The sequence below is a fragment of the Helicobacter baculiformis genome, from assembly GCF_900197685.1.
In the GTDB taxonomy this organism is placed as follows: Bacteria; Campylobacterota; Campylobacteria; order Campylobacterales; family Helicobacteraceae; genus Helicobacter; species Helicobacter baculiformis.
Genome location: NZ_FZMF01000013.1, coordinates 1 through 115,343, shown reverse-complemented (window position 1 = coordinate 115,343; position 115,343 = coordinate 1). Strand labels below are relative to the sequence as shown.

The window sequence follows — 115,343 nt, the reverse complement described above, 5'->3', positions numbered from 1 at the left end:
TGCTCGCGCTCCTGATGGTGATTTATGCGGGCTGGTTAGCATGCGCCCAACACGAAATGAAACGCCTTGTGGCATATAGCTCCATGTCGCACATGGGGGTGGCTTTGGTGGGGATTTACGCGTTCAACACAACGGGGGTGGCCGGAGCGCTCTTCACTATGATTTCGCATGGGTTGGTGAGCAGCGCGCTCTTCTTGCTCATCGGGGTTCTAGTTAGTAGGCAAGGTTCTAGCAAGATCAGCGCCTTTAAGGGGTTAGCCCATTGCATGCCCACTTATGCGACTTTCTTTATGATCGTGGCGTTGGCTAATGTGGGCTTGCCCTTGACCAGCGCATTCGTGGGCGAGTTTTTAAGTCTGCTAGGCTTTTTTGCCCACGCGCCCGTACTCGCCTTCGTGGCCGGGATCACCATTATTTTATCTGCCATCTACATGCTCACCCTTTATAAAAGGGTCTTTTTTGGCGCGCCCCAAAAGCGCCTTTTGGGCGATCTCTCTTGGGGACAAAAAGGGGTTTTAGGGGTGCTCATCGCCACGATTATCTTTTTTGGGATTTACCCCAAACCCTTATTAAACCCTATAGAAACCAGCGCGCAAGCTTTGGTGCAAAACGCTAAAGCCCGCTTATCAGTCTCCCCCTAAGGATTGCTATGGATACTTCTTTGTCTTTGCAAGAACTCAGCCTTCCTAGTATTTTGCCCATGCTCATTAGCGCGTTGGGGGGGGTGTATGTGCTCTTGCTCAATGTCTTTAAAAAAACCTTTTCGCGCAATCTCAATATCTGCTTAGTGCTCTTATGCTTGGGGTTAGACTTTGTCGCGCTCTTTGCGCCTTTCAGTACCACCTTTAGCTTTTCGCATCTGCTAGAAGTGGACTCGATCTCTTTGCTTGCCCAAAAGCTCATCGTGATCGCGAGCTTCTTGCTCATGCTCTTGGTGTGGAGTAAAGAACGCTTTGTAGAGTTCCAAACCCCCGAATTTTACGGGCTCTACTTGTTCATGGTGGCAGGTTTCCAATTGATGGTTTCTAGCGATCACTTACTTCTCATTCTTTTAGGACTTGAAACCGCCTCACTTTCCATGTGTGTGTTGATGGCGCTCAATCACAAGGATACGGGCTTAGAAGCGGGCTTGAAATACTTCAGTATGGGGGTGTTAGCCAGCGTGTTTTTTAGCATGGGCATGATGATTTTGTACTTGTTGAGCGGGAGTTTAGAGCTCTCCAACATGAGCTTTACAGAGAATTTCAGTCCCGCGTTGCTCTGTGTCTTTGCCTGTGTGTTCTTGCTAGGGGCGATTGGCTTTAAAGTGTCCTTAGTGCCCTTCCACACTTGGATGCCAGACATTTATGAGGGCAATAACCCGGTCTTTACCGCCTTTATCTCTATCGTGCCTAAAATTGCGGGCTTGGTGGTGGCTTGGCGGGTGTTCTCCTTTTTCCTAGCCACCCAAATTCCCTTCATGCAAACCCTCTTTTATGCCCTAGTTGCGCTCACCATCACCCTCCCCAATCTCTTAGCTCTCTTGCAAAAAGACGCTAAACGCATGATGGCTTATAGCTCCATTTCGCATACGGGCTTTGCGCTTGCCTGTGTCTTTAGCGGCAATGTGGACACCATGTTTGTTTATTGGCTTTTGTTCTTGCTGACCAATGTCGGGGCGTTCGCGCTCTTTTGGGGGGTGAGTAGCCGTGCGGATAGCACAGCCACGCGCTATGACTACCCCTATGCGCGCTTTAATGGGCTCATCAAAACCCAACCCCTCCTAGCCTTGCTAGGGGCGATCTTTATGTGCTCCTTAGCCGGGATTCCCCCTTTTTCTATGTTTTGGGGTAAGGTGTTGATCTTGCAAAACTTGCTTACTCAGGGCAATGTTTTTTTATGCGTGGTGATGGTGATCAACAGCGCGATCGCCGCTGTGTATTACCTGCGCTTGTTTGTGGCCATGCTCTTTGCCAACCCCCACCCCCAAGAGCATTTAAATGGGGGGTATGGGGTGTATAGCGTGTTGGTGGCGATGGCTTTGGCATGTGTGTTTAGCGTCTTTGTGCTCCAAAATTATGCCTTTTAAGCGTGCGTTAGCGCTCCTAGCATGCGCGCACGCGCCCCTGCTTGCGCTTAAGCTCAGTCTAACCCAGGGCAAAGAAAAAGATCAAGACTTTGCCACCTTGACTCTTACCCATGCTAGTCCCTTTGCTTGCACTCAAGCACCACTTCCTCCAAAGATCATTACTTGTGTGATCCATTCCATTCCCAAACCCGGTTTTACACCTTTAAAAACTCCTTTTTTTGACATCTCCTATGAGATGAAAAACTATGTGTTTTACCTGCATATTCAGCCAAAATTTCAACAACAACTCTTTGCAATTCCTTATGATTACAAACAACATATCCCCATCCAAAGAATTACCCCTACAACTTCTAAAGCATGGCAAATTGTAGGGTTTATTAAGAAAATTCCCTTTTTGAGCCCTGCAAATCCCTTCGAAGGTGCGCAAGATGGATTAAACTTCCCTATCATCATTGAAGACGCGCAAACGCCCTATATCCAAGAATTAGGCGCAGATAATAAACCCTTACATTACTCCAAAGGTGCAGACATAGAAGGGTATTTGCAAGTCAAAAAACTCATGCAAGAACAATCTTATTTAAGCGCGCTTAAAACTATCGGTAGCATTTTCCAAAGTTACCCTAATACTCTTTTTAGAAAAGATTTATATCTCTATGAAATCATTGCTTTAGACAAATTGAACAGACGCCAAGATTTACTCTTGCAAATTGGCGAGCAATGGCTTAAGTTTTATCCCGCCGATCCCGAAATCCCTCAGGTACTTTACTTAATGGGTACAGCTTACGCGCGTATCAATCATATAGCACAGGCAAGAATACAATTTGAGCACGTGGTGATTGAATATGCTAATAGTAGGTACGCCCCTCTATCTCAAATGCGCCTAGCCCAACAAACTGCTAATGAGGGTAATCAAAGTGGCGCGTTGGCAGGATTCAGAAAGGCTTATAGTCAAGCTAAGGATATTGAAAGTGCAAGTTTGATCACTTTTTCTTGGGCTCAATTTGATCTAGACAATTACAAGGGCAAGCATGCCGACGCTCTCATGAACAAGATTCTTCAAGCAAACCCTGCCTTTTTTCTCCAAGATATGCCTCGATCCTATGATATGCTTCTTAGACTTAAAACCAACGCCCTATTTAAACCTGCTATCAAAATCGCTAGGATTTTAGCCAATCAGGATAGCGACCCAGTCATCAGAGAAAAAGCTGCCTTCGAGCTAGGATTTCTCTATGCCAAAAACAACCAGCCTAACGAAGCGCACACAGCTAATCTAGATTATTTGGATCATTTCAATAATCCCGTACATACTTCTTTAGTCAAGCAACGCGACGAACAAATTCTATTTCTAATGCATGGGGATTTTGAAGAAAAGCTCGCGCGTTACAACCAAATCATCAAAGACTATCCTAGGAATTCTAAGGAGCATAAAAAGGCACTAGATTACAAAGCGCGCATGCTTTTAAGCGAACGCTACTATAGCCAAGTGTTAGCCATGGCCCCGGATTTACCTTTGAACTCTGAACCCATGCAGGAGGCATTATTGCATCTAGGTAAAAATGCAGTAAAAGAAGGGGATTGTAAAAGCGCGGTTTCGTTTTTAGTGCAAGTTGTGCCCTTAGATCCAGAGCAGTTTGAAGAAGACGATCAACTAGAAGCCTTTGATTGTTTTTATAACGCCAAGCTCTACAACCAAGCTGCCATCTTTTCTAAAAATGGCTTACAAAAGAAACCTGAAAACTCCGAAGATCGCCTTAAGTGGCTATATCGTCAAGGCAAGAATCTCTACGCCTTGAAGAATTACCAAGATTCTTTGCTCGCCTCTAAGGACGCGCTCACTTTAGCCACACTCAACAAACAAAAAAGGTATTATGACATCGCTTTTGTGGTGTTTTTAGACTACATGCACACCAACAACCCCCAAGAAGCCTTTAAAATCTTTCCTAAACTCCAAGAGTGGTTTAAAGACGATGCGCGCATGTTAGAGGTCTATGGGCTCTTGTTGCAAAATGAAGAGAAAAGCACCAACAACCCCACCACTCTCGAACTCTACGCCAAAAATGCGATCGCGTTGCAAAAGCAATACCAAAGCGATGCGTTCATGCCCTATGCCCAAGAACAGCTCATCAGCGCGCTCATGCGCCAGAATAAATTAGAGCAAGCCTTGCAAGCAAGTAGCACGCTTCTAGCCAACAAGCAGTTAGAACCCAAAGAGAGAGCGCGCACCCTTTACATGCAAGGGAGTATTTTTAAACAGCAAAATAAGCTAGACAAGGCGCAACAAGCCTTTGAAGCCTGTAATGCCATTAAAGTCACTTCGGGCTGGATCGATCTATGCCGCCAAGCCCTAAACTTACTCAAACCTTAAGGATTTGCATGGATTTAGCACAGGATATTTTTAGAGAATACGACATTAGGGGGGTGGTGTCCACCCAGCTCACCCCTGAAGTGGTCTTCAATATCGGGGCGCATTTGGGAGACTTAGTAGCAGATAAACGCGTGGGGGTGGGCTATGACGCACGCACGCACGCCCAAGAGCTCTTTATGCATTTGTGCCATGGTTTAGCCCATAGTGGGGTAGAAGTCTTTGATTTGGGCATGATCCCCACCCCTGTGGCGTATTTTGCCACCTTTGAGCCCATAGAGGGCGTGCGGCTGGGCAATTCCATCATGATCACCGGATCGCACAACCCCCCTGAGTACAATGGCTTTAAGATCACTCTAGAGCAAAAACCCTTTTATGGAGAGGCGATCCAAAAGCTCGCCCAACACATCGCCCAAAACCCCCTACCCTACCAAACTAGCAATATCGTGCCCAAAAAACTCAATGCCCTTGGCTTTTACCAACACCACCTAGCCCATGCCTTTGCCCATTTGCAAAACTTCCCCTACCCCCTTGGGTTAGATTTTGGCAATGGCGTGGGGGGGCTGGGCTTAGAGCCAATCCTATGCGGACTGGGGGTCAAATTTGAAAGCCTCTATGCCAATCCGGATGGGCGCTTCCCCAACCACCACCCCGATCCCAGCCAAGCCAAGAACCTAGAGGATTTAAAAGCGCACATGCAAGCAAAGGGCTTAAAAATAGGGCTTGCCTTTGATGGCGATGCCGATCGCATCGCGCTTTTAACCCCCACACACACCTATGCCGGCGATGAATTGGCAATTTTATTCGCCCAAGATTTGCACGCGCGCGGGCTTAAACCCTTTGTGATTGGGGAGGTCAAATGTTCGCAGGTGATGTATGATAGCATCAACGCCATCGGGCAAGCCTTGATGTATAAAACCGGGCATAGCAATTTAAAAGTCAAGCTCAAAGAAACACAGGCGCATTTTGCCGCCGAGATGAGCGGACATCTCTTTTTTAACGATCGCTATTTTGGCTATGACGATGCGATCTATGCGGCGTTGCGTCTTTTAGAACTCTTTTTAATCCATACCCCCGAGCAATTAGAACAACGCGTACGCGCCCTGCCCTACTCCTATAAAACCCCTGAAGAAAAAATCAGCGTCCCAGACGCGCAGAAATTCGCCCTAGTGGCGCGCTTGCAACACGCCTTAGAGCACAAGCACCTGCCCTCTAACTTCCCGCATATCTTAGAAGTGATTAGCATTGATGGGGTGCGGGTGGTCTTTGAACATGGCTTTGGCTTGGTGCGGGCGAGCAACACCACGCCCACGCTTGTAACGCGTTTTGAAGGCAGAGATGAATCCTGTGCGCAGGGCTATAAAGACGCTCTACTCCATTTGTTGGCGGACTTGCGCGCCCATCCTCTCTAGGGTTTCTAAAAGCACGCCCTTAGCGCGCGCATAAAAACTAGGGATTTGGGCTTGGGGGAGGGAGAGCGCGCTAGAGAGCATGTGCATGCAGGCATGGCTGAGAGTGCCCTCTAATAAAATGCCCTCTAAGGGGTGTTGCGCGCTCAAGCGCGCGCTCAGAGCGCTCAAGCGATCCACTAAGGCATACAGGTCCCTTTTGGTCTTAATGGGAGTGTTGAGCGCGTCTTCAAGAGGGCTTTTTACGACCTCTAGGCGCACGGGGGGGGGGTTTTTTAGGGGGGCTAAAAAGGCGCGCTTGAGGGTTTTAAGGGCTTTGGCTTTGTCCACAGGGGGGAGGGAGAGCGCGTGCGCGTGCATGGGCTTAGTGTGCTCAATATACGCCCCGCTGGAGAGATTGTAAACTAGGGGGGTGTGTTTTTTAAAGAGCGCGCCCATTTGGTTTCTAGAGAGAATAAAAAGCCCATCGGCAAAGACGCGCCCGCCAAAATTAGAGCGCACTTCTAGCGCATCGCTGGGGATTTGCACACCCTCTAGCCCATAATAAGAACCTTGCGCGTGCTTGGTGCGCCCTTCAAGATAGCCACAATCCAGCCCGCATAAGATCAAGCTCTTAGAGAACAAGCATGCCAAACTCACCCCCGCATTGCCCACAAAGGGCGCGCTGTACTCCAAAGCTAAACCCTCTAAAAGATACCCGCTCGCACTCCCCCCGCGCATGAATAAATAACTCTCTTGGGCTAAACCCACCGCCTTAGGGTTGCACATATTGGCATAGATCAAGGGGGTTTGATCTAGGGGGGCTTGCTTAAGCACATCTAGCAGGTAATCAATGCGCTCGATTTCAATGTGAAAATCCACCTTAATCCCGCGCGCTTTCAAGGGCTTTAAAGCCGTGCCACAGCTAAAGAGGATCATGCGATCTTGATTGGCGTGGATAAAATCTAGCAGAGCGTCCAAACTGGGGCCATTGCCCACCACGCAGATGGGTACCCCAACTTTTTGGCAGGCTTTAGGGTGGAGCACGGGGGGGGATTTTTGCAAATTGATCCAAGTGTTGGACAAGCCCAACAGCTCGTCCTCAAAACTCCCCCACCCTCTTAGCGCGCTTTTTTTGTGGGTGTTGAAGCGTTGTTGGGCTAGAGTACTTTTTGTACTTTCATAGGGCTTAAACTCTAAATGCAAAAAACTATGGGTAACTCTCTTGGAGGCAAAAAGAGCTTGCAAGAGCGCATCGGGCATGCGTTGGACAAAGAGACAACAATTCTTAGGGGGGGTTGCTTGAAAGAGTTGGGCATAATCCACAAAAAAGCAACTCACACGCCATAAATCTAGATTTTCTTCATAGAGATAGAGGGCGTGGAAAAACGCCCCCTCTTCTAGCAAGAACGCCAAAAACAAGCCCCCTGCTAACCCAAAGAGCGCGCTAGGGGGGTAGAAATGCTTGCCTAGACTAAGGGGGCGTGTGGGGTCCCCTAGCTTATGGAGTTGATCACACGCATATTGGGTTAGGGGCAGACTTTGCAAATCCAGCGCGCCAAACTCCACCCCGCTACCCTTGAGCTGCCACTTGGGGTTTTGTAAAATACGGCGCGCCCATTGCCTAGAAATCTCTAACATCTGGTGTTTGCCCTTCTCATAGGGGAAGAAGAGCGCACCGCTGTGCAGATCCACGATATTAAAACCCTGCGCGCCACAGAGCAGATTATAGGTCTTGGGTGCAGGGAGGAGCTGGGCGTAAAGCCTAGGGAAGCGATCTTGAAAGAAAGCCAAATTGCGCGCAAAGCGTTCTTGTAGAGCATGGGGACTAAGATCGAGCATAGTTGATACTATCCTTTCGTGAACCACCTCCCCTAAAAAGAGGAGCTTTTCAACTAACAGAAACTAGCGCTTCTGAACTCGAAAAAGGCTTTGCTATTTGTAGTCCGCAAAACTAGTTTCTAACCCAAAAGACTTACAGACCTACTGATGGGTGAAGACTAGTTGCTAACCCGTCATCGTGCTTAATTTTAGTGGCTAGAATGAGTGCACCCAAACCTTACCGCTCGGGTTTGCACTAATTTCGTTTACCTATTGCGAGGGTAGCCTTTCTTTTCTTAGTGTGCGCTTACATCTTAGGTCCCTAAAGGACGGAGTTTTACGCGCGGTATGGATAAAACACACAAAGTGATATGATAACTAATTTAGTTATAATGAGAGACTTGTTTCTTAAGGACTACTTTATGAAAAATTCCACACAAGCACAGAAAATCCATGCCGTAATTTTACAACATGGCTATCGAGGTGATCGTCTGCATACTTTGCAACACACCGTACACATGCTCGAACAAGCCAAGCAAACGCACCCCGTCCTAGATTTGGTGGTGTTGCCCGAGCTGCATCCTTATGCTTATTTTTGCCAGCATGAAGACCCTAGTTATTTTGCCCTTGCGCAAAATTACCCTCAGGATTTAGAATTTTTCTCGCAACTGGCTAAAACACATGAGGTTGTGCTCGTGAGCTCTTTATTTGAAAAGCGCATGGAGGGGGTATTTTCTAATACAGCAGTGGTGTTTGAAAAAACTGGCGAAATTGCGGGCAAGCAACGCAAAATGCATATTCCAGACGATCCGCGTTTTTATGAAAAATTTTACTTCACTCCCGGGGACACTTTTGCACCCATCCAAACGAGTGTAGGGAATTTAGGGGTTTTAGTGTGTTGGGATCAGTGGTATCCAGAAGCTGCGCGCATTATGGCACTTAAAAAAGCAGATGTGTTGATTTACCCTAGCGCGATTGGGTGGTTTAACGACTCAAGTGAGAGCGATACAGATAAAATATTACAAAGAGAGGCATGGTGGGGAGTGCAACGTGGACATAGTATCGCTAATGTGATCCCCGTCATAGGGTCTAATCGCGTTGGTTTAGAGCTAGACCCTTCAGGACATACTCAGGGGCTGGAATTTTTTGGCTCAAGTTTCATTTACGGGGCTTTTGGGAAGAGTTTGGCATGTGGAGGCAAAGAAGAAGAGATTGTGTATGCATGCATTGATTTAGAAGAGAATAGGGCAACGCGTTTAATGTGGCCCTTCTTTAGAGATCGGCGCATTGATGCCTATGGCGAGATACTTAAAAGGGTTGTTGAATGATTTTAAGTAATGCGGCTGTGGTGTCTGTGGTGGTGATGGTGGGCTTGAGTTTGGCACGCTTAAATATCTTGTTAGCCATTATTGCGGCTAGCTTAGTAGCTGGCGTGATGGGGAACTTGAGTGTGGTTAAAACTATTCAGATTATGATTGGGGGCATGCAGGGTAATTTAGAAACAGCTTTGAGTTATGTGCTCCTAGGCGCGCTTGCCGTGATGATTTCAACTGGCAATTTGATTAAAGTTGTCTTATACAAGTTAGTTGGAGTGATGGATCAAAGAGCCACAATTTTATGCTTTTTAATCGCCCTTATTTCCTGCTTTTCTCAAAATCTTATCCCCGTGCATATCGCCTTTATCCCTATTTTAATCCCTCCCCTCTTGCATTTGATGAATCGTTTGCAACTGGACAGACGCGCAGTAGCCTGCGCACTCACTTTTGGCTTACAAGCCCCCTATATGACAATCCCAGCAGGGTTTGGACTGATTTTTCAAAATCTTCTTGTAGAGCATCTGAATAAAAATGGCATCCCTACAACTCTCTCCCAAGTGGTGGGAGTGATGTCTATCTCTGGATTTGCCATGCTTGTAGGCTTGGTAGTGGCGGTGTTAGTGCTTTACAAAAAACCTCGTGTCTATCAGGATAGTTTAGTTGTTCATACTGATGAACCACCACGATTAGAGTGGCGCGACTATCTGACCCTTGCGGGTATTATCCTTGCCTTTGCCGTGCAACTTGCGACGGGTTCTTTGCCACTAGGAGCATTTATAGGGTTAATGGTAATGTTGGCGGGAGGGGTCATTAAATGGAGAGATATGGATAATGTTATTGATGAGGGCGTGAAAATGATGGCATTTGTCGCTTTTGTCATGCTTGTTGCAGCGGGCTTTGGAGAAGTGCTCCAAAAAACCCATGCCATTGCTGATCTTGTGAGTGCGACGAGTGCGATGGTTACTACCAAGTTAGAGGGAGCGTTGTTGATGTTATCCATCGGGCTTTTTATCACGATAGGCATTGGGACATCATTTGGGACGATCCCTATCATTGCTGCCTTTTATTGTCCTTTATGTGTTGCATTGGGCTTTAGCACCTCAGCGACCATTCTTTTAGTGGGCATTGCTGCCGCACTTGGGGATGCAGGCTCGCCTGCTTCAGATAGCACGATTGGACCCACTACCGGACTCAACGCTGACAAGCAACATAGTCATATTTATGATACCTGTGTGCCTACTTTCTTAGTCTACAATATCCCATTGATCGTTTTTGGCACGATTGGCGCGCTATTGCTCTAATTCAGGGGGCTTTAAACTTGTAGGGGGTATAATGCCCGCTTTTATGCGGAAGTGGCGAAATTGGTAGACGCACCAGACTTAGGATCTGACGCCGCAAGGCGTGGAGGTTCGATTCCTCTCTTCCGCACCAACCCTCTCACCCCAAAATCCGCTTTCTCAGTATCAGATCATAGAGTTTATCGGGTAGCCATTGCTTTGCCCACACCAATAAATGGGCGTATCTGCCCACCAAATAGCGCGTTTTAGGGCGATCACTCTCTAGAGCTTTTAAAATGGCGCGCGCCACGAGCAGGGGCGGGTCTGCGTTTTGGTAGGTTTTAGCATAAAAGCGCGCGCTTCTGTCTAGCTCTTCTTGATAGGGGCTAGGCTGGCTCACATACGCCCCAAACGCCCCCTGCCCCCATTTGGTTTGGATAGTGCCCGGCTCAATGAGCACCACTGGTATTTTAAAGGGGGCTAACTCCACACGCAATGCATCGCTATAGGCTTCTAGGGCGTATTTGCTGGCGTGATACCAACCCAAAAACATGCTAATGGATCGCCCCGCAACTGAGCTCACATGGAGGATTTTAGGGGGGTTGGGGTTCTTGCGCAACGCGCCTAAAAGCAAAGAATTAAGCCTGCCAATGCTAAAGAGATTGAGCATGAAGAGATCTTGTACCTGTTTTAAATCTTGCTCTTCTAAGCTCCCAAAGAGTCCGCGCCCGGCGTTGTGAATCACCCCATCTAGGCATGTTTCTTGGGCTAGAATCTCTTTAGCGCGCGCTTCTAGCTGGGCTAAATCGCACAGATCACAATCCAAGCGCACACATTGGGGGTGTTCTAACTCTTTGAGCGCGCTTACCTGCCTAGAGAGGGCATAGACCTTATAACCCTTTTTTAAGAGCAAATGCGCGCACTCTAGCCCGATCCCACTGCTTGCCCCCGTGAGTATGACCACCTTAGCCATGTTGTTTACCTAAATATTGCTCCCAAACATACGCGCTTTGGATAATCCTCTCTAGGCTGTCAAATTGGGGTTTAAAACCCGTGTGGCTTAAAATCTTGGCATTGTCCGCAATGAGGCTAGGGGGGTCGCCTGCGCGCCGCGCTTGGAGCTCCACTTTAAAATCCACGCCTGAAATCTCTTTGACCTTCTCAATCACTTCAGCCACACTATAGCCCCGCCCATAGCCCACATTGTAAATTTGGCTTTTGTTTTCTGCCTGCAAAGTGTTGAACGCCTCTAAGTGGGCGAGGGCGAGATCGTCTATATGGATGTAATCGCGCACACAAGTGCCATCTGGGGTGGGGTAGTCTGTGCCAAAAATCCCCATAGAGGGGCGTTTAAAGGTGGCGCATTCGCAAGCGACCTTGATGAGGTGGGTGGCGTTTTGCGCCCTCTGACCCAAAGCATAGGGGCTAGTGTAGTCATTAAAGCGAGTCGCCCCCGCGACATTGAAATAGCGCAAGATCGCACAAGAAAAGGGCGCCACTTGGGCGGTGTCTAGTAAGATGCGCTCGCTCATCATCTTAGAAGCGCCATAAGGGTTCATGGGATTGAGGGGGGCTTGTTCGTCTATGAGTGTGTCGGTTTGCCCATAAACTGCCGCTGTTGATGAAAAAAGAAAATGTTTGATCTGATGTTTTATACAAAGTCTCACTAATTGTAAGGTGTTAAGGGTGTTGTTAGAGTAGTATTCTAGAGGGAGGCGAGTCGACTCTTCAACCAAGAGTTTAGCCGCAAAGTGCAACACCCCTTGAATAGCGCGCTGGCTTTGCAAGAGAAGATCGAGGGCTTGGACATCATGCAAGTCAAGCTGTACAAATTTTATGCGATCTTTGTAGTGGTGTTCTAGGGTCTTGGCGTGGACACTAAAGCCCGTGCTGAGGTTATCAATGATGAGAATGTCCTGATTTGTGCGCTCCAAAAATAGCCGCGCCACAGATGCGCCAATATACCCACAGCCCCCGGTAAAAACTAGCATGCAAGCCCTTTTTAGATAATCTTATCTAAATTTGGCTTTAGGGGTGGGCTAGATCAAAGCAAGGGGTTAGGCATGCAAGCTGACGCATTTTCTAAAACTAAAAAGTTCATCGCCATTTTATGGGCATTTGTGTTAGCGGCGTTGGTTTATGTGGTTGTTTCAGACGCCTTTGAGAGAGGGGGCAAACAACTTCTATTAAAGCTAGCCCATGAACCAAGCATCGCGGTTTTTATTTTAAGCATTGTGCTTGCCAATGTGAGCGTTTTGATAGATTTTTACCAACAACGCGATCTAAGTGTCCTCTATTTTTTGGGTTGGTTTTTTGGGTGGGGTGTTTTTGTGATTCTGCTCAACATGGTGCATTGGAGTCATGGGGTGAGGTATGACACTCTCCCGGGCGTGCTGGTTGTGCTTTTGTTCTCTAGCTACTCTCTGTATGGCTTGGTTTGTTATGTTCAAAAACGCTACCGGCAAACGCAAATCTGTTGCCGCGTTTTTTTATTTGTGTCCTATCTATTTTGGATTTGTCTCATCTTGGCAGTTGTGCTCTCCCTTTAGATAGATGTTATCTAAATTTGGTTAAAGTTGGCATCATCATCAAGGAGTTTTTATGAGCGAAAGCGAGAAATTGCGTGCAGACACCACCGCGAGCATTGGCGACCCTAGACAACTAACCATGTCTTTTTTAGTAACCCCTAATATGGTCAATTTCAACAATGTCATGCACGGGGGCGAATTGCTCAATCTATTAGACAAAGTGGCTTATGTGTGTTCTACGCGCTATTGTGGGTATAGCACGGTAACTTTGAGCGTGGATCGGGTGTTGTTCAAACACCCCATCCCCATTGGCACTTTGGTAACTTTTTATGCCAGCATTAACTATGTGGGCACGAAAAGTTGCGAAGTGGGGATCAAGGTGATTTGTGAGGATTTTAAAGCCAAAACGGCGATTCACACCAATAGTTGTTATTTTACTATGGTCGCTATGAAAGATGGCAAAACCATGCCCATGCCCCCCTTTGTCCCCCAAACAGATAAAGAAAAAGAACGCCATGAGCGCGCCATTCGCCGTAAAGAGATGCTCAAGCGCACCCAAAAGGCTGCCCTCAAAGAAGAACAAGAACGCCTAACCCAAGCCCAGCAAAGCAGCTAGGTTAAAAGGTAGTCAATCGCGTTGCCATAGCTTTTGGTACTTGCTTTGTTTTGATAAGCAATGTCAAAGGCACAGCCATGATCCACGCTGGCGCGCTGGATGGGCAAATTTAAAGACACATTGATACTCTCTTCAAAATAGAGGGCTTTGAGCGGGGCTAGCCCCACATCGTGGTAAAGCGCGACAAAATAGCGGTACTTCTCTCTAAAATGGGGCGCAAACGCGCTATCAGCCGGGATAGGTCCTAGAAATTTAGGGGTGTTTAAAAGCATATTGGCTTGGGTGATCGCCTCCTGCACGATATGATCTTGACTCCCAATCGCCCCGCCATCTCCACAATGCGGATCAATCCCTAAAACCACAATCTGGCTAGCTTGGGGTAACACCCGCCCTAGAATGTGTAAAAAATCTCTCAAAGCTTGTAATTGCACGCGATCGCTCACCGCGCTTAAGGGGATGTGATCGCTAAAAAGCGCGACCCACAAGCTAGGGCAGCCTAGCATCATGATCGCCTCTTGTTTGTAGCGATCTCTTAAAAGCGCGGTGTGCCCGGGCGCGCACACTCCGGCTAATTGCCATGCTTTTTTGTGAATGGGCAGAGTACACACCCCACTCACTTCTTTAGAGTCCGCTAAATCTAGGGCGTGTAAAAAGCTAGCATGGCTATAAGCTCCGCTTGCCCTGTCTATTTGCCCGGGCTTTAGGGCGGGGGGGGGCGCGTTGATTTCTACACATTGCATATTTTCTAGGGTGGTAGTGTGGGCGTGATCTAAAAGCGCATTCGCCCGCTCTAACAACTCTCTATGTACGCAGTAGATTGGTTGGCAGATTTTATTGATCTTGGCGTGGGCTTTGAGCGCGATCTCTACACCTATGCCATTGACATCTCCAATAGAAATGGCAATTTTAGCGCGCATTTTTCATCGCCTCTTGTATATCTTTCAAAGCGCGCTCCAAGCCCACTAGAATCGCTCTAGCCATGATCGCATGCCCGATATTGAGCTCTTGCAAGCTTTGAATGCGCGCGATGAGCCCCACGCTAAAATAATTCAAACCATGTCCGGCGCACATTTCTAGCCCCATTTGCGCCCCGGCTAGCGCGCTCTGTGTTAATTCTTGCAAACTGGTATCTAGCATTGCTTTGAGTGTGGCGCGATCTTGGGGGAGTTCTAGGCGGTTTTTATGGTGTTTGAAGTTGGAGTAAAGGGTGTTGTACAGATTGCTAAAACGCCCCGTGTGCAACTCCACCACCCCCACCCCTAGATCGCGCGCGCGCTCCAAGTTTTCTAACCCCGGGTCAATAAAGAGCGCGACTTCTATGCCATGGTCTAAATAGGTTTGAATGGTTTGGGGGAGCTGAGGGTGTTCTAAGTTAAGCCCCCCCTCTGTGGTGATCTCAGCGCGCTTTTCGGGCACTAAAGTTACTTTAAAGGGGCGTTGTGCGCACAGAATTTGGGTGATCTGCGCGTCGATCGCACACTCCACGTTGACCGGCATGGGGGCGTGCTTGATGATACTAGAGACATCGTCTTCATGGATATGGCGGCGATCTTCTCGTAAGTGCAAGGTGATCAAATCCACCCCCACATTTTTGGCGATGAAAATCGCCTCTAGGGGGTCGGGTTCGTGGATTTTGCGCGCCTCTCTGAGTGTGGCGATGTGATCGATGTTTAAACCTAAGCGCAAGAAGACTCCTTAGAGTGGTTGATAAGCCATTGATAGAGGGTTAAATACCCGCACACAAACACCCCAATCAAACCTAAGAGCGCATAGGGGTGGTGGCGGCAGGTAAAGCTAATGAGCATAAAGGGGATGTTTAAGAGCACCACCGCTAAACCCGTTAGAGCGTTGGGGTTAAGCGGGGTGTTTTGGCGCGATAGGACTTTAAAAAGCAAGGTGTGCAGGTGCAGGGCATCGGGCAGAGTGGCTTTTTGTTTTTGGAGTTTGCGCCTAGCAATAGAAAAAAGCACCTCTGTAACCGGATAGATCATCAATGCCAGCCCAAACCACACGCTCACCACCCCTCTTAAGCTCAAATCCATCAAACTAGCCCCACAAATAAAGCCCAAGAGATACGCCCCCCCATCGCCTAAGAAAATATACCCCTTGGGGAAATTGAGGGTTAAAAAGCCCAACACCCCTAGCAAGAGGGCTAAAAGCGTGGGGTTGGGCTCAATGGCGTATAAAATCCCCAACACCGCCACACTCAAGCCTCCAGCCAACCCGTTAAAACCATCAATGATATTCATCGCGTTGATCACCCCCACTAACATAAAGACACTCAAGGGCAGAGCGATCCAAAGGGGCACGCTAAATAGGGGGCTAAAATCGCTCAAGATGAGCGGGCTTAGTAGAATAACCAGCCCCGCGCCCAAACTTTGCAAACACAAACGCCTTTTAGGGCTAAGAGGGCGGTTCATGTCCTCTAAAAAGCCGCTCACAAAGACCAAGATCGCCCCTAGCAACATCCAAACACTCCCCCAACCCCCCCACACAAAGACCAAGAAAACCCCCAACCCCCCCGCGCGCGGGGTTTTTTGGGTGTGAAAGCCCTGGGGCTTATGGGCGTTGTCTAGGAAAAGTTGGGCGCGTTTAGAATACAAGATCACCCCCCACGCACATGCCAAACTGAGCAGAAAATAGACCAACATGCAGAGCATTATACCTAACAAAATGCTATAATGGAGGTTATGCGAAAAATCATGCGGGCGGGTTTGGCGTTGTTGCTCTGTGTGCGCTTGGAGGGCGCGCCCAGTGCGCAAGAGGTCAAGATTTTAGAAGATATAGGCGATGTGTTGCGCTTGATGCCTGTTTTTGTGGGCGTGGTGAGTTTGGGCATGCGCGATTATCGCGGCATGGGGGAGCTAGCGGTAGGGAGCATCGTTACTCAGGGGGTGATCTATGGAATCAAGGGGGCCTTTCAAAGCGCGCATGATAGGGGCGCACATGTGCCCTTTGCTAAACGCCCTTGCTGTGATAGCTGGAGAGGGATGCCTAGCGGGCATGCGGGGGGGGCGTGGAGCGCGGCCGGGTTTGTCTTTTATCGCTATGGCTGGAAGCCGGCTTTGCCCGTGATCGCTTTGGCGGTGCTCACGGATGCGAGCCGCGTGGTGGCGCGCAAACACACCATTTTACAGGTGGTGGTGGGGAGTTTGATTGGCTGGGGCTTTGCCTATCTCTTCACCTCCAAATACCGCCGTAATTGGGAATTGTACCCTGAAATTGGCTTAGATGAAAAAAGGGGGGCGCATTATGGGCTGGGCGTGCATTACAGATTTTAGCGATTCTTGCGATCTATCTTGTGAATTTCGAACCTTTGAAAGGGGAGTCGCATGCGCTTAAGCCTTAAAATTACAGGCAATCTCTTTTTATCTTTAGTAGTTATGGGAACTATTCTTGTCTTTGTAGCAGATTACAAAAGGCATCGGCTTGTCCAGCATATTATTCAAACTACTAGATAGGATGATGTGCAAAAGAAGGAGTACGCGCTCAAATACATGTATGGCTTATTGGAACGCTCATTAACGCTGTTTTACAACACCCAGAGCAAGCAAGGAGCTGTGGCTTCAGCGTTGCAGCTGCTCCAAGAGATTAATGGCGACACCAGCATTTACTATATCATGGCGGTGAGCAAATCAGGAAAGGTGCTTTTAGATCCCGCTAATCCCAAGAACACGGGTAAAAATGGATACAATCTGATAAGCGCAGACGGCGTGGCTTATATCAAAGAGTTCATCGCACGTGCTGATGCTGGGGGTGGTTATGTGCGTTATAAAATCCCTAAGAGCACAGGGGGTAAACCAGAACTCAAAGTCGCTTACGCGCACTATGACCCCTCTGGGGATATTGTGCTTGCGGTTACCTCATATTATAGTGATATTGTTAAAGATGTTAATGCTTTAGAACACCATGTCCAAAGACAAGATGTAGACGATTCTAAAACCCTTGTGGTTTGGAATGTGAGCATCGTTGTGGGGATTATCGCCATTTCGGCGATTTTGATGTATTTTACGATTTTTAATCGCTTAAGGGCTTTGGTTACGAGGATTGCCGCATTTGCGCATGGAGATAGAGATTTGACGAGTCGCTTTGTAGTTACTAATGCCAATGACGAAATTGGACAGGCGGGGACTTATATCAACCACTTTGTCGAAAATATTCACGAGGTGATGAAGAATATCCAGCATCATAGTGTGCAGAATCGATCTTTAGCCGATTCCTTGCAAAAAATCATTGCTAATGCTACCAACGCGACACGAGCCAATGTTCAGGCAATTAAAGAATTGTATCTTTCCTCTTTAGGCTTTGCAGATAATACAAAAGCGCTCGTAAATGAAGCGCATGATATGGGCGACAAATTAGGCAAGACGCGCCATTCTATTGAAAAATCCAACACCTCGTTAAGCAATATGCTTGAGCATATTTTAGAGGTGTCGCAGACAGAAGAAGATCTTTCTACACGGATTGAGCGACTCAGTAGAAACGCTGATAGTGTTAAAGGGATTTTACATATCATCGATGATATTGCGGATCAAACCAATTTACTCGCTCTTAATGCCGCTATTGAAGCTGCGCGCGCAGGCGAGCATGGCAGGGGCTTTGCGGTGGTGGCGGACGAAGTGCGCAATTTAGCCGCGCGCACCCAAAAGAGCTTGACTGAGATCAACTCAACGATCGGGGTAATTGTGCAAGAAATAGGCGATGTCTCCAGCCAAATGGAGTCCAATTCTAAGAAGATTAAGGATCTGAGCAGGCACAGTCTACAAGTACAGAGAAATTTTAAGGGCATGAGTGCAGATGTGGAAATGATGGTGCAAAATACGCATGGTTTTATCCGTAATTACACCCAAACCGGCGAAAGTATCAGTGCCATGATCGAGAAACTCACACATATTGAGAAAAACACCCAACAATCTTCTATAGATGCTCAAGAGATACTCAAGTTAGCTAGCTCTTTGCACACCTCTACAACAGATTTAGATTTGGACATCGGACAATTTAAAATATAAGCTTAGGCAAAAATATGCTAGCATAAAGACTTTTAAGATAAGGATACAGATGCGCATGCCATTTAGAAAAATTTCAGATTACGCTATTGTAGGGGGGCTTAGTGCGGTGGTTGTGGTGGCTTTAGCCGGATGTAAGGGCGATACACAAGAAAAACCCAAAGAGGAAAAACCCAAAGAGAGCAGCCAACAAACCCAACAGGTTAAAAAAGGCGCGTTGGTGATCTTGCAAGAACAGCCTGATAAGAGTTATAAGGTGGCTGAAGAATATCCCAGCGACAAGACGCGAGTTGTGGTACGCGATATGCAGGGCAAGGAGCGTATGCTCAGCGATGAGGAAGTGCAAAAACTTATCAAGGAGGAAGAAGTTAAAATTGATAATGGCACAAGTCAGCTCACTAAACCCCCTGCTGAAGGTGGAGGTTCTGGGCTGGGCATTGGGGGAGCAATTTTAGGCAGTGCGGCGGGGGCAATTTTGGGGGCCTATATTGGCAATAAGCTTTTTAACAATCCTAATTATACCCAAAATGCCCAAAGAAATTATAGCTCCCCACAAGCCTACCAACGCAGTCAGAATAATTTTAGAAGCACATCGGGCACGCCTTCTAGTGGAGCGCGTAGCGGGTTTTTTGGGTCTTCGCAAAACTCTAGCCCTAGCAATGCTTCTAGCCCGCGTAGTTCTACAACCGCACCCACTTCTAGCCCCTCTGCTAGCCAAGGCGCACATAGTTCTAGCCCCTCTACAAACCATTCTGTCAGCCCTCAAAGACCCCAAAATACGCACAGCTCTAGCCCTTCTCAAGGGCGTAGCGGTTTTTTTGGCTCTAGTCATAGTGGCGCTGCTTCTTAAAGGAATTCCATGCAAATCAAAACTTTACAACCCTTAAGCCACCAAGCCCTAGAAGAGATCGGACTAGACTGGCATACCGACCCTGATAAAAGTCCCTATCTTAGCAATGATTTAGTTGTGGTGAGTCAACAGGAGGCGAATGCCTATTACGATGCGTGTAACGAGCTCTATGATATGTTTGTAGAAACTGCACAAATGGTCATCGAGCAAGAACGCTTTTTCGAATTAGACATCCCTAATAGTTTGATTCCGATGATCAAACAAAGTTTTGAGCAAGAAGTGCACTGGCATATTTACGGGCGTTTTGATCTAGCCGGCGGACTAGATGGTAAACCTATTAAGCTTTTGGAGTTTAACGCTGACACTCCGACCATGCTTTATGAAAGTGCACTAGTACAATGGGCATTACTCAAGCACAATGGCTACAATGAGGACTTGCAATTTAACAATATCCATGAAGCCCTAAGCCAAAATTTTAAACGCTTGGTTACTTTGAGTGAAGATGTGAGTGGGTTTGAAAGCCTTTATGAAGGCTGGAAGATTCTTTTTTCCAGCATTCGAGGGAGTAGTGAAGAAGAGCGTAGCGTACAATTCTTGCAAGATGCCGCACGAAGTGCGGGCTTTGAAACACATTTTGCATACATGGATGAAGTGCAATTCAATCCTGAAGAGGGGGTCTTTTTTGAAGGAGTGAATTACGAATTCTTGTTTAAGCTCGTGCCTTGGGAGAGTATTGCTATCGATGAACCCGAGTTAGCTTTGCTCATGCAGGACATGATGGCTAACCAAAATACCATCTTTTTGAACCCCGCTTACACGCTATTATTCCAAAGCAAACGCTTTTTAAAGGTGCTTTGGGAGCGCTATCCTAACCATCCTTTGCTTTTAGAAGCTAGCTATGAACCCTTGCAAAACAAAAAGCAAGTGCGTAAAGTTGCCTTTGGCAGAGAGGGGGCTAATGTGCAGATTTTGAACCCAGATTTGAGCATCGTGCATCAAACGCAGGGGGTCTATGGCAATCATAAGCCTGTGTATCAGGAATACGCGCCACTCAATCAGGTAGGTGAGTTTTACTACCAACCCAATGTCTTTTTTGCCTATGAGGCATGCGGGTTAGGTTTTAGAAAGGGGGGGCTTGTGATGGACAATTATTCAAAATTTGTGAGCCATATTTTACAATAATGCGCGTCCAAACTATTTATAAATTCCACGCTTACGCGAGCGTGTTTTTTCTGCCCCTAGTGTTGCTGTTTGTGATCAGTGGGGTGGCTTTCTTTTTAGACTTTGGTTCCAATAGTGGGGCTAAAATCACCAAGTGGAGCGTGCCTCTTGTAGCCAAAGAAAAAGAGTTAGAATTTCTCCTAGACTTTTTAAAACAAAAAAATGTTGCTTTGCCTCCTAAAATTGAGCCTAGAAGACGCAAGGGAGCGTTGCTTATCGGTACGGCTGGCTATGAAATTAATATTAATTCTGAGAGAGACAAAAGCGTCATCACGAGCATACACCGCAGTGCGCTAGGCGTACTCATGCAAGTGCATAAGGGTAGAGCGGGCAAGCCACTTGTGGTTTTTGGCATTATCTTTGGGGTATTTCTATGTCTATTTTATATGAGTGGATTGCTTATGGGCTTTAAGCGCAAGAGCACCAAAGGTATCATTAGCGCGTTTGTGCTGGGCGCGGTGGTGCTGGGGGTTCTGCTTTGGGGAGCCCTAAATTAGAGCCAGCCTTTCTTTTTAAAATACAAAATGGGTAAGATGGTCGAGACGATCATCGCCACGATCGCAATGGGGTAGCCAAATTCCCAACGCAATTCAGGCATCACCTCAAAGTTCATCCCATAGATTGTGCCAATTAAAGTAGGGGGCATCATCGCCATCGTTGCCACGGTGAAAAGTTTGATGATCTTATTCTGCTCTACATTGACTTGAGAAGTAAAAAGGTTTTGAATATTATCTAGTGCGTTAAGATTAGCAGTACTAAATTCTACCAAGGAATTAAAATCCTTGATAATAATGTTGAAATCTTTCTTTGTCTCGTTATCTACCTTATTGCTTTTCAATAGGGCGGTGATGATGCGCCTTTTATCAAAGAGCGAATCGCGTAGTTCCATGTTAAATTCTTGCAAAAAGGATAGCGAGATCAAGGTTTCTTCATGGGTACAGGCTTCTAGGTCAAAGACAATTTGCTTACGCAACACACTAGTTTCGCGGTTGACTTCCTCTAAGCAATCCGCACCCTTCTCAAAGTAGAGTTCTAAAATTTTAGCCAAGATGTCAAATCCATCATGGAATTTCTTGGGGCTAGCTAGCACACGCCCCTGCACCTCTCGGAAAATGGGGAAATCTCCGTGGTAGAGAGTGAACAGAATATTATTGGCAATAAAATAAGTGATTGCTTCAGTGTGGAAAGCTAGGGGCGAGTCTTTATAAATAAAATAGGTGTTAATGGTGATGGAGGTGCTGTTCTCCCAATATTTGACCACCGCACTTTTTTCAGGATCTTCGTAGAGATTGAGATCGTAATTTTGTGCGATGCAATAGAGTTCAGTAAAGGTAGGGTTGATAAGCTCATACCATAAGATATTGTGCTCTTCAAAGGGAAAATTTTCAAAATCTTGAAATGTAAAAATTTCAACAAGTTCGTTATTCTTTGCAAAGACATTGATCATGCCCAGTGCTCCTGTATTGTAGTGGGCACGGCACACTCTCCGTCATGGTTTGCGATCCAACACATCGAAGGCGACCAAAATCTTACCTTCCAAGAGCTCTAAGCTCGCCCCCCCACCCGTAGAGATGAAGCTCACGCTATCTTTATAACCGGCACGTGTCAAAACATCGATCGTATCCCCTCCCCCGATCAAGGAAAAAGCATAGGTGTTAGAAATGCTGTGGGCAATCTGAAACGAACCGCGACTAAAAAGGGGGACTTCATAGACTCCAAGCGGACCATTCCAAATAATGGTTTGGCTATTTTGAATCACTAAAGAAAAGAGTTTAGAAGTTGCCGGTCCGATGTCAACTGCCATGTGATTTAAAGGGATGTCTTGAGCGGGGGTGATTTGCACCTGATCGGTGTGTTCTAGGTGAGTGGTGCTCACCACATCGACGGGTAAGTAGACATGTACGCCCTTTTGCTTGGCTTTATCCAAGATGTGCAAAGCCTCTTCAATCAAATCTTCTTCCACTAAAGAGGCTTGCATGTTGTAATCGAGAGCTTTCAAAAAGGTGTTGCTCATCGCGCCCCCGATGATGATTTTATCCACCCGATCTAAAATATTGTGCAAAAGCTTGAGCTTAGAACTGACCTTAGATCCCCCAACTACCAAGAGTACGGGACGCAAAGGATTGGCTAAGGCTTTGGCAAAAGAATTGATCTCTTTTTTGAGCAGAAAGCCCGCAACCTTTGTAGGCACATGCGTCGCAATGCCATAGGTGCTAGCGTGTTTACGATGACTCGTGCCAAAGGCATCGTTCACGTAGACTTCACAGAGATCCGCTAATTGCTTAGCAAACTCCGGGTCATTTTCTTTTTCGCCTTTATAGAAACGCAGGTTTTCAATTAAGATAACAGGATTAGCATGCGCGCTTTGTAGTTGTTTGGCCATTTGTAAGGAATGTGCAAAAAAGACTTCTTTATTTAGCAAGCGCTCCAGCCGTTTGACCAAATGGTTAAAAGAAAATTGACTCTGTTTATCGCCATCAAATTTAGGTTCAGGGCGTCCTAAATGCCCCACAAGCACTACCGAGCGTGCACCATTATCAATGCAATAGTTGATTGTGGGGATACTCTCACGCATGCGCGTGTCTTCCATAATGTTAAAATCTTTATCCAAAGGAACATTAAAATCCACGCGAATCATGACATTCTTGTTTTGTATGTCCACATCCTGGATACCTAAAACCTCTTGCATGCGCTTGATTCCGGCTAACATGTTATTCCTTTCATGGTGTGGTATGCCATATCCACGAGTCGCTCTGAGTAACCCACTTCATTATCATACCATGCTAAGATTTTGGCATGATGTTTATCTAATACCAATGTCTGATCTTCAATATAGATCGCGCTATAGGAGCTGTCGATAAAGTCGCTCGAGACGCGTTGATGGTTATCAATACCTAAAACACCTTCCAAATGGGTACGGCTGGCTAACTGCATGCTTGCATGCAGGCTTTCAAGGCTCATGGCTTGATGCGTATGTACGCTCAAATCAATCAGACTCACTACAGGAGTAGGCACACGCAAAGCCAAACCTTTAACCTTAGGAGCTAAATGGGGCAGAATGTGAGTCAAAGCTTTATTGACGCCTGTGCTGGTGGGAATCATATTCAGCGCAGCCGCGCGCGCACGGCGTAAGTCTTTATGTTTGGAATCTAAAAGATTTTGATCATTAGTATAGCTATGAATTGTGGTCATCAAGGCGTGCTCTACACCAAAATGCTGATCGAGCACTAACAAAAGTGGAGCGAGCGCATTGGTGGTGCAGGAGGCATTAGAAATAACAGGTTCTCCGGCGTAATTAGTGTGGTTAACCCCATAAACAAAAGTGGGGGTATTAGTGGCAGGGGCAGAGATCACTACCCTTTGCACAGCGTTTTTTAAATGGACTTGAGCTAGAGCATGATCGTTAAATTTCCCCGTGCATTCCAAGACAACTTGCGCCTTGCCAAAATCTAGTTTAGCGGGGTCGCGTTCGTGCAAGACGCGCACAAATAAGCTATTGCCCATGCATAAGCCCTCTTCATTGACTTTCTCTATACGCACACTATGCTTATGAAGCGAATCATAACGCAAGAGATGGATCAGGGTATCCAAATCGCAAGTAGAATTAAGGGCGACTAATTCCATGTCATCGCGTTGCGCCACAATGCGTGCGGCACATAAGCCGATACGCCCTGTTCCATTGATTGCCACACGCACCAACCTAGCCCCTTTTAGTTTTTTATTAAACCTTGTATCATACAATAGCTAACTTGAAGGGCTCTTAAACGCGGAATTGGCGCAATTGGCGGATTTTGTAGTATAATGGCACGCGTGTTTTGCTTTTTGCAAAAATATCTATACAAAGGACATGTGTTGAAAAAACTAGAGTTTTTAGACTTGATGCAAAAAGAAGGTGGCTTTAAGGATAAAAAAGAAACAGAACTGGCGCTGAATGGGTTTGTTAAAGCTGTTGAAAAGGCATTAAGTGGCCATGAAAGCGTAGAATTGGTAGGTTTTGGCAAATTTGAGGCGGTTTTACAGAAGGGTAAAAAAGGCAAGGTTCCCGGAAGTGATAAAAGCTACACAACTAAAGACAAAATGGTACCCAAGTTCAAGCCTGGTAAAGTGCTCAAAGATGTGGTTGCTGCCTCTAAAGTGACTAAAAAGAAAAAATAGCTTCCATGCACCCTTGAGGGTGCCCTTAAGTCCTTGTAGCTCAGTTGGATAGAGCGTACGATTCCTAATCGTAAGGTCGTGGGTTCAAATCCCGCCGAGGACACCATCACAATGCAAAATATTTTATGCGGAGTTTAGCCTTGTATTTTAGGGTTTTTTTATGGCTATACTGGTGGATTTTTGGGGCATTTTTACATGCCCTAGAGTTAGAAACATACCACCCCACAGGCACGCTGGCTTTGGGAGTTCAAGAATTAGAAGCGATGGAGGAAAAAAAGTTTGCCACCACCACCGGCGGAGCTTTGGGCTTAGCTGAGCTGATTAAAAACGCAAATAATAACTACTCTTTACAAGCAGCCCAACTACAGGTGAGTCAGGCACTTAAAAATCATACCATTGCTAAGGCGGCTTTCTTGCCCACCCTCAATAGCAACTACACCTTTAACCACCGCAACAGGAACACTCTAGATTTTCCCGAATATGATATGCAATTGCTCAATACTAAGTTAGATCTCAATCTTTTTAAGGGCTTTAGCACGATCAACGGGGTTAAGGAAAAGTCTGCCACCTACCGCTCTAGTGCTGCTAGCATGGAATACACTAGACAGAGTATTTACTTACAGGTAGTGCAACAATACTACCAGTATTTCAACAACATGGCTCAGCTTGTAGCGCTTAAGCGCAAATTAGCCGAATTGCGCGCAGATATCAAACGCACTAGCCAGCTCTTCGATCAGGGTTTGACAACCATTGACAATTTAGAGAGCGCTAAGGCACAAGGCGCACTCAGTCAGAATGATATTACAGATATGGAATTTGCTATTGAGCAGAATCGTCTCACCTTAGAATACCTGACCAATTCTAAAATTCCCTCCTTGAAGCGCACTACAATTTTAGAACCCAATTTAGGCATTAGAGAACGCGCTGATTTGCGTTCACTCAGGGAGCAGATCACAGCTATTCACTACCAAAACAAACAGCTTAATTATTATCCCAGTATTGATTTGACCGATGATTGGCAATATTACATCCAAAAACCTGCCTTTGCACGAGGTGTTGGCAATAGACTAGGTAACCTCTTTCCCAACCAGCAAAACACCGTGTCAATTGTGGTGAGTTTAGATTTGTTTAGTGATATTGGACTTAGCTTACAAAAGCAGTCTATCCGCTTAGGGCAACTCGCCCAAGAAAAAAATCTCACATATAAGAAGTTAGAACAGCAAAAAGATGAACAGCTTTACCGCAAATCTCTAGACATGGCACGCTCTAAAATCCGTAGTTCAGAAGCTAGTTTGAAATCTGCAACCCTTTCTTATGAAAGTATCAAGAAAAAATACAATGCAAACCTTGTAGATTTCACTACTTATTTGAGAGCATTGCGCACGCGCTTTGATGCGGAGGTGATCTATAACCAATCTCTGAATAATTACGAAATGCAAAAGGCCAATTATATTTTTTACAGCGGACATCATATTCAAGATTATGTGCGCTAAGGATTGATCATGAGAACTATTTTATGCGTCCTACTGCTATTTGTGGGGCTTGGGGCTAAAGAGGTGTATGCGGTTTTTAATGTGGAAGCGTTGGAAGATGCAAACTTAACTTTAGATTCTTCGGGAATTGTGGATGCAATCTATGTTGATGTGGGGGGCAAGGTTAAAAAAGGGGATATCTTACTCACGCTTTACAATAAAGATAAAAAGTCTCAGGTTGACTCTATCACACAGCAATATAACTTCATGCAAAAGCAATACGAACGCTATAAGAAGATTGGCGGAGCGATTGATAAAAATACGCTGGATAAATATTATGCAGACTATAAAAAATTAGAGTTTGATCGTAATTACGCCCTAGCGGTGGTGGAAAAGACTATCTTAAAAGCTCCTTTTGATGGGGTTATTGCCAGTAAGAATATCGAACTAGGCGAGGGCATGAACGCTAATAATACGCTTCTCTTTAGACTGGTGAGTAAGAAATTAAAAATGGTCTTAGAATTTGATTCGCGTTATATCCATGAAGTTAAGGTAGGAGATAGTTTCTTTTATAGTGTCGATGGGGGAGGCAACAACTTTAAAGCTGTGATCACCAAGATTTATCCAACAATTGATGTGAAAACGCGCAAAGTAAGCGCAGAAGCCCTATTGCCTGCACAAAGTAATTTGCGTCCCGGAATCTTTGGGGACGGCTTTATTAAGTAGGGGGATTTGTGTACAAGGTAGCTATTCAAAGACCCATTACAACTTTGATGTTTGCATTGGTGATTGTTTTTTTTGGAACGATGGGACTTAAAAAAATTAGCGTAGCCCTTTTTCCCAATATTGACTTTCCTATTGTGGTGGTTAAGACCATTTACCCGGGCGCGAGTGCGGACATTATTGAAAGCAAGGTCACAGATAGGATCGAAGAAGCGGTGATGGGGGTTGATGGAATCAAAAAAGTTACCTCTAATAGTGCTAGAAATGTCAGCATCGTTGTGGTGGAATTTGAGCTGGAAAAACCAATTAGTGTAGGACTCAACGATATTATCAATAAAGTTTCTTCGGTACGCTTTGACGATCCAAGCATCCATAAGCCCTCTATTGACAAGTTCGACACCAATGGGCAGGCTATCATCTCACTCTTTTTAAGTAGCCAAGAGAAATCTATCGCCCAAATCAACGATCACGCTAAAAATGTGGTCAAACCTTTGTTGCAAACGATCAAGGGCGTAGGTGGGGTGCAACTCAATGGTTTTCAAGAAAGACAAGTGCGTATTTACGCCGATCCTAGTCTGATGAACAAATATGGATTGACCTATACCGATCTCTACAATACGCTTAAAACTCAAAATTTAGAGATGGACGGAGGGCGCATCGTTGGTACGGATAAAAATTACTCTATTTTAGTTAATGCCAATAGCTACAAAATTAGCGATTTAGCCAATATCCAACTAAGTAACCATGTGCGTCTAGGGGATATTGCCACGATCCAATGGGGGGTGGATGAAGATAGTTCCTATGCCAGCTACCAGCGTGAGCCTGGTGTTATTTTGGAAGTGCAAAAAATCGCAGGCGCTAATGAAATTGAGATTGTAGATGCTGTTTTTAAAGAGCTCAAAACCATCAAAGCCATGAGTGTGGGCTATGATATTCGCCCTTTTTTGGACACCACAAGTTTTATCCGCCACTCTATTAAAGATATCGAATTTGACCTCGTTCTAGGGGGAATTTTAGCGGTTTTGGTTGTCTTGGTGTTTTTAAGGAATTTTTCTATCACTCTAGTTTCAGCGGTAAGTATCCCTATTTCCATTATGGGCACTTTTGCACTCATTAATTGGATTGGCTTTTCTCTAAACATGTTAACAATGGTCGCGCTCACGCTTTCTATCGGGATTATTATCGATGATGCGATTGTGGTGATCGAGAATATCCATAAAAAATTAGAAGCGGGTATGGATAAAAAAAGCGCGAGTTATGAGGGGGTGCGCGAGATCGGCTTTGCGATTATTGCCATCTCTGCTATGCTTTTGTCGGTCTTTATTCCCATCAGCGACATGAGCGGGATTGTGGGACGCTTTTTCCAAAGCTTTGGAATCACGGTCGCGCTAGCAATTGCTATTTCCTATATAGTCGTTGTGAGCGTGATTCCTATGCTTAGCTCCATCCTTGTGAGCCCCAAACAATCCAAATTCTACCATTATACTGAGCCTTTTTTTAAGAAAATGGAAAGCACTTATGCAAAGATGCTCACTTGGATTTTAAACCATAAGCTGATCATTGGGCTGTTAGTCTTAGGAATTTTTGCAGGTTCGTTGCATGTAGCGGGTAAATTGGGTATGGATTTTATGCTCAAAGAAGATCGGGGCATGTTTTACATCTTTGTGCGTGCTAACACCGATATTAGCTTGGCAAGCATGGAAGAGAAGATGAGACGCTTGCAAAAGGTTATTGAGGAAGATCCCAGTGTAGAATTTGAAACCATGCAGATTGGCTATGGAAGCGTGCAACGCATTTTTCAGGGTAAGTTTTTTGTACAGCTAAAAAGTTTAGACAAGCGGACTAAAAACCAATTCGTGGTTATGAAGGAGTTGCGCGCTAAGTTTTATGCATTAGGGATTGGACAAGAGTTCGTTTCAATTAACCTTGCTGATGTGGCTTTGATTGGCGGGGGAGATAACTCTTCTTTCCAAGTCTTTATTTATGCAGCTAATCAGGAAGCAGTGGATCAAAGCGTAGAAAATCTGAGGAAGTTTTTACTAGAAAGCCCTGAAATGAAGGGCAAGTTTGGCTCTTATCACACCAACACTTCCGATTACCAAACTCAATACCAACTCAAAGTGTTGCGCCAAAACACCAATAAATACGGCGTGAGTGCTCAAGAAATTAGCGCTGTAGTGAATAACGCGTTCTCAGGAGAAAATCAAGTAAGCTATTTCAAGGAACATGGGCGCGAATATGATATTATTATCCGTGTTCCTAGAAATAAAAAAACAAGTATTGCGGACATTAAACGCCTCCAGGTGAGGAACAAGTATGGGGAATTGATGTTCTTGGATGGATTGGTGGAGGTGGTGGAGAGCAAAGTAGCTTTCAATATTACGCGCTACAACCGCCAGCGCAGTGTTACGGTCTATGGGCAACCTGCTAAGGATAAGGGTGTTTCTCTAGGCACTATCTTAAAAGCAGTGGAGGCACATGCACCTGAGTGGTTAGCAAAAGGGGCTAATTTCACCTTTACAGGCGAAGCCAATAATTTGAAGGAAACCAATCAAGCTTTTATGGTGGCAGTGGCTACCGCTTTTGCGCTTATTTACATGATTTTAGCAGCGCTCTATGAATCGCTTTTAGAACCTTTGATCATCATGATCACCATGCCCTTGAGTTTTTCAGGGGCGTTCTTTGCCCTAGGTTTGGCGCATCAACCTTTAAGCATGTTTTCGCTTATGGGCTTGGTCTTGCTCATTGGCATGGTGGGCAAAAATGCCACCCTACTCATTGATATTGCCAATGAAAAGCGCAAAGAAGGGCATGGGATCGTACAAGCCATTGTTTTAGCTGGAGAATTGCGTCTACGCCCGATTCTCATGACGACAATTGCGATGGTATGCGGCATGTTGCCCTTAGCTCTATCTGTAGGGCAGGGCGCTGGTATGAAATCCCCCATTGGGATCGCCATGAGCGGGGGGTTACTCGTATCCATGATGCTTAGTCTTTTGGTCGTCCCTATCTTTTATCGTCTCTTAGCTCCCCTAGATGACAAACTCAAGAAGTTTTACAAAGACGCTCCATGAAAAGATGGGCATTAGGATTCTTGTGTATAGCGGGTATTGCTGATGCCACAACAGAACAAACTCGCTCTAAAAGCAAAATTTTTGTTGGGGTAATGACGGGATTCCAAAGTGCCCGATTCGCGCCTGCGCCCTGGCAAAATAACTTTTTATGGGGGATTTGTGGGGGATATCAATTTAATGCCCATAAATACATCTCCGTTAGAACAGATATAGGGTACATTATGGCGCTTAGACCCACCGCCTTACACACTAATGTCTATTCCTTTCTAAGTGTTAATGTGGATATGATCAATGATTTTTACCGCTTGTCCAAGAAGATGATCGTGGGTACTTATTTAGGCTTGGGCTTGGGATATTTCCAAAGCGCGCAAACTTTAGATAGTTCCGTGAGCGCGCGTAGTTTTATGGGCTATAATGGAGTGCTTAACTTAGGCGTGGGAGGCACAATTGAAAAACAACATCGCGTGGAACTAGGAATCAAGCTCCCCTTTGGTCAGATACATTCGACCAAAAATCCCGCTTTAAGCCTGTGGGCTTTCTACTGGGTCGCTTCTTACGCTTACCTTTTTTAATCCGCATACCCAAAAACGAGTGATTTACAGTCTCGTGCTAATATCCAAGTTGCAATCAAGGGGTAATACCCTTGGGGTTGGGGCATCAACCAACCGCAATAGGGAACATAAGACTCCAAAGTGAGCTACCCTGTTTAAAGCCGCGATCTCCACTAAAGTTAGAATCCCCTAACTTTAGTTATGGGGGGTATGTCGATAGGCTATGCTGAGATGATCGCATAGGCTGAGCGGTGGGTGTGGCGGTGTGTTTTGTTGCCGTGAGATTGGAGTTATTTTGTGAGCTCTAAAAACTTGGGTAATTGCCATGGTTTTTCTGTGGACATTCCGAATATGGCGGTCGTTTTTTCATCGCTTCGATATAGCGCGGGGCCTTAATGTCTGTGGCATGAGGGCGAAGGTGGTGATACAGATAGGTGGGTAAATGGCAATGATGTTAATGTTTTTAAGTTAATGGCTTCATTGAAATCTAGCCTTGCTCGGACAACAAAGAGGGGAAGAAAAACACAACTTCCGTTTTTAAAGATGTTCATAGTGCTCGGCATGCTAAGTGTTGTTTTTACCTCCTGCCAACGAGAAATTATCGAGAACGACTCACGGAATGGCTTTTTTATTGCCGCTACTGCAGGTATCTCAAATGTTTCTGCAAGTGCGCAAAGGAATACGACCGAGCCAATTCAATCTTGGAAACTTTTTGATGCCGCAAAAACACAAGAGGTAGTGGTTTCTAATATCAATCAGATGAACAAGATACTCGATAAAATTTGGCAAACCGTTGACTACGATCAACAAAATGGGAAAAATATTCCTAGTTCTCCCATTGATCAAGTGTTCCTCAAAGCATTATTTAACGAGTTTAATGCGTTGGTTGCAAGTGCGCAACAAGAACTCAATGGATTTTCTGTCTTTCCTGATATGTTAATGGAGTTGCGAGCAAAGCTTCAAAATTTAAGTTTACAAGCTGAAAAAATCCAAGACTTGAGCAAAGCGGGAGATGTGCCTCCAACTCCTCTAACTTCTTCCAATTTGCAGGACACGGGTAGTATATCAAATTCCCAAAAGCAACAGATTATATCCATTGTTCAAAACATGAAGAACACTCTAGCGGAAACAATTACACAAGAAACAAATATTCTTCAGGGTATTGAAGAATACAATAATTATCAAGATAAATTGCGGACACAGACGGAACATCTGAATACATACCAAAGCATTGTCGATAAGATTAAGTCTCAATTAGGAAGCCCAGTATCTTCTGCAAGCGGGGCAAGTAGCTTTAAAACACAACTCCAAGATCTCTTAAAAGACTTTGGTGAAATTGCAAGCAACTCAAACATGCAACACATTCTCAGCGAATCAAGCTATGAAAGCAGTGTGCAACAAGGCACAGAAAAAGCGAAGGAATGCGACCCGACAAACCCTCATAAACCATTAGAAACCTGTTTTCAAACCAGTTTTGGTCTCCCCAACATCCATGCTACAAATACAGAGAGTTTTAATAAGTTTGGCGAGATCGACAATGCAAAAATGGTGCAGATACTAGCATGGTTTCAAAAAGAAGTTAGCATCATTGAGGATCTCCATGCCATGGGTTTGCTGAATGAGACTGCTATGTTAGCATGCATGGCACAGCTACAACAAGTTTACTCTGGCAATATGGCTTTTATTGATCAAAAACAAGCAGGTAGCGGTTTTTCACCAATCCTAGGCAACCCATCGACATATTTCCCGCTCCCGCATAAATATACGATTGCAGCTCCGAATACCCAAACGCCACATTTTGCAAGCATGCCCTCTTCACCCATACGTGTTTCCACTACCAACTTTATTAACTCCGTTTCCCATGCCGTCAATAGTACCTTCTTTGCAAATAAGGCTTATAATGTTGGCGGAGGTGCTGGCTACCAGCGGTTTTTTAGCAAATATTTTGGCTTTGATGTGCTTGCACTTGGCGGATATTCCTTTATAGTGCCAACACCTAGCTTTGTTGCATTAAAAGATTTGAATGTGGGTTATATGCAATTAACTGCGGATATGCTTGCAGATTTCTATGTGGATAGCAATCCCTCCAATACGAATTTTGCAGGCGTTTATTTAGGATTCACAGAAAAAATCAATTTCATGAACACCAAGATACCAGCAGATTCGACGCATGGGGTTTTATGCACCTCTTTTATTGATCTTGGTACAAGATACCAGCACAATGCATGGGTTTATAAATTAGGTGTTAGAGTGCCTTTGTATAAAAGTGCGCCTTTCCGTATGAGTTATCAGGATTTTACATATTTCATAAATAACGAACCCTCAAACATTGAAGTGTACTTCATGCTAGAGAGACTTTTTGGAAAACGGACTAGCAGAACTCGACGCGAAGTGATCCATCAACTTGTTCTTCCTCCAAGAGAGGATGATTTGCGCTAAGAGTGTCAAAAACCTGCCCTGCGCTGGATACGAATGTATGCGGGTATTGTACACGAATTAGTGGCATTCATCCCACCCGCTAAAACAAACGCATCGCGTTTGCTTAAGTGGGATTTCTGCTAAAGAGTTTTAAATTTTTTGGTAGAATTTTCTAGTTAGTATTTTGATAAATATCGTGTATCAGGAGGGTTCGCGATGCTAAAGAAGGCGTCGTTAATTGTATTAGGGGGGATTTTAGGGGTTATGTTTTTTAATGGTTGCTCCGCTGTTGTAGCAGCTAAAGTGTCAGATTTTAGATACACAATGTATTTCAGCACCAGCGATTTTGATATAGGACCTGTGATCACCACAGAAATACCCTATGATGCCTCTAATCCTAATATCTATGAGTTGTTGCTCAATAAGGCGATCGCGGATAATAAATGCGACACCATTGTTTTCCCACGTTATGAGGTTATTAAAAAAACCTTTGGTAGAGATAAGATTCGTCTCACCGGTAGGGTGGCTACTTACAGGAGAAGATAACTCTAGAGCCGTTGTAAGGAGTATACCAATGCATCTCAGACTTTTATTAGGTATGGGGGCGCATGCTTGTGTGCATCCATTCCCCTATCCACGCTAAAATTCCCAGCCAAAAAAAAGCTTGTCTTGCGCTTTCTTGGGCGACAATCACGGGTGCACAGAGCATAAAGACTACCAAGCCTGCGCACAGAACAAGTAGATTTGCGTATTCATAAAACCCTAAATATTCCTTGCGTCGAGCAACTACTCCTACAAGTCCTAAGAGCACACCAACAAAAAGGGCAAAATCCAACCCCACACATTGCGGGTATAAGTAGGTTTGAAACCCGCAGGCAAAAACCCAAATGATACAGGTGTTTAAGGAAGGCGCAAAGCTTATAAGCGCACGGGCATGTGCGTAACGCATCCACAAGCCTCCTAGTGCGCCTAGCACCAAAACATATCCACCCCAAAGAAAAAAACCATGCATGCCCAGCAAGACCAAATACACGAATGCCGCACAACTTCCCAATGCGATAAGTTTAGGAGCTAGAGCGTTGTGCTTAGAGGCGCGCACGAAATAGAAGAGAGAACCTAGTGCGCCTACGATGTGGAAACTATGGACAAGCACAGCGTAGAAACGTGCGTTCAACAGAGTGAACAATTGGGCGAAATTATGGTTAAAATGCGAAAAGAGTAACGCTAAGGCGTTGCACACAACCAGCACAAAGAACACAGATGCTACAAAGACTTTGTAAGGTGTTGTTTTTTTAGAGAGCATTAAAAATTCTTGCTTACAAAGCTATCGATACCATTAGCAATCCCTTTAGCTAATCCTTGCTGATAGGCTTTATTTTGGATTCGCTTAGATTCAATGGGGTTAGAATTATAGCCGATCTCAATGAGCACGGAGGGCATCAGCGCGCCTGCGAGCACCCAAAAAGGCCCTTCTCTTACCCCTCCATCGACAACATGCCGATAAGTACGACGCAACTGACTTAAAATGCCAAATTGGATATCGATAGCAAGCTTGTTAGAAGTGATGAGCCTTTGGGAATTGAGCGAATTTAAAAAAGAGAGTTTGGAAAAATAATCCATCACTTTGACATCGTCTTGGTTTTCCTGTTCGGCGACTTTGCGTGCGCGTTCGCTTCTAGCTGTGGAGAGAAAATAAGTTTCTACGCCTTGCGGATTAGTGGGGAAGTGTTTGGGGATGGAGTTAGCATGGATTGATATAAAAAGGTCGGCATTCTTAGCGTTGGCAAAATCAGTGCGATCCTTAAGACTAATGTAAGTGTCATTATTGCGAGTCATAAAGACAATGTAATCGCGCTTTTGAAGCTCTTGTTGTAGATATTTGGCCACGGCGAGTACAATCCATTTTTCACACATGCCATTCACCCCTCTAGCCCCACAATCATGCCCACCATGCCCGGCATCTACAACTACCTTAAAACGCTTGAGTGGGGGCTCTGGCGTAGGTGGAGGAGTTGGAGTTTTAGCGTGCGCGGTGATGATAATGTAGAGATGGTTGTCTACACGCTTAAGTTGGTATGTGCCCTCTGGGTAAAGAATGACCACCTTAGTGATTCCTGCTCTCCCGGAGACACTAACAGAAGTTTGGTTATTAAAGCGATAATGCTTAGCGGGAGGCTTAAAATGCGCTCTAATATCTAGGACGCTTTCAAATTTCCCCAAATGGGTTTTTTTAATAACATGGTGTCTACCAAGAGGTTGATCGAAGCTTAAGCGAACACTACTTGTGCCAAAGGGCACTACCTGAATCACACTCAATGCATGGGCGTAAATCCCGATGAGTAAGCAAAGTATAAAACGCACCCATTCAGCCTCTAACGAGCTCTTGCACAAGTTCGTGCACGCTTAAAATGCGCTCAATGCGATACCCATTCGCTCCCGTGAAATAAAGCCCTTCTTCGCGATTACCCTGATAACTACGCCCCAAGCCATCGGCGATACAATAGCCCACCTTCTTAGCCTCCTCTCCACGATGACATGGGGCAACACAATTACTCACACAGGCGATCTTGGGGGCGTTGCCCTCTTGGATGCGCTTGAGCACCCCGGTATTGATCGCACGCGCGGGGTAACCCACGGGGGATTTGATGAGTAAAATATCTTCTTTGCCCAAGGAGGGCAAAATTTGGGCGTACACTTTCGCATCGCATTCTTTGGTGCCCAGAAACCTAGTTGCCATCTGCACCCCACTCGCCCCTAAAGAGAGCATGGTGTCTATATCCTTGCGATCCCAAATGCCCCCGGCCGCGATGATGGGGATATGTCCCCATTCTTTAGAGGCTTCTACAATACCCGGGACCAAATTTTCTAATTGAAACTCCTCTTTAAAGCAATCTTCGTACTTAAAGCCCTGATGCCCCCCGCTCAAAGGCCCCTCTACAATGATCGCATCGGGTACGCGTTTGTAGCGCGCGCTCCAGCGTTTGCAGATGATGTGTAAAGCCTTGATTGAAGAGATAATGGGCACCAGCGCGACATTGGGGAAGTCCTTAGTAAACTCGGGCATATTGGTGGGCAGGCCCGCCCCGGTGATGATCACATTAGCCCCCGCCTCGCAGGCATCACGCACCACCCGCCCGTATTCATTGATAGCGTGTAAGATATTCGCGCCCAAGGGGTTAGCCCCGCAAATCTTGCGCGCGTTTTTAAAGATCTCCTGTAGGGCTTGCTTGGAGTAGAAATTCAACGCCTCAAAGGGCTTTTTGGCGACCATCTTTTCTACAAAACGCATATTCTTATAGTAACCCGTGCCCACTGCTGAGATCACGCCTAAGATGCCTTCTTTAGCCGCACTACCGGCCAACTCGTCCCAACTGATCCCCACCCCCATGCCCCCTTGAAAAATGGGGTATTTGAGGGTGTGTTTGCCGATTTTAAGGGGTTTGAGTGTGGAAATCATGCACTATCCTTTTAGTGGATATGGACCAAGGCGAATTTTCTTTTCCCCACTTGTACAATATAAGACCCTTTGCTGAATTGATAGCGATCGTCCTTGAGCACTTCGTGATTGAGGCGCACCCCGCCCCCGGCAATGTCCCTACGCGCCTGTGAGCTAGAAGGGCAAAGCTGACACTCTTTGAGCACGCTAGCAATCCATGCTCCACTTTCAAAATGCCATTCAGGCATTTGGCTTGGGGCTTGTTTTTGGCTAAAGATTTTATCAAACTCGATCTTAGCGCTTTGGGCTTGTTGTTCAGAGTGCCAACGCGTAGTGATCTCTAGGGCTAATTCTTCTTTCACAGCCTTAGGGTGTGCTTTGCTAGTGCGTACCGCTTCTTGCAACTGGGCAATCTGATCAGGGGTCTTAGTACTCAAGAGCTCGTAATAGCGCCACATCAAAGTATCGCTAATGCTTAGAAGTTTAGCATACATGCTAGCGGGCTCTTCGGTGATGGCGATGTAATTGCCCAAACTCTTGCTCATCTTTTGCACCCCATCTAACCCCTCTAATAAGGGCATGGTGAGCACGCTTTGCTCTTTATCCAACCCATAGGCGCGTTGTAAAAACCGCCCCACCATCAGATTAAACTTTTGATCATTGCCCCCTAATTCTAAATCGCATGCTAGGGCGACTGAATCATAACCCTGTAAAAGCGGATAGAGAAATTCTACAAGGCTAATGGATTGGTTATTTTGGTAGCGTTTTTCAAAATCATCGCGCTCTAGCATGCGTGCGACTGAAAATTTAGAGGCGAGGGTTAGCATCCCCGCACTCCCCAAAGCATTTAGCCATGTGGAGTTAAAACACACCTCTGTAAGAGTGGGATCAAGCACCTTGAACACCTGCTTGGCGTAAGTCTTGGCGTTTTCTTGCACTTCCTCTTCGCTCAAGGGTTTTCGCGTTTCGCTCTTCCCACTGGGATCACCAATGCGTGCGGTAAAATCCCCAATCAAAAATTTAACAAACCCCCCATGCTTTTGCAAGGTGGCCAGTTTTTCTAAGAGCACAGCATGCCCTAAGTGTAGATCCGGGGCGGTGGGGTCAAAACCGGCCTTGATGATAAAGCGTTCCTGTGTGTGGTAAAAACGCTCCACTAGGTGTTGTAAGGTGTCTAAACCAATGCACTCTCCCATGCCCTTGGTGATTTGGGCTATTGCATGCGCAACCTGTGCTTCCATAGTTATCCTTTAGGCTTGGTAAGCGTCTTGTAAACTAGAAAAGCTCACAAGCCTTTCTTGATATTTTTGTGTGAGTATCTCTTTAAGTGCACTGGCTTCTTTGGCGGTGTATTCTAACAAAATTTCACAATGTGAAGAAAATTCATCGCGGTAGCCAAAGTAATTTACACCCGTAATCGTGCAATCGTTTTTCGTTAGAAAGTCCAACAAGCGCACTAGTGCACTCTTCTTGTCTTCTAGGTAAAAAATACCCTTGTAGATTTCTCGTTTTTTCTTGCTCCATTGCACAAAGACCATAGGTAACCCCAAATCGATCTCTACGCTAGCTTCCTTACATAGCTTGTGGTGTACTACTATCTTGTGATCTTTGTAATTGGGCATGATAGCTACGATTTCATCGCCGTATTTGGGGTGGCAACAATCATCAAACAACACTTGTTTGACATGCACATAGGGATTGGTGTAGATAATAAAATTCTCCAAGTAGCATTTTTTTAATCCAACATGCGGATTGATGAGGTTGAGCATTTTATTGGTTAGGCGAAATTGCAGAAGGTTCTTCATCAAAAAACCAAACTCATGGTATTGCACCTTTTTTTTCATGTGTTTGGGAGTTTCTCTAACCTTTTCTTGGATTTCTTCAACAAGCTTTTTTAAATTGCCGATATTTTTGCTAGCTTCATTCAAAGAGATTTCTACGCCATACTCAGCAAGTTTTTTTTCAAATAAAACATAGTCTTTTGGTCCAATTTCCTCAGCGAAGATGGGCGCTTCAAAAATACATCCCAGGATGTTAACCACACTTTTAGCGTCGATCTCCTTGATTTGATTCTTGCGTTGGAGTTTAAGGTGGTTTTTGGCGCGTGAAGTTTTGAGCTGATCCATCCAAATGTAGCGTGGAGTGGATTGTTCACCCTTGACAATTTTAACCACATCGCCACTTCTAAGTTCCTGATTAAGAGTGGCTTTCTTATTGTTTACAAAGGCCTTTTTAGCCCGATCGCCCAAATCGCTATGGATCATGTAGGCAAAGTCTAACACAATCGCCCCTGCGGGCAAAGTATAAGTATCTCCACTAGGAGAAAAAACCGTGATATCCTCGCGATAGAGATCATTTTTAACCAAGGCATAAAATTCTTTGGGGTTGGATTTGGAGTCATGCCCTTGGTATTTGAAGTTGTGCAGCCATTTGAGCGCATCTGGCTCAGTCCCCCCCGCCTTGTATTTCCAATGCGCCGAGTTACCGTATTCCGCCCCCATATGCATTTCAAAAGTGCGCACTTGGATTTCATAAATGGAGGATTGATCGAAAATCGTAGTGTGAATAGTTTGATAGCCATTCTCCTTAGGTAAAGCGACATAGTCCTTAAAGCGTGAAATAATGGGTTTGAAGCGCAAATGTACTACACCTAAAATTCTATAACAATCTAGAGGATTCTTGACCAAGACACGCACGGCCATCAGGTCCAAAATCTCATCCATGCTCACCGCACCCTTGCGTTGCATTTTCAGATAAATAGAGTAGGGACGTTTGATGCGTGTGCTGATGGTGAAATCGCCCTCCACAAATCCCTCTTCAAAAAACATTTTTTCTAATTTACCTGCAAAGCGATTAAGTTTAAGTGAAAGAGATTGACGATTTTGCTCCAAGTAAGATCGGATTTCTTGGTATTCATGGGGGTGGATATAATAAAAGCTCTTGTCTTCTAATTCGTTTTTAATGGATGCCATGCCCAAACGGCTTGCAATGGGCGCATATACCGCCAGTGTCTCTTTAGAAATACGGATTTGTTTATCTCGAGGAAGAGCGTCTAGGGTTAAAATATTGTGCAAGCGATCGCTAATCTTAACAATGAGGGCACGCGGATCATTGATAGCACTTACAAGAATCTTTCTGAAGGTAAGAGCCGAAGCTAAGAGCTTGGAATCTTGGGCTTCCATAGGGAACTCTTCCTTCCTGATTTCAGTGATCTTGGTGAGCGCATCCACAAGACCCGCTACATCTGTACCAAATTCGCGCTCCACATACGCCATACTGCATTCGGTGTCTTCCACGACATCGTGGAGCAGGGCCGCACATACCATTGCCTCATCGCCCTCACAAAACGCCACGATACACGCCACGCAGATGGGATGAGTGATATAAGGCTGCCCCCCCTTGCGCGTCTGCCCTTCATGAAAATGATGCGCAACATCCAAAGCTTGAGCGATCTTAGGGGTGATCTCTATGATATTTTCTAAAACGCATATAGCTTCATGCGGTCCGCAAACCTCCTTGAGCGCGCTTAGAATCTCCAGCAAATCCCCATAGTTCTTATGTTTAGTATCTAGTCTCAATGCACTCAAGGTTAATTTTTCCCTCCGCAATCTCTAGGATCGCGATGTCGGTGGGCTTGTGGTTTTTAATATCCATTGCCACAAGAGGTTTTGCCCCTGCACCTAATTGCTTTACCCTTGTAAAAATCAAATTGGAGAGAATATAACGATCGTTGTTCACTCTAGCGAGGGCTTGGGCGACAAGTTCTTCCGTTCTCAATTGTGTCCTTTTTTTAAGTTGATCTTCTATTTTACCACAGAAAACACGCCTTGATTGTGTTTAACCACCTGCAAGAGATTGTCTTTTTTAAACATGTTGCAAACCACGATGGGGAGCTTGTTGTCTTTGGCTAGCGAAATAGCTGTGTCATCCATCACTTCAATACTGCCAATCAACGCGTCATTATAGCTCATGGTGTCGATTTTCTTAGCATCTTCAAACTTGTTAGGGTCCTTATCATAAATGCCATCGACCTTCGTTGCCTTGATAATCACATCAGCCCCAATTTCAATCGCGCGTAAAGTGGCTGCAGTATCGGTAGTAAAAAAGGGATTGCCCGTACCCGCTCCAAAAATCACAATACGCCCCTTTTCTAAATGGCGGATCGCCTTTCTGTAGATGTAGGTCTCGCAAACTTCCTTAATTTCTACAGCGCTTTGGACACGCACATCTAAACCCATATGTTCTAAAGCTTCCTGCATGGCAACCGCATTAATCACCGTAGCGAGCATACCCATGTAATCCCCGCTAGTGCGCCGGATAATCCCCCCCTTAGCCGCGCTCACCCCACGGATAATATTGCCCCCACCAATGACAATCCCCACCTCTATACCATTCTCAGCGAGCATTTTAATTTCTTTGGCGATATAGCTTAGAACTTGAATATCGATCCCAAAATGGCTTTCCCCGGCTAAGGCTTCCCCAGAAAATTTCACCAACACGCGCCTATTCTTATGCCCTTTATGTTGCATGCACTCCCTTACATCATTAAAGGGCGCATTTTATAGTAAAAAGGCTTAAAAGTCGTGTCAAGGTAAAAATGTTTCTGTACACCACATAGAGAATTGGTTAGAGGGATTGCTTAAGGCGTTGTTGGGTTTATGAGATTAGAGTTACATTATCTCTATATAAAGGAAAGACATGCAAAGTACAATCGGGCAATATCTCTTGGACAAATTGAAAGACTATGGGGTAGAACACCTCTTTGGAGTCCCCGGAGATTATAATTTGTCCTTTTTAGACTTGGTAGAAGACGACCCTCATTTGCAATGGGTGGGTAATTGCAATGAACTCAACGCCGCTTACGCGGCTGACGGGTATGCGCGCTTAAAACCTATGGGGGCGTTGCTGACGACCTTTGGAGTGGGGGAACTCAGCGCGATTAATGGCGTGGCAGGCTCTTATGCGGAGAGCGTGCCCGTAGTGAAGATCGTGGGCATGCCCTCTAGAAGTGTGGCTTATAAGCGCAAATTCGTGCACCACACTTTGGGCGATGGGGAGTTTTTAAAATTCTACAACATGTACAGAGAGGTGAGTGTCGCCCAAACAATCCTAGACAAGCAAAACGCCCTCTCAGAGATCGATCGGGTACTGAGAGCATGCTTTTTGTACAAAAAACCCGTTTACATTGGCATTCCTGCCGATGTCGTGCATAGCCCCATTGAAATCGTTCTGTGTTCACCCATGCCCCCCAAAAGCGATCGCAAGATTTTACAAACCTTTGTGGACGCTGTGCAAGATGTGCTTAAAAAATCCAAATCTCAGGCTGTGTTGGCGGATTATGAGGTCAATCGTTACCATCTCAACCAAGAGCTTAAAGAATTCATCGAGATCACCCATTTGCCCCTTGTCTCTTTATCTATGGGCAAAGGGGTTTTTGATGAAACCCACCCTAATTTTGTGGGGGTGTATAGCGGGATTTTGAGCGATTCTAAAGTTAGCGCGTTGATGAAACAGGTAGATTGCGCTTTGATGATTGGGGTCAAGCTCACCGATTCGTTGACCGCGGGCTTTAATTATGTCCGCAAGCAAGGACACAAAATGATAGAAATCCACCCTCTGTATAGTCAAATTGGAGAGAGAATTTACAACGATATTTTAATGCAAGATGTGCTCAAAGCCCTAGCTCCCCTCAAGTTCAAATTTCACTTCCCCAAAAAATCACCTCCCAAAACCCCTAAAACCCCTAGCTTGCATGGCAAACTCACCCAAGATAAATTTTTCAAGGTGATCCAAGGGTATTTACGCCCCGATGATGTGCTGATCGCCGAACAGGGGACTTCCTTTTTTGGCGCGCTTTCTATTCCCTTGCCCAGTGGGGTGAGCTTCATAGGACAACCCCTTTGGGGCTCTATTGGCTACACTTTGGGGGCGTTGCTGGGCAGTGCGCTAGCCAACAGAGATCGGCGCAATATTCTTTTAATTGGCGATGGGTCTTTGCAATTAGTTGTCCAAGAGCTCTCTACCATTTTAAGAGAAAATATCACGCCCATTATTATCGTGATCAACAATGATGGCTATACCGTGGAGCGTTGTATTCATGGAGCCCAACGCCAATACAATGACATTAATATGTGGCATTACTCCAAATTGCCTAGTGTTTTTGATGTGCAATTAGCTAGGAAGTGCTTGAGTTTTCAAGTGTCTAGCGTGTCTGTATTGCAAGAAGCTCTCAATATCGCTAGAACAGAAGACTCCAAACTGGCCTTAATTGAGGTGTTTATGGGTAAACACGACGCGCCCGCTTTGTTAAAAAAACTAGGCGCGCTCCTTAGCGCGCAGAACAATGCGTGATCTAGGTGAGTTCTAGGACGATTTCCCTTAGAACGCGGGCGATGTGTTGGATCTGTGCTTTATTGATACAATAGGGAGGCATGCAATAAATCGTGTTGTGTAGGGGACGCAAGAGTACCCCTTTTTGCATGGCTTTAGCAAAGATAGCTAAACTTGGGCGTTGCTCACCCCCATACCCCACCAATTCAAAAGCAAAGACCATCCCCAGCGCGCGCAAATTGGCCACCCCCTTTAGCCCCCCTAAGCAATCCTGCAAACACATTTGCATGTAAGCGCTTAACATGCGGTTGTGTTCTAGGATCTTCTCCTGCTCTAAAATATCTAAAGTGGCGTTGGCGCAAGCGCAGGCTAGAGCGTTGCCCGTGTAGCTGTGCGAATGGAGAAAATTTTTATGGTGCGTGTAGGGCGCGTAAAATTGATCGTAAATGCGGTTAGAAGTGAGCACAACCGCTAGGGGCAGATACCCCCCGCTAATGCCCTTAGAAAGACATAAAAAATCGGGTTTGACTCCGCATTGTTCAAAGGCAAAGAGAGTCCCTGTGCGCCCAAAGCCCACGGCAATTTCATCAAAGATCACATGCACCCCGCGCTCTTGGCACATTTGGCTAGCTTGGCATACATACTCTGAGCTGTAAAAATGCATCCCCCCTGCACACTGGATTAGGGGTTCTAAAATAAAGGCACTGAGGCTATTTTGGTGCGTGTCTAGAATCTCTTCTAGCGCGCGCAGGGCTTGGGGGATGTCTGTATCGTCTTTGGGCACGGGGGTACTCAAATGCTCTAAAAATAAGGGTTTGTAGGCGTCCTTATAGAGTCCCACATGGCTAATGGAAAGCGCGCCCAAAGTTTCGCCATGGTAGCTATTGCTCAAGGACAAGAATTTGGGCTTGTGCGCGCCTTGAAGCAGGTGGCTATGATAACTCATTTTCAAGGCGACTTCTATGCATGACGAGCCATTGTCTGCATAAAAGCATTTCTCAAACCCGCTTAAAATACAAAGCCGTTCTGAGAGGCGGATAATTTGAGGGTGAGTGAAACCGGCCAGCAAAACATGTTCTAGGGTGTCTGCTTGGGCTTTAAGTTGTTGGGTGATATGAGGGTGGTTATGCCCCAAGAGATTCACCCACCAACTGCTGATCGCATCGATGTAGGCATGATTCTCAAAATCGTAAAGATAGACCCCTTGGGCGCGTTGGATGGGCACTAGGGGGAGTTGTTCGTGATCGTGCATTTGGCTACAGGGATGCCAAATATAGCGCATGTCTAAGTCGTGATAGGGGGCATTCATCTAAAATCTTTCTATATCGTCAGTTCGACCAAAAATAAAAGTCTTAAAGCAAATTTTAGTCAGGTTTCACTAAAATAGGCTTTTACCACAGAATCTTCAACATGGGGCTTTCGTGATCACTTGGATGCAAAAACATAAGAAATACTTAGTTGTTACCATTTGGATCAGCACCATCGCTTTCATTGCAGCTGGGATGATTGGCTGGGGGCAGTATAGCTTTTCATTAGGGGGAGGCAGTGTAGCTAAGGTGGGGCAGGTGCTCATCACCCAAGAAGAGTTAGAGATGGAGTACAAACGCCTCGTAGATGCTTATAGCGAGTCCATTCCTAACTTTAAAGAGCTAGATGCCAAACAAATTCAGGCGATGGGCTTAGAAAAAACTGCTCTCAATCTTCTTATTAACCAAGCCTATCTTAAGAATCTCGCGTTGGATTTAGGCATGGGTGTGAGCGACGCGGAGGTTGTTGCAGAAATCCAAAAGAGCAAGATGTTTCAAAAAGATGGGCGCTTTGATGAGGTTTTGTACAAACAACTCTTGCAGCAAAATCACTACCGCCCCAGCGTGTTTGAGGAGAATATCAAGAATGCCCTACTCTTGCAAAAGATCTCTGCGCTGTTTCCTAAAGCCACTACACCCTTAGAGCAAAATGCTTTCGCCTATCCCTTGCAACTACAGGATCGCGCCTTCATCAAAATCTTGTATGCCAAAGACGCGCCCATTAAAATTGAAGAAAGTGCGCTCAAAACCTATTACGACCAGCACAAGAGTGCTTACAAATTGCCCCCCAGCTACACCCTGGCGGTGTTGAAAATAGAGCCTAGCACAGGCACCCCTGACTTAGAAGCACTGTACAAACACTATCAAACTCACAAGAGTAGCTACATGGGCGCGGATGGCAAACTAGAAGACTTTGAGCATGCCAAGTCTAAGGTTGCCCATGACTATTTGCAAGCCCAAGCTAAAGAGCGCGCTCTAGAGCAATATTTAGCCCTTAAAAAGGGCAAACTCATCCCCAAAGAACAGATCTTTAGCGATCTACCCTATAGCGAGGAGATTAACGCCCAAGTTGCCAAAATGCGCCCCGGGGAGGTGCTCAAACCCCTAGCATACCAAGAGGGCTACTTGGTACTTAAACTGGTTAAAAAATCTAGCGACATGCTTAAGAGCTTTGCACAAGCGCGCGATGCGGTGTTAGACGCACTCACTCGAGAGAAACAGCGGGTATGGCTTCAAGAAGAAGCGCACAAGGAACTTAAGGATTTTAAAGGTAGCGATATTGGCGCAATTTCCCCCGAATTTCAAGGTAGCATTCAAGAGCTAGACCCCAAGCAGGCTAAAGAACTCATCACCTACATTTTTAAACGCCCCGATGCTAAGGGGTTTCTTGTGTTGGAAGATAAGGCAGTGTTGTATCAAATTTATAAGCAGGATTTCCAGCACACTCTACAAAACAAACCCTACTTAGAAGAGATGGCAAGCGATTTTAAGGCACAAGATTTCGATCAAGCATTGGTGAGCATGCTCAAGAGCAAGTACCCCATTGTAATCTATGCAAAGAATTTACAGGAGTAGGCTGTGAATCCGATCGTTCTTGGCGTGGATATTGGTTCCAGCAAGATTTGCGCCATCATCGCCGAACTCAAAGAGGGGGCACCCCAAATTATCGGGGCGAGTACGCAAAAATCTGAGGGAGTGCGCAAGGGGAGTATTAGCAATATCTCTCAAGCGGGCGAAATTGTCAAAAAAACCATTGAAGACGCTAAACGCATGGCCGGTTTGGATTTTGTAGAAAAGGCGATTGTTTCTATCTCGGGGGCCTATACCCAAAGCGTGAATAGTTCAGGAATTATCAATGTGCCCAATAATGAGATTACCCTCAAAGAGATCAACCGCGGATTAGACACCGCTTTGCACAACGCCTCTATCCCAGCCGGGCATGAAGTGATCCACATTCTGCCCTATCAATTCAAATTAGACAATCAAGACAATATTGAAGACCCCATGGGGATGAGTGGCTCAAGGCTAGAGGTCTTTACCCACATTGTTACGGTACAACATAGTAGCTTGGAGAATCTGCGCCGCGTGATCCAAATTGCAGGAGTCAAGATTGAAAACATTGTCTTGGGAGCTTACGCGGCCTCTATTGCGGTACTAAGCGAAGATGAAAAAACCTTGGGCGTGGCTTGTATTGACATTGGGGGGAGTACTTGTAATATCATGGTCTATGAGGGCAATTCCATGCGCTTTAATGGCTATGTGCCGGTGGGATCTGAGCATATTAGAGACGATCTAGCCATTGGTTTGCACACGCCCCTAGGGGCAGCCGAATATGTCAAGCGCGAATACGGGAATTTGCTCGCTGAAGAGAGCGATCAAGAGATCGAAATACCTGCTGTAGGTGTTGAAAACAAGAAAAACCGCTTTCCGCTCAAATTTGTGCATGAAATCATCAATACTCGCGTGCTAGAAGTTTTCAACTTGCTTAATAACGCGCTCATTAGCAGCAAGCTTAAGGATAGTTTAGGGCGGGGGGTGGTACTCACTGGGGGGATGACACACATGCAGGGCATAGCTCATGTGGCTGGGGCGATCTTTGGCAACATGCCCGTAAGGATCGCCAAACCTGTAGAGATTAGTGGGTTGTTTGAAGAACTCAAAGACCCCACCTATGCGGTGGCGATCGGCTTGATTCTCTATGGCGCAGGGGGGCACACCAATTACGAAAAAGATTCTGAAAAGACCATTCGCTATAAAGAGAGTCGGCATAATGCCCAGCCCACTTTCACTTATGCCCCGGAACGCAACTATATCGAAACGGATTTGACCAATCTCAAGCACAGCAGTGAGCCCCTCAAAGAGAGCACAAAAGAGCGGAAAAAAGATATAATATACCCCTATAACACGCCTAAGGAAGCGGGTTTTTTTGAACGGATCAAAGAGTGGGGATCGAAGTTATTTTAAAGGACAATGGGTGGCAATATTGAATGAAGCGGGCATAGGTGTAGAAGAAATCTTTGAAACCAATGGAGCGAAAATTGTAGTCATCGGCGTAGGAGGTGGAGGGTCTAATATGATCGCGCATCTCATTGCTACAGGCACTTATAAGGATATCACGCTCGTTGTTGCCAACACAGATGGGCAGGCACTCAAGTCGTCTAATGCTAAGAATAAAATCCGTTTGGGGGAGAAGATCACCGGAGGCAGGGGGGCGGGCATGAAGCCAGAGATTGGCAAGCAAGCCGCCCAAGAGTGTGTAGAAGTCATTAAAGAAATGGTCGCGGGGGCAGATATTGTCTTTATTTCTGCCGGTTTAGGTGGAGGGACGGGCACGGGGGCAGCCCCTGTGATCGCCCAGATCGCTAAAGACGCAGGGGCGTTGACCGTCTCTGTGGTAACCAAGCCCTTTAGCTTTGAGGGGCGCAAGCGGGCTAAAATTGCAGAAGAGGGCTTACAGGAGCTTAAAGCGGTGAGCGATTCCATCGTGGTAATCCCCAATGAAAAACTGATTGGCTTTATTGATAAGAACGCAGGCATTAAAGAAAGCTTTAAGGAGGTAGACAATGTGTTAGCCAAGGCTGTTAATGGTATCTCTAGCATGATTATCAACTATGGCGAAAATGATATTAATGTGGATTTTGCCGACCTTAAAACCGTGATGAACCACCGCGGGTTAGCCTTAATGGGCATTGGGGAGGCAACAGGGGTTAATGCCGCTACAGTGGCCGTAGAGAACGCCATCGCTTCACCCTTATTTGACAATGTTTCTATTAATGGTGCGATGGGGGTTTTGATCAATTTTGAATGCCACCCCGATTATCCCCTTTTGGAGATCACGACTTCAGTGGGCATTGTAGAATCGATGGCAGATGAGGATGCCGATATTATCTTTGGTAAATGCACTTCCACCAACACCCCCACCGATCATGTCAAAGTTACCATTGTGGCAACCGGTTTTGAAAAACCCGCCCCTCCCAAAGAAGAGCTCAAATCTGAACCCTCTTTTAGTCTTTCTAAAAGCGCCCTAGAAGATATCAAACTGGTCAGCAGTGGAGAAACTTATCAGGGTATTGATTTAGACAAACCTGCTTTCTTGCGCCACCAAAAGGACTAGCCTAATCTCTCTAGCATGCAGGCTTTATAGCTTGCATAGTTCTGTGTTAAAATGGCCTCCCTAGCTCCGCGCATTAATTCCAAGTAAAAATGTAGATTGTGCAAACTTGCCAAACGAAAATAACTCAACTCCCTGGCCTTAAAAAGATGATGTAGGTATGCCCTAGAGTAATGCGCGCAGGTGTGGCAGGTACAAGTAGAATCTAGAGGCATGTCGCTGTCTTTGTAGCGCATGTTTTTGATAGCGATCTTGCCCTGCATGCTAAAGAGTGTGCCATTTCTTGCGTTGCGCGTGGGCATGACACAATCAAACATGTCCACACCCCGATCAATGGCTTCTAGCAAGTCTTGGGGCGTGCCCACTCCCATGAGGTATCGGGGTTTATGGGTAGGTAGGAGGGGGGCGGTGTGCGCGATAGTCTCATACATTTCTAGCGCGCTCTCACCCACAGCCAACCCGCCAATGGCAAACCCATCAAAATCCAACGCGCTAAGTTCTAACGCGCTTTGGGTGCGCAAGGCTAAATGCGTACCCCCCTGCACAATGGCAAAAATATGGTGGTTAGGGCGGGCATGTTGGCGGTGGTGCTCTAAGCTCTTTTGTGCCCAAGCTGTGGTTTTTTGCACGGCTTGCAAAAGGCGCTCATAGGAGGCGGGCAAGCCTACCAAATCGTCTAAAACCATGCAAATATCGCTATTGAGGGCGTATTGGATGTCCAGCACCTTAGTGGGGGTAAAAAGGTGGGGACTTCCATCAATGTGGGATTTAAACACGATGCCCTGATCGTGTTCTTTGGTATTGTGGCGCAAAGAAAAGGCTTGAAAACCGCCGCTATCGGTTAGAAAATTCCCTTTAAATCCGCTAAAACCATGCAAACCGCCCAACTTGGCGATGCGTGTGTGCGAGGGGCGCAAATAGAGGTGGTAGGTATTGGCTAAAATAATGGGAGCTTTGAGCCCATAGAGGTCTTGGCTATCAAGACTCTTAACACCGCCCTGTGTGCCTACAGGCATAAAGATAGGGGTTTGCACGCGCCCATGGGCTAGGCAAAGCGTGAGCGCGCGCGCGTATCCATCCTGAGCATCTAAAGAAAAATCCATCGCCCACCTTAACTTTTTTACTATATAATAGCCAAAAACGCTAGGAAGTGCTTGAAACGGGTCGCGCTGATTTTAGAGGGAGTGGTGGCTAAAAAATTCATGGAAGTGGTCGCCACTAAGTACTTTAGCAATAATTTCTATCTTGTAATCACTAAAGATACGAGCACTCTACCGAGCACTCTACCGAGCACCTTTGAGGTGCATGTTTTTGACCCCACTTCTGCCTACCGACTCTGCCCTTTCTTAGATGCAAAAGTGAGCGATGTTTTTATTCTGATAGAGGATATCAAGGAACAACAAGCGGTCTACGAGATCATTAGACAAAAAAATAAAGAGGTGCGTTTATTAGTAAGCTTGCAAAATGGAGCGGCGTGGGAGGGAGGTAAGGATGAGAAGCTCGTTTTGATGGACAGCACACAAATTTTAGCCAACAAATGCATCACCAAGATTCCCAATGTGCCTAGTGTGCCTCAAGGTTTTGGGCTAGAACAGGGGGAGGTGATGGAGATTGGTGTGCCCTTTGGGAGCGTTTTTGCTTATCGCCACATCGGGGCGTTGCGCCAAAAAGACTATAAAATCGTAGGGATTTACCGCAAAAACAAGTTTTTCTTAAGCCATCCGTCTATGATCATCCTCCCCCGTGATCAGTTGTTGGTAGCAGGCAACCCAGAAGTGCTTAATAATGTGTACTTGCAGGTCAAAAGCAATGTGGGGCAATTCCCAGCCCCCTTTGGGCGCGATATTTATCTTTATGTAGACATGCGTCTACAAAGCTCTAAAGCCTTAAATCGCGATCTCCAACAAGCCCTTTTTCTACATGAACATCTCAAAAGTTTCGCACTCTATGTTTGTGTACTCAATCCGAAGGTGGGCTTAGTGGATTCCATGCGCGCGATCGAAAAGAAAAATATCCATGTTAGCCTCGATTTTAATGGTACCCCTTTTGTGGAAAAACTCTATGCAGACAGTCAAAAAAAAATCGGTATGGTGGTTGTAGGTAGAGAAATTTTCGCATACCAAGAGAATCGTAAAGCTCTTTTTGAGATCACCACTCCCATTTTTAAGACCAATGCCAAGGGTTTAACAGACATTAAAAAGGGTATGGTGGTGCTCAATGAAAGCATGCAACAGAGCGAAGACATCTCTTCGGTGATGTTTGATGTTTGCGCACAAATGGGCTTAGACATGCTATTATACGACTTTGATCCGGATAAGCGCTACAAGGTGGAAGTTATTGACAATTACAAACACCTCTCTCACATTTATAATCGTAAAATCAAGATCATCCGCACCTCTATGAAAAATCCGATCTTATTTTTAAGGAAGTTGGAAACAGCCATCATGCAGTTTTTGCCCTTTGAATCTTGCATTACTCAAAGCCAATTTTTTTGGGCGTTTTCTACCAAAGTGGAAAAGATCGCTTTCCTAAGTGATGCCCATCCACAAATTTTTATCCCTGTGGTGGAATGATGTACCTAGACATCCAAACGGGGCAGGGGGCTTATAGGGTGCATGTAGGGGGTCTGCCCCCCATCGCACTCCCTTGTAAAGCACTCATTGTGAGCGATACAAAAGTGGGAGACTTGTATTTGAGCTCTTTATTAGAACGCATGCAGGCTACAGAGATCGCAACGCATTTAGTCCCTGTGGGCGAATCCTTTAAAACATGGCAAACCCTAGAGGGCATTTTAGAGAGCGCCTTTGAGGCACACTTGAATCGCACGGATGCGATGGTGGCTTTAGGGGGCGGAGTGGTGAGCGATATGGTGGGCTTTGCGAGCGCGATTTATAAACGCGGGATTGATTTTTACAATATCCCCACCACACTTTTAGCTCAAGTGGATGCGAGTATAGGGGGTAAGACCGGGATCAATAACGCGCATGGGAAAAATCTCATTGGGGCGTTTCACCCCCCCAAAGCCGTTTATATTGATCCGCATTTTCTAAAAACCTTGCCCCAACGCGAGTTTAGGGCAGGTGTTGCAGAGATGATCAAAAAGGCGATCTGTTTGGACGCGCCCTATTTTGAATGGCTGCAAACCCACCCCATAGAGGCGCACTTAGAAGAGGCGATCTTTAAAAGTGTGCAAATCAAAGCTAGAGTGGTGCAAGCCGATGAGAGAGAGAGTGGGGCACGCATGGCGCTCAACTATGGGCACACTTTCGCGCATGCCATTGAAAAAGAGGGGCATTACACGGAATTATTGCACGGGGAAGCCGTGGGAGTGGGTATGCGTATGGCTAATGCGCTCGCCATGAAATTAGGCTTGTTAGATGAGAAAAGCCATGCGCGCATGGAGGCATTATTGCATACCTATGGTTTGGATTTGCCCTACAAAATTAAAAACATGGCAAATTTCTACGCCACCATGCAGCAGGATAAGAAAAATAGCACCGGTGTGCGTTTCATTTTACCCACCGGCATTGGGAGTTTTAACATCGTGGATGGTGTGCCCCAAAGCGTGGTGTATGAGGTGCTTGGCACATGGGCTTGAAAATTTTAATGGCATTGGGCATGCTGTGCGCGCTCTTGAGTGCGCAACCAGAACCTAGCGCGCTCAAAGCCCAGTTAGAGAGTTTGGACAAACAGCTTGAGCCTAACACATGGGTACAAAAATTTAAAAATTTTGAGTACTATGGTGAACTCTCTTTAAAAATCCAACATATCCAACAACAGCTTAAAACGCTCAAAACTAAAGGGGAACATAGCTTGGATGTGAGTGCCTTAGAGCACAGTCTGCAGAGTCTCCAGCACCAGCAAAAGCTCTTGGAATCCTATAAGAGTCACCCTTTTAAAGACCTTGTGGAAAAACCCCTCATCGTCAATATCCCCACTATCACTAACCCTTTTGCCATTATCGGAGGGCTTTCTTTTCTTAAAACTTTGCAAACACGCCATAAGAGTATGCAAGCTAATTTAGAGAGTCTAAAACACACCCTGCGCCTAATTCAAGAAAAACGCACTGCCTTAGAACAACTCAACTCTCCAAGTCCGGACCCTAAACTGACTTCACAAATCTACCAAGAACAAGTCAAAATCATCGAATTTCAGAGTGCACAAAATCTTCTAGATGCAAGTTTGGCAAGCTATGCTAAAGACATACAAGCCGTACGCGCGGATATCCAAGCTCAGATCAAAGATCAGCTTTTTAAGTTGTTTTGGGTGATCTTAACCGCGTTAGGAAGCGTGTTGTTGGCATGGTCGCTCAAACGTCTAAGTCATAAGTACTTGGTGGGCGATGAGCGCGCTTACACTATCAACAAGGCGATCAACTTCATCAACGCCAATGTGATCGTCTTGATCTTTTTGTTTGCCTATTTAGAAAATGTCTCTTATTTGATCACCTTTTTAGGTTTTGCTAGCGCCGGGTTTGCCATCGCCATGCGCGATGTGTTCATGAGCGCGCTAGGGTGGTTAGCTATTTTGATCAAGGGGAGCGTGCATGTGGGGGATCGCGTCAAAATTTCTAAAGACGGGAATACCTATGTGGGCGATGTGCTAGACATCTCCATGCTCAATATCACCATTTTAGAAGAAGTGACTCTCACCACTTACACCAAGAATAACGGGCGCGCGGGGCGTATTATTTTCATCCCCAATAATTATATCTTTACCGGACTCTTCTCCAACCACACCCATTTGGGTTTGAGCGCGGTGTGGGATAGCCTAGACTTTTTGCTACCCTTAGGCTCTAATTACCAACATGCAATAGATATTGCTCTTAATATTGCAAGCACCCATGCGAAACCTTATAGCGAAATGACTCGCGCACAATTAGCTAAACTACGCGCTAAATACGCTTTGCGTACGCTAGATTCTACACCCAAAATAGCCTTGATGCCTGAAAAAGAAGGCATGCGCTTGTATGTTTCCTATCTAGTGGGCGCTTATGATACTTTGGGCTTACGTTCTCAAATTGCCTTAGAAATCCTTAAAGCCTTTGAGCAGGCTGAGGATATTCTCATTTCTCCCAAGCCTACCTCATGAGATGGTGGCTCTTTTTACTCTGTTTGAGTGTAGTAGTGGGTGCACAAGACCCCAGCATGTCTCATCAAAACTTAATCATGCAATTGCATATTGAACTAGCCCATTTGGAAAAACGCCTAAATACTAGCAATAATATTTGGCTTAAGAAATTTAACAATGTAGAAAGTTACGAGCAAATTTATGCCGAAATCCAAAGCATTCAAAATCAACTTAAAATACTTAGACACAAGAAAAGCAGTGATTCCTTGCAAATCAGCACCTTAAATCACACCCTGCAAGCTCTCCAGCATCAAGAAGAGCTTTTAGAACAGTATAAGGTCAATCCTTTTAAGGAGCTTGTAGAAAAACCCCAAATTGGCACTATCCCCTCCATTAGCAACCCTCTAGCGATTGTGGCGGGAATTTCCTTTATTAAAACTATCAAGGCGCAATACGCCTCTATGAAGCGCAACCAACAACTTTTAATGGAGGCATTAGATCTCCTAGAACAGGAAGTGAACACTCTGACACGCCTCCAAGCTTTACAAGAAGAGAGCGCAATTGCTAAAAAACTCTACCAAGAACAAATCAAAAAGATCGAATTGCAAGGGGCGCAAAAACTCTTAAAAACCAGTATGGATCTCTATGCTAAAGACATTGAGGAAGTGGATGCCAATATCCAAACCCAAATTAAAGCCCAACTCTTTAAACTTTTATATGTAGTCTTGATCGCCTTAGTAAGTATCATTTTGGCATGGTTTTTAAAAGTCATCAGCCATAAGTATGTACAAAGTAATGAGCGCGCCTACACTATCAACAAGGCAATTAACTTCATCAACGCCAATATCATCATTTTGATTTTTTTATTTGCCTACCTAGAAAATGTCTCCTACTTAGTCACGGTGCTAGGCTTTGCTAGCGCAGGGTTAGCCATTGCGATGCGCGATCTCTTTATGAGCTTGCTAGGTTGGCTGACTATCATCCTAGGGGGGAATGTGCATGTAGGCGATCGGGTGAAAGTCTCTAAGGATGGCAATACCTATGTGGGCGATGTGTTGGATATTTCCATGCTCTATATCACTATCTTAGAAGATGTAACACTCACCAGTTACATGGAAAATGACTGCCGCGCAGGACGCATTATTTTTATTCCTAACAATTATATCTTTACAAACCTTTTTGCCAATTACAGCCACTTTGGCATGAAGAGTGTTTGGGATGGAGTTGTGTTTTATGTCACCTTTGACTCCAATTATAAAAGGGCAATGGAGATCGCCTTAAACACTGCCAACACCCATGCCAAGCAGTATACCGAGATGACCTATAAACAGCTAGGTAAAATGCGTACCAAGTATTCTTTGCGTAACACCAGCGTGAATCCCAGGGTTTTTATGGCCTTGCAAAAAGATGGGATTCAAATCAGTGTGTGGTATCAGACCAATTCTTATGCCACCCTCGCGCTCAAATCTAAGATTTCTAGCGATATTATGGAGGCGCTCTTGCAAGAACCTGATATTTTCGTGGCGTACAGCACAACCAAGCTCGTGCACGATGTGGGCGATGGGTTTGGCAATAAAGACTATGAGCTCAGGAAGAAACATGAAACAGAAAGTTTACTTTAAAACCTTTGGTTGCCGCACTAATCTCTTTGACACCCAAGTGATGTTGGCACACCTCAAAGATTTTGAGCACACCTGCAAAGAGGATCAAGCCGATATCATCGTGCTCAACTCTTGCACAGTCACCAATGATGCCGATTATAGCGCGCGCGCCTATGCTAAAAAAATGAGTGCTTTGGGCAAAAAGGTGTATTTTACCGGGTGTGGGTCTAACTCTCAGGGTTTGAAACTCTTTGAAAGCGGGCATGTTTTTGGAGTCTTTGGGCACGATGCTAAAGAGCAAATCAACACCCTATTGCACGCCAAAGAGGGCTTTTTTCACGCCGATAGCTTGGCGCATGTCGATTCTAGCATTGTGCCTCTCTTTGTGGGCAAAACGCGCGCCTTTGTCAAGATTCAAGAGGGCTGTGATTTCAAATGTAGCTATTGTGTGATCCCTTTGGTACGGGGTAAATCTAGAAGCTTGCCAGAGAGTCAGATCTTAACACAATGCCAAGTCCTAGCCCAAAACGGGGTGTTAGAGATTGTGCTCACAGGCACGAATGTAGGGAGCTATGGCAAGGAGACAGGGAGCAACATCGCGCGCCTCATTAAAAACATCGCACGCCTTGAGGGGATTAAGCGCGTGCGCATCGGGAGTTTAGAGCCTAGCCAAATTGATGCCGAGTTTTTAGAATTGCTCGATCACCCCATTTTAGAGCGCCATTTACACATCGCCCTGCAACACAGCCATGACAGCATGTTAAAGCGCATGCGGCGGCGTAACCGCACGCACAGCGATCGCCAACTCCTAGAAAGGATCGCGCTCAAGGGTTTTGCACTGGGGACAGATTTTATTGTAGGACATCCTTATGAGAGTGAAAGTCTTTGGCAAGAGGCGTTGCAAAATTTTAAAGCTTTGCCCCTAACCCATCTGCACCCCTTTATCTACAGCGCGCGCGCGGGTACGCTCTCTAGTACAATGGGTGCGCGCGTACGCGGAGATGTTGCCAAGCAGCGCTTAAGAACGATTAGCGCATGCGTGCAAGAGAAGAACCACGCTTTTCGCATGCGCGCCCAAAACACCCCCCTAGAGGTGTTGGTGGAGAGTTACAAAGATGGGTATTATCATGGGAGTGATCAGTATTTTAACCCCGTGGTGATTAGCGCGCCGCGCGATTTGCGCGCCCAATGGGTGCGCTTAGAAAATTACCAAGTGCAAAGAGAAAGAAGTTATGCGGCGCTTTAATAAGAAGGTTGTGATCGGGGCGTTGGGGGTACTGGTGGGGGCGATTGTGGTGGCGTTTTTATTCTTAAGAGATCAAGTAAAACTGGTGAGTATCAAGGATTTTAACGCCCTCTTGCATTCTGATAAAATCCAGAGTATCCAAATGGATGACAATTACATCTACTTGAAAGTGAATTTCAAAATCTACAAGACCGCGCGGGTGGGTTGGAAAGAGAGCTTGCAATTCCCTAGTAATATTCCTATTGAGATTCTCAAGGAGGAGAACACGACCCAGCAACTCTTAGACATGGTGATCATTTTCTTTTTTCTCATTTTATTAGCGTTGATTTTGCGCTTTGCATGGACACGCAAAAACCTCCCCCTGCAAACCAGTTATGACAGCGTTTTAAAAGCCCAAAGCCCGCCCATGCCCTCTTTGCACGCCACCTTGCCCAGTGTGCGCTTTGAAGATGTCGCGGGCACTAAAGAGGTTAAAGAAGAGCTCTATGAGATCGTAGATTATCTCAAAAACCCCAAAAAATACCAAGATTTAAAAATCAAATTGCCCAAGGGGGTGCTCTTAGTGGGACCTCCAGGAGTGGGCAAGACGATGATTGCCAAAGCCCTAGCCTCTGAAGCCAAAGTGCCCTTTTTTTACCATAGTGGGAGCGCGTTTGTACAAATCTATGTGGGCGTGGGGGCTAAGAGGGTGCGCGAACTCTTTGCCAAGGCGAAGGCTTTTAGCCCCTCGATCGTCTTTATTGATGAGATCGATGCGGTGGGCAAGGCGCGCGGACACCAACGCAATGACGAACGAGAAGCCACACTCAACCAGCTTTTAACCGAAATGGATGGCTTTGAGGAGAGCGCACAGGTGATTGTGATCGGGGCGACTAATAAAATTGATGTGATCGATGAAGCCTTGCTCAGAAGTGGACGTTTTGATCGGCGTATCTTTATCTCCCTGCCCGATCTAGAGGAGCGCACCCAGATTTTAGAGTCGTACTTGAAAGACAAGCAACACAGCCTAGATTGCCTAGAGGTGGCGCGTATTTGTGTGGGCTTTAGCGGGGCGATGCTCTCCTCTTTGGTCAATGAAAGCGCGCTGAATGCCTTGCGCCACAACCACAACACCATTAGCATGCGCGATATTTTAGAAGTCAAGGATAAAATCGCCTTTGGCAAGAAAAAACATGTCGCCTTAAGCGAACAAGAAAAAAATCTCTATGCGCTCTACCAAAGCGCGAAGGCGCTCAGCGCGTATTGGCTAGAAGTGGAGTTTGATAAAGTCTTGTTGATGGGGGATTTTTTGATCGCTAGCGATCAAAAGGTGCGTAGCCAAAGCGAGATGAACAATAGTATCAAGGTGTATTTAAGCGGGATGATCATCTTAGAATTGTTCTTTCAAGAGCATTACACCTTAGCCAAAGAAGACCTCAAACACGCCTTTGAAATCGCCAAGCGCATGTGTGAAGAATATGCGATGGGGCGTAAATTCATTGGGGATCGCGCGGACATGGAGGCGTTATTAGGCGCGTTGTATAAAGAACAAAAAGAATTTTTGAGCAATTCTAAAATGCAGGTGCAGGCGATGGCGAAAATCTTGCTAGAAAAAGAAAAGCTTAGTAAGCCCCAAATTCAAGAGATTTTACACTCGTTTGTGTGATGGTGGGTACATACTTTAGCGGTTTTGGCTTTTCTAATGAAGACTGGCTTTTTGCATGGCTCTTAGAAAAGGGCACGCGTTACGATGTGGCTGGCTTTAGCTATGGGGCTACGCGCGCGCTAGAATTTGCCTATCATCAAGTAAAGCAGGGCAGACGGGTACAAACCTTGATGTTGATCGCCCCTTGCATGCTTGCCCACAAGAGCCAAGCCTTTAAAAACTTGCAACTCAAAGCCTACCAACAAGACCCGCACGCCTACATGCAAGCTTTTTTTGAAAAAATTGGTTGGAGCGCGCTCTTGCAACAAGACCCTAGTTTGGCGCGTTTCACGCATTTGGGCAGCTTGCAAGATTTGCAAACCTTGCTCAACTACGCCTACGCCCCTGAAAAGCTAGAATTTTTATGCGCCAAGGGGGTGCGTTTAGAAGTGTTCATTGGGCTAGAAGATGCGATCATGGACGCGCAAGCTCTGAGGAGCTTTTTTAAAAATTATGGCTGTGTGTGGTGCTTTAAGGGGGCTAATCACTTGCTCAGGACTCCCTAGAAATATTCATTGCCATTGTTTGAATTTGCTATGAAAATCTAGGGTAATTGCGTTAATTGCTCAATGTGCATGCAATATGGAGTGAAGGAGGATTGAACGCGTGTTTTCAAGAGAGTTTTTAAGCAGTTTAGCTAGCATGGTGGTTAAGGAGAACTGATGAATCCCTATAGTACCCAATGCATTGACAAAGATGACATAGAGGCTGTTGTGCGCGCCTTACAGGGCGCGCACCTGGCACAAGGCCCCCTAGTAGAAGAGTTTGAACAGGCTATGGCGCACTATCTAGACGTTAAACATGTGGTTGCATGCAATAGCGCTACTTCCGCACTCTTGATAACCTATCAAGCTTTAGGACTTTCCATGCACAGTGCGATTACAACTCCTTTGAGCTTTGTTGCCACTACAAATATGCTTTTAGCATGCCAAGCCACACCCCTGTTTTGTGATATTGGAATCGATGGTAATTTAGACCCCGCTCTTTTAGAAGAAACCTATCGTAATTGTGCATACCCTGAGGACATCAGAGCAGTAGTGAGCGTTGATTATGGAGGGCGGAGTGTGCATATCGAAGCTATTAGAGAGTTTTGTGCACGCCATAAACTCCATTTTATTTCGGATAGTTCGCATGCGTTGGGGGGGAGTTACGGCGGACAAAAGATTGGAGGACTAGCAGATGCGACTATTTTTAGCCTGCATGCTATCAAACCAATGACCACAGCTGAGGGTGGGCTGGTCGCCACACAGAGTTCAGAACTTTATCATCGGCTTAAGCTTTTGCGCGCACATGGGATAGAAAGTCAAGGCTTTGATGTAGAAGTGGCTAACTATGGGTATAATTTTAGGATGAATGAATTGCAGGGCGCACTAGGCTTAAGCCAACTTCCCAAGCTTGATCGCTTCATTGCTGTGCGTGAAGAGATTGCGTGTTTCTATGATCGCGTGTTTGCTGATAATCCTTATTGCACACCTTTACATGCAAGCTTACCAGCCCATATTACTAGCTCCAATCATCTTTATCCCCTTTTACTTAATCCTACACTATGGGGACAAAAAGAAATACTTTTACAAGGTTTGCTAGAGGCACAAATTGGTGTGCAAGTGCACTACAAGCCTATCCATACCTTCAAACTTTATCAAGAGCGCCTAGGTGTCTTGCATCTACCAAAAGCTCAAGCATTCTATCAGGCTGAGCTCTCTTTACCATGCCACCAAAAAATGACTCTCGCTCTTGCTAAATACAGCGCGGACACATTCCTAGCAATGTGTGAGAAATTAGGAGCATAGTCTCCTCTCAAGTGCAATTTAAATTATCAATATTCCGAAAGTCTTTCATGCCTGTTGCGTGAAAGAACATGCAACGCACATTAGCTTGGTGTAAATGCCAAGTACTTAAGTCCTGGTTAAAACTCTGAGCATAGGCGAACATCTTATACATGTTGGTAACTTTTTTAGTATTCCAACTAGAGAGGGTTTGGTTAAAATTTTTAGCGTAAAAAAACATTTTTTGCATGTTTGTAACATGGCTAGTGTCCCATGTATTCAAAGGCTGATTAAAAGCAAAAGCTCCATAGAAGAGATAGGACATGTCTGTAACGCGACTAGTGTCCCAAGCTCCGATAGGTTGGTTGAAAGCAGTTGCGTATTTGAATGTCCCTTGCAAACTGGTAGCGCGACTAGGTTTCCAATCCCTAATATTGCCATTAAAGTGGTAGGTAAGACTGAACATATAATTCATGTCCTCAACATAACTTACATCCCATGCATTGAGATCTTGGTTAAAATCCTTACAAGCATAGAACATAAAACTTGTATTCTTAACGCGTTGCATCTCCCAAGTTTCCAAAGGTTGATTAAAGGAAGAGAAAGCAAACATGGCTTTCATGTTAGTAACACTGCTCGTGTCCCAATTATTTAGAGCAATCTGCAATTTTCTGCCCATAAACATCGCTTCCATATTCTTAACACGACTCACATCCCAAGTTTCAATTCCCTCCAAGTCTGTGCGTTCCTCTAAAGTGCTGCAACGACTATAGAGTTCCAAAATTTGGGCATACTCACTATCGCGTGATTTCCATAGCGCGCCATTTCTAATAGGAAGTTGCATAAGCCGCGCATAAGTAGCCTCTTTATTGCAAAACAAATAACTCATGTCTTCGATGAGTCCTGTATTGATGGTTTCTAACGCCACATTGGGGTCCTGCAAGAGGGCAATAAGTTCCTGCTTGTTCTTAGGATAGTGCAAAAAGGTTATCAGATTGGGAGGGGTAGCGCTGAGGGAATCGGGGATAGAGCGCTTGATAGAAGTGTCTAAAAACATACCTTGGGTATTTGCTTTCTTCAAGCCTTTCCATGTGCTAATATTTTGGTTGAAGCGCGTGGCTCTAGCAAACATGTAGCTAAAGTTTTGAGGAGGTTTGCGGAGACGATTCCACCGATTCCATCGATTCAAGGGTTGGTTAAAAACCTTAGCATGGTAAAACATGTAACTAAAATCCACTCCCTTAGAGGTGTTCCATGTATTCAAGGGCTGGTTAAAACTGATAGCATTAGCAAACATGTAACTAAAATCCACTCCCTTAGAGGTGTTCCATGTATTCAAGGGCTGGTTAAAACTGATAGCATTAGCAAACATATAGCTAAAGTTTTTTACATGAGACGTGTTCCACTGCTTTAAAGGGCAGTTGAAACGCACCTGATTCATGAACATGCCCTCCATGTTTTCTACATGGCTGACATCCCAAGTTTCAATCCCGGTAAAATCTTCGCGATAGGGTGTACAGATACCCTTTTTTTCCAAAGGATTCTGCAAACAAAATAGATAGCTCATATCTGTAATATGTTTGGTATCGATCTGAGAAAGTGCAATGTTGGGGTTTTTTAAAAGAGCTCTTAACTGGGCTTTATCCTTTGGGATAAACATGGCACGAGCGTCTAAGAAAGAAGCAAGTACCACCAAAAGAATCGAGAGAAGACCTACAGAAAAGTCCTTAAAGCGCAAAGCGAAAAACATGCACACCTCAAAGAGAGATAAGTTGGGCTTGCACAGCCACCAAATCATCAGGCGCAACCTTGCGGACGATAACATAGAATCACTTATAAAGCAATACCTACATAGGACAGACAGCGCGACTTATTTTATAAATTGTAAAAAATTGTAACAATTACAAACTTTACATTTAAAGATAAATATTTGTGTATTTATGGATATTTTTCCAAGATTACTATTTAACACATCTGAGATAGAAATCGTTCAGTGCAGGCGTTAGCTGACTATGGTACCTTTTATTTAAGTAGATTTTGGGGGGATTATGTTTAAAATCTAGTATGGGAAGGGTAAGCTGATATAACATAAATTTACCTATAAAGGAGTAAAATGCGTCGCAAATTTTCTGCCGTTCTTTCCTTGGCTTCTTTGATTGCCTTTTTGAATGCCACAGATGGGAATGGAATTTTTATCGGTGCTGGTTATCAACAGGGTAAGGCGCAACTTCGCATGCAGAGTGGAGGTAAGACTACGGAACTTACTACTCCTCTGAAAGGTTTTGGGGTGCAGTTGGGTTACCAGCTCTTTCCTAGCAAGTATTTTGGTGTGAAACTTTATGGTTTTTTTGACTATGCTCATGCGCAAGGGGTTGAATTTGCTGCGCGCAAAAATGCCACAGGCGATCCTATTGTATGTAAGGGTCCGACTCCTCCCCAAGTCCCGGTGCAAGGTGGCATGCCCCAGTGTCAGGTCAATGTGATGGGAATCTTACAACAGCTTGTAGGTGGCAATAAGCCCGTTGCACCCAATATGCTCACCTATGGCGGAGGCGCAGATCTCGTTTTTAATGTGATCAACAATCAGGCTATGGCACTAGGAGTTGTGGGAGGTGTCCAGTTTGCAGGCAACTCATGGATTTTGGCTACACCAGATTTTAACAATGTTGCCCTCACATATGTAGGATTGGATAAAAAAGCAACAGGGTTTCAATTCCTCTTCAATGTAGGTGGTCGCATACGCCTTCTTAAACACAGTAGCATCGAGGCGGGAATTAAGTTCCCCATGCTCAAAAAGAACCCTTTCTTGCAAACCAAGAACGATGGAAGTCTCTATATCCGTCGTCTTTATTCTTGGTATGTCAACTACACCTTTACCTTTTAGCGCGCGTAGGCGGGTTGAATCAAGGGGATATAGCTTCCCTTGAAATCGACTCTAATTAAAAGTTTGTAGTTCCCTTCTGCGGGAAGATTAAAAGGGTGCAAGTCGCACGCAATTTGTTTGGGGCTTTCTGCACACTGTGGTTTACTAAAAGGCTGAGAGGTTTCCTTGCCTTTAACGAGCAAAACCGATAACTCTAAAGGGGCTGCCTCAGGTCGGAGCTTTTTAATCAAGATACGCACTTGATTATCTTGTAGCTTGAGCCAAAGCATGGGAGTATTTTGATTGAGGTAATAAGGGAAAGGAGGGGTTAAGCTTTGGTTTTGACTAACCAAGACCAAGTGATAGTTTTGCAAAAATAAGCGATAATGTGCAAGCATGGTATTGATGTGCGCATCGGTATAGGTATGCTGTGTGAGGTAGGAGTCATCATTTTTTGGGGTATACCTGATAGCAACAATTACTAACGCGCCTACCAACACCACCCCTAGCAGAAGCACTGCCAAAATGCCTATAGGCCAGTAGTTTTTTTCTTTAGTGTCCATGTTTTCTTGCTCCAAAAAAATAGCCATAAAAAAAGAGCGCTAAGAGAGAACAAAGCAAAATATAAAGAGTAGTTTTGATTAAGTTATTATGGTTTTCTTCTTGAATATTATTCTCTAAATGCACATGGTATTTTTGTGCCACTGCATCTGCCATATAAGTATAACCATTGAGCAGGGCAAACGAGAAGCGAGCGTTATTTTCTTCCATGTTTTCCCCCCATTTCTTTGGTAGAAAAGGCGCAATACGCTCGAAGAAGATTTGATCTGCATCGAGCAAATTAGCAGGATCTGTCACAATAGCGATTTTTTGGGCTGTAAAGTAAGCAAAAAACGCCACAAAGGGCGCATCCAACTCTTTTAGGCGCGCTTGTTGGTAAGTCAAACGCTCCTGCCTATTATGCACATGCGCATCTACCACAAATAGCACGAAAGAAACCCCCGTCTTTTGCCTTAACTCTGTTGAAACGCGCTCCACTAACTCTACACTTTTAGGCACAAAATGCAATGCTACATTGCTACGCACAAAACCTTGCTGAGCTGTCAACAACCCAAAAAAACACAAGAGCACAAGCTTTAGCATGCGCTCCACTACAAGCATCAAACGGCGAATAAGAAGCTAGGTTTAATAAAATAAAGCACCACGGTGATCACGAATAAAAGAATCAAAAACAAGCCTAATAACTTTTCCATACCTGTAAACATCGTTATTCCTTAGACTGATAAAATTGGCGGTTTTTCTCAAACATCTCAATCTTGCCTGCATCCAGTTGATAGTAATGTGTGGCTTCTCTCTGCTGGATTTGAACTGCCTTGAAGCCAAAAAAGCCTACAAAAACTAGGAGTACAGCAACCACGATCAAGCAACCCAATAAACCATTCAAACCAAATAAACCATTCATCACTCTTCTCCCTGTAAAGACTGAATGTAGTGCGCAAGCGCTTGCACTTGAATATCATTGAAATGTCTGTAGGCAAAACTAGGCATTTCTCCAATGTGCCCTTTTTTACCTTTATCAAGAATCTCTTTTAAGAACACCTGCGTGCCATAATGGCTTAAATCTGCTGCCATGCCCCCTTGCCCCTTGCCATCAGCTCCATGACAGCTTGCGCACATGTTAGCAAAGATAGTCTCACCCTTTTGTACGAGCTGAGGGTTATTTGTGTGCTTAAGATCTGAGATCTTTCCCATCACGAAACTCGCCACTGCTTTAGCATCTTCTGGACTCATCTCAATAGGAGGCATCTCTACAGCTTGGTAGCCTAAACCTACAGAGCCCTGTTTAATCGTTTCAACGACCCCCGCCTCTTTACCCCAAGTTACTAAATTACGCGCCGTGTTATCCAAGCCAGTGGCCTCCAGCCCATGACATTGCGAACATTGCACTAAAAAGATCCCCTGCCCCATCTGTTCTAAATCCTTAGCACTCAAGTTTTTCCAGTGTGCCTCAAATTTTTGGTTATATTTGGCAACCTCTTTGTTATACTCTCCGATCTGGGAGTAATTAAAAAGAGGGTAACCAAAAAAGATATACCAAACACCCCATGTAATGATAGCTAAGAAACCGATGATCCACCCTGTGGGGATGTTATTTAAAAACTCGCCAATTCCATCGAATTGATGTCCATTATTATACAGAGTGCCCCCGCTAGTCTTTTCACGCATCGCCTTGAATAAAGACGAGCTCATGCTCAAGGTAACCACTAAGATCACCAAAGCCGCCCCTAGTGCAAACAAATTGATATGATCTTTTAAGATGTCCATTTAGCCTCTTTTATGTGAAGATAGGGGTGGGCGCGGTTCAATGAGCGCGTCATGAAGTTCATCTTGAAGAGCCAATTGACTATAGCGTTCGTAATTAGTAATGCCCTTTTTATCCTTAACATACATGCTTACAATATAGGCATAGAGAAAGAGGGTAAAAAGAATCGTAAAAAACACATAGGCAAACCCTCTAAGTGTATCCAAATCCATCACTTCTTCTCCTCAGAGGTATTGGTTACCAAATTCACATGAGCGACTCTAGACTGCCCCAAGCTATTAAGGTAGGCAATCAAAGCAACAATCTCTTTAACATGTCCAGCTTTGAGCGCCTCTGCAATTTGAGGATTCTGCATGTTCTCCACAATTGCTTTCGCCTCTTGCAAGAAGAGTTGTTTGGCTTCTTTGGCACTGCCAAGCTTTACGCCGTTAGAAACATCGTAAGGCACACCAAAGATCTTTTTCTCAGTATAGGCTTCCGCGTAGGCAGTATCAAAATCACTATCTTTGGTAAACAAATGTTTATAAGCAGGCATAATACTTCCGGGTACGACACTAGTAGGGTCTAACATATGTTTTTCATGCCAAGCTGTGGTGCGTACATCTCCCACACGATGTAAGTCAGGACCAATGCGCCGTGAGCCCCATAGGAAAGGGCGATCATAAGCGTACTCACCACTCAAGCTATAGGCCCCATAACGTTGCACTTCTGCTTGAAAGGGGCGGATCAGTTGGGAATGGCAGTTATAACATCCTTCCTTGATATAAACCTGTCGTCCAGCTGTTTCCAAAATGCTGTAGGGCTTGAGTCCCTCGATAGGCCTTGCAGATTTAAAGAAGTTGGGCAAAATCTCCACAATCCCTGCGATGGCAAAAGCAACAACAAAAGCTAAAGTAAAAAAGAAAGGGTTTTTCTCCAAAAAGCTAAACATGTGGACTCCTTATCTCATACCCATAGGTGTAGCATAAGCGGGCTCTTTTTCCAACACGCGCCCCTTTTGAATCGTCATGAGCACATTATAAAGGAAGATGAAGAATCCGATAAGGTACAAGCTACCCCCGATACCCCTGATTACATAGTAAGGAATCAACACGCGCACAGTGTCAATGAATTGATAGACGAGGTTGCCATATTGATCCACATCGCGCCACATCATACCCTGAGTAATGCCTGCTACCCACATTGAAGAGAAGTAAAGCACGATACCCAAAGTCATTAACCAAAACTGTACATCCATAAGTTTAGCAGAATAAATTTCTCTTTTGAAAACGCGAGGCACCATATGATAGATAGCAGCAATGAGCGAGAAGCCCACCCAGCCCAACACACCATCATGCACATGCCCAATGATCCAGTCGGTAAAATGTGCGAGCGCATTGACAGAACGGATTGCTTGGATAGAGCCCTCCAAAGTAGAAAGCATATAGAAAGTGCTTGCCAATACCAAAAACTTGATCAAGGGCGACTCTTTGAGTTGATGCCATTGCCCTCTAAGGGTGAGCAACATGTTGATTGCTGTACCCCATGAAGGCAAAATTAGAATGACGGAGAAAACAGAAGAGAGAGTTTGTACCCAATCAGGCACAGTAGAGTAGATCAAGTGGTGTCCGCCCGCCCAAATGTAAACAAACATTAAACTCCAAAAGGAGAAGAGGGTCAATTTATAAGAGAAGATAGGTTGTCCGCTCTCTTTAGGAAGAAAGTAATAGATTGTGCCAATCACCCCACTCGTAAAAACAAACGCCACCGCATTATGTCCCCACCACCATTGTACCAATGCATCGTTGCTTCCCGAATAAAGAGAAATAGAATGCCACAAACTACCCATATTGGCTACAAAGTAAGTTGGGATAGAGAGATTGTTAAAAATATAGAGCACAGCAATGCCTACATAAGTGGCGATGTAATACCACAGGGAAACATAGATTGTATTCTCGCGCCTGACCCCCATGCTTCCAAACATACTCACTCCCCAAAGCACCCACACCAGTACTACCAAGATATCGATGGGCCACGCGAGTTCAGCATACTCCTTACTTTGAGTCTCCCCTGCAAATAAACTCAAAACGCCCGCCACTAAAGCAATAATCCAAAGCCAAAAATGCAGATATCCGACCACTTTTAAAAAAGGGTGATCGTGGTAGGTAATTTTTAAGACTCTTTGTCCAATATAATACCAACTTGCCCAAATACCTCCCAAAGTAAATCCGTAGATCACTCCATTTGTATGTAAAGGACGCAATCGCCCAAAGATGCTATATTCTCCAGCGATGTAGTTGAGCTGGGGGAATGCTAGCTGAAAAGCCAACAACACACCAATCACCATACCAATCACTCCAAAAACCATCATGGCAATGATGAATAGGCGCGCAATCGAATAATCGTATTCCGCAACCTCCCCTCTAGCGACCCCAACAGACTTGGCGTAACTCTGCTGCATGCCTATGTCCATGCACACTCCTCGATCTGATTTAAAAGACTAAAGTATAGCACAAGATTGTGTAGATAGTGTAAGCGTTCGCACTATGCCTATCAAAATAGCGCCTTGACTTGTGTAATAATTTTGTCATCCACAGCTAAATCCAAATAATTAAAATGAGAGCCACTTTGTTGTGTGCCTTGTAGTAAATCCCCGGAATTGCGGTATTTTAGGTCTAGATTAGCAATCTCAAAGCCATCTAAAGTTTCACTAAATTCTTGGAGTCTAGGGTTATTGATATGGTGTGTAAATAAAAAACAATAGCCCTTGCCTCCTAAACGCGCGACTCTACCTCTGAGTTGGTGTAGGGTGGCTAACCCCAAGCGTTCTGCCCCTACAATCACAATGCTAGAGAGTTTGGGAAGACTAATTCCCACCTCGATAAGTGTTGTGGCCAATAAAATATTCCCCTTTTGAGCAAACTCTTCTAAAATTTCTTCTTTGTTGGCATCTTTGCCACTAGTGACATACACGCCTTCGAAATGCTTCTGCCAATAAAGTGCGCCTTGTTTAAGGGGCATGTAATCTGCACGCACACTCTCTTCTACAAGAGGGTAAATGATAGCGACTTGTTTATTCTGCATGATTTGAGTATGAATATGACTCAAAAGTGCGTTAAAGTGGGCTTTGTTGATGAGTTGTGTGGTGATATTTTTGTGGTAAGGCTTGTCTTTGATAAGGGTAGTTTTAACAAATTTAGCCGTCATCATTGCCAAAGTTCTAGGAATGGGGGTAGCAGAAAATTGCAAATAGTGAGGTTTGCGTACAGAACCATCGACAAAGCCCGTATGGGCGCGTTGCTCTAGAAGATAGCGTTGTTTTGTTCCAAAGCGGTGTTGCTCGTCGCTGAGTACCAAAGCCACTTCAGACATGTCTAAAGGCACATATAATAGAGTTGTTGTGCCGATAATGAAAGTTGCCTCTTGTAGAGATTGCAACGCTTTTTTAGAGGTGTAGCCCCCCAACAATAACGCCACCTTGATAGAACGAGGAAGGAATTTGCACGCCTCTTCATAAAGCTGTTTAGCTAAAACGCTTGTGGGTGCCATCAAGAGGCTTTTGTAGGGGGCAACCAAGGCAACACTAGCTAAAATCACCATTGTTTTTCCACAACCCACATCTCCCATCACAAGTCTTTTGCTCGCCATCGCTCCCTGCATGTCTTGTTGGATACTTGCAATAGCATGCTGTTGGTCAGGCGTGAGGGTAAAGGGGAGGGCTTGGATAAACTCTTGGAGGGCTTTTGTATTTGTATGACCAGCGAATTTACTTTTAAAATCCCATTTTTTAGTACTCAAAGAAAGCATGTATGCCCATGCTTCGATAAATTTTAGGGATTCTAAATACTTGCCAAAAAAACCCTTATGGGTGTTGAAAGCGCGTACAAATTCTGAAGTTGGGTGAAAAATACAATTCAAATTTGTCCGTACTTCTGAGGGTACATGTGCCAAGGCGAGCTTGGCAAGGTTGGCGGGACTTAGGACATGGTTTGCATAGTCTGGATAGTTTTTAAAATCTTTTTGTGCTTTAAAGGCACGGGTATGTTTGGCTTCCTTTTTAAAATGCATGGCAATGCTATTGGGGGTTGTGATGATAGTAGGGTGGACTATTTGTAGAGTATGAGAGTGGGGATTAGCACGTAATCTTCCATAAACAAAATAGTGCTTTTGAGAAAAAGTCTTAATCTGGTAGGCAGAATAGTTAAAATGAATCAATTCTATTTCACGCTTGAAAGCTAAGGCTAAAACCCTTATTTTAAGTGTTTTAGTCGCACTCACACCTAAACACTGCACCTCTAAACAACCTTGTTGTCCGACTTCTAGAGTTTCCAACAAGGTATAAGCCACATAGTCTTTAGGAGGATTTAGCAAGAGCTCTAAAAAATCCATCAAAGGCAACCCAAGATTTAATTTTGCGTCTAGCGTATTTATATCAATCACTGTGCACCTAAAGTAAATCCCCACCCACTAAAAGGCGGTTTCGTAAACTTGCAACAATCCATACCTCAGCCATCTCGAGCATAAGTATACTTGGTTACAGCTCGCTCCGTAAGTCTCCTAGCTTTAGCTATAGGAGCTATAGGGATATAAAGCGTTTTTTGTGTTGCAATATCTGCCACAGAGTCAAGGAATCGACTTTTGGAGGAGAGATTGTAAGAATCACCTAGTAGGCAAGCCTTGTTGATCCCAAAATCCTCTAGCTTTAGCTGTGGAGAGTATGACAAGGAAAAATAAGACCCATCTATCATACAAGAGCTAGATTCCTGTTTGATGATAGAGCGTTCTAACAGGGGGCCACAAAACCTGACTCTGATAGCTTCTCTGAACTTGGACAATTTCACCCGATTAGCTTCCAGTTTTAGTTCTAAGTCCGGTAGGCTATCACAAAATTACTTAGAACGCTTGTTGGATTTGGAACTAGAAAATGTGTTTGTTTTAGTGGGTGGGATGAATGCTGCTAATTCGTGGTATACCTCCATATATTCGTATCTGGCACAGGGAAAGTAGGAGAGGTGTTGAAAAAGTTGCGTCTAAGAAGACTTTTATAAATCTCGATATAAACCTCCATCTTAACTTACAAGGAGACATGTTTTTCTTGTAATTTGCACAACGATACACAAATTTAGCATACTTGTCTTTTTCTACCAAGATTTCTTCCTAAGCCAAAATATGCTAAAACCCTCATCTAATTACATCTACAAGGCATGGCATGAACGCGCATTTAACCCAATTGATAGAGATTTCGCGCCTAGATAAAGACATTGAAGCCCTAGAACCCTTGATTCAAGCTAAGCGCGTGGATTTAGATAAGGCATTAGCCACCAAACACAAGCAGCAGTCCGAGTACAGCGCGCTAGAAGAAGAAAAAGCGGCGTTGAAATTGCAAATTGCCAAGAACGAACAGACCTTACATGAAATCAATGCCAAAGTGGACAGCATTCAAAAAAAGATTGCTCAAATTAAATCTGAGCGCGAATTGCGATCACTAAGTATTGAAGAGGACATTACTAAAGAACGCGCTAACCAAGCTAACAAGGAGATTGAGCAACTAGAAAATGAGATCACTCATAAAAGTAAGCTTCAAGATTCATTGAAAGAAGCTTTAGAAAGTCTCGAGGCTCAAATTAATGCTCTAGAAGAACAGGTTGAAAAGGACACCGCAGAGATCAAGCAACGCCAACAGGAGATTTTCCAGCAAAAGCAAACCCTCACCCTCAACATGGATCGCAAACTCATCGCCTTTTACGAACGCATTAGGCGTTGGGCGGGCAATACCTGTGTGGTGAGTGTGCGCAGGCAGGCGTGCGGGGGGTGCTTTATCCGCATTAATGACAAGACTTATACGGAGATTTTGGGCAGTCAAGACATTTTGACCTGCCCGCATTGTGGGCGCATTCTCTATGTAGAAACCCAACCCCAATCCACAAGCGAGATCTAATTTTTTATCGCGTCTATATTGCTGTGCTTGCACTAGCACACCTATTAGCTCTGCCCTTAATCGCCCTGTGGCGTTTCAAACCCAAATACCGCCACTCTTTGGGGGCGCGTTTTTTTGCTAAGGGGCATGCCTTGAGCTTTAAACCCACATTGTGGTTTCATGCCTGCTCCTTTGGCGAAGTCAAATCCCTAGAACCCTTGCTAGCCCTTTTCCCCAATACCCCTATCTTGCTCACCACCACCACCCAAACCGGCTACACGCTTGCTTATAACACCTATGCCCATAACGCCTATGTACAGGTGCGCTACTTACTCTTTGAAACTTTGCTTTGGCTATGGCGCAAGGATTTAGATCAGTTGCAATCCTTAGTGGTTACAGAAGCCGAATTGTGGCTAGGGGTCTTTGTTTTGGGTAAAAAAATGGGGGCGCAAACCTTGTTGATCAACGCGCGCATCTCTAAGCGTTCTTACCCGCGTTACCACCGCTTTAAAGCGTTTTATGCTTACCTGTTTTCTAAGGTGGATCGCATCTACGCCCAAAGCATGCTAGATTTAGAAAGGCTGTATGCCTTAGGGGCGCGAACAGGGGCGATCTTCCCCAATCTCAAGCTGTTCAACCCCCCCAAGCACACCAACCACTACCCAAAACCCCCTAAAACTTTGATTCTAGGGGCTAGCACCCACCCGGGCGAAGAAGTTTTGATCTTAGAAGCGTTTCTAGCTCTTCAAAGCGATGCGTTTCTCTGCCTTGCCCCGCGCCACCCCGAACGCTTTGCAGAAGTGCAGAAAATGCTGATCCAAAAAGGACTTATTTTTGATGTCTTTTCAGAGGGGCTCACATGGCGTCATCAAGTTACCTTGATTGACGCGCTAGGGGTGCTCAATGACTTTTATGCCATCGCCGACATTGTGATCTTGGGAGGGGCTTTTGCCCCCATAGGAGGGCATAACCCCCTAGAACCTGCCTTTTTTGGGGCTAAACTCATCAGTGGCATGCATATTTTCAATCAAGAAGCCTTGTTTAGCTGTGTGCAAAATTATGTCTTGGTAGAACCCTATCAATTAAGCCAAGCTTTAGCCCAAGCCCAAAACATCCTGCCTAGCTCTATTGAATATGGCGATCACCGCCTAGAAACATTAGCCCAAATGATATGCAAAAAGCCTATAAACTCTTAAGTGTGCAATTGGGTATCTCGCACAACCAAGCCAAAAGCTTGATTGATTTGGGCAGAGTGCGCGTACACAACAAACCCGTAAAATTGGCTAGAACTCTGCTCCCTCTCACAACGCGTTTTGAGGTGCTAGAAAGTGTGGAGTCTAGCGTTCTCTATCAAGATGACACACTCTTAGCCATTTGCAAGAGCTCGGGAGTGGATAGCTATAGAGTACAAGATACGCATGCGCCCTACCAACTCTTGCACCGCCTAGACAAGCCCACAAGCGGGGTTCTCTTGCTAGCTTGTGATCCCTTTTATACCCGCGCGCTATTGGCTTTCAAACAAAGAGGAGTTTATAAGGAGTATTGCGCGTTGGTGGAGGGCATAGTGCGCGGAGTACAGACCTTGCGCATGCCCTTAAGGGTGCAAAAAAGCCATGCGCATGCGCATAAGGGTTTTGTCAAAAGTCTCTGTGATCCTAGGGGCAAAGAGGCGATCACGCACATCACCCCCCTAAAGCATTACCCCCGCCACACCCTTTTAAAAGTGGTGCTTGAAACCGGGGTAACCCATCAAATCCGCGCGCACCTAAGCGCGATCAAGCACCCCATTGTGGGGGATACCCTCTATGGAGCAAAGCCCAGTGCGCATCTCTTTTTGCATGCTAAACGCGTGCAGATTTTGGGCTATGACCTACAAGCCCCCACCCCCCCCTATTTTGACCTAGGAGATGGTTTTTGAGTTTTTGGAATGAAATTTATAGCCATTTTAGCCCCATTGCCTTTTCTCTCTTTGGCTTGAATGTACATTGGTATGGGTTGGCTTATGTGAGCGCGCTGCTCATCGCCTTTTTTGTCGCGCTCAGGGCGATCAAATGCGATCCGCAGCGTTTCCCCATCACTAGGGCGCATTTTGAAAGCTATTTTCTCTATGTGGAGTTGGGCGTGATCTTGGGCGCGCGCTTGGGCTATATCCTCATCTACGATCCCAACACCCTTTACTATCTCAAAGCCCCATGGCAGATTTTCAACCCCTTTTACAATGGCGAATTTGTGGGCATTAGAGGGATGAGCTACCATGGCGGGCTGGTGGGTTTTTTGATCGCCTCTGTACTCTTTAGCGTGGTCAAAAAGCAAAACTTTTTAATTTATTTGGACTTGATTGCGATCTCTTTGCCCTTGGGGTATGTCTTTGGGCGGATAGGCAATTTCTTAAACCAAGAATTAGTAGGGCGCATAGTGCCTAGTGGCGATGTGTGGGGGCATAAAATTGGCATTATGGTCAATGGGGTTTTGCGCTACCCTAGCCAACTCATTGAGGCGTTTTTAGAGGGGCTGGTGCTGTTTGTGGTGGTGTTGGTGGCTAAAAAGTTTGTGCGCGCTCCGGGCATGCTCATGGTGGTTTATGGTTTGGGGTATGCGTGCGCGCGCTTTGTTTGCGAATACTGGAGAGAGGCAGATGTGCAACTAGGGTATTATTTTTGGCACTTGAGCATGGGGCAGATTTTAAGCTTGGTGATGGTGGGGGTTTCTCTAGGTCTGTGGGGCTATATTGCCAAGCGCGGATTAAAAAAGTTTAGCTAGAATGCGTGCATGGGAAGTTTAAGCAGATTCTTAGCCCTTTGTGTGTGTGTGGTGGGCTTGCATGCCGAGAAGATTGAAGACATCGCCAATATCGTGGGCGTGCGCGATAACCAGTTAGTGGGCTATGGGTTGGTGATTGGACTCAATGGCACGGGGGATAAGTCTGGCTCTAAATTCACCATGCAATCCATTGCCAACATGCTAGAAAGCGTGAATGTGAAAGTCTCCCCCCAAGACATCAAGTCTAAGAATGTCGCCGCCGTGATGATCACCGCTAGCCTGCCCTCTTTTGCACGGCAGGGCGATAAGATTGATGTACAAATCTCCTCCATTGGGGATGCCAAATCCATCGATCATGGGGTGTTGGTGATGACCCCCTTAAGCGCCATTGATGGGAATATTTACGCCATCGCCCAGGGGAGCGTGAGTTTGGGCAATTCGGCTAATCTACTCTCAGGGACGATCATCAATGGCGCGACCATTGAGCGCGAGGTCAGTTACGATCTCTTTCATAAAAATGGCATGACCTTGAGTCTTAAAAAGCCCAATTTCAAAAACGCGATCAAGATTCAAGAGGCTTTGAATCGCGCTTTTAAAGGCGCGGTCGCCTTAGCCATTGACCCCAAAACCATCAAGCTCAAAAAACCGGATAATTTAACTATGGTAGAGTTTTTGGCGTTGATTCAAGAAGTCAATATTGATTACAGCCATGCCAATAAGATTATCATTGATGAAAAATCAGGCACTGTGGTGGCGGGGGTGGATATTGTGGTGCACCCGGTGGTGGTTACTAGCGGAGATGTAACTATCAAGATCACAAAGGAGCTCTTAGAACCCAAGAAGGGCAAGGCAAAAAAGGATATTCAAAAGCTGGACGCACAAACCATGTTTGACACCAAAGAGAATGTTTTGAGCTCACAGAAAGCGACTATTGCCAGCGTGGTTAAGGCGTTGCAAAAAATCGGGGTGAGTCCTAAGGGCATCGTCTCTATCCTAGAGGCGATGAAAAAGGGGGGAGCGATCAGCGCAGAAATGGAGGTCATATGATCAAGAATAATTTAGACATCTACAACCAGTATTTAGCCAATAAACTCGATGCCAAGAGTCTTAAGGGCGATGATGCCAAGCTCAAAGAACAGACTAATGCCTTTGAATCCTTGCTCTTGAAATTCATGCTAGACACCGCGCTCAAACTAGACAACCCGCTCTACCCTAAACAACCCGGGAGCGAGATTTACCAATCCATGTTCAAAGAATCGCTCTCAGATCAGCTCAGTGGGCATTTTGGCTATAGCGAGCTCTTGTTCAACTTTCTGAAAGCCCAAGAGGAAGCCAAGAAACAAGGTTAGGGATCACATGGAGAGACCAGCGGATTCAGAAGGGATTTTACACAAAATCGGGGATCGCCAAGAGCTTTTAGCCTTGCTCAATGAGTTTATTTTGCAAAGCTACAAGGTAGAAAAAGAGTTTAAGGACTACAAAGCCCTTTATGAATGGGTGATTGAGATTCTCCCCCAAGCCATTTGGGTGCTCAATGAGAACAAGAGTTTCTTTTATAAGAATAGCAAAGCCCTAGAGAATCAGAGCATTTTTGAAAAGGCGCGCGCGCAAGGCTTTAATAGCGAGATCGAGCATGAGGGCAAGAACTATTTATTTCAGCACAACAAGATTCAGGGCAAGGAGATCATCACCGCTACAGACATCACCAAGCAAAAGCGTCAAGAACGCCTAGTCTCTATGGGCAAGATCTCCGCCCACCTAGCCCATGAGATTCGCAACCCCGTAGGCTCTATCTCACTTCTCACCTCTGTGTTGCTCAAAAAGGTAGATGAGAAGACCAAGCCCATCGTTTTTGAATTGCAAAAGGCGTTGTGGCGCGTGGAGCGCATCATCAAGGCGACTTTGCTCTTTTCTAAAGGGGTGCATGCCAATAAGATCGTACAAAGTCTCTCTTTGCTAGAAGATGAGATCAAGGACGCGCTCAACCAATACACCTACACCAAGGACATCACACTGAAAACAGACATCGCGCCCATTAGCGCGCGCTACGATCTAAGCTTGCTCAGTATCGCCCTGCAAAACTTCTTGTATAACGCCATTGATGCGATTGAAGAGGGGCATTTAGAAGAGGGGCAAATTGAGGTCAATATCTTTGAAGAAGGGGAGTGGGTGGTCTGCCACATTAAGGACGATGGGAAGGAAATTATTGATAAAGAAGTGCTCTTTGAGCCCTTTGAAACCACCAAATTAAAGGGCAATGGGCTAGGTTTGGCGCTCTCTTTGCAGGTGGTAGAGGCGCACGGGGGGCAAATCACGCTACTAGACACCCCAGATAAAACCTTTGAAATCCGCATTCTAAGGGATTTAGAAGAAACAACGTGATGCGTTGGAGTTTTTCTAACTTGCCTAAGATTTCTGAGGAACGATCGTGTATTGCTTGAGGTTGGCTTTGGTGCGCCTTTAATTGTTTTTATTGCCTTTCACGCCAGAATACCGATCTTTTTCCATGTGTCAAAATTAGCTAGAGCACATCCAAGCGTTTTTGGTAGATATGGAGACTGAAACCACGCTTGATTACACTAACAAATGCGCGGCAACAACTCCCCCTCAGGCATTTCTAAATACCGCTTAGAACCCCATGGGTTGCGCAGGTGCACGCAGGGGGTGCGCGCCTGAATCACCTCCCCGATGAGGGCCGGGTTTGCCCCCCCTTCTTTTAAGAGATCGCACACCTCTAAAGCGTCCTTATTCTCTACACTGAGCACGCACACCCCCTCATTAGCCAAGACATAGGGTTCAAGCCCTAGAATCTCACACACCCCCCTCACCCCCTCTAGCATGGGGATTTTGTCTTCTTCAATTTCAATCCCCACGCCAGAAGCTAAAGCCCATTCATGCAGCAGGGCAGCCAACCCCCCGCGCGTGGCATCTCGCATGGCATAAATTTGATAAGGGCTGTTTAAAACCCCCTCTAACACGCTAAAGAGTTGTTTACAATCGCTTTTTAGCGGGGTGTGTAATTGGATTTCATGGCGCAAAGAAAAGAGCAGCGCGCCATGCGCGCCAATATAATCGCTCACAACAATACTCTGCCCTATCTTGAGATTTTTCGCGCTCAAATGCGGGTAAATCACACGCCCTAGCGCGGTGGTGTTGATAAAAAGCTTGTCCACACAGCCCTTAGGCACGACTTTGGTGTCTAAGGAAAGCAATTTGAGTCCGCCTAATTTTAACTCCGTCTGCACAGAGGCTAAGATTTGCTTTAAAAGCGCGATCTCTAAGCCCTCTTCTAAAATAAAACCCATGCTCAAAAACTCCGGGCGCGCCCCGCGCATACACACATCATTCGCGCTCCCGCACACGCTCAATTTGCCAATATCCCCCCCGGGGAAGATGAGCGGATCGACCACAAAGCTATCGGTACTCAGCGCGCACAAGCCCCCTTCAAAAATCCCAGCGTCCTCGCCCTCTGCACATAAAAACTCTTGTAAATAGGGCTTGAACACGCCATCAATGAGCGTTAAACTCTCCTTGCCCCCATTGCCACAACTCAGACTGACATGCCGCATGCTTGCCTCCTTTGGTTTTTCAAATACTCCACCTGCCCAAAGGCGATCGCCCCATCTCCAAAGGGCAGCATTTGGGGGAAAAAGACCCTATCGCCTAAAAGCCTGCTGATCCCCTCACAAAGCAAAGAGTTCACAAACACCCCACCCCCCACCAGCAAGGGCGCGCGCTGGCGCGTGTGTAGCTCTAAAGCCAAATGGGCTAGGGCGTTGTGAAATTTGCGCGCGCTTAAAGCCTCTTGCCCCTTTAAAAGATCGGCTTGTAATTCTGTGAGCAGGGCGCGGTAACTGATATGCTCTTGATCTAACTCTAGGGCATAGCGCGCAGAGGTGTTAATAGAGCGCGCCAAACTCTCTAATTGCGCCGCGCTTTGGGCTTCATAGCTATTAAGCCCCCCCACCCCACAAAAACACGCGATCGCATCAAAGAGTCGCCCTAGCGAAGTGGTGGCGTGGGTTTGCAGATGGCAATCGAGCATGCGATCTAAAATATCCCTATTTTCTATCTGGAGGCGATCTAGCAAGCCTTGCAGATGGTGTGCGCGCGCCAGGGCGTAGGCGCAATAAGAACTATCTCTAAGGGCTTTAGGGGTGGTTAAAATCTCAAAGGGTTCTAGGCTATAGAGGCGTTTAACCTCCCAAAAGCCTTGATAACACGCCTCAAAAACCTCCGCGCCCCATAATTGCCCTTGCAAACCTAGCCCAAAGCCATCGGCGATCCAACCTAGCACTCTTTGCCCGGGCTCTAAGGGGTGCGCGCGCGCGTATTCGCCCAAAAGGGCGTAAAAATGCGCCTCATGGTGTTGGACTTGGCTTAAAGAAATGCCCCATTCTTGCGCTTTTTCTTGCCCTAGCTTAGAAGAAACATAGCCCGGGTGTAAATCTATGCCGACATGCTCGGGTGTGCCTCTTAGGTGGTGGTAGAAGTTTAGGGTATCTTGGTAATGCTCTACACTCTGCACACTCTCCAGGCTACCCATCTCAGGGCTCACTAGGCTAAAATATTGGCTAAAACATAAAGAGGCTTTGCTTTGCGCCCCAAAGCCACAGAGTAGTTCTGAATTTGAGCTAGGCACACTTAAAGGGGCTAGAGCGCGCCCCAAGCGCACCACCCCCACACGCCCCCCGCTCACACGCACCACGCTATCCTCTATGGGGTGGACAATGGCGCGATCGTGATCTAAAATGCCCTCCACTTCAAGCGCGCGTACCTGTTCTAGGGTGTGAAAAATGCCCACGCCCTTGTAATTAGCGCTGGTAAAAATCAAGGGGCGATCTAGGGCTTGTAAAATCAGATGGTGCAAGGGGGTGTAGGGCAGGCATAACCCTAAAGTGTCTAAATGAGGGGCAATGAGGGGGTTTAGGGGGGCTTTGGCGCGGGCGATGAGAATGGGCGCGCTACTCTCTTGGAGGGTCTGCTCCTCTAGGGGGTTGAGGTAAACTAGATCGCGCGCCATTGCCAAATGCGCCACCATCACACTCAAGGGTTTAAAGGGGCGAGTCTTGATTTCTCTAATGCGCTTGGTGGTTTGCGTGTTGTACGCATCCCCCATGAGCGCAAAGCCTCCGATCCCCTTGATCGCCACCACGCCCCCTTTTTGCAAAACCTCAATACAGGCTTGCAAAGGCGCGCTTGTGTTGACTCCCTCTTGGGTGTGAAAACTCAAAGCGATCGCACATTGGGGGCAGGAGAGCCCTTGGGCAAAAAAACGCCGACTTTGCGGGTCGTGGTAATCGCGTGCGCATGCGTTGCACATCTCAAAGGCGCGCATGCTCGTGTTGTCGCGATCAAAGGGCAAATCATAGAGCATGCTAAAGCGCGGACCGCATTGCGCGCAAGTGGTGAAGGCATAGCCATAAAAACGGCTAGTAGGGTCATGCAAATCTTGCAAGCAAGCCATGCAAGTGGCTTTGTCTAAGGGGAGGGGGTCTGGCGTGTGCGGAGCACTCAAACTAGGCTGGATAGAAAAATCTAGGGCGTTTATTGCTATGTCTTGGGTGTGTATCTCTAAAATCTGGGCTTGGGGGGGGAGTTTAGCATGCAACTTGCTTAAAAATGCGGATTCTAGGGATTTTTCTAACACAATCTCCACCGCTCCGCCCACATTGCGCACAAAACCATGCGCGCCCAATGCCGTGGCGATTTGATAGACAAGGGGTCTAAAGCCCACCCCCTGCACCTGTCCATAGACTAGAATTTGACGCATTAATAAAGTTGCATGGTCGCGCAGTGCAAACTCCCGTGTTGGCGGATCAAAAAGGAGCAATCCACACCCACCACTTCAATTTGGGTGTGTTTTTGTAGGGTTTTAAGAATTTGGGCATCTAAAGGGTCGTTATAGGTGGGTACAAAGAGCACGCGTTGCCCCCTGCTGTTGGCAAATAAGAAGTTGGCGTAAGTGGCGGGCAGGCGTTGGTCTTGGTAAAACTTGGGGCTAGGGAGGGGCAGGGGGATGAGTTTGTAGGGTTTGTTCTCTAAAGTTCTAAAACTCTGTAGGGTTTCTTGCATCTCTTGTAGGGACTGGTAGTTAGGATCGCTTGAATTCTCACAGCTCACATAGGCGATGGTCTCTGGGTCTAAAAAGCGCGCTAGCGTGTCAATATGTCCATCGGTATCATCCCCAGCTAGGGGAGGCGTGTCTATCCATAAAATCCTAGAGAGACTGAGTTCTTGCTTGAGTCGGGCGATGGATTTTTCTGGATCGAGGTTGCGGTTGGGGTTGAGCAGAGAATAGCGATTCGCTAAAAGCGTGCCCGCCCCATCTCCTTCAATGCTCCCCCCTTCTAAGATCACATCTACAAAACGCAAGGGATGTTGCAATAGCCCCTTTTGAGCGAGTTTCATGCTAATAGCATTGTCTAATTTACTCTCATACTTGTTGCCCCATGCGTTGAAGACAAAGTTGAGGTAGAAATGCACCCCGGCGGTTTCTACGCACAAAGGTCCAAAATCGCGCGCCCAAGTGTCGTTGGTGTCTAATAACACCACTTCCACATTGTTCAAGCGACTTAATTTATCCAACCCCCCGCTATCGCTGGTGTGCACACAGACTAAAACGCGCTGGTAGCCCGCTAAGGTATTGATGATCTGCGTAAAACACTCTCGCGCCTCGTGCAAATACGCACCCCAATCGCTAGAGGCATGCGGGAACGCCATTAAAATTGCGCTCTGTTCTTCCCATTCTGCTTTAAATCGTGCCATTTTCACCCTTGTAGTATAATGGGGTACATTATACTACAAGGGTCGCGATGATCTTAAGCATTGAAAGCAGTTGTGATGATAGCTCGCTCGCGCTCACGCGCTTAGAAGATTCTAAATTGCTCTGGCATGCCAAAATCTCCCAAGAGCAGGAACACAGCGCGCATGGGGGGGTAGTGCCTGAGTTGGCTTCGCGCCTGCACGCGCACAATCTACCTCTACTGCTCCAAAGAGCTAAAGAGTTTTTAGGGGGTAAAACCCCCTTTGCCCCCCTCAAAGCCATCGCGATCACCACGCGCCCCGGATTGGCAATCACACTTCTAGAGGGTTTGATGATGGCTAAAACTTTGGCTCTGAGTCTAAAGCTACCCCTCATTAGTGTGGATCACCTCAAGGGGCATCTTTATTCTCTCTTTATCAACCAGCTCCATGCGCGCTTCCCCTTGAGCGTGCTATTGGTTTCTGGAGGGCATACTCTAATTATAGAAGCGGATAGTCCCACAGACATGCGCATTATCGCCAAAAGCTTAGATGATAGCTTGGGAGAGAGTTTTGACAAGGTGGCTAGAATGCTAGGCTTGGGCTATCCGGGGGGGCCTGAAGTAGAAAAATGCGCAAATCTGTGCCCTGCAGGGGAGCAGTACCCCCTCCCCCTCCCCCTTAAACAAAAAAGCGCGTTGGCTTTTAGTTTTTCAGGGCTAAAAAACGCCGTGCGCTTGGCGGTGGCTAAAACCCAACCCTTGAGTCAAGAATTGCAGGCACAAATTTGTGCGGGGTTTCAAACAACTGCCTGCGCGCATTTATTGCACAAAGTGCGGGCGTATTTAGAACATGCCCGGGTGAGGTGCTTTGGCTTGGTGGGGGGTGTGAGCGCGAATGCTTACATCCGCACGCAATTAGAAATCTTGTGTGCGCAATTTGGGGTGGAGCTCTTGTGCGCCCCCCTAGAGTTTTGCACGGACAACGCGGCGATGATCGGGCGTGCGGGGGTAGAAAGCTATCACAATGAGGAATTTGTAGATTTACGCACCTTGGATATTAGCCCACATACGGAGATTCTAGAGAGTGTGGGCTAGCGCTTTTTGTCGTTTTTTCATGTTAGAATGTTGGACTCTAAATATCCAATACATAGATGGAGAATCCCATGTTGAAGAGCTTGCAAGCGCGTGCGCTAGTTTACCTAATTGTTTTGCTTGGGTTGCTGGCATTTTTGATCTTTACGATCGTCAAGCGCGACTACACTCATCTTACAGAAATGCAGGGAAAAGCTGCTGCTAAGAGTTTGAATGCTTCTATCATCAATACGATTGTGCAGGCAATCACTGTGGGCACGACAGAGGCTATTTATAAAGCTATTGATGATAGCAATAAGCTCCCGGGAGTGCAAATGAAGTTTTACCCGGGTCAAGGGGATATTAAACTCTTTGGCTTGCATGACACCTTTACCCAAGACCCCGAAATTTTGCGCTATTTCAGCGATCCGAGCACACCTCAAGAGGTGAAAGTGTGCGGGGAAGGCAAGGAAAGACATGTGCGGGTTTTACAGCCCCTCGTGGGAGACAAGAGTTGCATAGCTTGCCATACCAATAATAAGGCCGGGGACATGATCGGAGTGATGCAAATCAAGCTTTCTTTAGAAGAACCCCAACGCAATGCGGATGCCTTCAGCACCAAAACTTTACTTTGGATGATGGGTATTTCTTTGGGTATTATCTTGTTGATTTTCTTTGTAGTGCAAAAAGATGTGATCAATCCTCTCAACAATCTTGAAACTACAGCCAAAAATCTAGCCTCATCTCAAGAGGCGGATTTGACCAAAAAACTAGAGATTAAATCCAAAGACGAGCTGGGGATTGCGTCTAGTTATATCAATCAGTTTATCACTAAAATTAGGGAAATCGTCAAGATTGGCAAGGGCATTGTAGAGGAGAACAATCAGGTAGGTGTTGCGCTCAAGGACTCCACGCTGACTTTAAACGAAGCTGCCGAACGCGAGCTCAAATCGGTAGAAAACTTGAAGAATATCAACCACGAAGTGAGCGAAAATTTAAACCTTGCGAAGGGAAATTTAGGCAGCACGATAGAAAACTTAGATCAAACTAGCGTGATTTTGGGGGCTTTCATTGATAAAATTCAAAACTCGGTAGATATGATTTTAGCGTCTGCACAAAACCAGCAAGAGATCGCCACGGAATCTAGCGAGTTGGTCAGCCATGCTAATGAGATCAAGGGCGTGCTCTCCATCATTGAGGAAATCGCCAACCAAACTAACTTATTGGCTTTGAATGCTGCTATAGAAGCCGCGCGCGCGGGCGAGCATGGGCGTGGGTTTGCCGTGGTTGCCGATGAAGTACGCAATCTAGCCAGCAAGACGCAAAAATCCTTGGGCGAAATCACCGCGATGGTGAACATGGTTACCCAAAGCATTGAAAACATGGGAGTGCGGATTCAGAATGTAGCAACCCAATCTCAGGAAGTTTCAGAACAAACCTCTTTGCTCATCACTGATGCCAAGAACGCCACAGATAATTTGAGCACCACCAAGCAAAAATCCCAAGAAACTCACAATCAAACCAATGTTGTGGTGGCAAAGATGGAGGAACTCAATCAGGTTATTACTGAGTTTCTCAATATCTTTACAGAAGTTAAGGCGGTGCGCAAACAGCTAGAAGAGCACAGCCTCAAACTGGTAACCAAGAATCAGGAATTAGAAAGTGAGTTTATGAAATTCAGAGTCTAGGGCTTGTTGGAGTTATTGGGGTATAATGCCTTTAAATTAAAAGGGGATCTTATGGAAGTGGATGTTGTAGTTGTGGGTGGCGGACACGCAGGTTTAGAAGCCGCCCTTGTGGGAGCTAAAATGGGTGCGCGGGTACACATGCTCACCCTTTTGGTGGACAATATGGCATTGGCAAGTTGCAACCCAGCCATTGGGGGGCTTGGCAAGGGGCATTTGGTTAAAGAGATTGACGCATTAGGGGGAGTGATGGGTGTACTAGCCGATCAGAGTGCCTTGCAATTGCGCACCTTGAATGCCTCTAAAGGACCAGCTGTACGGGGCACACGCGCTCAAATTGACATGGATGTCTATCGTGTTTTGGCTAGAAACTTAGCTCTACAAACCCCAAACTTAAGTGTCTCTCAGGAAATGGTAGAAACACTCTTATTAGAGAAGGGGATGGTTGTGGGCGTTAAAACCAACATAGGTAAGCTGTATCGCGCTAAAAAGGTTATTATCACCACAGGCACTTTTTTACAGGGACTGGTGCATATCGGTACACATCAAAGTCAGAATGGGCGTTTTGGAGAGAGCGCTTCCGTCCAACTTTCTAATCAACTCAGCGCATTGGGTTTGCAAGTAGGCAGATTAAAAACAGGCACCTGCCCTAGATTGGCGGGTATTAGCATTGACTTTAGAGATTTAGAAGCCCACTATGGTGACCCTAATCCACCCAAATTTAGTTATAAAACCCAGCAACACCATCTTGATCAACTTCCTTGTTTTATCACCTACACCAACCCCACCACGCACGCTATTATAGAAGCTAACTTGGACAAAGCCCCCATGTTCAGCGGGCAAATTGAGAGCGTGGGGCCGCGCTATTGCCCTAGCATTGAGGATAAGATTCATCGTTTCAAAGACAAGGAGCGCCACCAACTCTTTTTAGAGCCCCAAACCCGATCGGCTAGCGAGTATTATGTCAATGGCTTAAGCACCTCTTTACCCTTTGAAATTCAAGAGCAGGTGATTCACTCCATCAAGGGGCTAGAACACGCCCACATCACGCGCTATGGTTACGCCATTGAATACGACTTTGTGCAACCCACAGCATTGCACCACACCCTAGAAACCAAAAAAATCCCCAATCTCTACTTAGCCGGACAGATCAATGGCACAACCGGCTATGAAGAGGCCGCCGCACAAGGATTAATGGCTGGTATTAACGCCGCTTTGGCTCTAGGGGTTCGCACGCCTAGTTTTACAGAAAAAACTTTTATTCTCACGCGCAATCAAGCCTATATCGGGGTGATGATTGATGATTTAGTTTGTAAGGGCACCCAGGAACCCTATCGCATGTTCACCTCGCGCGCGGAGTACCGCCTCTTGCTCAGGGAAGACAACGCGCGCTTCAGGCTGGGGGCTTATGCGCATGCGCTAGGCTTGATGGATGATTGCGATCATGCCAAACTCCAAACCCAACAAACTCAGATTGCAGATGCGATGCATGCTCTCCAACACACCATTCTAACTCCTAATAAACAAACTTTAAAGAGGTTACATGCTCTAGATCAAGCCCCTATCAACGATAGATGTGATGGGGTGTTTTTAGCAGGTAGAGATGGGTTTGAAATCCAAGATTTACGCACCTTTTTTACATGCTTGCAAGACTTAGATACAGAAGCGCTCGAACAGGTTAAAATCGCATGCAAGTACCATAGCTATATTGAGAAACAAAGTGCCTCTATTGCTAAGATGGAGAGTTTATGGGACACTAAAATCCCTCAGGACTTCGCCTTTGAGCGCATTGCAGGTTTGGGATTAGAAGCCATTGAAAAGTTGAGTAAGCACCGCCCTAAGACCTTGTTAGAAGCTTCTTATATTAGTGGGATCACCCCAGCTAACTTAGAAGTCTTGCAACTTTATTTACACTTGCATGCAAAGGCAAAGGTGGTGTTTTCATGAGTGCGGTTGTCCAGCTTGCTCAGCAATTACTTTCCTACAAGACAATTACGCCCAAAGAGGAGGGGATTTTTGCTCATATCTGTGCGTTTTTAGGGGATTTTGAGATGGTGCGCGCTGATAAGAATGGGGTGAGCAATGTGTTATTTTATAAACGCTTTGGCGATCCAACTAAAACCCCTTTGCACTTTTGCTTTGCCGGACATATCGATGTCGTGCCTGTGAGTCAAGGTTGGCAATACGATCCCTTTGGAGGAGTTGTGCATGGGGACTTTCTCTATGGTAGGGGGGCGCAAGATATGAAAGGAGGGATTGCCGCTTTTGTGTGTGCATTGCGCGATGTGTGCGCGACTCTTAAAGAAGATGCACCCCCACTTATTCTTTCTATATTGCTCACTAGCGACGAGGAGGGAGAAGCTCAGTTTGGCACACAATATATCTTAGAAGTTTTGCGTGAACGAGCCCTTTTACCCACCTGTGCATTGGTGGCAGAGCCAACGAGCGCGAAAGAATTGGGTGATGGTGTAAAGATTGGAAGGCGAGGTTCTATTGGGGGTAAAATTGTCGTACAGGGTATTCCCGGGCATGTAGCCTACCCTAGAACTTGTCTAAATCCTATCGATCTCGTTGCTAGTAAGCTTAACTTTATTGCCGGCACACAACTTGACAGTGGGAACGCTTTTTTTGAGCCATCTAGACTTGTGATCACTGCGATTAAGAGTGATTCGGGCGCAAGCAATGTTACACCTAAATCTGTAGAAATCCTTTTTAATGTGCGCCACTCACCCGAAACCACTTTAGAGGATGTAAGAAATTTCTTAGATAGAGTTTTAGAAAAAATTCCTTGTAATATTACCTTACAGCAACATTCTTTACCCTTTTTAAGCCCTAAAGATTGTGCGCTGGTGCGCTATCTCCAAGAAGCGATCGCTAAAATTTTAGAACGCACACCTGTATTCAACACACATGGAGGCACAAGTGATGCGCGCTTTTTAGCCACAGCAGGAGTGGAAGTGGTGGAATTTGGATTGCCCAACGATCGTATCCATGCTACAGATGAGCGGGTACGCGTGGATGATTTAAACAATCTTTATAAGGTATTTGTAGAATTACTCTATCTGATTATCAAGGACGCGCATGCCAAACAAGCATCTAGTTTTTAGCTCGGATAAAATTGGAGAGGGGGAATTAGGGGCTAAGGTGGCGGTGGGTTTTCTAAAAAGTTTAACTCAAGTTTCTGCAGATCTATTGCCAAAGCAGGTAATTTTCCTGAATCGTGGGGTACTTTTGAGTACACAAAACACATTTATAGAAAACGCCCAAGCTTTACAAATTCTACGCGATCTAGAAAAGCTGGGAGTAGAGATCCTTTCCTGTCAAGCTTGCGTCGAACACTTCGAAGCCAAAGTAGCCGTAGGCAGGCTTACTAATGCACCGGAAGTGTTAGAAATCCTGCTTAGTAGCCATAACGCTATCTCGTTTTAGTTCTCTGTGCCACTTTTGGGATAGCAGAAGCGATACCCTCTACGGCGCACGGTTTCTACCGTGGAGATCCCTAGAGGCTTGTCCATCTTTTGGCGGATTTGGTTGATCGCCACTTCGATCACATTGGGAGTTACTAGCTCGGGTTCTTCCCAAATTGCATCCAATAATTGCTCCTTAGAGACAATTTGATCGCGGTGGCGGGCCAAGTGGGTGAGCACCTCAAAGGGCTTACCCTTGACTTCAATTTCCTTACCTTTGTAGATAATCTTCTCTTCATCGGGGTTAATCACCAAGTCCTCAATCTCAATAATGCTCGAACCCCAAAAACGCAAACGCGCCTCGATCCTAGCGGCCAATACGCCCAAATCGAAAGGTTTGACAATGAAGTCATCAACACCTTCCTTAAAAGCTTTAATTTCTTGTTCGCTAGAAGCGGTGTTTGTAAACATAATGCTTACGATAGAAGGGTGCTTGTACTTGGCGTACGGGATAAGATTTAACCCGCTCCCATCGCTGAGCTCCATACTTACGAGTATAAGATCGTAATTGCGGATACTGATATAGTATTCACCATCTTCTAAACTCTCCGCTGCATCAACTTGAAAACCTTTTTCGCTCAAGTAATTTCCAACTTGCTTGCTTAAGTGCGTATCATGTTCCACTAATAAAATGCGCATCACTATCCTTTTTTTAAAACTTAAACTTAAAATATTATAACATAGTTTTGTGAGATGAGATTCTGCTCTGCTTGTGTGTCTTCATTCTTTAGTGGGCATCTGTGATAACTCTCAGGCAGAGCTTGTCATCTATCATTCATAAAAATTCTTAAAGCTCAATGCATGCGTGTGTTTTATTCTACGATCCAAACAATTGCCTAGCAAGAATCAGAAGTTATCGGATTTAGCAGGATTTGTTGTCCAATTATGTAAAAATCTCTACCTATAAATCCTTTAATAATTACTATTTATAGCAATTTTTTTAAGTAAAATTATTAATATAAATTGATATATATAATATCAAGTTTAGGGTTTAATGCATAAATTTTAGCAATATTTTATAAAGAATGCTAATTTTTACGAATTTTATGCTATACTCCAAGCAATTTGAAGAAAGGAAGCATATGGGTTTTAAGACGGAGTGGCTCTTGGAAACTTTGATTAAAGCTTACTTAGAAAGTCGTACACCCATAGGTTCGGAGAGTTTGCGCATGATTATTCAAGAGGCTCATACATTTGGAATCTCTTCAGCAACTATCCGCAACCATTTTAAGCGTCTTACTCATGAGGGGGCATTATCTCAAAACCATAGTAGCAGTGGGCGTGTCCCCACAAATCAAGCGCTTAAAGATTATTGGCGTGCCAAGCTTAATCCCCATGAATGTTTAGAAGTGGATTTGCAACGCTTGCAGGAGGCAAGCATGCATTATGGAATTTTTAGTGTGGTTGAAACTTACCAAAAGGCTCACCTACAAAGCGTGCACAACTACGCTCATAGATGGCTCATTTTAGATTTTGGTGCCCTCCAAATCGCTTTGGATTACCATAGAAAACTGGAAGCGTTTACAGCCACACTAGTGGGACTAGAATGCCAAGCAATCCACCAAATTGCACTTTCTGTGTGCGCAATGCGCTTAGCGGCACAAATTGAAAGTTTTTATCAAAAGCGATTCTATTTTGGACTGGGATTTTTAGCACAACTTGGCGCATGTGGTCATGAAGCATTGCTATTAGATATTTTGGAGGGGCATATTTTTAGGTATCTGAAAGAGGGTTTGTATTTTGAAAGTCTTTTGCCTTTGGGTTTTTTAGGCGTGCTACAGCCCATCAAAACCCAAGGGGAGGAGACTAAAATGCTATGTGTAGGCAGTTTGGAGCAAAATTTTGAAAGCTTCTACCACGCCATCGCACAAGCATCTTGAGAAAGGATAATATGATAGAACAACCAGAAAAAACGCATGAACTCTTAGAAGAAGAGGGAAACACCCAAGAACTACAAGAGTCCAACACAGAGAGCAAACCTAGCATCGATTACCAAGCGAAATTTAAGGAGGCTCAGGATCTTTATTTGCGCACCCATGCGGATTTTGAGAATGCTAAAAAAAGATTGGAAAAAGATAAGGCAATGGCGTTAGAGTACGCCTACGAAAAGATCGCCCACGATCTTTTACCTGTTATTGACGCATTGCATGCCGCATTGGAGAGCGCTCAAAAAGAAGAAGAAACAAGCAAAGATCGCCCCATTTCTAAAGGCTTAGAACTCACTCTGCAAAAGATGCATGAAGTGCTTGCTAAACATGGTATTGAATGCGTGGAATGTGTTTCTGGCTTTGATCCAAATTTGCACAATGCGGTTATACATGTGGTTGCAGAGCATAAGGAAGAGGGAGAAATCGTAGAAGTGCTACAAAAGGGTTACAAGTATAAAGAGCGCTTATTACGCCCCGCAATGGTGAGCATTGCTAAGAACAATTAAACTTAACACAAAGGATACAACATGGCAAAAGTAATTGGCATCGACTTAGGAACAACTAACTCCGCAATGGCAGTTTATGAAGGCAATGAGGCAAAGATTATTGCCAACAAAGAGGGTAAAAACACTACTCCCTCTGTCGTGGCTTTCACAGATAAGGGCGAGATTTTAGTGGGCGAGAGTGCTAAGCGCCAAGCTATCACTAACCCAGAAAAAACCATCTACTCCATCAAACGCATTATGGGCTTGATGAGCAATGAGGACAAAGCTCAAGAAGCAAAAAAACGCTTACCCTATAAAATTGTGGATCGCAATGGCGCGTGTGCGATTGAAATTGCGGGCAAGGTTTATACCCCTCAAGAGATTTCGGCTAAGATTTTGATGAAGCTTAAAGAAGATGCGCAGAGTTACTTGGGCGAAGAAGTAACCGAAGCTGTGATCACCGTACCTGCTTACTTCAACGATAGTCAACGCAAAGCGACTAAAGAGGCGGGCACAATTGCAGGATTAAATGTTTTGCGCATCATCAATGAGCCCACTTCAGCCGCACTTGCCTATGGCTTGGATAAAAAAGAATCTGAAAAAATTATGGTCTATGACTTGGGTGGAGGAACTTTCGATGTAACCGTGCTCGAAACCGGGGACAATGTGGTAGAAGTGCTTGCCACCGGTGGTGATGCCTTCTTGGGTGGAGATGACTTTGATAACCGCATCATTGATTATATCGCTAAGGAATTTGAAAGTGAAAGCGGGATCGATATTAAAAAGGACATCATGGCTTTGCAGCGCTTGAAAGAAGCCAGTGAAAACGCCAAGAAAGAATTGAGTTCAGCCAACGAAACGGAAATCAATTTGCCTTTCATCACTGCCGATGCCAGTGGTCCTAAGCACTTGGTTAAAAAGCTCAGTCGTGCTAAATTTGAAAGTCTCATTGAAGACCTCATTGAAGACACCATTGCTAAAATTGATAGCGTGATCGAGGATGCGGGGCTTAGTCGAAGCGATATTGCTGAGGTGGTACTCGTGGGGGGCTCTACACGCATCCCCAAGGTACAAGAGCGCGTGAAGACATTCATCAATAAGGACCTAAACAAATCTGTTAACCCTGATGAGGTGGTGGCAGTAGGCGCAAGTATTCAGGCAGGCGTTTTAAAAGGTGATGTGAAAGATGTTTTGCTCTTGGATGTAATTCCTTTGAGCTTGGGTATCGAAACTTTAGGGGGTGTGATGACAAAGGTTATCGAAAAGGGCACTACAATTCCTGCCAAAAAAGCCCAAGTTTTCTCCACAGCAGAAGATAACCAACCTGCAGTTTCTATTTTGGTTTTGCAAGGTGAGCGTGAATTTGCAAAAGACAACAAATCTCTAGGGAAATTCGATCTAACCGGTATTGCCCCTGCACCGCGCGGTGTGCCCCAAATTGAAGTTACCTTTGATATCGATGCGAATGGCATTTTAACCGTATCTGCCAAAGACAAAAATACGGGCAAATCTCAGGAGATTAAAATCTCCGGCTCTAGCGGTTTGAGTGATAGTGAGATTGAAAAAATGGTTAAAGATGCCGAGTTGCACAAAGAAGAAGATGCACGCCGCAAGGCTGTAGTAGAGGCTAAAAATCAAGCCGAAAGCCTGGCTCACCAAACTAAAAAAAGCTTGGAAGAGCATAAGGCGAACTTGGAGGCTAGTGAGGTAGAAAAAATTCAGACTGCACTCAATGAACTGGAAGCAACACTTAAAGATGAAAGCGCCACTAAGGATATGTTGGAGGGTAAAATGAAGCGCCTTGCCGAAGTGTCTGGTAAACTCACCGAAGCGATGATGCAAAAGGATCAGAATGCGCAAGCGTCTAAGAAAAAAGAGGACGATGTGATCGATGCAGAAGTAGAGTAAACAGGTGGAACTAAAACACTTGGGGGCTTTTGTGAGTCAGAATCTTCAGACTTCCTTAGTCTTCCCCAATCTTGACGAGGGGGTTCACCCGCTTAATTGCGGAACGCATTATGTCAAAATTTCCTCCAGTGGTTGTATAGAGTGGCTTATTGATGCCACTTGCGACCATATGGGTGGCTCTCTCTGCGGGGGGGGGGGGCACTTCACTGCCCTAAACATGGTTGGTGTTTAGACTTAAAGACCCTCACTTACGCTAATGGTGCGATAAAAACCCCTTTAGACCCCGCGACTTACTCTCTCAAAGGCAAGATTCTCACCCTCACAAAAGCACGGCACTTGTTAAACCCCTACCGCCCCTCAAAAAAAGGGAGTTTTACTTTCCGTTATCTCAACCATGCCTGTTTATATTTTGAAAGTGCGGGACTTAAGATTATCACCGATCCATGGTTATTAGGTTCAGCGTTTCTTACCGGCTGGTGGCATGCTACTCCTAGTTCTCAAGAGGCTTTAGAATGTCTGCAAAGATCAGATGTGATCTACATTTCGCACAACCACCCCGATCACCTCAGTCCAGAAACTCTATCATTGGTTTCCAAAGATAAACTTTTTATATGCGCCAACTTTGCTTCTAAGAGCACAGAAAAAGCCTTGAAAAGTTTAGGCTTTACACGCGTCATTACACTGGATTTTGCACAGATCTATGCCCTTCACGATCATGCTTTTTGTGCTGTTTTTAAATCAGGCGATTTTAGGGACGACAGCGGTCTTTATTTGTGCTTGGAAGGGCATGAAATTCTACTTACGGTGGATAGTAATTTTTTAAATCGGCATGTATTGCCCCGTGAACTCACTTTACTGTGTAGCGCCTTTTCCAGTGGAGCAAGCGGCTTTCCATTATGTTTTGATAATTATAGTTTAGAAGAAAAACGCGCTATCTGCGCGCGTAACAAAGCTCATATGAAATCCCAAGTTAAACAAACATTAGAGATTTGCAAACCCCAATTTTATATGCCTTACGCGGGCATGTTTACAGAGGGTGCGCTCAGGGATTTAGAAATTAAACGAGAGAATCCCAAAAACACTCCAAAGGACTACCAAAAATTATGCATGAACTTAGGCGTAGGATATCTTGCGCCTAGGCAAGATCGCATTTTGCATTTGAGTGCACGGGGCTTACAAGTTAATTCCACCCCCCACACTCCCCTAACCCCTAGCGATCCTGAGGTTTACATCGCACACTACAAAAAAACTTATATCTATGATGCACAAAAGCTCATCGCCTATTTGCAAAATTCTAACTATGTCGATAAACAGATTGTTACATTTATACCTACTAATGACAATTTCAGCGCGGTTGTAGCCCCCAGGGTGGAAGCCAATTTTGCATGCCAAACCTTCCGTGTGCTAGACCCTCAAGAGGAAGTTGTGAGGTTCCAAGAAAATTTTAGAGTTATGGTGCTCAAGATACGCGCAGAAATTTTAGCCTGTGTGGTAGAAAACCATTTACCTTTTGAAGACTTTTCTATTGGTTTTCATTGTCGCATTTGGCGCAATCCAAACACTTATGAAAGTGCATTTTGGTTTCATTTTACCAATGTTTACGCCAACACACATCCCATTTAGCCATACTGGCAAAAGGCTTACTGCCCGCACTCCAAAGTTCACACGCTTAAAAAATTGAATGGAGTGTGTCAGCTATAGTACTTCACTCCACCCTTAAAAACTTCCATGTGGAAATTGCCTGGGACATTTCGATAAAGTAGAGGTTTGAAGCGCTCAGAGTGTCCCATCTTGCCAAACACTCTACCACAGGGCGAAGTGATTCCCTCAATTCCACAAAGCGAACCATTAGGATTACCCTCTATCTCTAAACTTGGCGCGCCCTCTGAATTAACATAACGGGTGGCGATTTGATCGTTTTGAGCAAGTTGCTCTAGCATTTCCAAAGGCGCAAAGAAGCGCCCTTCACCATGTGAGATAGGCACAGCATAGATTTCCCCTTGTTGGGTGCAAGAGAGCCAAGGAGAGCGATTAGAAACCACTTGCGTGTAGGCAATCTTGCTTTGATGGCGTAAAAGCGAATTGTGTAGTAAAGTAGGGTGGTTAGGCTGGACAGGAGTGATACTCCCAAAGGGCAGAAGTCCAAGTTTTAGTAGGGCCTGAAAGCCATTACAGATTCCCCCAATGAGTCCATCTTGCTGATCTAGCAATCTAGCGATACTCTCGCGCAGATAGGGGTTAGAAAAGAAAGCTTTGATCATCTTGCCTGCACCATCAGGCTCATCGCCTCCTGAAAAACCCCCGGGCAAAAAGAGAATCTGAGTTTTGTTGAGGGCTTGTTGCATGCGCGTGATGGAGTGGGCGAGGTGTTTTGGAGTTAGGTTGGAAACGATTAGTGTCTGCACCTGTGCTCCCACTTGTTCAAAAGCTCTTTGGGTGTCGTGCTCGCAATTCGTGCCCGGGAAGACGGGCACAAGTACGCGGGGCTTGGCAATTTTAGGGCATGCACGCGCAATCTTATACTGTGTCTTGGCAGAGGGAAGAGGACAATTTTTAGGGGCATCGGCTTTTGTGGGGTAGAGACTCTCTAGGAGGTGTTCTGACATGTTTAGTAAGCTCGTTAACTCTAAAGACTGCATGCCTCTTTGAATCCACGGGCGTGCGCTGGTCTGCCCTAACTTGATGCCTTGATCTAGCTCTTGGGTGCTTTCTAACACAAAGCCACCATAATTAGGCGCGAAGAGCAATTCTAGAGAGATATTTTCCTCAAGTTCTACGCCAATCATGTTACCTGAAGACATTTTCAGCAATGCCTCAGCAACCCCCTTACGCGCAAGTGCATAAGCAGAGAGCACAATTTTTTGGGTGATCAAAGAGTGTAGATAAGCAAAGAGAGATTCCAGTTGGTCGGGAAGTCCATAGGAGTCTAGAGGAGGCTGAATCAAGTAAAGAAAATGTCCGGGAGCTTTTAACTCTGGAGAAATGAGATGGGTGGCTTCTTGAGCACAAAAGGCAAAGCATACGAAACTAGGAGGCACATTTAAGTTTTCAAAACTGCCGCTCATCGAATCCTTGCCCCCGATGCAGGCAATACCTAATCTTTTTTGGGCGAGAAACGCGCCAAGCAACACACCTAAGGGTTTGCCCCATTTATACACATCTGCACCTAAACTTTCGAAGTATTCTTGAAAACTCAAGTAGATTTCTTCAAATTTAACCCCACAAGCCACCAACTTACATACCGCTTCTATCACGGCTAAATACCCCCCCTTAGTTGTATCCAATTCACATGTGTAGGGGTCAAATCCAAAGGCGAGTAGCGAGCAAGTGGAGGTCTCTTCAAAGGGAATCAAATGCGCCATCGTTTGAATAGGCGTAGTCTGGTACTTGCCGCCTAAGGGCATAAAGATCGTATTGCTCCCAATGGTAGAGTCGAATGTTTCTATAAGCCCTCTTTGAGAACAAGTATTTAAATCTGAGGCAAGGGCTTTTAGACTAGGTAAAAAGTCATAACAAATCTTGCTAGGAGTAGGGGGGGTACTAATGCATGCTTTGGCAGTTCTAGGTGCGCCATTGCTTTGTAATAAAGCTACCGGGATACTTGCAACTAAGCGATCATGAAAAAACATTTCCAGTTTTTGACTCTGTGTAATGGTGGCTATGGGAACACTCAAGACATTTTCACTCTCACATAGGGTTTGAAAAGCCTCTAGGTCTTTAGAATCAATGAGCATTGCCATGCGCTCTTGAGATTCGCTCAAGGCAAGATCAAAAGGGGTTAGTCCTGTATATTTAGTGGGCATGCGATCTAAATAAATTTCCACTCCGCTTGTTGCCATTTCAGGAATCGCGACACTCACTCCCCCCGCTCCCAAATCATTACAGCGTTTGATCAGTTTAGAAAAATTGGGATTGTGTATGAGGCGTTGGAGCTTACGTTCCTCTGTAGCATTACCCTTTTGGACCTGTGCACCGCACAGTTCCAAGGATTGGCTATCATGGGATAGAGACGATCCGCTCGCTCCCCCACAGCCATCTCTGCCCGTCCTGCCCCCTATGAGTACGATGAGATCACCCACTTGTGGCACTAGACTTTTGACATGCTCCCTAGCAGCAATGCCTAGCACTGCACCCAGCTCTAAATGCTTTGCCTTGTAGCCCTCATGATAGACTTCGCTCACAATCCCAGTAGCGATACCAATCTGATTGCCATAGGAGCTAAAACCATGCGTCGCGCTGGTAGCGATTTTTCTTTGAGGGAGTTTGCCTTTTTTGGTCTCTTGAATAGGCTCTAAAGGGTTAGCACATCCTGAGATTCTTAATCCTGCATAGACAAACCCGCGTGCGGATAGAGGATCGCGAATCGCTCCACCAATACAAGTAGAGGCCCCTCCAAAGGGTTCAATCTCAGTAGGGTGATTGTGAGTTTCGTTTTTGAAAAATAAAAAATAAGGCTTATTACCTTCTTTTGTTTTTACTTCTATGGCTAGAGTGCAAGCATTGTTTTCCTCACTTTGAACTAAGGAGGGCAGTTTGTGGTGCTTTTTCAGCCATTTAACCATTAGCGTAGAGAGATCCATGAGTGTAATAGGCTTGTGGTGGTTGAGTTCTTGGCGCATTTGCAAATACTGCGCGAAAATCTCTTGGGCTAAGGGATCTTTGATATCTGCTTGAATCTCTGTTAAAAAGGTACTATGGCGGCAGTGATCCGACCAGTAGGTGTCTAAAATCTTGAGCTCTAGGAGATTGAGATGGGGGAGTTGTGTCTGAATTAGTTTTAAATCTTCTGGACTCAAAGAGAGTTGGTGTTTAGTAATTAGGGATTTAAAATCCTTAATTTGGGCAAAATCCCACAAATCTAATGCTAAAGGAGGATCAAAATGCGTCTGGCTAGACTTAAGGGGCAGAGAAATCGCATGGTTTTCTAGGGGATTTGTTAGATAAGAGAGTACGCGTCCCACCTCTTCTTGGTTGAGTTTTCCATAGAGTTTATAGATGTTGGCATGTTCTACAAGGGGTGGGGGTGTGTTGGGGTCCAACATTTGCAAACACTGCATAGCTGCGTGACTTCTTGGATCAAATTGCCCTTTAAGTGTTTGGATCGCAAAGTGGGCATCACAATCTGTGAGGTCAAGCACTTCTAAGAGCACTTCAGTTTGGGGCTCATAAAGGATCGCTTGGGCATGTTTAACATCCACCGCTCCCTGCAAGAGATAGGCATTAATCAGGGTGATTTTCTTTAAATGGGGCAGATTCAAAATATCTTGCAATTCTACACAAAGATGTTGCGCTAAAAAGTCAAAGCCTTCTTTTTTTTGGGTATAGAGAATCATATTTGAGCGATGTCCCGGCGATAATAACCATTGGCTAGACTAACTTGAGCGATACGCTCATAACTTAGCTCTCTTGCCTCTTCAAGAGTGGGTGCGCTAGAAGTGATACTAAGCACTCGCCCACTGGAATTAACTAACTTGCCCTGATCATGCTTGACCCCTGCAAAACAAATTTCAAGATCGGAGGGGTAACTAATAGGATTGCCCGTTTCAAAGTGTTGTGGGTAACCTTGAGAGGCAAGTACGACACAACAAGAAGCCAGCGTACTAAAACATACCTCTTGACTTGCTAACTGTTTTTTGGAGCAGGCTTGCATGATTTCCAACAAATCGTTTTGAAGCAAGGGCAAGAGGGTTTGGGCTTCTGGGTCGCCAAAGCGGCAATTGTACTCTAGCACCTTAACACCTTTAGCACTGAGAATCAAACCAAAATACAAACACCCCCTAAAATCTAAATTTTCCTCGCGCATACCCTTGAGAGTGGGCAAGAAAATGTTTTCTTGGCACTCTTGTGCGATTTTTTCATTGAAATAGGGATTAGGAGCAATACAGCCCATCCCGCCTGTGTTTAGACCCTGATTGCCCTCTAAGGCTTTTTTGTAATCCATCGCCGGAGGCATGATCTTTAGATTTAATCCATCACAGAAGGCAAGCACAGAGACCTCTTTACCCTCTAAAAACTCTTCAATGAGTACTCTTGTCCCACTCTCTCCAAAAATTTTATCCTCCATCATTTCTTTGAGCGCATCCATGCCCTCTTGCAAATTCCTAGCGATGACCACCCCTTTACCAAAAGCTAAACCATCGGCTTTGATTACACAGGGGAAGGAAGTTTGTTTTAAAAATGTTTGGGCTTGTTGCAAGTTTTCAAAGGCATGGTAGGAAGCTGTGGGGATTTGGTGTCTTTGCATGAATTCTTTAGCAAAGATTTTACTGCCCTCTAGTCTCGCTCCACATTTTCTAGGTCCAAAGCACGCAAAGCCCGCTTCTTCCAGACAATCCACCAGCCCCTCCACCAAAGGATTATCTGGTGAGACAATGATAAAATCTAGTTTTTGTTGCTTGGCGAAGTTTAAAATACCTTCTGTGTCGCTCGTACTTAAATTAACACAGGTTGCTTCAGTAGCCATGCCTGCATTGCCCGGGACCATAAAGATATGACGATCCGGAGATTTGATCTTCTTAAGAATAGCGTGTTCTCTGCCTCCGCCTCCAATAATGGCAATTTTCATGTGTTCTCCTAATGATGGAATAAACGCGTATGTGTGAAAGCCATGACTAAACCTTTAGCATCACAAGCTTCAATCACGCCTTTATCTTGCTTGCTGCCCCCGCTCTGAGCGATGTAGCGCACCCCGCTTTGATAAGCCCGTAAAATACTATCGCTAAAAGGGAAGAAAGCATCGCTTCCTAAACTCACGCCCTCAATATGGTTCAAATAGTCTTGTTTTTCCTCTTGACTCAAGATTTCTGGAGACTTGGTAAAACATGCCAAATCCTCAGAAGAAAGTCCATGCGTAAGGTAGGCGTAAATAAGATTGTCTTTAGTGGGGCGTTTAAGATGAGGAATAAAGGGCAGGTCCAAAACTTTAGGATGGATTCTTAAATGCCACAAATCGGCTTTATCAGCTGCAATCTTAGTGCAGTGGATACGTGATTGTTGCCCCGCCCCCACACCGATAGCCTGCCCCTGATAGGTTAGGCAAATGGAATTAGATTGGGTGTATTTGAGTGTAATGAGGGAGAGGAGCAAATCATCTTGTGCTTCTTTGGGGAGGTTTTGGTTGCGTGTTACAATATCTGCAAGAAGATGGGGAGTGATTTTTAGATGGTTGCGTTCTTGCTCTAGAGTGATTCCAAAGACTTCGCGCTTTTCTAAAAGCGGAGGGATGTAATTTTTATCTATTTGGAAAATGACATACGCTCCTTGCTTTTTTTTCTTGAGCATTTCTAGGGCTTTTGGCTCAAATTCTGGGGCGATAATCCCATCAGAAACCTCTTGTGCAAGCACTTGCGCACAGGTAATATCACAAGGGTCGCTCAATGCGACAAAATCCCCAAAGGAGCTTAGACGATCAGCTCCACGCGCGCGCGCGTAAGCGGTGGCAATGGGAGAGTTATTAAGATGAGGGATATGCTCTAAAAAGTAGCTCTTCAAACGCACTTCTTCTAAAGGTTTAGCTAAGGCTGCAGAGGTTGGACTAGCATGTTTAAAAGAAGTGGCACATGGGAGATTAGTGGCTTCTTGGAGCTCTTGGACAAGTTGGCAGGCGTTGAGCGCATCCAAGAAATTGATATAGCTAGGCGCACCATTAAGCACTTGGATAGGCGATGTCTCGCAGGAAATTTTAGCGTGGGCTTGGTGGGGGTTACATCCGTATTTGAGCGAAAGGCTAGGCATGACATTCCTTGTTGAAGATAAGAGTTTGAACTTCGTGGGTGAGCCAATGCAAGGACTGGACACACAGGGCAACTTTATATTCTGCATCTAAGCCTTCCCACACGAGCATTCCTAGTTCTTGTAAACTTGAGGGCATTAAAATACTTTTAGGCTCGCCGTTAAAAGAGGGTAAGGGGTGAGCGTCATGGGCGTAGGTATGGATAAAATGCCCCACACCTTGCAGATTTTCATATTCATAAAAATAGCGCGCACAGGCGGTATGTTTTACACCATGCAATGCCTTGATGAGACTCATTTGGTAACTAAAGCCCTGTGCATGCAAATTGACAAGCGCACTGATCCTAGGAGTAAAGTGAGGCGCGTCTGGCTCGAACTTTTGTGTCCTTAGGGCTTGTATAAAACTTTGTTGTGCCCCTAGAGATTGTAAAATGGTGTTGGTTTGGCTACCATTGCTAATAATGATTTGAGAATTACAATGCACAAGGGGAGGATAGAGAATTAAGGAATCGTCTTCTACTAATTCCGGTTGCAAAAAGGCAATTTGAACATTATTGCCCTCAAGAGTAAAGTAGCGATTTTGACTCTGCATACTCCTTCCCATCAGAAAATAGCCCAAGAAAACATGTGGACTATCGGGAGCAGTACCTACAAGAATACCCCGCCCAAAATAGCGCTGGGTCTGTAAGACCTGTGTAAGACTTAACATAAAGACACCCCCTCACCTTCTAGTACCTGCCCCATCAAATAAGCAACTACGCCTTGTTCTTGTAGAAAGGCAATTGCTTCTTGAGCATGCGCATTAGACACCACACAAACCATGCCAATCCCCATATTAAATACTCCAAACATCTCTTTTTCTGAAATATTTCCCTCTCGTGCCAAAAAGTCAAAAATGCTCAGGTTGGGTAGACAATCGCGCTCGATTTGTGCTTTGAGTCCCTTAGGCAAGGCGCGTGGGATATTTTCATAAAAGCCCCCACCGGTGATATGGGCGATGGATTTGACAGGGAATTGATTGAGCAGTTTTAAAATGGGCTTGACATAAATTTGGGTGGGTGCGAGTAAAAGCTCCCCAAGAGATCTGCCCTCTAAGGTATAGGCGGTCGGGTCTATATGGCGATCATTTAGAATTTTACGCACCAAAGAGAAGCCATTAGAATGCACACCGCTAGAGGCTAGCCCAATGAGCGCATCGCCCATGCACACATTTTCAGGTTTGAGAATTTTGGGCGCATCTACAATACCCACACAAAAACCCGCTAGGTCGTATTCATCTTGAGCATAGAGACCAGGCATTTCAGCAGTCTCCCCCCCCAATAGCTCACAGCCTGCCAGTATGCATCCTTGTGCGATCCCCTTAACAATGCTTTCCACTTTGTCAGGGTGATTTTTATCCAGTGCAAGGTAATCTAAGAAAAACAAGGGCTTAGCCCCCGAACATAAAATGTCATTGACACACATCGCCACGCAGTCGATTCCAATACTTTCGTGATGATTGAGCATAAATGCTAGTTTAAGCTTCGTGCCTACACCATCAGCTCCACTTACCAAAACGGGGCGCTCCATGTCCTTGACATCTAGATCAAAAAGCCCGCCAAACCCGCCAATACTATTTAAAGCCTGTATTTTTGTACGCGCGATATGCTTTTTAATGCGTTGCACGGATTCGTAGCCGGCAGACACATCAACCCCAGCGTTTTTGTAAGATTGCATGCATTTCCTTAAATATGAGTAGGGGCTCTGAGCCTAATTTGTTCTTGGGGTGTAGAAGTGGGGTATTTGCCTGAAAAACACGCTGTGCAACACCCCAAACCTTCTAGCATGAACTCAATGCCCTCCAAGGGCAGATAAGCTAAAGAATCGAGTCCTAAAAGTTGCGTGATTTCCTCAAGGTTATGTTGGTGGGCGATAAGGTGCTCTTGAGAATCAATATCCGTACCATAAAAGCAAGGATTGAGAAAAGGAGGGGAAGAGATGCGCATATGAATCTCTTTGACCCCTACATGGCGTAAAAGCTGGGCGATGCGCCTAGTTGTGTTGCCCCGCACAATGGAATCATCAACCAGCACAATCCTTTTACCTTGAATATTAGGGATAATAGGGTTAAGCTTGAGGCGCAACTTCTCTGCCCTTTCCTGCTCAGGAGCAATAAAAGTGCGCATGACATAGCGATTTTTAATGAAACCTAAAGTGTAAGGAATACTAGAAGCTTTAGAATAACCCAAAGCCGCATCCAGTCCTGAATCAGGAACACCCACCACAACATCCGCATCAACGGGATAAGTTTTAGCTAGATACTCCCCAGCTCTCAGGCGCGCCACATGTACACTTCTGCCCTCTAGCATGGAATCCCCTCTAGCAAAATAAATGTACTCAAAAGAACAAATCTTGCGAGGAACTTCTTGAGCGATCCGCATAGAGTGCACACCCTCTGAAGAAAAACTCACCATTTCACCCGGCTCAATATCTCTTGTAAGGCTGGCTCCTAACGCATCCAAAGCGCAACTCTCTGAAGCTACAATGTCCACTCCTTGCGTTGTTTTGCCAAAACACAGGGGGCGAAAGCCAAACCCATCACGCAAAGCAATGAGCTTAGAAGGGGTCATAATTACCAAAGAATACGCCCCCTGTAAACTAGGGGTGGCTGCCAAAATCGCCTCTTCTAGACTAATGCTATGTAGTCTGTGCTTGGCAATAAGATAGGCAATCACCTCTGTATCACTAGAAGTATGGAAGATGTAACCTTGTAACTCAAGCGCACGACGCAATTCCAAAGAATTGACCAAATTCCCATTGTGAGCAATCGCTAAGGGCTCTTTAATATGATTGATCACAATGGGCTGGGCATTGGTGCGGTTATTTTCTCCGGTAGTGCAATAGCGCACATGTCCAATACAAATCTCCCCCTGCCCCAAGCGATCCAAAATCTGAGCGTCAAAGACCTCATTAACCAAGCCTGTGTTCTTATAGTAAGTGAAATGACCCTCAGCACAAATAGCAATCCCGCAACTCTCCTGCCCCCTATGTTGTAACGCACACAAAGCATTATAGGCTAAGGGTGCGAGCTTAGAGCTTTTTGATGCAAACGCCCCAAAGACTCCGCATTCCTCTTTGATTTTCTGCACCGCTTACCTTTAAGAGTGAGACATTTTTTCTAAAACCATCTCATAAGCTTCACACACCCCGCCCAAATCTTCCCTAAAGCGATCTTTATCTAATTTTTGATGTGTCCGAGTGTCCCAAAGACGACAAGTATCAGGCGACACCTCATCGCCCAAAACGATATTTCCCTCGCCATCCTTGCCAAACTCTAGCTTAAAATCAACAAGCATGATCCCTAAGTTTTTAAAATATGCTTGCAAAAGAGTATTGATTTTCAGAGCTAGAGATTTTAAACTCTCTAGCTCCTCCTGACTAGCTAAACCTAGAACCAAAGCATGAACATCATTGATCAATGGATCGCCTAAAGAGTCATTTTTATAGCAAAACTCTACAATTGTGGGCTCAAAGGGCGTGCCCTCTTTGATTCCCAATCTCTTAGCTAAAGATCCCGCACATATATTGCGCACGATCACCTCCAAAGCAAACATATCTAGCCTCTTTACTAGAGTTTGGGTTGGACTGAGCTCTTGGATAAAATGAGTAGCGATCCCTTGCTTCTGGAGATATTGCATTAAAGAGTTGCTGATGCGATTATTTAAACTTCCCTTGCCGCTTAAAGTGGCCTTCTTAGCACCATTAAATGCAGTGGCTTCGTCTTTATAATCCACAATGTAGCATTGAAGATCTGAAGTGGCATAGACCTTTTTAGCTTTACCCTCATAAAGCAGAGTTGTAGCAGTCATAAATGGCTTTCCTTATATGTGAGATAAATTTCTTGATCTGCCTTGAGAATCTTTTCTTCTTGTTCTTGGCGCTTGCAGGTAAGCTTATTTTGTAGAGAGGGCTCATTAATAGCCAAGATTTCTAAAGCTAGCAGAGCAGCGTTTTCTGAGGCATTGATCCCTACACACGCTACGGGGATACCACTAGGCATTTGTACACTAGAGAGCAAGGAATCGACACCTTTTAGATCGCTGGTAAGCATGGGAATGGCAATTACGGGCAAGGTGGTGAGTGAAGCCACCACACCGGCCAAGTGAGCAGATTTACCCGCAGCCGCAATCACAATTCCAAAGCCATGCGCGTGTGCCTGTGAAGCGAATTTTTTAAGTGCCTCAGGTGTGCGATGGGCAGAGAGAATATGAGCCTCAAAAGGCACATGGAAATCTTGTAAAATCTCAATAGCTTTTTGGACAATGGGTAAATCGCTTTTACTCCCCATGATTACAGCGACTTTTTTCATCTTTAACCTTTATTTGATTATGGTAACTTGCTTTGATAGACCTATTGTATCAGATTAGCCCCTAAAATAGCCTAAAGATGCGTCTTTACCCTTATCCTAAATTGCGATTCACAGGTCAATATTGGGACAAATGCCAAGACATTTAAAATCTTAAGCTAAAATACATTAGAATAACAGCTTATTTTTTTGCAAAGGAAGCCCAATGTTAGAGGGACAAGTAAGGGGAAATTTATCTAAATCCCAAAGAAAGGCGTTACGCCAACAAGGCTATTTACTCGCTAATCTCTATGGTAACCAAGTGCCTAATGTCTATGCCAGCTTTAAAACGAATGATTTCGTCCGTTTTGTCAAAAATAAACCCAGTTTGGATTTTAAAGTCAAAGTGGGTGAAATTGCCTACCATGTCGTGGTGCAAAGCTATCAAAAAGACCCTGTGAGCAATGCGCTCATGCATGTAGATTTGCTTGTGCTGAAAGCAGGTGTGGTTTCTAAATTCCATGTGCCCGTAAAAACGCATGGTACACCTATAGGACTCAAAAATAAGGGGATATTGATGCTTTCTAAAAGTCGTGTGCATGTGGAGTGCAAACCGGAGGACTTAATCTCCAATTTTGAACTTGATGTGTCTGCTTTAGATGTAGGTGATGTGATTTTGGTACGCGATTTAAAAGTGTCCGAATCTGTAAAAATTCTAGAAAACCCTAATAACGCCGTTGTGGGGGTTATCAAGGCAAAATAGCCCTTGAGACTGATTTTAGGTTTAGGCAATCCCACACCTCTTTATGCCCACACACGCCATAATGTGGGCTTTGATGTGCTCGATTTATTAGCGGACAAATTTGGCGTAAGCTTTAAGAGGGCTAGCAATCATCATTATGCTTTCATAGCGCAATACTCCTGTTATCTGCTAAAACCCAACACATACATGAACACATCTGGAGAAGCGTTAAGTGCTTTTTTGCGCTACCACCATGTGCGCACCTTAGTGGTGGTACATGATGATTTAGATTTACCTTTAGGAGCGTTGCGATTTAAGCAAAAGGGAGGTGATGGAGGGCATAATGGACTTAAATCTATTCAAGCACACTATTCCCATGCATTTTATAAGGTTAAAATAGGGATTGGCAAGGGCACGGATACTCACGCGCATGTTTTAGGACATTTCGAATCCCATGAAGAACCCTTGAAGCGAGAGGTGTTTGAGCATACCCTAGAAGCCCTATGCTTTTATCTCATGCATGATGATTTTACGCGTATGCAAGCGCGTTTTACACGCAACCCTCACAAATCCAGCCCATGCGACTTTGGTTCTTTGTAGGTTCTTACTATCTCAAATATTGCCTGATTATCTTAAGCGCATTGGAGCTCTTTTTTATTGGCATTGATAGCCTGCAATATGCCGATAAATTCCCTGATGCGGCAAACTTGATTCTGCTTTTCTTTATCTATGATGGACTCTATGCGCTCAATTACACTTTACCTATCTCGTTACTCTTGGGACTTGTGCTTTTTTATATTGCCTTTATCCGTTCAAATCAATACAGCGCTTTGCTCGCTATTGGCTATTCAATCAAGCAAATTTTAAAACCTATGTTGGGGATCAATCTGTTTTTTATTATCCTATTCATAGCACTCAACGCAACCCCTTTTGTCTACATGCAAGAAAAGGCAGAAGCCATTATTTACAAGGACAATTCAAGTAATATTTCTGAAAATTTATTAGTTAAATACAATGATGATTATGTGTATTTTGGAAAAATCAACCCCTTGCTTCAAAGCGCACAAAATATTAAAATTTTTACACTCAAGAATAACGAACTAAGTGCGGTCGCTCAAGCTAGTCATGCCACTTTTGAGCGCAAGTATTGGGTTTTACACAACGCCACAACTGCCACTTTGCCCACACCTTTAAGTTTAGGAAAACAGGGCTTGCGCTTAGAAAATAATGCCCTTCTCAAAACCCTTAGAGGGTTTCACCCTAAAGTACTTGACACTATTTACCAAAACAAACCTGCCGTTTCTATTACAGACGCGTTGCGCTCTTTACGCGTGCTTTATCGCCAACATGGTGATACAAATAAAGTCCGTGGATTTTTGTATGTCGCGATACTAATGCCCTTTTTTGTGCCTTTAACTGCTATTTTGATTGCACGCTACACTCCTAACCTTGCACGTTATGAGAATCTTGCCCTCTTGAGTCTGAAATTCATCATCCTTTCACTCCTTCTTTGGGGACTCTTTTTCGCGCTAGGCAAATTTAGCATTGCTGGTTTATTTTACCCTGAACTTGGAGTCGCGCTCCCCTTTGCACTTCTGTGTGTAATTGCCCTGCGCCACTACCACAAGCTAGACATGCGTCTCTAACAATCTAAATCCGTTTACTATTGTTTCATGCCTAAAAGAGTTTCGATCATGCGATCGATGGCTGTAATAACTTTAGCATTGGCAGCATAGCCTCCTTGGTACTTGATAAGATTAACCATTTCCTCATCATTGCTCACTCCCGAGATTGCCTCATGTTCTTTTTTTACCACTTCTAAAATCGCCTCTTTGCTTTCTGTGGCGCGTTGAGATTTTTCTGCCTCTGTGTGCACCTTACTTGCTACGAATTGGTAGTATTCTTCGATAGTCATCGGTGTGTTGTTAAATTTATCGTGATAGAAATCTACCTTATCGTATTGTAATTGTTGCATCATATTTGCCACATCAAAATTTCCATTAATAGGGGCTAACCAGGGGCGTAATGCAGTGGGTTCTTTTTTATAAGTGCTGTTAAGCGCAATGTTGCGCGCGCTATCCCCATCAAAAAAGGTATTGAGTCCTAGTGCTCCGGTAAAATTACTCCCGTGATCCTTGATGGAGACGAAAAGCCCCTGAGAAGGGTTCTTAGCATGGATGCTAAACTTTTTTGCTCTATTATCAAAATGAGCACTAAAATAATCATCAAAATCATTTGTAGTATTATTGTCGTGATTGTCATCGGTATTCGCGTTGATTTGAGCAACCACATCTTGCATGGTGGTAATGGGGGTAATTTGGATTGTTCGTTTGGCAAGGATATGCCCATCGGTATTATAAGCGACCACATCAAAGCTCCCCTCTTTGATATTATAGTTAGTGTCCTTGAGCGCGGTGCGATCTTCAAATTCTACAATCTTGCCCTCAATGCTATGGGCGGCACTTTGGGCATAGATCGCGTTGGTGGATTCGATCAAACCTTTAGCAAAGGTGTCTAGCGCGTCCAAATAGTTTTGCAATTTGCCCTTAGTGGTGCCATGCGATCCATCATTATAGACCCCCATGAGCGCGCCCACCTTGCCTTGATCGATCTTATCGGTGATATTAATTGTCTTAAAATCATCGCCTCTAAAATAGATTTGGGCGAGTTGGTCCTTATTGTCGCTATTTTCTACCACAAGGGGGTGAAAGATCGCCCCATCGATGATATTAAATCCATAGCCCACATTGAAGACATAACCATCATCAAAGTCCGCCACCTTGATGTCGTTAGCCGCATTGGTTTGCACATGCATTTTAGACACATTCCCCCCGATAAGTTCTTTGAGATGAAATTCTAGGGCATCGCGTTTATCTCTGAGCTCATTAGCCTGCTTGAGGGTTTTGGGATCTTCCATCTCCTTAAGATGCCTGTTGATATTGGCGATCTCTGCGCCGATGCGATTGACCTCTTTCACAGAACTGATAAGCTCTTGGCTTGCCTTGTGCTGCAAGGCCACTAGGCGCGCGCGCGTGTCTTGGATATTGCGCGTGAGGGTCTGGGTTTTTTGTACTAGAGCTTGCTTGGTAGCGGGGTCTTTGGCGTTCTTAGCTAAATCCTTCCACGCGTTGAAATAATTTTGCAAATCATTTTGAATCCCCACCTCTTCCATATCTGGAAGATACGAAGAGGCTTCGCGCAAATTGTCAAACTGGGTGCTATAAAAGGCGTGTTCTTGGTTGGCTCTAGCATAGCGCGCAAAGACAAATTCGTCATGCACGCGTTGGATCGTCTCTACATTCACCCCCATATTCACATTGCGATCAGTATAGGCGAGGCTAGTTTGAGGGCGGGCGATCACGCGCTGGCGGCTGTAAAATTCGTCATTGGCGTTAGAAATATTATTGCCTGTAACATCCACCATCACCTGATGGGCTTGCAAGCCCGTATAGGAAGTGTTAAGAGAAGAGAGGATACCGCCCATGTGAATCCTTTAGGCTTGCACCTGTAAAAAGCTGCTGCTCACGGTGCGCTGGTTGTAATACCCCACACTCTCATGGGGGACGAGTTGCTGCATCAAAGAGGAATAAAACTCTGAAACAGCGAAGACGATACGCGCATAACTGGCATTGAGCTCCTTAAGTTCCTCTAGGCGCGCGCGCATTTGTTTTAAGCAGGCATTGCCCGTAGCGTCCAAAAGTTCACTGAGAGGCTTTCCGGGGTTTTTCTCAATAAGATCGAGCATACCCTGATCAAAACATGCCTTACAAGTCTCAAAAGATTTTACCCGTTCTTGTTTTTGGATGTTGCGCGCAAAGATCACCTCATGCTTGGCGTGCTTGATGTCTTCAAGGTCTTGCAAAGTCAAGTCAATTAAAGTTTGTAAATCCTCTAGGGACTGCTGGAGGTAAGAAGAGAGCATGCGATCTCCTAAAGTGCGATCTCATACCGACCGCCTAGGAATCGCTAGAGTGTCAGTATCGCCCTAGCCAAGCAAACTTTGTGCCATTTTATGCGAGGTTTTCTCTAGGTCTACCTTATAATCGCCTGCTTCAAGCGACTTTTTGATTTGGGCGACTTTATCTGTAGCAGCCGCTTGCTCAGCGTGGGACTGCTTAGCACTCTCATGGGAAGCACGCGCGCCATGCACATGAGAAAGAGAGTTAAACGAGGTGTGGCTACCTACAGACTTAACCATGGGGGTATCCTTTCAAGAGAATTTTCTACCACATCGACCAAATTAACAAAAACTAGAGTCATTGCAACATGCGTCTTTCCAATGCTTTACGCAACTCGGTAGCGGTTGCAGGGCGCTTCTTTTCTCCTGTGTCTTGAAAACTGGTGTCTGGAGTTTTAAAAGCATAGATGAATAAGGAAAACAGTGCCCCGCAAAAGACTAAAAAGGTGATAGTAGGCACAAGCCATAATCCAAGAGTGAAGTTTTTCATGCACTCTCCTTATTATTTTTTATAAGCTATTATAGACTATAATCGGCACTTTCATGGTCATGAGATATAAAGGAGAGTGAGAGTGCGGTTAATTTGGACATGGTTAGCATGCGTCGCGTGCGGTTTTGGCGCAGTTGGGGAGCGTTTGATGTGGGAAAAGGGGGCGACGCTACTAGGCTTTTTGGATAAAAATAAGATCGATTCTAAAGTTTATTACAATCTATCATGGCAAGATAAAGAGCTAGGGACGGAAATTCGCGCGGGAGTGCCTTATTACACCTTGAGGGACGCGCAGGGTACGCTCTTGCAAGCCTTAATCCCCGTAGGCGAAGCGGTGCAGTTACGCTTGTTTAGAGATCACGATCACTACCGCATAGATTTTATTCCTATCGTCTTTAGTAGCGTACAGAAGACCTTAAACTTAAGGATACAAAAATCACCCTATAAAGATATTTTAAAAACTACAGGAAACTCGAGACTTGCCCAAGAGTTTGTAGATATCTATAAAAAGACTATTGATTTTAAGCGTGCTGTGGTTAAGGGAGATCAGCTGGTTGTGATTTATACTAGAAAACACCGCTTGGATCGCCCCTTTGGTTTTCCCACTATCCATGCGAGTATGCTGGAAACCCGTAGAAAACCCCATTATGCGTTTGCGTATAAGGGGAAATATTACGATACGGATGGCAAAGAGATTATGGAATTTTTTCTAGAAACTCCCGTGCGCTACTCTAGAATCTCTTCCAAATTTTCTCATGGGCGCATGCATCCTATTTTGAGAGAAGTCCGCCCACATTATGGTGTGGATTACGCGGCTAGGGTTGGCACTGCCGTGCATGCTGCAACAGAAGGACGCGTTAGTTTCATTGGTTATAAGGGCGGTTATGGCAGAACAATTGAAGTTAAATACGGCAAAGAATTACGCCTGCTATACGCTCACCTTAGTGCTTTTGCCCCCGGCTTGAAATTGCATAGTCATGTTAAAAGGGGACAAACAATAGGCAGAGTCGGGAGCACGGGTTTGAGTACGGGTCCACATTTACACTTTGGAGTGTATAAAAACGATCGCCCCATCGATCCACTAGGGCGTATTCGTACCGCCAAAAATCAACTGAGTGGCAAAGACAAGGAACGTTTTAGTCATCTGATCCGTCCTTATAAAAACATTATTAGGGATACGCGCTCCTTTGAGTACGCGCAACAAGAAACCCTCAAGATCACTTACTGATGGTGCGTTATTCTAGCATTCGGATTGTAGAGTGTGAACGCTCACCCTATATCCAGCCTCAAACTATTCTTTATGAAGAAGATGGGATAGCCAAGCGTTGGGATATGATCAAGGTGCATGACAGTGTAGCAGTGTTACTCTACCATACGGAAGCGCAACACTATATAGTGGTGAAACAATTTAGACCCGCTGTCTATGTGAACGCATGTCTGCATAGAGGAGAAAACATCGATGGCTACATGTATGAATTGTGCGCAGGACTCGTAGACAAGCCCCATAAAAGTGTGGAGGAGATCGCTTGCGAAGAGGTTTTAGAAGAATGCGGTTACGCCATCACACCCAGCATGCTAGAACCCATCGGCGTTTTTCATTCAGCCACTGGGATCAGTGGGAGCAAACAGAGTATGTTTTTTGCCTGTGTCAATCAAGCCCACCAGCGCCATGCGGGCGGGGGGGTAGAGGGTGAGTGTATCGAAGTGGTGCGTATCCCACGCAAGGATGCTTGCAGTTTTGTGGCAGATACGCGTATTCCTAAAACTATAGGGTTAGGGTATGCGCTCAATTGGAGCGTAGAGAGAATTAAGGGCGAACATGCTTAGACATCTATGGCTTATGATCTGTGTGGTGGCTACGCTTTGGACACAGGAATGGAGCGCACCGCTTAAGATTAGTATTGATGCTGTAGATAGCACTAACAAACTTGTACGCTTTCAAGCCTACGACTTAAAAGTAGGAGAGAGTGGGTATATTTTAGCTAAACTCACCGATTACAATGTGATCGCCGCACAGGTAGAGGTGTTGCAAATAGAAAATGGGGTAGCAGTGGGCAGGTATACGCCCTATAGTGTGATGAAACAGCGCCACCTTCCTACGCCTAGAATGGAGCCCAAAAAAGGTTATTTAGCCATCTTTAGAGAGTTCAATCACCAAGCCTTTTTGATCGCTCCGGACGCACAATTATATACACAAATTAAAGACGCTTACAAAGAAATCGAATTTGTTAACTCGGATCTCCTAGTTGCTTTTTTGAGCGGTTTTAATCCTAGTGTCCACTCTCTAAGGAAGGCATGCGACCTTTACAGCGCAGGATTGCTTTTTATCGTGAGTACGGAACGCTTAAATATCCTAGATTGCCAAAGCTTCGCCGTCTTGGAGAGCAAACATTTGGACACTTCTACAGCTACACGTAGTAGCACCCCCTTTTACTCGCGTGTGGAGGGTATTGACAAAGGCACGCTAGGGAGATTATTCGGCGGAAGCAAAGTAAAAAATTATTTTTTGTTCTATGATACCTTACTCAAAGAAGAAGCACAAAAAACCTTAGAAAGGGCGCTTAAAAAAGAGAATCGAATCGAATTTAAAGAAGATATTAAACGGGCAAAGACTGCTGCTGAAAAGAAAGCTCTCAAGAAAAAGCTTAAAGAAGAACTCAAGGCAGATCAGGCGCTTGTGCCTAAAGAATCCGCACAAGAATTACAAGAGGAGAGAAAGCTAGATGCCTCCAGTCAAGCGAAGAAGGCGATAGAAGCCCAAGAGAGCAGGGCAGAGCGTAAGGCGCGAATCAAAGCTGAAAAAGAGGCAGAGCGCGCTAGAAAAAAGGCGGCTAAAGAAGCTAAAAAACGCGCCAAAGAGGAGACAAAGCGCAAGAAGAAAGAGGAAAACAAACCCCAACACAAGGAGTGAGCATGCTAGAAACCCGCCATGCCCAGCATTTAAGCCAGCTTGTGGGTGTGCAGAATTTCTACACAGACCCCGCCCATTTACAAGCCTATGCCTATGACGCGACCAAAGAACGCCACATGCCCGATGGGGTGATCTTCCCTAGAGATGAAGAAGATGTGCGCCAAATTCTAGCCTATTGCAACGCGCACCAAATTATTATCGTGCCTCGCGGGGCGGGTACGGGTTTTACGGGAGGGGCTTTGAGCGCGCATGGGGGGTTGGTCCTAAGCCTAGAAAAGCATTTTGATCGCATTTTAGAGATCGACACAAAAAATCTCATCGCGCGCGTCCAGCCCGGGGTGATCAACAAACATTTTCAAAACGCCGTGGAGGCGTTGGGCTTGTTCTACCCCCCCGATCCAGCCAGTCAAGATCAAAGCACTTTGGGGGGGAATGTGAGCGAAAACGCCGGGGGCATGCGCGCGGCTAAATATGGCATCACTAAAGATTATGTGATGGCACTGCGCGCGGTCTTGCCCAATGGAGATGTGATTAGAGCGGGCAAAAAGACGATCAAAGATGTCGCCGGCTTCAATGTGGCCGGGATTTTGATCGCCTCTGAGGGCTGTTTAGCGGTCATTACAGAACTCACTTTAAAACTCTTAGCCAAACCCAAGCTCAAGCAATCGGCGATGGGAGTGTTTGGCAGCATTGGCGAAGCGATGGAGGCGGTGTATAAGAGCATGGCTAGTGGGGTTACCCCTGTGGCAATGGAGTTTTTAGACAATCTGAGCATTAGGGCGGTTGAGCAACGCTTTGCTAAGGGCTTGCCCATGGACGCGGGCGCGATCCTCATCACCCAAGTAGATGGGAGCGTGCCTGAGCAAATCAGCTGGCAGCTAGATCAAATTGAAAAGCATTTTAAAGAAAATGGGTGTATAGACTTTCGCATTGCCCAAAATAGCCAACAAGAAGAAGATCTGTGGTTTGCGCGCCGCAACGCCTCCCAAAGCATTAGTGTCTATGGCAAGAAAAAGCTCAATGAAGATGTGACCGTGCCTAGAGCCAGCCTGCCCGCCTTGCTAGAAGAAGTAGCCAAGATCAGTCAAGAATACGGGCTTACCATCCCTTGTTTTGGGCATACTGGCGATGGGAATGTGCATGTGAATGTGATGGTGCAAGACCCTAACGACCCCTCTGAAATGCAAAGAGGGCAGGAGGCAATGGAGGCGATCTTTAAGAGCGCGATCGCCCTAGAGGGCACACTTAGCGGAGAGCATGGCATTGGTTTGTCCAAAGCGCGCTTCATGCCCCTAGCTTTTAGCCCTGAAGAGATGGCGTTGTTCAAACGCATTAAAGCCGCCTTTGATCCTAATAACATTCTCAACCCCTTTAAAATGGGCTTGTGATGTGCGTGGGTTTTTTAAAAACCCCCAAAACTTTCCCCATCCCTTACTTGCGCTTGCAAACCAGCCAAAAAGGGCTGTGCGCTGTGGATTTTGTAACCCATAAAGGGCAATCCAATACACCCAATCTTTGGATGCAACAGAGTTTAGAGGCGCTAGAAAATTATTTTAAGGGCGATTTGGTGCGCTTTGAAATCCCCTTGGATATAGGCGGTTCACCCTTTCAAAAACAGGTTTGGCATGCCCTGCAGGCTATCCCTTACGCACAAGTGCGCAGTTACAAAGACATCGCCCAAGCTATTGGCAATCCTAAAGCCTACCGCGCGCTGGGCAATGCCAACCATGCCAACCCCTGTCCCCTTGTCATCCCCTGTCATCGCGTGGTGCGCGCTAATGGCGATCTTGGGGGCTATGGGGGTGGGGAGGAGATCAAGGCATGGCTTTTAAACCATGAGCGTTGCTCATGCCAAACTTAGAGGACTCAATTCATACAGAAGAAAAATTTAAAACAACGGCGCGTCCATGCTTTCTGGAATCTGTAAGCCTAGCAATTTGAGCACGCTAGCAGCGACATTATTCAGCCCGCCGCCTTTAAGGTGGGTAACCCCCTGCCCTAGCACAAAGCAATAGACTTCATGGGTGGTGTGGTTAGTGAGCATCGCCTCATTTTCATCGCGCATTTGTTCGCAATTGCCATGATCGCTGGTCAAAAGCATGGCGTAATGGAGTTCTTGGGCGAGTTGCAAGATCGCGCCCAATTGCGCATCGATCGTTTCTACCGCGCGCACCGCCGCCTCAAAATTACCCGTATGCCCCACCATGTCCCCATTGGCAAAGTTGACGATGATGAGATCCGTGCCCTTGCGCATGCATGCGCGCACCGCCTCCCCCACTTCTAACGCGCTCATTTCAGGGCGCAGATCATAGGTGGTTACTTTGGGGCTGGGGACTAAAATGCGCTCCTCGCCCACAAAGGGGGCTTCTAACCCCCCATTGATAAAGAAACTCACATGGGCGTATTTCTCCGTTTCGGCGATGTGGGCTTGGCTCAATCCAGCCTCTGAAACCACCTTGGCTAAGGTGGTTTTAACCTCTTCTTTGGGGAAGAGCACCGGGTAATTAAAAGCCGCGCTATAAGCGGTCATGGTGGCAATCAGCAATTCTGGCGCGCCCGCACCGCACTCTGAGAGCCCCTCAAAGGGGTCTAAGTCCCCGCCTAAAACTTGCACAATCTGGCGCACCCGATCGCTGCGAAAATTGATCACAATCAAGCCCTCGCCATCAAACATGCCCGCATACGCCCCAAAACTGGCCGGCTCAATAAATTCATCCATAATGCCCCGGGCATGCATGTGCGCGATATAGGCTTCAGGGCTTAGATCGCTCTTGTTCTTGGCATGCGCGATGCTCTCATAGGCTTTTAGAGTGCGCTCAAAGCGCTTGTCGCGATCCATCGCATAGAAACGCCCTGAGAGTGTGGCGATGTGGATGCGCTCATTGCAAATACCCCCTACTAAGGCCAAATACTCTAGCGCGCTGGTGGGCAGGACATCGCGCCCATCGCTCACCAAGTGCAACCACACTTGTTTGCCCATGCGCTCTAAGAGCAATGCCATGCCCATTAAGTGGTTGATGTGAGAGTGCACCCCCCCATCACTCATCAAACCTAACACATGCACTACGCTGGCATGTTCTGCCACACTTTGAAACGCGGGATTGTCCTCAATGAGTTCTTGTTCAAACGCTTTAGAAATCCGGACCAAATCCTGATCGAGCACGCGCCCCGCTCCAATGCACATATGCCCCACTTCAGAATTGCCCATCTGCCCCTCTGGCAAGCCCACACTCAGACCATGTGTCTTCAATAAGCTATGGGGCAAATTGGCAAACATCCAATCGTAAGCGGGTTTTTTAGCATGGTAAAAGGCATTGGCATGAGAAGAAGGATTATGCCCAATGCCATCGGTGATAATGAGTAAAGTCTTTTGCATTTAGAACACCGGGGCTTCTTGCATTAAAAAGATGGAATTATCCTCTTTGTGCTTCTTGTGTGTAGCCTGTGAATTTGGTTGATGTTCATGCTCTACTTTAGGCTTTTGTGTATGGACAGGAGGTTTCTTGTGCTGTGCTTTTGGGGGGGTATGGTGTCTTCTAGAAATGGGCTTAGGCTTAGGCTTAGGGCGGATTTCTAGAGGGCGAATCTCACTCTGAGCATAGGTGATGGACTCTTTAGGGGGTCTTTTCTCATCGACACTTTGCTGTAAGGTGGGCATGACACTTTGAAGTACCTTAATCTTAGCCACAATATCTTCATAATATTCATTAGCACCTTGGTTAAGATAGTCATTCTTCTGCCAGCGCAAGCCCTTGTGGTAAGACTTGATCATATTCTTCAAATCCCCTTTGTGGGTGCGTCGCCAGCTTATCAGGGTGTCCAACGCCACCTTAGAAGCGAAAGCCTTATCTCGGATGAGCAAATCCCCATAGACATTCTGCATAAAACGCGTGTCGCGCTCATTGTAGAGTTTGAGTACGCTAGGGATGTAGGCATGGTAAATGCCCGCGCTTGGATCGCCAAAATTCACCCGATACATCCCCGCACAGGATTCTTTCCATGCGATGGCAGCTAGTGCATAACCCAAATCCTGCTTAAAGCCATAGCGATAGGCGTAGACAATGATCCGCTTTTGTTGATCGTTGAATTTGAGCGGATCGTTGCATTCGGCTAGATTTGCTTTTTCTGCGCCAAGTGCGCCAACTGCCCCTAGCACGCCCGCCACTACAGCCCGCCACAACCCTCCACGCGCTTTTTCCATGCCCAAACCTCATCAAATATTTTTTACCTAAGGCTTATTATGATACTATAGCTCGTCTTAAGAATTCTATTAAGCCCACCCCTAGGAGCGTGTTTGAGCCAAGCGGTACTCATTGAGATTTTGACCGAAGAAATGCCCGCTAGTGCGCTGTTGCAAGAATTGCCCCACATGTTGGATAAATGGGATCGTCTTGTCGCCCAGCACGATTTAAAAGCGGTGTTTGAACTTTTCTACACCCCTACGCGTCTTGTACTCTACACGCCCCATTTTCCCACCCACACGCCTGCTAAAACATGCGCCCATTTTGGACCGCCCCTAGAGATTGGCACAAAAGAGGGAGCGCTCAATGCGATTGGGGAGAAATTCTATACCAAATTAGGGCTTCCCCCCCTGCTAGCCACCACCACCAAGAATCACAAGCAAGTACTCTATGCCACCACCACCACCCCCCCCATTC

At 45.5% G+C, this 115,343-nt stretch carries 104 protein-coding genes and 2 tRNA genes (1 of these 106 running past the window's edge); 61 read left to right on the top strand and 45 right to left on the bottom strand.

Features of this window, described 5'->3' with window-relative positions; translation table 11 throughout:
• The 4 genes in view from C6G87_RS02860 to C6G87_RS02845 are tightly spaced (at most 8 nt apart) and all read left to right on the top strand, a layout consistent with a single transcriptional unit that may run on beyond the window.
• Window positions 1–641, top strand: partial view of an NADH-quinone oxidoreductase subunit M gene (locus tag C6G87_RS02860; RefSeq protein ID WP_104752026.1) — the 3' portion only. The gene continues 856 nt to the left of window position 1, outside the view; only the last 641 of its 1,497 coding nucleotides appear in the window; the start codon falls outside the window, past its left edge; the stop codon is at window positions 639–641.
• A gap of 8 nt (window positions 642–649) precedes the next feature.
• Window positions 650–2,068 carry an NADH-quinone oxidoreductase subunit NuoN gene (gene nuoN / locus C6G87_RS02855; RefSeq protein WP_104752025.1) on the top strand — a complete coding sequence of 473 codons (1,419 nt, stop codon included), beginning with the start codon at window positions 650–652 and terminating at the stop codon, window positions 2,066–2,068.
• Window positions 2,058–4,433 (top strand): DUF7494 domain-containing protein, encoded by a 2,376-nt coding sequence (locus C6G87_RS02850; protein ID WP_104752069.1) that lies wholly within the window; start codon window positions 2,058–2,060, stop codon window positions 4,431–4,433. The genes nuoN and C6G87_RS02850 overlap by 11 nt, the downstream gene beginning before the upstream one ends.
• Before the next feature lie 8 nt (window positions 4,434–4,441).
• Window positions 4,442–5,842: a phosphomannomutase/phosphoglucomutase gene (locus tag C6G87_RS02845; protein WP_104752024.1), complete on the top strand. Its 1,401-nt coding sequence runs from the start codon at window positions 4,442–4,444 to the stop codon at window positions 5,840–5,842.
• On the opposite strand, the gene C6G87_RS02840 is transcribed toward C6G87_RS02845, so the two are convergent.
• Window positions 5,801–7,660: a motility associated factor glycosyltransferase family protein gene (locus C6G87_RS02840; protein WP_104752023.1), complete on the bottom strand. Its 1,860-nt coding sequence runs from the start codon at window positions 7,658–7,660 to the stop codon at window positions 5,801–5,803. The two genes, C6G87_RS02845 and C6G87_RS02840, sit on opposite strands and share 42 nt — an antisense overlap.
• Window positions 7,661–8,061: 401 nt before the next feature.
• On the opposite strand from C6G87_RS02840, the gene C6G87_RS02835 reads away from it, so the two are divergent.
• From C6G87_RS02835 to C6G87_RS02825, 3 genes are all read left to right on the top strand, one after another.
• The gene (locus tag C6G87_RS02835; RefSeq protein WP_104752022.1) at window positions 8,062–8,967 is read left to right on the top strand and encodes a carbon-nitrogen hydrolase; all 906 of its coding nucleotides are present in this window, start codon (window positions 8,062–8,064) and stop codon (window positions 8,965–8,967) included.
• Window positions 8,964–10,256, top strand: coding sequence for a Na+/H+ antiporter family protein (locus C6G87_RS02830; protein WP_104752021.1), 1,293 nt, complete (start codon window positions 8,964–8,966; stop codon window positions 10,254–10,256). The genes C6G87_RS02835 and C6G87_RS02830 overlap by 4 nt, the downstream gene beginning before the upstream one ends.
• A 45-nt stretch (window positions 10,257–10,301) precedes the next feature.
• Window positions 10,302–10,386 (top strand) — tRNA-Leu (locus tag C6G87_RS02825).
• Between the two features lie 6 nt (window positions 10,387–10,392).
• Here the strand turns inward: C6G87_RS02825 and C6G87_RS02820 are convergent.
• Both C6G87_RS02820 and galE read right to left on the bottom strand, forming a co-directional pair.
• Window positions 10,393–11,205, bottom strand: a complete 813-nt coding sequence (locus C6G87_RS02820) for an SDR family NAD(P)-dependent oxidoreductase (protein ID WP_104752020.1) — start codon at window positions 11,203–11,205, stop codon at window positions 10,393–10,395.
• Window positions 11,198–12,223, bottom strand: a complete 1,026-nt coding sequence (gene galE / locus C6G87_RS02815; protein WP_104752019.1) for a UDP-glucose 4-epimerase GalE — start codon at window positions 12,221–12,223, stop codon at window positions 11,198–11,200. The genes C6G87_RS02820 and galE overlap by 8 nt, the downstream gene beginning before the upstream one ends.
• A 72-nt stretch (window positions 12,224–12,295) precedes the next feature.
• Here galE and C6G87_RS02810 point away from each other — a divergent pair, with 72 nt between their 5' ends.
• Together C6G87_RS02810 and C6G87_RS02805 are read left to right on the top strand one after the other, a co-directional pair.
• Complete coding sequence (locus C6G87_RS02810) at window positions 12,296–12,781, top strand: hypothetical protein (RefSeq protein WP_104752018.1); 486 nt, start codon at window positions 12,296–12,298, stop codon at window positions 12,779–12,781.
• A gap of 52 nt (window positions 12,782–12,833) precedes the next feature.
• The gene (locus C6G87_RS02805; RefSeq protein WP_104752017.1) at window positions 12,834–13,376 is read left to right on the top strand and encodes an acyl-CoA thioesterase; all 543 of its coding nucleotides are present in this window, start codon (window positions 12,834–12,836) and stop codon (window positions 13,374–13,376) included.
• On the opposite strand, the gene pdxA is transcribed toward C6G87_RS02805, so the two are convergent.
• The 3 genes from pdxA to C6G87_RS02790 are packed head-to-tail and all read right to left on the bottom strand — an operon-like array spanning window position 13,373 to window position 16,036.
• On the bottom strand, window positions 13,373–14,293 hold the full coding sequence (gene pdxA, locus C6G87_RS02800) for a 4-hydroxythreonine-4-phosphate dehydrogenase (RefSeq protein WP_104752016.1): 921 nt from the start codon (window positions 14,291–14,293) through the stop codon (window positions 13,373–13,375). The genes C6G87_RS02805 and pdxA overlap by 4 nt on opposite strands.
• Entirely contained in the window at window positions 14,283–15,062 is a 780-nt protein-coding gene (locus C6G87_RS02795) for a pyridoxine 5'-phosphate synthase (RefSeq protein ID WP_104752015.1), read from the bottom strand. Before C6G87_RS02795 ends, pdxA begins: the two co-directional genes overlap by 11 nt.
• Complete coding sequence (locus tag C6G87_RS02790; RefSeq protein ID WP_233708973.1) at window positions 15,053–16,036, bottom strand: glycosyltransferase family 4 protein; 984 nt, start codon at window positions 16,034–16,036, stop codon at window positions 15,053–15,055. The genes C6G87_RS02795 and C6G87_RS02790 overlap by 10 nt, the downstream gene beginning before the upstream one ends.
• A gap of 30 nt (window positions 16,037–16,066) precedes the next feature.
• On the opposite strand from C6G87_RS02790, the gene C6G87_RS02785 reads away from it, so the two are divergent.
• From C6G87_RS02785 to C6G87_RS02765, 6 genes are read left to right on the top strand one after another with little or no spacing between them, the layout of a single operon-like run.
• The gene (locus tag C6G87_RS02785) at window positions 16,067–16,657 is read left to right on the top strand and encodes a phosphatase PAP2 family protein (protein ID WP_199767611.1); all 591 of its coding nucleotides are present in this window, start codon (window positions 16,067–16,069) and stop codon (window positions 16,655–16,657) included.
• 51 nt (window positions 16,658–16,708) lie between these two features.
• Window positions 16,709–16,837 (top strand): hypothetical protein, encoded by a 129-nt coding sequence (locus tag C6G87_RS08955; RefSeq protein WP_267892685.1) that lies wholly within the window; start codon window positions 16,709–16,711, stop codon window positions 16,835–16,837.
• A gap of 36 nt (window positions 16,838–16,873) precedes the next feature.
• Window positions 16,874–18,385, top strand: a complete 1,512-nt coding sequence (locus C6G87_RS02780) for a methyl-accepting chemotaxis protein (RefSeq protein WP_158653076.1) — start codon at window positions 16,874–16,876, stop codon at window positions 18,383–18,385.
• A gap of 49 nt (window positions 18,386–18,434) precedes the next feature.
• Window positions 18,435–19,232, top strand: a complete 798-nt coding sequence (locus C6G87_RS02775) for a UPF0323 family lipoprotein (protein ID WP_104752013.1) — start codon at window positions 18,435–18,437, stop codon at window positions 19,230–19,232.
• Between the two features lie 9 nt (window positions 19,233–19,241).
• Window positions 19,242–20,414: a glutathionylspermidine synthase family protein gene (locus tag C6G87_RS02770; RefSeq protein WP_104752012.1), complete on the top strand. Its 1,173-nt coding sequence runs from the start codon at window positions 19,242–19,244 to the stop codon at window positions 20,412–20,414.
• Entirely contained in the window at window positions 20,414–20,950 is a 537-nt protein-coding gene (locus C6G87_RS02765; protein ID WP_104752011.1) for a PepSY domain-containing protein, read from the top strand. Before C6G87_RS02770 ends, C6G87_RS02765 begins: the two co-directional genes overlap by 1 nt.
• Here the strand turns inward: C6G87_RS02765 and corA are convergent.
• The 3 genes from corA to C6G87_RS02750 are packed head-to-tail and all read right to left on the bottom strand — an operon-like array spanning window position 20,947 to window position 24,152.
• Window positions 20,947–21,900: a magnesium/cobalt transporter CorA gene (corA, locus tag C6G87_RS02760; RefSeq protein ID WP_104752010.1), complete on the bottom strand. Its 954-nt coding sequence runs from the start codon at window positions 21,898–21,900 to the stop codon at window positions 20,947–20,949. The genes C6G87_RS02765 and corA overlap by 4 nt on opposite strands.
• Window positions 21,901–21,942: 42 nt before the next feature.
• Window positions 21,943–23,163, bottom strand: coding sequence for a phosphoglycerate kinase (locus tag C6G87_RS02755; RefSeq protein WP_104752009.1), 1,221 nt, complete (start codon window positions 23,161–23,163; stop codon window positions 21,943–21,945).
• A complete protein-coding gene (locus C6G87_RS02750) occupies window positions 23,157–24,152 on the bottom strand; it encodes a type I glyceraldehyde-3-phosphate dehydrogenase (RefSeq protein WP_233708971.1) in 996 nt (331 codons plus the stop codon). The genes C6G87_RS02755 and C6G87_RS02750 overlap by 7 nt, the downstream gene beginning before the upstream one ends.
• A gap of 153 nt (window positions 24,153–24,305) precedes the next feature.
• Between C6G87_RS02750 and C6G87_RS02745 the strand changes: the two genes are divergently transcribed.
• The 8 genes from C6G87_RS02745 to C6G87_RS02710 all read left to right on the top strand — a co-directional run bounded on the left by C6G87_RS02745 (window position 24,306) and on the right by C6G87_RS02710 (window position 33,392).
• Window positions 24,306–24,608 (top strand): HU family DNA-binding protein, encoded by a 303-nt coding sequence (locus C6G87_RS02745; protein WP_104752066.1) that lies wholly within the window; start codon window positions 24,306–24,308, stop codon window positions 24,606–24,608.
• Between the two features lie 29 nt (window positions 24,609–24,637).
• Window positions 24,638–24,714 (top strand) — tRNA-Arg (locus C6G87_RS02740).
• Between the two features lie 157 nt (window positions 24,715–24,871).
• Window positions 24,872–26,101, top strand: a complete 1,230-nt coding sequence (locus C6G87_RS02735; RefSeq protein ID WP_233708975.1) for a TolC family protein — start codon at window positions 24,872–24,874, stop codon at window positions 26,099–26,101.
• A gap of 3 nt (window positions 26,102–26,104) precedes the next feature.
• Window positions 26,105–26,806, top strand: a complete 702-nt coding sequence (locus tag C6G87_RS02730; RefSeq protein WP_158653075.1) for an efflux RND transporter periplasmic adaptor subunit — start codon at window positions 26,105–26,107, stop codon at window positions 26,804–26,806.
• Between the two features lie 8 nt (window positions 26,807–26,814).
• Complete coding sequence (locus tag C6G87_RS02725; protein WP_104752006.1) at window positions 26,815–29,877, top strand: efflux RND transporter permease subunit; 3,063 nt, start codon at window positions 26,815–26,817, stop codon at window positions 29,875–29,877.
• Window positions 29,874–30,449 carry an outer membrane beta-barrel protein gene (locus tag C6G87_RS02720; RefSeq protein WP_104752005.1) on the top strand — a complete coding sequence of 192 codons (576 nt, stop codon included), beginning with the start codon at window positions 29,874–29,876 and terminating at the stop codon, window positions 30,447–30,449. Before C6G87_RS02725 ends, C6G87_RS02720 begins: the two co-directional genes overlap by 4 nt.
• Before the next feature lie 540 nt (window positions 30,450–30,989).
• Window positions 30,990–32,867 (top strand): hypothetical protein, encoded by a 1,878-nt coding sequence (locus C6G87_RS02715; protein WP_233708970.1) that lies wholly within the window; start codon window positions 30,990–30,992, stop codon window positions 32,865–32,867.
• 195 nt (window positions 32,868–33,062) lie between these two features.
• Window positions 33,063–33,392 (top strand): hypothetical protein, encoded by a 330-nt coding sequence (locus C6G87_RS02710; RefSeq protein WP_104752003.1) that lies wholly within the window; start codon window positions 33,063–33,065, stop codon window positions 33,390–33,392.
• Between the two features lie 46 nt (window positions 33,393–33,438).
• Here C6G87_RS02710 and C6G87_RS02705 read toward each other — a convergent pair whose 3' ends face one another.
• From C6G87_RS02705 to pyrH, 7 genes are read right to left on the bottom strand one after another with little or no spacing between them, the layout of a single operon-like run.
• The gene (locus C6G87_RS02705) at window positions 33,439–34,149 is read right to left on the bottom strand and encodes a hypothetical protein (RefSeq protein ID WP_104752002.1); all 711 of its coding nucleotides are present in this window, start codon (window positions 34,147–34,149) and stop codon (window positions 33,439–33,441) included.
• Window positions 34,149–35,207 carry an N-acetylmuramoyl-L-alanine amidase family protein gene (locus tag C6G87_RS02700; RefSeq protein WP_104752065.1) on the bottom strand — a complete coding sequence of 353 codons (1,059 nt, stop codon included), beginning with the start codon at window positions 35,205–35,207 and terminating at the stop codon, window positions 34,149–34,151. Before C6G87_RS02700 ends, C6G87_RS02705 begins: the two co-directional genes overlap by 1 nt.
• A 4-nt stretch (window positions 35,208–35,211) precedes the next feature.
• Window positions 35,212–36,303, bottom strand: coding sequence for a nitronate monooxygenase (locus C6G87_RS02695; RefSeq protein ID WP_104752001.1), 1,092 nt, complete (start codon window positions 36,301–36,303; stop codon window positions 35,212–35,214).
• A gap of 11 nt (window positions 36,304–36,314) precedes the next feature.
• Window positions 36,315–37,523, bottom strand: a complete 1,209-nt coding sequence (gene tyrS / locus C6G87_RS02690) for a tyrosine--tRNA ligase (RefSeq protein ID WP_104752000.1) — start codon at window positions 37,521–37,523, stop codon at window positions 36,315–36,317.
• Window positions 37,524–37,532: 9 nt separating this feature from the next.
• Complete coding sequence (locus C6G87_RS02685; protein ID WP_104751999.1) at window positions 37,533–39,869, bottom strand: RelA/SpoT family protein; 2,337 nt, start codon at window positions 39,867–39,869, stop codon at window positions 37,533–37,535.
• A complete protein-coding gene (locus C6G87_RS02680; RefSeq protein ID WP_104751998.1) occupies window positions 39,844–40,059 on the bottom strand; it encodes a DNA-directed RNA polymerase subunit omega in 216 nt (71 codons plus the stop codon). The genes C6G87_RS02685 and C6G87_RS02680 overlap by 26 nt, the downstream gene beginning before the upstream one ends.
• 26 nt (window positions 40,060–40,085) lie before the next feature.
• Entirely contained in the window at window positions 40,086–40,811 is a 726-nt protein-coding gene (gene pyrH, locus C6G87_RS02675; RefSeq protein ID WP_104751997.1) for a UMP kinase, read from the bottom strand.
• Window positions 40,812–40,980: 169 nt separating this feature from the next.
• Here pyrH and C6G87_RS02670 point away from each other — a divergent pair, with 169 nt between their 5' ends.
• Window positions 40,981–42,633 carry an alpha-keto acid decarboxylase family protein gene (locus C6G87_RS02670; protein WP_104751996.1) on the top strand — a complete coding sequence of 551 codons (1,653 nt, stop codon included), beginning with the start codon at window positions 40,981–40,983 and terminating at the stop codon, window positions 42,631–42,633.
• Between the two features lies 1 nt (window position 42,634).
• On the opposite strand, the gene C6G87_RS02665 is transcribed toward C6G87_RS02670, so the two are convergent.
• Entirely contained in the window at window positions 42,635–43,921 is a 1,287-nt protein-coding gene (locus C6G87_RS02665) for an adenosylmethionine--8-amino-7-oxononanoate transaminase (RefSeq protein ID WP_104751995.1), read from the bottom strand.
• 112 nt (window positions 43,922–44,033) lie between these two features.
• Between C6G87_RS02665 and C6G87_RS02660 the strand changes: the two genes are divergently transcribed.
• Genes C6G87_RS02660 through ftsZ form a run of 3 tightly spaced genes read left to right on the top strand, consistent with a single transcriptional unit; the run spans window position 44,034 to window position 48,033 of the window.
• Window positions 44,034–45,494, top strand: a complete 1,461-nt coding sequence (locus C6G87_RS02660; RefSeq protein ID WP_104751994.1) for a peptidylprolyl isomerase — start codon at window positions 44,034–44,036, stop codon at window positions 45,492–45,494.
• 3 nt (window positions 45,495–45,497) lie between these two features.
• The gene (gene ftsA, locus C6G87_RS02655) at window positions 45,498–46,883 is read left to right on the top strand and encodes a cell division protein FtsA (RefSeq protein ID WP_104751993.1); all 1,386 of its coding nucleotides are present in this window, start codon (window positions 45,498–45,500) and stop codon (window positions 46,881–46,883) included.
• A 16-nt stretch (window positions 46,884–46,899) separates the two neighbouring features.
• A complete protein-coding gene (gene ftsZ, locus C6G87_RS02650) occupies window positions 46,900–48,033 on the top strand; it encodes a cell division protein FtsZ (RefSeq protein WP_104752064.1) in 1,134 nt (377 codons plus the stop codon).
• Here ftsZ and tgt read toward each other — a convergent pair.
• The gene (gene tgt / locus C6G87_RS02645) at window positions 48,030–49,133 is read right to left on the bottom strand and encodes a tRNA guanosine(34) transglycosylase Tgt (RefSeq protein WP_104751992.1); all 1,104 of its coding nucleotides are present in this window, start codon (window positions 49,131–49,133) and stop codon (window positions 48,030–48,032) included. The two genes, ftsZ and tgt, sit on opposite strands and share 4 nt — an antisense overlap.
• 51 nt (window positions 49,134–49,184) lie before the next feature.
• On the opposite strand from tgt, the gene C6G87_RS02640 reads away from it, so the two are divergent.
• The 8 genes from C6G87_RS02640 to C6G87_RS02605 all read left to right on the top strand — a co-directional run bounded on the left by C6G87_RS02640 (window position 49,185) and on the right by C6G87_RS02605 (window position 59,421).
• On the top strand, window positions 49,185–50,603 hold the full coding sequence (locus tag C6G87_RS02640; protein ID WP_104751991.1) for a COG3400 family protein: 1,419 nt from the start codon (window positions 49,185–49,187) through the stop codon (window positions 50,601–50,603).
• Window positions 50,600–51,628 carry a 3-dehydroquinate synthase gene (aroB, locus tag C6G87_RS02635; protein ID WP_104751990.1) on the top strand — a complete coding sequence of 343 codons (1,029 nt, stop codon included), beginning with the start codon at window positions 50,600–50,602 and terminating at the stop codon, window positions 51,626–51,628. Before C6G87_RS02640 ends, aroB begins: the two co-directional genes overlap by 4 nt.
• Complete coding sequence (locus C6G87_RS02630) at window positions 51,619–53,121, top strand: mechanosensitive ion channel domain-containing protein (RefSeq protein WP_104751989.1); 1,503 nt, start codon at window positions 51,619–51,621, stop codon at window positions 53,119–53,121. The genes aroB and C6G87_RS02630 overlap by 10 nt, the downstream gene beginning before the upstream one ends.
• Window positions 53,118–54,722: a mechanosensitive ion channel domain-containing protein gene (locus C6G87_RS02625; RefSeq protein WP_104751988.1), complete on the top strand. Its 1,605-nt coding sequence runs from the start codon at window positions 53,118–53,120 to the stop codon at window positions 54,720–54,722. The genes C6G87_RS02630 and C6G87_RS02625 overlap by 4 nt, the downstream gene beginning before the upstream one ends.
• Window positions 54,700–55,947 carry a tRNA (N(6)-L-threonylcarbamoyladenosine(37)-C(2))-methylthiotransferase MtaB gene (gene mtaB, locus C6G87_RS02620; RefSeq protein ID WP_104751987.1) on the top strand — a complete coding sequence of 416 codons (1,248 nt, stop codon included), beginning with the start codon at window positions 54,700–54,702 and terminating at the stop codon, window positions 55,945–55,947. The genes C6G87_RS02625 and mtaB overlap by 23 nt, the downstream gene beginning before the upstream one ends.
• Window positions 55,934–57,592, top strand: a complete 1,659-nt coding sequence (locus C6G87_RS02615) for an AAA family ATPase (RefSeq protein WP_104751986.1) — start codon at window positions 55,934–55,936, stop codon at window positions 57,590–57,592. The genes mtaB and C6G87_RS02615 overlap by 14 nt, the downstream gene beginning before the upstream one ends.
• On the top strand, window positions 57,592–58,137 hold the full coding sequence (bioV, locus tag C6G87_RS02610) for a pimelyl-ACP methyl ester esterase BioV (protein ID WP_104751985.1): 546 nt from the start codon (window positions 57,592–57,594) through the stop codon (window positions 58,135–58,137). The genes C6G87_RS02615 and bioV overlap by 1 nt, the downstream gene beginning before the upstream one ends.
• Window positions 58,138–58,293: 156 nt before the next feature.
• Window positions 58,294–59,421 (top strand): DegT/DnrJ/EryC1/StrS family aminotransferase, encoded by a 1,128-nt coding sequence (locus C6G87_RS02605; RefSeq protein ID WP_104751984.1) that lies wholly within the window; start codon window positions 58,294–58,296, stop codon window positions 59,419–59,421.
• 7 nt (window positions 59,422–59,428) lie between these two features.
• Here the strand turns inward: C6G87_RS02605 and C6G87_RS02600 are convergent, their stop codons facing one another.
• Complete coding sequence (locus C6G87_RS02600; RefSeq protein ID WP_233708969.1) at window positions 59,429–61,195, bottom strand: BspA family leucine-rich repeat surface protein; 1,767 nt, start codon at window positions 61,193–61,195, stop codon at window positions 59,429–59,431.
• Between the two features lie 315 nt (window positions 61,196–61,510).
• On the opposite strand from C6G87_RS02600, the gene C6G87_RS02595 reads away from it, so the two are divergent.
• Complete coding sequence (locus tag C6G87_RS02595) at window positions 61,511–62,281, top strand: outer membrane protein (protein ID WP_104751983.1); 771 nt, start codon at window positions 61,511–61,513, stop codon at window positions 62,279–62,281.
• Here the strand turns inward: C6G87_RS02595 and C6G87_RS02590 are convergent.
• The 8 genes from C6G87_RS02590 to recG all read right to left on the bottom strand — a co-directional run bounded on the left by C6G87_RS02590 (window position 62,278) and on the right by recG (window position 69,002).
• Window positions 62,278–62,823 (bottom strand): hypothetical protein, encoded by a 546-nt coding sequence (locus C6G87_RS02590; RefSeq protein ID WP_104752062.1) that lies wholly within the window; start codon window positions 62,821–62,823, stop codon window positions 62,278–62,280. The genes C6G87_RS02595 and C6G87_RS02590 overlap by 4 nt on opposite strands.
• Window positions 62,813–63,403, bottom strand: a complete 591-nt coding sequence (locus C6G87_RS02585) for a hypothetical protein (protein ID WP_199767609.1) — start codon at window positions 63,401–63,403, stop codon at window positions 62,813–62,815. The genes C6G87_RS02590 and C6G87_RS02585 overlap by 11 nt, the downstream gene beginning before the upstream one ends.
• Before the next feature lie 124 nt (window positions 63,404–63,527).
• Window positions 63,528–63,722 carry a DUF4006 family protein gene (locus C6G87_RS02580; protein WP_104752061.1) on the bottom strand — a complete coding sequence of 65 codons (195 nt, stop codon included), beginning with the start codon at window positions 63,720–63,722 and terminating at the stop codon, window positions 63,528–63,530.
• Window positions 63,722–64,585: a cytochrome-c oxidase, cbb3-type subunit III gene (gene ccoP / locus C6G87_RS02575; RefSeq protein ID WP_104751982.1), complete on the bottom strand. Its 864-nt coding sequence runs from the start codon at window positions 64,583–64,585 to the stop codon at window positions 63,722–63,724. The genes C6G87_RS02580 and ccoP overlap by 1 nt, the downstream gene beginning before the upstream one ends.
• Complete coding sequence (locus C6G87_RS02570; protein ID WP_104751981.1) at window positions 64,586–64,795, bottom strand: cytochrome c oxidase, cbb3-type, CcoQ subunit; 210 nt, start codon at window positions 64,793–64,795, stop codon at window positions 64,586–64,588.
• Entirely contained in the window at window positions 64,795–65,514 is a 720-nt protein-coding gene (gene ccoO / locus C6G87_RS02565) for a cytochrome-c oxidase, cbb3-type subunit II (RefSeq protein WP_104751980.1), read from the bottom strand. The genes C6G87_RS02570 and ccoO overlap by 1 nt, the downstream gene beginning before the upstream one ends.
• A 9-nt stretch (window positions 65,515–65,523) precedes the next feature.
• The gene (gene ccoN, locus C6G87_RS02560) at window positions 65,524–67,023 is read right to left on the bottom strand and encodes a cytochrome-c oxidase, cbb3-type subunit I (protein WP_104752060.1); all 1,500 of its coding nucleotides are present in this window, start codon (window positions 67,021–67,023) and stop codon (window positions 65,524–65,526) included.
• Window positions 67,024–67,115: 92 nt separating this feature from the next.
• On the bottom strand, window positions 67,116–69,002 hold the full coding sequence (gene recG, locus C6G87_RS02555; protein ID WP_382262384.1) for an ATP-dependent DNA helicase RecG: 1,887 nt from the start codon (window positions 69,000–69,002) through the stop codon (window positions 67,116–67,118).
• 769 nt (window positions 69,003–69,771) lie between these two features.
• Between recG and C6G87_RS02550 the strand changes: the two genes are divergently transcribed.
• The 7 genes from C6G87_RS02550 to C6G87_RS02520 are packed head-to-tail and all read left to right on the top strand — an operon-like array spanning window position 69,772 to window position 75,621.
• The gene (locus C6G87_RS02550; RefSeq protein WP_104751979.1) at window positions 69,772–70,500 is read left to right on the top strand and encodes a zinc ribbon domain-containing protein; all 729 of its coding nucleotides are present in this window, start codon (window positions 69,772–69,774) and stop codon (window positions 70,498–70,500) included.
• Window positions 70,500–71,675 carry a lipid IV(A) 3-deoxy-D-manno-octulosonic acid transferase gene (gene waaA / locus C6G87_RS02545; RefSeq protein ID WP_382262421.1) on the top strand — a complete coding sequence of 392 codons (1,176 nt, stop codon included), beginning with the start codon at window positions 70,500–70,502 and terminating at the stop codon, window positions 71,673–71,675. The genes C6G87_RS02550 and waaA overlap by 1 nt, the downstream gene beginning before the upstream one ends.
• Window positions 71,651–72,397 carry an RluA family pseudouridine synthase gene (locus C6G87_RS02540; RefSeq protein WP_104751977.1) on the top strand — a complete coding sequence of 249 codons (747 nt, stop codon included), beginning with the start codon at window positions 71,651–71,653 and terminating at the stop codon, window positions 72,395–72,397. Before waaA ends, C6G87_RS02540 begins: the two co-directional genes overlap by 25 nt.
• The gene (gene lgt, locus C6G87_RS02535; protein WP_104751976.1) at window positions 72,394–73,239 is read left to right on the top strand and encodes a prolipoprotein diacylglyceryl transferase; all 846 of its coding nucleotides are present in this window, start codon (window positions 72,394–72,396) and stop codon (window positions 73,237–73,239) included. The genes C6G87_RS02540 and lgt overlap by 4 nt, the downstream gene beginning before the upstream one ends.
• A gap of 9 nt (window positions 73,240–73,248) precedes the next feature.
• Window positions 73,249–74,286, top strand: coding sequence for a flagellar basal body P-ring protein FlgI (locus tag C6G87_RS02530; protein WP_104751975.1), 1,038 nt, complete (start codon window positions 73,249–73,251; stop codon window positions 74,284–74,286).
• Window positions 74,283–74,588 (top strand): hypothetical protein, encoded by a 306-nt coding sequence (locus tag C6G87_RS02525; protein WP_104751974.1) that lies wholly within the window; start codon window positions 74,283–74,285, stop codon window positions 74,586–74,588. Before C6G87_RS02530 ends, C6G87_RS02525 begins: the two co-directional genes overlap by 4 nt.
• Before the next feature lie 7 nt (window positions 74,589–74,595).
• Window positions 74,596–75,621: a sensor histidine kinase gene (locus C6G87_RS02520; protein WP_104751973.1), complete on the top strand. Its 1,026-nt coding sequence runs from the start codon at window positions 74,596–74,598 to the stop codon at window positions 75,619–75,621.
• Between the two features lie 197 nt (window positions 75,622–75,818).
• Here the strand turns inward: C6G87_RS02520 and hypE are convergent, their stop codons facing one another.
• The 3 genes from hypE to C6G87_RS02505 are packed head-to-tail and all read right to left on the bottom strand — an operon-like array spanning window position 75,819 to window position 80,007.
• Window positions 75,819–76,808 carry a hydrogenase expression/formation protein HypE gene (gene hypE / locus C6G87_RS02515; protein ID WP_104751972.1) on the bottom strand — a complete coding sequence of 330 codons (990 nt, stop codon included), beginning with the start codon at window positions 76,806–76,808 and terminating at the stop codon, window positions 75,819–75,821.
• Window positions 76,790–79,012: a carbamoyltransferase HypF gene (gene hypF / locus C6G87_RS02510; protein WP_104751971.1), complete on the bottom strand. Its 2,223-nt coding sequence runs from the start codon at window positions 79,010–79,012 to the stop codon at window positions 76,790–76,792. Before hypF ends, hypE begins: the two co-directional genes overlap by 19 nt.
• Window positions 79,012–80,007 carry an agmatine deiminase family protein gene (locus tag C6G87_RS02505; RefSeq protein WP_104751970.1) on the bottom strand — a complete coding sequence of 332 codons (996 nt, stop codon included), beginning with the start codon at window positions 80,005–80,007 and terminating at the stop codon, window positions 79,012–79,014. The genes hypF and C6G87_RS02505 overlap by 1 nt, the downstream gene beginning before the upstream one ends.
• A 47-nt stretch (window positions 80,008–80,054) precedes the next feature.
• Here C6G87_RS02505 and tsaD point away from each other — a divergent pair, with 47 nt between their 5' ends.
• The 5 genes from tsaD to C6G87_RS02480 all read left to right on the top strand — a co-directional run bounded on the left by tsaD (window position 80,055) and on the right by C6G87_RS02480 (window position 86,170).
• Window positions 80,055–81,080 carry a tRNA (adenosine(37)-N6)-threonylcarbamoyltransferase complex transferase subunit TsaD gene (gene tsaD / locus C6G87_RS02500; protein ID WP_104751969.1) on the top strand — a complete coding sequence of 342 codons (1,026 nt, stop codon included), beginning with the start codon at window positions 80,055–80,057 and terminating at the stop codon, window positions 81,078–81,080.
• A 68-nt stretch (window positions 81,081–81,148) separates the two neighbouring features.
• On the top strand, window positions 81,149–82,744 hold the full coding sequence (locus C6G87_RS02495) for a methyl-accepting chemotaxis protein (protein ID WP_104751968.1): 1,596 nt from the start codon (window positions 81,149–81,151) through the stop codon (window positions 82,742–82,744).
• Window positions 82,745–82,795: 51 nt separating this feature from the next.
• Complete coding sequence (mnmG, locus tag C6G87_RS02490; protein WP_104751967.1) at window positions 82,796–84,688, top strand: tRNA uridine-5-carboxymethylaminomethyl(34) synthesis enzyme MnmG; 1,893 nt, start codon at window positions 82,796–82,798, stop codon at window positions 84,686–84,688.
• Complete coding sequence (gene dapE / locus C6G87_RS02485) at window positions 84,685–85,848, top strand: succinyl-diaminopimelate desuccinylase (protein WP_104751966.1); 1,164 nt, start codon at window positions 84,685–84,687, stop codon at window positions 85,846–85,848. The genes mnmG and dapE overlap by 4 nt, the downstream gene beginning before the upstream one ends.
• Entirely contained in the window at window positions 85,823–86,170 is a 348-nt protein-coding gene (locus C6G87_RS02480) for a hypothetical protein (RefSeq protein ID WP_104751965.1), read from the top strand. Before dapE ends, C6G87_RS02480 begins: the two co-directional genes overlap by 26 nt.
• Here C6G87_RS02480 and hsrA read toward each other — a convergent pair.
• The gene (hsrA, locus tag C6G87_RS02475; protein WP_104751964.1) at window positions 86,167–86,847 is read right to left on the bottom strand and encodes a homeostatic response regulator transcription factor HsrA; all 681 of its coding nucleotides are present in this window, start codon (window positions 86,845–86,847) and stop codon (window positions 86,167–86,169) included. The two genes, C6G87_RS02480 and hsrA, sit on opposite strands and share 4 nt — an antisense overlap.
• A 443-nt stretch (window positions 86,848–87,290) precedes the next feature.
• Here hsrA and C6G87_RS02470 point away from each other — a divergent pair, with 443 nt between their 5' ends.
• The 4 genes from C6G87_RS02470 to C6G87_RS02455 all read left to right on the top strand — a co-directional run bounded on the left by C6G87_RS02470 (window position 87,291) and on the right by C6G87_RS02455 (window position 92,152).
• Window positions 87,291–88,088 (top strand): HrcA family transcriptional regulator, encoded by a 798-nt coding sequence (locus tag C6G87_RS02470; RefSeq protein WP_104751963.1) that lies wholly within the window; start codon window positions 87,291–87,293, stop codon window positions 88,086–88,088.
• A gap of 11 nt (window positions 88,089–88,099) precedes the next feature.
• A complete protein-coding gene (gene grpE, locus C6G87_RS02465; protein WP_104751962.1) occupies window positions 88,100–88,642 on the top strand; it encodes a nucleotide exchange factor GrpE in 543 nt (180 codons plus the stop codon).
• 21 nt (window positions 88,643–88,663) lie between these two features.
• Window positions 88,664–90,529 (top strand): molecular chaperone DnaK, encoded by a 1,866-nt coding sequence (gene dnaK / locus C6G87_RS02460; protein ID WP_104751961.1) that lies wholly within the window; start codon window positions 88,664–88,666, stop codon window positions 90,527–90,529.
• Between the two features lie 159 nt (window positions 90,530–90,688).
• Window positions 90,689–92,152: an MBL fold metallo-hydrolase gene (locus C6G87_RS02455; protein ID WP_233708968.1), complete on the top strand. Its 1,464-nt coding sequence runs from the start codon at window positions 90,689–90,691 to the stop codon at window positions 92,150–92,152.
• A gap of 68 nt (window positions 92,153–92,220) precedes the next feature.
• On the opposite strand, the gene C6G87_RS02450 is transcribed toward C6G87_RS02455, so the two are convergent.
• From C6G87_RS02450 to purE, 8 genes are read right to left on the bottom strand one after another with little or no spacing between them, the layout of a single operon-like run.
• Entirely contained in the window at window positions 92,221–95,862 is a 3,642-nt protein-coding gene (locus C6G87_RS02450) for a phosphoribosylformylglycinamidine synthase (RefSeq protein ID WP_104751960.1), read from the bottom strand.
• On the bottom strand, window positions 95,859–97,094 hold the full coding sequence (gene purD / locus C6G87_RS02445; RefSeq protein WP_104751959.1) for a phosphoribosylamine--glycine ligase: 1,236 nt from the start codon (window positions 97,092–97,094) through the stop codon (window positions 95,859–95,861). Before purD ends, C6G87_RS02450 begins: the two co-directional genes overlap by 4 nt.
• 8 nt (window positions 97,095–97,102) lie before the next feature.
• Window positions 97,103–98,263: a phosphoribosylaminoimidazolecarboxamide formyltransferase gene (locus C6G87_RS02440; protein ID WP_104751958.1), complete on the bottom strand. Its 1,161-nt coding sequence runs from the start codon at window positions 98,261–98,263 to the stop codon at window positions 97,103–97,105.
• Window positions 98,256–98,969 carry an IMP cyclohydrolase gene (locus C6G87_RS02435; RefSeq protein WP_104751957.1) on the bottom strand — a complete coding sequence of 238 codons (714 nt, stop codon included), beginning with the start codon at window positions 98,967–98,969 and terminating at the stop codon, window positions 98,256–98,258. Before C6G87_RS02435 ends, C6G87_RS02440 begins: the two co-directional genes overlap by 8 nt.
• Window positions 98,963–99,976 carry a phosphoribosylformylglycinamidine cyclo-ligase gene (gene purM, locus C6G87_RS02430; protein ID WP_104751956.1) on the bottom strand — a complete coding sequence of 338 codons (1,014 nt, stop codon included), beginning with the start codon at window positions 99,974–99,976 and terminating at the stop codon, window positions 98,963–98,965. Before purM ends, C6G87_RS02435 begins: the two co-directional genes overlap by 7 nt.
• A gap of 8 nt (window positions 99,977–99,984) precedes the next feature.
• On the bottom strand, window positions 99,985–101,388 hold the full coding sequence (gene purF / locus C6G87_RS02425) for an amidophosphoribosyltransferase (RefSeq protein ID WP_104751955.1): 1,404 nt from the start codon (window positions 101,386–101,388) through the stop codon (window positions 99,985–99,987).
• Between the two features lie 9 nt (window positions 101,389–101,397).
• Window positions 101,398–102,108 (bottom strand): phosphoribosylaminoimidazolesuccinocarboxamide synthase, encoded by a 711-nt coding sequence (gene purC / locus C6G87_RS02420; protein ID WP_104751954.1) that lies wholly within the window; start codon window positions 102,106–102,108, stop codon window positions 101,398–101,400.
• Window positions 102,105–102,608 carry a 5-(carboxyamino)imidazole ribonucleotide mutase gene (gene purE, locus C6G87_RS02415; RefSeq protein WP_104751953.1) on the bottom strand — a complete coding sequence of 168 codons (504 nt, stop codon included), beginning with the start codon at window positions 102,606–102,608 and terminating at the stop codon, window positions 102,105–102,107. Before purE ends, purC begins: the two co-directional genes overlap by 4 nt.
• 202 nt (window positions 102,609–102,810) lie before the next feature.
• On the opposite strand from purE, the gene C6G87_RS02410 reads away from it, so the two are divergent.
• From C6G87_RS02410 to C6G87_RS02400, 3 genes are read left to right on the top strand one after another with little or no spacing between them, the layout of a single operon-like run.
• On the top strand, window positions 102,811–103,347 hold the full coding sequence (locus tag C6G87_RS02410) for a 50S ribosomal protein L25/general stress protein Ctc (RefSeq protein ID WP_104751952.1): 537 nt from the start codon (window positions 102,811–102,813) through the stop codon (window positions 103,345–103,347).
• Between the two features lie 3 nt (window positions 103,348–103,350).
• Window positions 103,351–103,926, top strand: coding sequence for an aminoacyl-tRNA hydrolase (gene pth / locus C6G87_RS02405; RefSeq protein ID WP_104751951.1), 576 nt, complete (start codon window positions 103,351–103,353; stop codon window positions 103,924–103,926).
• The gene (locus C6G87_RS02400; RefSeq protein WP_104751950.1) at window positions 103,905–104,972 is read left to right on the top strand and encodes an LptF/LptG family permease; all 1,068 of its coding nucleotides are present in this window, start codon (window positions 103,905–103,907) and stop codon (window positions 104,970–104,972) included. Before pth ends, C6G87_RS02400 begins: the two co-directional genes overlap by 22 nt.
• Before the next feature lie 17 nt (window positions 104,973–104,989).
• On the opposite strand, the gene flgK is transcribed toward C6G87_RS02400, so the two are convergent.
• The 4 genes from flgK to C6G87_RS02380 all read right to left on the bottom strand — a co-directional run bounded on the left by flgK (window position 104,990) and on the right by C6G87_RS02380 (window position 107,774).
• Entirely contained in the window at window positions 104,990–106,810 is a 1,821-nt protein-coding gene (gene flgK / locus C6G87_RS02395) for a flagellar hook-associated protein FlgK (RefSeq protein ID WP_104751949.1), read from the bottom strand.
• Between the two features lie 9 nt (window positions 106,811–106,819).
• Window positions 106,820–107,248, bottom strand: coding sequence for a hypothetical protein (locus C6G87_RS02390; RefSeq protein ID WP_104751948.1), 429 nt, complete (start codon window positions 107,246–107,248; stop codon window positions 106,820–106,822).
• A gap of 63 nt (window positions 107,249–107,311) precedes the next feature.
• Complete coding sequence (locus C6G87_RS08950) at window positions 107,312–107,524, bottom strand: flagellar biosynthesis anti-sigma factor FlgM (protein WP_104751947.1); 213 nt, start codon at window positions 107,522–107,524, stop codon at window positions 107,312–107,314.
• 58 nt (window positions 107,525–107,582) lie between these two features.
• On the bottom strand, window positions 107,583–107,774 hold the full coding sequence (locus C6G87_RS02380; RefSeq protein WP_104751946.1) for a hypothetical protein: 192 nt from the start codon (window positions 107,772–107,774) through the stop codon (window positions 107,583–107,585).
• 82 nt (window positions 107,775–107,856) lie between these two features.
• On the opposite strand from C6G87_RS02380, the gene C6G87_RS02375 reads away from it, so the two are divergent.
• Genes C6G87_RS02375 through C6G87_RS02355 form a run of 5 tightly spaced genes read left to right on the top strand, consistent with a single transcriptional unit; the run spans window position 107,857 to window position 112,546 of the window.
• On the top strand, window positions 107,857–109,002 hold the full coding sequence (locus tag C6G87_RS02375; protein ID WP_233708967.1) for a peptidoglycan DD-metalloendopeptidase family protein: 1,146 nt from the start codon (window positions 107,857–107,859) through the stop codon (window positions 109,000–109,002).
• The gene (locus tag C6G87_RS02370; RefSeq protein ID WP_104751945.1) at window positions 109,002–109,601 is read left to right on the top strand and encodes an NUDIX hydrolase; all 600 of its coding nucleotides are present in this window, start codon (window positions 109,002–109,004) and stop codon (window positions 109,599–109,601) included. Before C6G87_RS02375 ends, C6G87_RS02370 begins: the two co-directional genes overlap by 1 nt.
• Window positions 109,594–110,685, top strand: coding sequence for a plasminogen-binding N-terminal domain-containing protein (locus tag C6G87_RS02365; protein ID WP_104751944.1), 1,092 nt, complete (start codon window positions 109,594–109,596; stop codon window positions 110,683–110,685). The genes C6G87_RS02370 and C6G87_RS02365 overlap by 8 nt, the downstream gene beginning before the upstream one ends.
• Window positions 110,686–110,687: 2 nt before the next feature.
• Window positions 110,688–112,073 carry a glycolate oxidase subunit GlcD gene (glcD, locus tag C6G87_RS02360; protein ID WP_104751943.1) on the top strand — a complete coding sequence of 462 codons (1,386 nt, stop codon included), beginning with the start codon at window positions 110,688–110,690 and terminating at the stop codon, window positions 112,071–112,073.
• The gene (locus tag C6G87_RS02355; RefSeq protein WP_104751942.1) at window positions 112,073–112,546 is read left to right on the top strand and encodes a methylated-DNA--[protein]-cysteine S-methyltransferase; all 474 of its coding nucleotides are present in this window, start codon (window positions 112,073–112,075) and stop codon (window positions 112,544–112,546) included. Before glcD ends, C6G87_RS02355 begins: the two co-directional genes overlap by 1 nt.
• A gap of 27 nt (window positions 112,547–112,573) precedes the next feature.
• Here the strand turns inward: C6G87_RS02355 and gpmI are convergent, their stop codons facing one another.
• Together gpmI and C6G87_RS02345 are read right to left on the bottom strand one after the other, a co-directional pair.
• Entirely contained in the window at window positions 112,574–114,061 is a 1,488-nt protein-coding gene (gene gpmI, locus C6G87_RS02350; protein WP_104751941.1) for a 2,3-bisphosphoglycerate-independent phosphoglycerate mutase, read from the bottom strand.
• Window positions 114,062–114,886, bottom strand: coding sequence for a hypothetical protein (locus C6G87_RS02345; protein ID WP_104751940.1), 825 nt, complete (start codon window positions 114,884–114,886; stop codon window positions 114,062–114,064).
• A 93-nt stretch (window positions 114,887–114,979) separates the two neighbouring features.
• Here C6G87_RS02345 and C6G87_RS02340 point away from each other — a divergent pair.
• Window positions 114,980–115,343 (top strand): glycine--tRNA ligase subunit beta (locus C6G87_RS02340; RefSeq protein ID WP_158653073.1); only part of this gene is annotated, 364 nt, incomplete at its 3' end.

What these genes read in the sequence shown, in the direction of transcription:
- C6G87_RS02355 (WP_104751942.1), top strand. Translation starts at nt 112,073, where the DNA reads ATGTGCGTGGGTTTTTTAAAAACCCCCAAAACTTTCCCCATCCCTTAC.
- C6G87_RS08955 (WP_267892685.1), top strand. Translation starts at nt 16,709, where the DNA reads ATGCGCTTAAGCCTTAAAATTACAGGCAATCTCTTTTTATCTTTAGTA.
- C6G87_RS02845 (WP_104752024.1), top strand. Translation starts at nt 4,442, where the DNA reads ATGGATTTAGCACAGGATATTTTTAGAGAATACGACATTAGGGGGGTG.
- pyrH (WP_104751997.1), bottom strand. Translation starts at nt 40,811, where the DNA reads ATGCAACATAAAGGGCATAAGAATAGGCGCGTGTTGGTGAAATTTTCT.
- purD (WP_104751959.1), bottom strand. Translation starts at nt 97,094, where the DNA reads ATGAAAATTGCCATTATTGGAGGCGGAGGCAGAGAACACGCTATTCTT.
- purM (WP_104751956.1), bottom strand. Translation starts at nt 99,976, where the DNA reads ATGCAATCTTACAAAAACGCTGGGGTTGATGTGTCTGCCGGCTACGAA.
- purE (WP_104751953.1), bottom strand. Translation starts at nt 102,608, where the DNA reads ATGAAAAAAGTCGCTGTAATCATGGGGAGTAAAAGCGATTTACCCATT.
- C6G87_RS02370 (WP_104751945.1), top strand. Translation starts at nt 109,002, where the DNA reads ATGGTGCGTTATTCTAGCATTCGGATTGTAGAGTGTGAACGCTCACCC.
- mnmG (WP_104751967.1), top strand. Translation starts at nt 82,796, where the DNA reads ATGGAAGTGGATGTTGTAGTTGTGGGTGGCGGACACGCAGGTTTAGAA.
- ccoP (WP_104751982.1), bottom strand. Translation starts at nt 64,585, where the DNA reads ATGGACATCTTAAAAGATCATATCAATTTGTTTGCACTAGGGGCGGCT.
- C6G87_RS02775 (WP_104752013.1), top strand. Translation starts at nt 18,435, where the DNA reads ATGCGCATGCCATTTAGAAAAATTTCAGATTACGCTATTGTAGGGGGG.
- C6G87_RS02695 (WP_104752001.1), bottom strand. Translation starts at nt 36,303, where the DNA reads ATGATTTCCACACTCAAACCCCTTAAAATCGGCAAACACACCCTCAAA.
- C6G87_RS02450 (WP_104751960.1), bottom strand. Translation starts at nt 95,862, where the DNA reads ATGATTCTCTATACCCAAAAAAAAGAAGGCTTTGACTTTTTAGCGCAA.
- glcD (WP_104751943.1), top strand. Translation starts at nt 110,688, where the DNA reads ATGCTAGAAACCCGCCATGCCCAGCATTTAAGCCAGCTTGTGGGTGTG.
- C6G87_RS02590 (WP_104752062.1), bottom strand. Translation starts at nt 62,823, where the DNA reads ATGGACACTAAAGAAAAAAACTACTGGCCTATAGGCATTTTGGCAGTG.
- gpmI (WP_104751941.1), bottom strand. Translation starts at nt 114,061, where the DNA reads ATGCAAAAGACTTTACTCATTATCACCGATGGCATTGGGCATAATCCT.
- C6G87_RS02585 (WP_199767609.1), bottom strand. Translation starts at nt 63,403, where the DNA reads ATGCTAAAGCTTGTGCTCTTGTGTTTTTTTGGGTTGTTGACAGCTCAG.
- aroB (WP_104751990.1), top strand. Translation starts at nt 50,600, where the DNA reads ATGATGTACCTAGACATCCAAACGGGGCAGGGGGCTTATAGGGTGCAT.
- dnaK (WP_104751961.1), top strand. Translation starts at nt 88,664, where the DNA reads ATGGCAAAAGTAATTGGCATCGACTTAGGAACAACTAACTCCGCAATG.
- pdxA (WP_104752016.1), bottom strand. Translation starts at nt 14,293, where the DNA reads ATGCGCGCTAAAATTGCCATTTCTATTGGAGATGTCAATGGCATAGGT.
- C6G87_RS02530 (WP_104751975.1), top strand. Translation starts at nt 73,249, where the DNA reads ATGGGAAGTTTAAGCAGATTCTTAGCCCTTTGTGTGTGTGTGGTGGGC.
- C6G87_RS02380 (WP_104751946.1), bottom strand. Translation starts at nt 107,774, where the DNA reads ATGAAAAACTTCACTCTTGGATTATGGCTTGTGCCTACTATCACCTTT.
- dapE (WP_104751966.1), top strand. Translation starts at nt 84,685, where the DNA reads ATGAGTGCGGTTGTCCAGCTTGCTCAGCAATTACTTTCCTACAAGACA.
- C6G87_RS02615 (WP_104751986.1), top strand. Translation starts at nt 55,934, where the DNA reads ATGCGGCGCTTTAATAAGAAGGTTGTGATCGGGGCGTTGGGGGTACTG.
- C6G87_RS02440 (WP_104751958.1), bottom strand. Translation starts at nt 98,263, where the DNA reads ATGCCTAGCCTTTCGCTCAAATACGGATGTAACCCCCACCAAGCCCAC.
- C6G87_RS02830 (WP_104752021.1), top strand. Translation starts at nt 8,964, where the DNA reads ATGATTTTAAGTAATGCGGCTGTGGTGTCTGTGGTGGTGATGGTGGGC.
- C6G87_RS02625 (WP_104751988.1), top strand. Translation starts at nt 53,118, where the DNA reads ATGAGATGGTGGCTCTTTTTACTCTGTTTGAGTGTAGTAGTGGGTGCA.
- C6G87_RS02400 (WP_104751950.1), top strand. Translation starts at nt 103,905, where the DNA reads ATGCGACTTTGGTTCTTTGTAGGTTCTTACTATCTCAAATATTGCCTG.
- C6G87_RS02790 (WP_233708973.1), bottom strand. Translation starts at nt 16,036, where the DNA reads ATGCTCTGCATGTTGGTCTATTTTCTGCTCAGTTTGGCATGTGCGTGG.
- C6G87_RS02805 (WP_104752017.1), top strand. Translation starts at nt 12,834, where the DNA reads ATGAGCGAAAGCGAGAAATTGCGTGCAGACACCACCGCGAGCATTGGC.
- hsrA (WP_104751964.1), bottom strand. Translation starts at nt 86,847, where the DNA reads ATGCGCATTTTATTAGTGGAACATGATACGCACTTAAGCAAGCAAGTT.
- C6G87_RS02365 (WP_104751944.1), top strand. Translation starts at nt 109,594, where the DNA reads ATGCTTAGACATCTATGGCTTATGATCTGTGTGGTGGCTACGCTTTGG.
- tyrS (WP_104752000.1), bottom strand. Translation starts at nt 37,523, where the DNA reads ATGGAAGCACAGGTTGCGCATGCAATAGCCCAAATCACCAAGGGCATG.
- C6G87_RS02410 (WP_104751952.1), top strand. Translation starts at nt 102,811, where the DNA reads ATGTTAGAGGGACAAGTAAGGGGAAATTTATCTAAATCCCAAAGAAAG.
- C6G87_RS02670 (WP_104751996.1), top strand. Translation starts at nt 40,981, where the DNA reads ATGCAAAGTACAATCGGGCAATATCTCTTGGACAAATTGAAAGACTAT.
- hypF (WP_104751971.1), bottom strand. Translation starts at nt 79,012, where the DNA reads ATGCGTCAAATTCTAGTCTATGGACAGGTGCAGGGGGTGGGCTTTAGA.
- C6G87_RS02850 (WP_104752069.1), top strand. Translation starts at nt 2,058, where the DNA reads ATGCCTTTTAAGCGTGCGTTAGCGCTCCTAGCATGCGCGCACGCGCCC.
- C6G87_RS02495 (WP_104751968.1), top strand. Translation starts at nt 81,149, where the DNA reads ATGTTGAAGAGCTTGCAAGCGCGTGCGCTAGTTTACCTAATTGTTTTG.
- tsaD (WP_104751969.1), top strand. Translation starts at nt 80,055, where the DNA reads ATGATCTTAAGCATTGAAAGCAGTTGTGATGATAGCTCGCTCGCGCTC.
- C6G87_RS02785 (WP_199767611.1), top strand. Translation starts at nt 16,067, where the DNA reads ATGCGAAAAATCATGCGGGCGGGTTTGGCGTTGTTGCTCTGTGTGCGC.
- C6G87_RS02435 (WP_104751957.1), bottom strand. Translation starts at nt 98,969, where the DNA reads ATGTTAAGTCTTACACAGGTCTTACAGACCCAGCGCTATTTTGGGCGG.
- C6G87_RS02820 (WP_104752020.1), bottom strand. Translation starts at nt 11,205, where the DNA reads ATGGCTAAGGTGGTCATACTCACGGGGGCAAGCAGTGGGATCGGGCTA.
- bioV (WP_104751985.1), top strand. Translation starts at nt 57,592, where the DNA reads ATGGTGGGTACATACTTTAGCGGTTTTGGCTTTTCTAATGAAGACTGG.
- ccoO (WP_104751980.1), bottom strand. Translation starts at nt 65,514, where the DNA reads ATGTTTAGCTTTTTGGAGAAAAACCCTTTCTTTTTTACTTTAGCTTTT.
- hypE (WP_104751972.1), bottom strand. Translation starts at nt 76,808, where the DNA reads ATGCGGCATGTCAGTCTGAGTTGTGGCAATGGGGGCAAGGAGAGTTTA.
- C6G87_RS02715 (WP_233708970.1), top strand. Translation starts at nt 30,990, where the DNA reads ATGCTAAGTGTTGTTTTTACCTCCTGCCAACGAGAAATTATCGAGAAC.
- purC (WP_104751954.1), bottom strand. Translation starts at nt 102,108, where the DNA reads ATGACTGCTACAACTCTGCTTTATGAGGGTAAAGCTAAAAAGGTCTAT.
- C6G87_RS02390 (WP_104751948.1), bottom strand. Translation starts at nt 107,248, where the DNA reads ATGCTCTCTTCTTACCTCCAGCAGTCCCTAGAGGATTTACAAACTTTA.
- C6G87_RS02780 (WP_158653076.1), top strand. Translation starts at nt 16,874, where the DNA reads ATGTATGGCTTATTGGAACGCTCATTAACGCTGTTTTACAACACCCAG.
- C6G87_RS02835 (WP_104752022.1), top strand. Translation starts at nt 8,062, where the DNA reads ATGAAAAATTCCACACAAGCACAGAAAATCCATGCCGTAATTTTACAA.
- tgt (WP_104751992.1), bottom strand. Translation starts at nt 49,133, where the DNA reads ATGGATTTTTCTTTAGATGCTCAGGATGGATACGCGCGCGCGCTCACG.
- C6G87_RS02570 (WP_104751981.1), bottom strand. Translation starts at nt 64,795, where the DNA reads ATGGATTTGGATACACTTAGAGGGTTTGCCTATGTGTTTTTTACGATT.
- nuoN (WP_104752025.1), top strand. Translation starts at nt 650, where the DNA reads ATGGATACTTCTTTGTCTTTGCAAGAACTCAGCCTTCCTAGTATTTTG.
- C6G87_RS02550 (WP_104751979.1), top strand. Translation starts at nt 69,772, where the DNA reads ATGAACGCGCATTTAACCCAATTGATAGAGATTTCGCGCCTAGATAAA.
- C6G87_RS02580 (WP_104752061.1), bottom strand. Translation starts at nt 63,722, where the DNA reads ATGAATGGTTTATTTGGTTTGAATGGTTTATTGGGTTGCTTGATCGTG.
- C6G87_RS02665 (WP_104751995.1), bottom strand. Translation starts at nt 43,921, where the DNA reads ATGAATGCCCCCTATCACGACTTAGACATGCGCTATATTTGGCATCCC.
- C6G87_RS02505 (WP_104751970.1), bottom strand. Translation starts at nt 80,007, where the DNA reads ATGGCACGATTTAAAGCAGAATGGGAAGAACAGAGCGCAATTTTAATG.
- C6G87_RS02525 (WP_104751974.1), top strand. Translation starts at nt 74,283, where the DNA reads ATGATCAAGAATAATTTAGACATCTACAACCAGTATTTAGCCAATAAA.
- corA (WP_104752010.1), bottom strand. Translation starts at nt 21,900, where the DNA reads ATGATCAATGTCTTTGCAAAGAATAACGAACTTGTTGAAATTTTTACA.
- galE (WP_104752019.1), bottom strand. Translation starts at nt 12,223, where the DNA reads ATGCTAGTTTTTACCGGGGGCTGTGGGTATATTGGCGCATCTGTGGCG.
- C6G87_RS02630 (WP_104751989.1), top strand. Translation starts at nt 51,619, where the DNA reads ATGGGCTTGAAAATTTTAATGGCATTGGGCATGCTGTGCGCGCTCTTG.
- C6G87_RS02520 (WP_104751973.1), top strand. Translation starts at nt 74,596, where the DNA reads ATGGAGAGACCAGCGGATTCAGAAGGGATTTTACACAAAATCGGGGAT.
- C6G87_RS02840 (WP_104752023.1), bottom strand. Translation starts at nt 7,660, where the DNA reads ATGCTCGATCTTAGTCCCCATGCTCTACAAGAACGCTTTGCGCGCAAT.
- C6G87_RS02735 (WP_233708975.1), top strand. Translation starts at nt 24,872, where the DNA reads ATGGAGGAAAAAAAGTTTGCCACCACCACCGGCGGAGCTTTGGGCTTA.
- C6G87_RS02470 (WP_104751963.1), top strand. Translation starts at nt 87,291, where the DNA reads ATGGGTTTTAAGACGGAGTGGCTCTTGGAAACTTTGATTAAAGCTTAC.
- C6G87_RS02710 (WP_104752003.1), top strand. Translation starts at nt 33,063, where the DNA reads ATGCTAAAGAAGGCGTCGTTAATTGTATTAGGGGGGATTTTAGGGGTT.
- C6G87_RS02720 (WP_104752005.1), top strand. Translation starts at nt 29,874, where the DNA reads ATGAAAAGATGGGCATTAGGATTCTTGTGTATAGCGGGTATTGCTGAT.
- C6G87_RS02765 (WP_104752011.1), top strand. Translation starts at nt 20,414, where the DNA reads ATGCGCGTCCAAACTATTTATAAATTCCACGCTTACGCGAGCGTGTTT.
- C6G87_RS02540 (WP_104751977.1), top strand. Translation starts at nt 71,651, where the DNA reads ATGCAAAAAGCCTATAAACTCTTAAGTGTGCAATTGGGTATCTCGCAC.
- mtaB (WP_104751987.1), top strand. Translation starts at nt 54,700, where the DNA reads ATGAAACAGAAAGTTTACTTTAAAACCTTTGGTTGCCGCACTAATCTC.
- C6G87_RS02770 (WP_104752012.1), top strand. Translation starts at nt 19,242, where the DNA reads ATGCAAATCAAAACTTTACAACCCTTAAGCCACCAAGCCCTAGAAGAG.
- C6G87_RS02480 (WP_104751965.1), top strand. Translation starts at nt 85,823, where the DNA reads ATGCCAAACAAGCATCTAGTTTTTAGCTCGGATAAAATTGGAGAGGGG.
- grpE (WP_104751962.1), top strand. Translation starts at nt 88,100, where the DNA reads ATGATAGAACAACCAGAAAAAACGCATGAACTCTTAGAAGAAGAGGGA.
- C6G87_RS02595 (WP_104751983.1), top strand. Translation starts at nt 61,511, where the DNA reads ATGCGTCGCAAATTTTCTGCCGTTCTTTCCTTGGCTTCTTTGATTGCC.
- flgK (WP_104751949.1), bottom strand. Translation starts at nt 106,810, where the DNA reads ATGGGCGGTATCCTCTCTTCTCTTAACACTTCCTATACGGGCTTGCAA.
- C6G87_RS02600 (WP_233708969.1), bottom strand. Translation starts at nt 61,195, where the DNA reads ATGATTTGGTGGCTGTGCAAGCCCAACTTATCTCTCTTTGAGGTGTGC.
- C6G87_RS02705 (WP_104752002.1), bottom strand. Translation starts at nt 34,149, where the DNA reads ATGCTCTCTAAAAAAACAACACCTTACAAAGTCTTTGTAGCATCTGTG.
- C6G87_RS02605 (WP_104751984.1), top strand. Translation starts at nt 58,294, where the DNA reads ATGAATCCCTATAGTACCCAATGCATTGACAAAGATGACATAGAGGCT.
- ccoN (WP_104752060.1), bottom strand. Translation starts at nt 67,023, where the DNA reads ATGCAGCAGAGTTACGCCAAGTCTGTTGGGGTCGCTAGAGGGGAGGTT.
- C6G87_RS02345 (WP_104751940.1), bottom strand. Translation starts at nt 114,886, where the DNA reads ATGGAAAAAGCGCGTGGAGGGTTGTGGCGGGCTGTAGTGGCGGGCGTG.
- C6G87_RS08950 (WP_104751947.1), bottom strand. Translation starts at nt 107,524, where the DNA reads ATGGTTAAGTCTGTAGGTAGCCACACCTCGTTTAACTCTCTTTCTCAT.
- C6G87_RS02810 (WP_104752018.1), top strand. Translation starts at nt 12,296, where the DNA reads ATGCAAGCTGACGCATTTTCTAAAACTAAAAAGTTCATCGCCATTTTA.
- C6G87_RS02755 (WP_104752009.1), bottom strand. Translation starts at nt 23,163, where the DNA reads ATGTTAGCCGGAATCAAGCGCATGCAAGAGGTTTTAGGTATCCAGGAT.